Here is a 97,591-nt window from a genome sequence, read left to right as displayed (position 1 = left end):
TGGTCGTGATGATAACGTGAAGAACCGGATACGCAAGCTGAGCTAACTGTTTAACACAGGGCTTGGCAATGAGACGCACACAATTTAGCAAGCAACGATAGAAAGCTAGTCAGCATGATGTACATTACCCGTTACGCCTGACGACCATAGCACGCGTGAACCACCTGATCCCTTGCCGAACTCAGAAGTGAAACCGCTTAGCGCCGATGGTAGTGTGGGGTCTCCCCATGCGAGAGTAGGTCATTGTCAGGCACTTATTAAACGAAGAACCCAGCCAATCGGCTGGGTTTTTTGTTTGTATGGAAGAAAGCCAAGGGGTCTCCCCATGGAGAGTCCCGGATGGCCGGCCCAGTCATCGTCAGGCACTTATTATGAAAAATCCCCCAGGGCTTACGCCTTGGGGGATTTTTTTTGCGTGTAAGTTAGGTTGTGAGGAGAAAATAGTGAGGAGTGAGGGGTAAACTTCAACACCTCACACCTCACACCTCACACCTCACCCTTTACTAAAGAAGCGTCTCTAGCGCTTCAATCAAACTATCCATCTCATTATCGGTTCCGATGGTAATACGTAGGAAGTTGTTGAGGTCTAAGGTATTAAAATGACGCACCAGAATGCCCCGCTCGCGTAGGCCAGCAAAAAGCTGTGCGCCAGGGTAGTCAGGGTGTTGAGCAAGCACAAAGTTCGCCTTTGAAGGCAAAACTTCAAATCCTAGCGCTTCAAGGCGCTGACGGGTGCGCTCACGCGTGGTAATCACATGCTCTCGGCAAGCTTCAAAATGCTCGACATCTTTCAATGCGGCGATACCGACCAGACTTGCCAAGCTATCGACTGGATAAGAGTTAAACGAGTCTTTTACCCGCAGCAGGCCATCAATCAACTCTTGTGAGCCCACCGCATAGCCCAGCCGCAAACCTGCCAAGCTACGTGACTTAGAAAACGTACCGGTGACTAGCAGGTTAGGATAGCGGTCAATTAGCGCTACAGCACTCTCTGCGCCGAAATCGACATAAGCCTCATCCACCAGTACCACGCGATCCGTGACGCGCTTAAGCAGCGCCTCAATAGCCTCCAGTGGGTGTGCATGGCCGGTCGGCGCATTCGGGTTGGCGAAGATAACGCCACTACGCTCAGTCTGGCTAGCAAGCGCCTCAATATCGACCTCCCACTGCTTATTGAGCGGATGCTTACGCAGCTCCACGCCATAAAGATTGGCGTAAACGGGATAGAAGCTATAGGTGATCGTGGGTACGTCGAGTGGCGCGTTATGGCGGAAAAATGCTTGGAAAGCAAACGCCAGCACCTCATCGGAACCATTACCCACAAATACTTGGCTACTTGCTACCTTAAATGACTCCGCTAACGCTTCACGCAGCGCTGCAGAGGTTGGGTCAGGATAGAGGCGCAGATGGTCTGTTGCGTAACCGCGAAGCGCCTCACCGACGCCTGGCGCAGGTGGGTAAGGGTTTTCATTGGTATTGAGCTTAACAAGCTGCTCGCGGGGTTGTTCGCCTGGCACGTAGGGCGTAAGTTCGCGAACGGCCGGACTCCAGTATTGGCTCATGTGGGTAACCTGATTATCCTAGCAAAGTACACCATGGTCGCTTGAAGGCTACCTAAGCGCAAGCATTCGCATCGCAGGGGGTGTGCGTCGCACCTTGTAGCGGTTATGCTGTCATAAGTGCGCGTAAATAAATGTGATGTCCAACACGAGATTAAGGAGACACTCTATGCAACTTAAGAGTTTGCTGGCCGGTTCGGCTATGTTGGCACTGCTGGCTGGTTGTGCAAGCAGCCCCATGGAACAGCAGCAAGAAGAGGCGGCTGCCGCACAGCAAAATTACCAAGGTTCACTGCCTTGCCGTAATTGCGATGGTATCGATCTGGATGTCACGATGGTGGGTGAAGAGATGAGCGCTGCTGAAGAACGCACCTTCACGCTGAACGCTTCTTACCGGAACCATCCTCAAACACCCCCGGATGAAAACTACGCGGGTAATTGGGAAGTGCTGACCGGTACGCCTTCTGATCCAGATGCTACGGTTTACGAGCTAACGCCGAATGGTGATGGTCAGATCTACTACTTTATGCGTATTGATGAGAGCACGCTGGAGTTGATTGACCCAGAGCGTCGCCGCTTTGAAAATGGTGAAATGCTGCAGCTAAAGCGTCAATAACGCGTTAGCCAGCAGTACAAAAGGCGGCCACTGGCCGCCTTTTGTGTTTGCTGGCTCTAACGATTGTAAAGTACGCGTTTGACGCAAGCGATTAGTGACAGCAACCGTAGGAGTGTCATGGCAGTGGCCAAAGCCAAAAGCGCCTTTGTATGCACCGAGTGTGGCGCCGAATATCGAAAATGGCAGGGGCAGTGCAGCAGTTGCCAAGAGTGGAATACGCTCAGTGAAGTGCATTTGGCGAGCGCCCGTCCCGGTGGCGGCGCAGCCTCTGGTCGATCTGGTTATGCGGGGGATCTATCCCGGGAAGTGATCGACCTGGGTAATGTGGATCTCAGCGAAGTGCCGCGTATGAGTTCTACGTTCGCGGAGTTTGACCGTGTGCTGGGCGGCGGGCTTGTGCCTGGCTCGGCAGTGCTACTGGGGGGCAATCCTGGCGCAGGTAAATCGACGCTGTTGCTGCAAACAGCCTGCAAGCTGGCCCAGCAGCGGCGCATTCTCTATGTGACCGGAGAGGAGTCACTCTCCCAGGTTGCCATGCGCGCTCATCGCCTACAATTGCCTACCAACGGTTTGAAGATGCTGGCCGAGACCAGCGTGGAAACTATTCTGGCGGTGGCTGAGCGGGAGAAACCAGAGATTCTGGTGATCGACTCTATTCAAACCATGCACCTGGAAGATATCGCCTCGGCGCCGGGTGGCGTTGCCCAGGTGCGCGAGTCGGCCGCCGCGCTGACGCGCTTCGCCAAGAAGACCAATACTGTCCTATTACTGGTGGGACACGTCACCAAAGACGGTTCACTGGCTGGCCCTAAAGTGCTTGAGCATATGATTGATGCCTCACTGTTACTGGAAGGCGGCGCAGACTCACGCTTTCGCACCCTACGTGGTCAGAAAAACCGCTTTGGCGCCGTTAACGAGCTAGGCGTTTTCGCTATGCTTGAACAGGGGCTTAAAGAGGTTAAAAACCCTAGTGCAATCTTTCTTTCCCGCCAAGAGGTGCAAGCGCCCGGCAGTCTTGTGATGGTGGTCTGGGAAGGCACGCGGCCGATTTTGGTCGAGGTGCAAGCGCTGGTGGATGAGTCTGCGCTGGGCAATCCACGTCGAGTCGCCGTCGGCGTGGATCAAAACCGTTTGGCCATGCTGCTGGCGGTACTTAATCGCCACGGCGGCCTATTTACCGGCGACCAGGATGTGTTTTTAAATGTCGTCGGCGGTGTCAAAGTGTTGGAAACCAGCGCCGATTTGGCAGTACTTTTGGCGGTGGTCTCTAGCCTGCAAAACCGGGCACTACCCAAAGAGCTAGTGGTATTTGGTGAGGTTGGGCTTTCCGGCGAAATACGTCCGGTACCCAGCGGCCAGGAGCGTATTGCCGAAGCCGCCAAACACGGTTTTCTACGTGCCATTGTACCGCGCGCTAATGCCCCGAAGCAGGCGCCCAAAGGCATGGAGGTGATTGCCGTGGATAAACTCAGTGACGCGTTGGACGCCCTTTAGTCTGCGCCATGCTGGGCTAAACTGATGATATTCCCCAAGTGCCAAGGAGAGACACGATGAGTTCGATTCGCTTGACTCAATATAGCCACGGTGCGGGCTGCGGCTGCAAAATCGCCCCAGATGTGCTGGATGGCATTCTTGCCAAGGCGGGGCCCGCGGCGGGCCATAAGCAGCTTATCGTCGGCAATCAAGGGCGCGAAGATGCCGCCGTTTACGATCTGGGCGATGGCCGCGGCATGATTGCCACCACGGACTTCTTTATGCCCATTGTCGATGACCCCTTCGATTTTGGGCGTATCGCGGCAACCAATGCAATCAGTGATGTTTTCGCCATGGGGGGGACGCCGGTGATGGCGTTAGGCATTCTGGGTTGGCCACTGGACAAGCTTAGCGCTGAAGTGGCGGGTGATGTCATGGCCGGTGCCCAGGCGGTATGTCGCGAATTAGGCGTTGCCCTAGCGGGCGGTCACTCTATCGATGCGCCTGAGCCAATTTTCGGGCTCGCTGTAAACGGCTTGATCGACCTGGACAAGCTGAAGCTAAACAGCACCGCCAAGCCCGGTGATCTACTGTTCTTAACCAAACCGTTAGGCGTCGGCATGCTCACCACGGCAGAGAAACGCGGTTTGCTGGAAATGGGTCACCATGGGCTTGCCCGTGAAACCATGCTTAAGCCCAATAGCATTGGTGTGAAGCTTGCCGATGTGAAAGGGGTGAACGCCATGACCGATGTCACCGGTTTTGGTTTGGCAGGCCACCTTGCGGAAATGTGCCAAGCCAGCAATGTGATGGCACAAATTGATTTTCGTAAGCTGCCACGTCTCGCTGAGGCGGAGTCCTATCGTCGCCAGGGCGCTGTGCCTGGCGGTACGCTGCGTAATCGCGATGCGCTGGGTGAAAGCCTACCCATTATGGACGAAGCCCACTGGCAGTGGTTATGCGACCCACAAACCTCCGGCGGCCTGCTGCTCAGCGTCGACCCCGCCTGGGAAGACGACGTTGAGCGCATCGGCCGCGAATTCGGCCTGTCGTTACACGCATTTGGAGTAATGAAAGCGCGTCAAGGCAACGCCTCCATTGAGGTGGTCGGGTGACACTAGCCGCGATGTCAGCAACGACGCCAGTGGTTCTGAGTTTAATCAGAGAAGAGCGTCCGCTAATAGATGTGCGCGCCCCGGTGGAGTTTGCCCAGGGCGCGCTGCCCGGTGCCGTCAATCTGCCTTTAATGGTCGATGATGAGCGCCATCAGGTGGGCATTGCTTATAAAAAGCACGGCCAAGCCGCGGCGATTGAGTTAGGCGAACGCTTAGTCAGCGGCGAGGTCAAGCAGGCGCGGATCGCGGCGTGGCAGGCGTATTTAGCCGATTATCCCGACGCACTGATTTACTGCTTTCGCGGCGGGCTACGTTCAAAAATTGCTCAGCAGTGGCTAGAAGAAGCCGGTATCTCAAGGCCGCGCCTGGAGGGTGGTTGGAAAGCCATGCGTCAAGCGCTGTGTGAGCGCATCGAGACCGCCGCTCTTCAACCCATGCTGGTTGTCGCGGGGCTGACCGGATGTGCAAAAACAACGCTGATTAACCAGCTTGATAACGGCGTCGACCTGGAGGCTTACGCGCATCATAAAGGCTCCGCCTTTGGGCGCAGGCCCGAACAGCCTGCCACGCAAATCAACTTTGAGCATGCGCTGGCCAAGCGGCTAATTGGGCTGACGGAAGGGCTGGTCATTGAAGATGAGTCCCGCCAGATTGGTAATGCCAATATTCCGCTGAGCTTTTGGCGGGCACTGCAGCAAGCGCCACGGGTGCGTATCGAAATGCCATTGGACTGGCGCCTAGCTCAGATCCAGCAGGACTATATTATCGATCTGGAGCAGGCCTATGCCGCTCGCCATGGCGACTATCAAGGCTGGCAATTAATGCAGGCACAGTTAAGCAACGCGCTTATTCGTTTAGGCAAACGCTTAGGCAACGCGCGCCTGCAGCGCTTACAGCGGCTGCAGGCGCTGGCCTTTAAGGAGCATGCCCAAGGCAACCCCCAAGCCCACGAAGCCTGGCTTGCGCCGCTACTTACCGAATACTACGACCCACTCTACCGTTACCACTTAGAGAAGCAGCGCGACGCCGTTCCGCCAGAAATTCATGTGGGTGATTGGGATAGTTGCCTAGCGGCCGCCAGGCAGTGGAACCGCTGACGGCCATATTCTTGCTACGGTTACGCCGCTTTAAGCCACTGAGTCATGACGCGATCCAGTAGTGGCGCTAAATTAATAAAGCGGTTGGGGGCTTCAAGGATCTGCGTGTCATCCTGAACGTAGCGGGTGGCGGTGAGCGGTGCGCTGGGCCACTCGGCGCTGCCTAACAGCTGTTTTACGCTAGCCGCGGTGGCTTCTAGATGGCACAGCAGACCGAGGACACGACCTTTGTCCCAGGCAAACCCCTGCAGCGGTGCGGCTTCGCTACCACCGAGGGGAAACGCATCGTCGGGAAGGCTAAAGACGTAGCGATGCCACATAAAAGCGGTGAAGGTTTCAGGTAAATCGAGCGAGCTTTCCGGCGCAAGGGTGACCGTATGCCAGCCTGTTTCAGTATAAGTACCAGGCGCCACCACTGAGCCCAGCGCCTGGGCAATCCAGTGTGCGCCCAGGCCTATGCCCAACAGCGGTTTTTGGCCGTCCAGGTAGCGGTTGATCAGTTTGTCTTCTGCTTTAAACCACGCCGGGGGTTGGCTGAGTAGTGCCTCTGGGCCATCGAGGACAATCAGCGCATCAGATTCGTTTGGGCGGGGTGTCAGCTCGCCTGCGTAGAGATGAAAAACGGTGTAACTATGGCCCATACTGGTTAGCCAGTCGGTTAAACGGGCGGGGCCATGGTCAGGGCCGTGCTGTAGCAGATGAATATGCATGGTAATCTCCTCGCCGGCCGTACAATCATCGAAGCGCTGGGGGATCGCCCCAAGCGTATAGAGACGATAACGTACCCACTACTTTTCACCAATATCCCACGTCAAGCGTTCCAGGAAATCAGTATGGTGTCGAAACCCCAGGGCTTTTACCAACGGCTGCAAGAACTCCCTCTCCCCGCCCAGCAAGCCTTTATGGCGGCGCTATGTGAGCGTTTGCTGCCTAACTATGTGCTCTATGAGCAAACCACCGGCCACGGCGATAGCCATACGCTGCGTACCGTGCTGAGTTTGGTCTGGGAACGGCTTAATGTGCCTAACGCCAGTATCGACTTTGCTCGCCAGGCGGAAAAGCTCGCTGAGTGTGAGCCGCCGGAAGAGGATGACAGCTTTGGTGCTCGGCGAGCCCTGGATGCCGTGGTGTCGGTCTCGGCGCTTCTGGACACCCTACAAGGCGACTCCCCAGAAGCCGTGCTGGATGTGAGCCGCACATCGCGTGCGGGCGTGCGCGCCTTTATAGAGCTCACCGAAGGTGAAGTTGACGCGCAAGCGTTGGCACTGATGATTCGCGACCATCCGCTGATGGCCGATGAAAACGACTTTCAAGACGCTGTGCTCGACACCGTCAGCGAGCCGTTGGATAAAGCGGGGCTAAAAGACGTGCGCGAATTAGGCCGCAATGGGGGGATTAGTAACCTGGGTTTGTCGCTGGACGAAGTTGAGGAGTAGCGGCTAAAAACGCACCCCCGCGGTTACCATCATGCCAGCAGCGCCAAATACAATCAGGTCAGATTCAAATCGGCCCCACTGCACACCGATACTGGGGAGTGCTGCCGGGGCGATTTCCAAGTGATTGAGCGGAATTTTGTCGCGATACTCACCCTGGTAGCCGCGCAGGAGACCGGCGGTTAGTTTGGCGCGCACGTTTAAACCCTGATCGGTTTGCCACAGAGGAAATTCCCGCCCTGCATAGAAGTACCAAGAAGGTTGATCAAAGGAATTTTTGAACCAAGCGGCGCCCGCTAACCAGCGATTCGGATTATGCAGTTCGATGCTAATCAGGTCTTGCTGGTTGGTATGGTCTGGATCGGGGCTGAAGTGGCGGGTATAAAGGCTGGTTTGCACCAGAGTGTGATCCCACTCCAACGCCGGTGTCCAATCAGGTAGCGAGAATGCAGTAGCAGGCATGCTAATCAGCAGACCTGCTAGCCATCCCATCCATGGATGTAAGCGATACATTCGATGTTCCTGGTTGATAAAGGGCATTTTAAAGCCGCATTTCGATACCGCGTTCGGCCATATAACGTTTAGCTTCAGGAATGGTGTACTCGCCAAAGTGGAAGATACTCGCGGCCAACACCGCATCGGCGCCGCCCTTGAGCACGCCATCCACCAGGTGATCCAGGTTACCCACTCCGCCTGAGGCAATGACTGGCACGCTCACTGCTTCGGAAATTGCATGGGTCACGCCCAGGTCAAAACCAATCTTGGTACCGTCGCGATCCATGCTGGTCAGCAGTAGTTCTCCCGCGCCGAATTCCACCATCTTCTTCGCCCACTCAACGGCATCCAGACCCGTTGGGCGACGGCCGCCATGGGTAAAAATTTCCCAGCGGGGTGTCTCACCCTCTTCAGAGACCCTTTTGGCGTCGATCGCTACCACAATGCACTGGCTGCCAAAGCGTTCGGCGGCTTCGCGCACAAACTCAGGATTGGTGACCGCCGCGGTGTTGATCGAGACTTTGTCTGCCCCGGCGTTCAACATGGTGCGAATGTCGTCACAGCTACGAATGCCGCCACCGACAGTCAACGGGATAAATACTTCCCCGGCGATGCGTTCGACCATTTCCACCGTAGTGTCGCGGTCTTCGTGGCTGGCGGTAATATCGAGAAAGGTGATCTCGTCGGCGCCCTGCTGGTTATAGCGCTGGGCAATCTCCACCGGATCACCGGCATCGCGAATGCCAACAAAATTGACACCTTTGACCACCCGTCCGGCGTCTACATCCAAGCAGGGGATAATGCGTTTGGTAAGGCTCATGAGCCGCCTCCCGTTAGTTGGTCGCTCAATCGCTGGGCCTCGGCGACGTCCAGGCTGCCTTCATAAATCGCCCGGCCAGTAATAGCGCCCAGGATGCCGCTATCAGCCACCTTGCAGAGGGCTTTGATGTCGTCCAGATTGGTCACACCACCCGAGGCAATCACCGGTAAACCGCCTTCTCGGGCCAGTTGCGCGGTGGCTTCCACGTTGACGCCCTGCATCATGCCGTCGCGGGCAATGTCGGTGTAGACGATGCTGGAAACGCCATCGTTGGCGAAACGCTTGGCCAATTCAGTAGCCTTAACCGTAGAGACTTCGGCCCAGCCGTCGGTGGCGACATAGCCATCTTTGGCATCGAGACCAACGATCACATGGCCGGGAAAGGCGCGGCACATCTCGCCCACAAATGCAGGCTCTTTTACCGCTTTGGTGCCGATAATGACGTAAGAGACACCGGCACTTAAATAATGCTCAATGGTTTCCGCACTGCGGATACCACCACCAATTTGAATCGGCAGGTTGGGGTAGGCGCGGGCAATCGCCGTGACAGCATCGCCATTCACCGGTTTGCCTTCAAAGGCGCCGTTCAAATCGACTAAGTGAAGGCGCCGGGCCCCTGCCTCTACCCAGCGGGCTGCCATCGCGACTGGATCATCGCCGTAAGAGGTCGCGTCTTCCATGCGGCCCTGCTTTAACCGGACACACTGGCCGTCTTTGAGATCAATAGCGGGAATTACCAACATACAAAATCCTCTCAGGGCGTCCAGGTAACAAAATTTTCAAGCAGGCGGAGGCCCGCGCGTGAGCTCTTTTCCGGATGAAACTGCACCGCGAAGGTCGAATCACGGGCAATGGCCACGTGGGCGCTTACCTTACCGTATTGGGTAGTGCCAAACACTTGGGCATCTTCCGCGGCATTAACGTAGTAGCTATGCACAAAGTAGAAGTGTTCGCGGTTATCAATACCGGCCCAGAGCGGGTGTTCATGGTGCTGTTCGACCACGTTCCAGCCCATATGCGGTACTTTCAAACGCTGCTCGTGGGCGTCGCGCATATCGCCAGGAAAGCGATCCACGCTGCCTTTAAAGAAGCCTAGGCACTCCACGCCGCCGTTCTCTTCGCTGCGCTCCAGCAGCATCTGCTGTCCCACGCAGATTCCCAATAGCGGCTTGGCTTGACGGGTTAAAATATCGTCCACCAGCCCACGTAACTCGGTGCGTTCAAGTTCGCCAACGCAGTCGCGAATGGCCCCTTGGCCGGGCAGAACCAAGCGCGTTGCGCCCAGAATGCGGCGCGGGTCTCGGGTAATGACGACATTCTCATGGGTCACATGCTCCAGCGCTTTGGCCACGGAATGTAGATTACCCATCCCATAGTCGATTACAGCAATGGTCATGAAGCGCTCCTTGGAGAAGTGGACAAAATAGGGCTAACGGCATAGCCCATGGCATCGCACAGGATACAGCGCAGCATCACAGACTTCCTTTGGTGGAGGGCATTTGGCCTGCCATGCGCGGGTCTTCTGCCACGGCCATGCGTAGCGCCCGACCGAAGGCCTTAAAAATCGTTTCCGCCTGATGGTGGGCGTTAAAACCTTTTATATTGTCGATATGCAGCGTGACGTGGGCATGGTTGACGAAGCCTTGGAAAAACTCCCAGAACAGCTGAGTGTCCATACTGCCGATGGTATCGCGAGTAAACTCAACGTTCATATGTAGCCCTGCCCGACCGGAAAAGTCGATCACCACGCGAGAAAGCGCTTCATCCAGGGGCACATAGGCGTGACCATAGCGGTAGATACCGCGTTTATCGCCAATCGCTGCAAAAAACGCTTGGCCTAGCGTAATACCCAGGTCTTCTACGGTATGGTGGTCGTCAATATGCAGGTCGCCAGTGGCGTTGATGTCGAGATCGATCATCCCGTGGCGGGCAACTTGATCAAGCATATGATCCAGAAACGGAACGCCGGTTTGGCAATTGAGACGGCCTTCACCGTCGAGATTGACGCTGACCTTGATCTGCGTTTCGTTGGTGTCACGGCTAACCGTGGCAATACGCGCTGACATGTTGCATCTCCTGCGCTAAGGCGCACTCTGAGGGATGGCCGATGGCTCTGCATCAACTTACCATTATTTGATCAGCCTAGGGCGAAGCGACCATTATAGTGAATCGGCGCCTTCATCCGCTACAATGCGCGAAATGTAGCCGCAATCAATTGCGGCAGAAATAGCAGCCAGGCTGCTTTGGCGAAGAGGATTTCACCATGCCGGTGACACTGCACCATGTCGACCAGGCCCGTTGGGAGACCGATGAGCAGATCCGCCTTGATCTGATGCGCATCTATCAGGATGCGCCCCAAGAGCGCATGCCCACTCCAACGGTTGAGCCATTTATTGAACAACATTTTGCAGGCCAGCACTTTTTTGCCTGCGCGCTTTTCAATGATCGGCTGCTGGGAGCCGTTGCCGTTCAAGAGGGCGAAGACCGAGCGTGGTGGCTTTCTGAGCTCTGCGTACGCAAAACCACTCGCCGCCGTGGCGTCGGTTCGCGCTTAATGGCCCTGCTCGGCGAGCAAGCCAAGCAGGAAGGCCGCGTGCTGCGCATTGAAACGTCTACCTTACCACTGGCTGACCGTGTGCTGCTCTCTAAGCTAGGCTATCGGCCAATGGCCAATCCAGAAACTCCGGCGGCGGGAGTGCCCGCCACCAGCGATTTTGTTGAGCTAGACCCACAAGGGAAAGGGTAATGAAACAGCTATTACGTATTGTACTGGCAGCCGTCGGTATTCTTGCCATCGTCGCGGTCGCCGCCGTGGTCTATGTGACCACCTTTCTGGATCCAGAAGACTTTAAGCCCCGCTTAACCGCCGTTGTTGAGGAACAAACCGGGCTCAACTTGGCGCTGGAAGGCCCCATTACCTGGTCATTCTACCCGCGAATCGGCGTTAGCGTAGAGAAAGCCCGCGCCTGGTTACCCGAGCAGGCTGAAGATAGCGCGGCTTTTGCGGCGATTGACCGCGCGGAAGTGAGCGTGGCATTCGGCCCGTTGCTGCGCGGGGAAATTGCCGTTGACGGCCTTACGCTAGACGGTATGCGCCTTAATCTGGAGCGCGATGAGCAAGGCGAAGGTAACTGGGAGCCCTTGTTGGAGCGCTTATCCGAACATAATGAGGGCGCGGCTGAAACGGTGCTGGCACCCGCCAGTGCAGGCCCCAATGCAGACGCCGGTAGCCTGGCGGTGGTGTTAAGCATCGCCAGTGTCGAAGTGAAAAACGCTGATATTCGCTTCCGCGATGCGCAAACCCAAGCGCTGTGGCGCATGCAGCAACTGAATATCTCGGGTAGCAACGTTAACCCACTGCGCGCCTTCCCATTGAAGGCCATGTTTACCCTGACCAAGCATAATCGGCTTGATGCCGAAGTGCTGGAACGCACCCCTGACCTTACCAGCGAGATTAATCTCGAAACGCGCGTGCGGCTTGGCTTGGCGGATAAGCTTTTCGCCCTGGAAAATATGGCGCTGACCACCCGCACGACTAAAGGCGCACAGGGTGAACCTCAGCAGCTTAGTTTGAAAGCCGCCGAACTCGTCGCCCGTATGGGCGAGCAGCAACTGACTATTAAAGAGGGGCTGCTTGAAACGGGCCTGCGTAATGCGGAAAACTGGCAGGGCAGCCTGGCGCTGGCTCTCGCCTTTGGCCTGGAGAGCGATTGGCAAGCACAAACGGCCCAGTTGAAAGAGCTGCAGCTCACCGGGCCTGATGGACTAAGGGTCAGTGGGCACCTTAACATTGAGCAGTTGCGCGATGCGCCGCGCTACCGTGGCCAGCTAACCGCTGCCCCGTTTACACTGCGACCCTGGCTTGCCCGTGCAGGCGTGACGCTCACTACCGCGGGCGAGTTGGCGCTCAGCGATGTGGCCATGACCAGCCCTATTGAAGGCGATGGCGAACAGTTCTCCCTGCCTAGCCTTTCATTGGTGGTCGACGACAGTACCTTTACCGGTGAGCTATCAGCCGCGCTGGATGGCTCACGTTTGGCGTTCGATTTAGCCGGTGACCAATTAGATCTTGATCACTACCTTCCCGGTGAGGCGACAGCCAAACAGGCTAGCCGGGGCTTTTTGCGTAATGCCTTCGCCCAGGAAAGCAACACAATCGTGCCACAATCGTTTCTCAGCGGGCTGGCGCTAGAGGGCGATTTGAGTGTTGATACGCTTATGTTTGCGGGGCTTACCTTCAATAACCCAAGCTTGCAGCTGCGTGGCGACGATGGCATTCACCGGCTAACGGCGTTTGAATCACGCTTCTACGAAGGTGAACTCAGCGCTACCGGCCAGCTTGATGCCACGGACTCGATTCTTGAGTGGGCGCTCTCGCCGACCATTAACAATGTTCAGGTTGCGCCACTGATTGAAGCCATTAGTAAAAAGGAAGAGGCGTCACCGCTGCGCGGCCGCTTTAATTTAGCTGGGGATGTCACCAGTCAGGGTAATACCCGCGGAGCACTCATTGGCAACCTCAATGGGGAGCTTAATGCGCGCTTAAACGATGGCGCTATTTTAAATACCAACATTTCCAAGCAAATGTGCGAGCTGGTGGCTCAGCTAGAGGGGCAGGGCACCTTGCGGGATTGGCACACCGATACACGCTTTGAGCGTTTTGATGCGACCTTCCAAATTAGCAACGGGTTAGTGGAAAGTGACGATCTGCTGATCACCCTGCCTGGCATCGATGTGCGCGGGGAAGGCGAGCTCAATCTCGCCAACTTGAATTTCGATACCCGTGCTAATGCCCGCTTGGTAGACACCGCCGACGCGGCCTGTGAGGTTAATCCGCGTTTGGAGCAACTGCCGTTACCCGTGCGCTGTGAAGGTAATTTCGGCGATGAGCGTACCGAGTGGTGCCGCTTTGACCGTGAGATGTTCCAAACCGCCGTGGTTGACCTGCTGCGTAACGAAGCCGGGGATCGGGTGGATGAAGAGCTGGAAGAGCGCTTGGGTGACTCGTTAGACAAACTAGATGAACGCCTTGGTGAAGGTGCTGCTCAAGAACTCCGCGACGGCCTGCGTAGTCTGTTTAACTGAGTATCTCGACATTCTGATCTAAACCAGTCAGTGCAGCGCCGGCCTAAACGCCGGCGCTTTTGTATAGCGACTATTTAACAACCTTACATTAGAAAGCTTGCTGTTTAAGGAACGCACATGACAGATATGCCCACGCCGCGGTTGGCGGCAAGCGAATTCCAGCAGCGTCTACTGGCCTGGTTTGATTGCTATGGTCGCCACGATTTGCCGTGGCAGTCGCCGCGCAGCGCCTACCGGGTGTGGGTGTCGGAAATCATGCTGCAGCAAACCCAAGTGACTACTGTCATTGCCTACTTTGAGCGTTTTATGGTGCGCTTTCCTACCCTGGAAAGCCTCGCCAAGGCGCCGCAGGATGAGGTGCTGCACCTCTGGACAGGCCTTGGTTACTACGCCCGCGCGCGCAACTTACATAAAGCTGCTCAGGTTGCGTTGGCGGAGCACGATGGTGAACTGCCAACGGAGAGTATCGACGCTTTAGTGGCGCTGCCCGGCATTGGCCGCTCCACCGCTGGCGCTATTATTGCGCAAAGCACTGGGCAGCGGGCAGCTATTCTAGACGGCAATGTGAAGCGTACGCTCACTCGCCTGCATGCGCTGTCAGGTTGGCCGGGCAAGCCTGCGGTGGAACGAAAGCTGTGGGCGCTGGCGGAGTACTACACTCCCACAGAGCGGCTGGCTGATTACACCCAGGCGATGATGGATTTTGGTGCCACGCTATGTAAACGCAGCACGCCCGACTGCTTGAGCTGCCCGTTTGACGATGTCTGCTTGGCCTACGCCGAAGGTGCCCCAAAGCGCTACCCAGAATCCAAACCGAAAAAGGCGCTGCCTACGCGGCAAACGATTATGCTGATGCTGCGTGACCCAGAAGGCCGGGTATGGCTGGAACAGCGCCCGCCTAGCGGCCTATGGGGCGGGTTATGGAGCTTGCCGCAGTTTGAGACGCACAGTGAACTCAACGACTGGCTTGAAACCAACGCCGTCAACCCAAAGCGGGAGACTACATCGCCCAGTTTCTACCATACCTTTAGCCATTTTCGCTTACAGATTACCCCGCAGCCGGTCAGCTGCGATAGGCTGGGCGGTGTTCGCGAAAGCGGCGTATGGTACGACGTTAATCATCCGCCCGCGCTGGGCCTTGCAGCCCCGGTTAAAGCGCTGCTCAGCCAGCTAACACCCTTTAGCCTCAATCCAACACCGGGCCACGCGTAAGCGTTTTAAGCTGGTTGGATGAGATCACGGAATTAAATTGCAGAACCAGGAGCACGTTATGAGCAATACCGTTTTTTGCCGCAAGTACCAAAAAGAGCTAGAGGCGCTGCCTTTCCCGCCCTTGCCGGGCAAGCAGGGCCAGGAAATCCAGGCCACCGTTTCAAAGCCCGCCTGGGAGGCCTGGCAGGCACTACAGACCCGCCTGATCAATGAGAAGCACCTTAATATGCTCGACCCTGAAGCCCGTGCCTACCTTATGGAGCAGATGCAGCGTTTCCTGGATAACCAGGAGACCGATCAAGCCGAAGGCTATGTACCGCCCTCGCAGGCATGAATAGCAGGGCATGAAGAGGGCGGTTGCTCGTTCTTCGGATAGGGTGGCTTGTTCGAGTAACTAGCTTGTCATCAGTGGCTCTAGGTATAGGTGTTAGGTATAGGTTTTAGGTACAGGTGTATAGAAGCCCGAGCCATAGCTGGCGCAGGTAAAAAGCCCCTAAGCATCGGTATCGCAAGAAAGTTTCACAAAGGTGTTGACGAAAAGCGGAGATTTTAGTTTAATACGCACCGTTGGCAGCGGCCAGATAGCTCAGTTGGTAGAGCAGGGGATTGAAAATCCCCGTGTCGGCGGTTCGATTCCGTCTCTGGCCACCAAACGTTGGGGTATCGCCAAGTGGTAAGGCACCGCTTTTTGGTAGCGGCATTCCCAGGTTCGAATCCTGGTACCCCAGCCATTGCCAACAAGATTTCTTGTTGATTGTGAAGCCTAGCAGCAAAGCAATCATTTTCTCAAGGAAACGTGAAGCGCCGACATAGCTCAGTTGGTAGAGCAACTGACTTGTAATCAGTAGGTCCCGGGTTCGACTCCTGGTGTCGGCACCACTGAAGAGTGGTTAAAAGCAAAGCGTTAGAGAATTAGATTAAACCGTCCTTAGGGGCGGTTTTTTCGTGTGTGTCTATAAAATGTGGCACAGTTTTCAAAAGAGCAGAAAAGCATAAGCCGATGCCATCTATGCCATGATTTCTGGCTGTGTGAAGTCCCCATAAAGACCCAACGCCAGGGATGAGTGCCACATCGTAACGCACTGAAAAAGGGCGCTAATTATTAGCGCCCCATAACCAGTGATTTACTTCGCGCTACCACGGTAGGTTATTCAGTGTGTCAACCAGATTTAGTTTGGCAATTCCACAAGCTCGACCCGGCGGTTAAGACTGCGTCCTTCTTCGCTATGGTTGCTGGCCAGAGGTGCCATCATCCCTGCACCTGACGCTCTCAGTCGGTCAGCCTGTATGTCATGCTGACGCTCAAGATAAGCGTTCACCGCTTGAGCACGGTCAGCAGATAGGCGCAGGTTGTACTCAAAGCTGCCGTCACTGTCTGTATGACCTACAACAAGCAAACGTAACCCCGTTTCAGCTTGCAGTAACCGTGCGACCTCTGCCAGTGCTTCGCTGGATTCGGGGAGTATCTCTGCGCTGTCAAAGGCAAAGTGGATCTGCTGCAAGGCCACCCGCCCTTGGCTATCCAGTTCGGTGGCCAACCGATCTGCTTTTAACGGCTCATGCGCCATCTCACTGTCCATTTCGGTAGTGGTGACTACATCCAACAGCACGACAGGGGTATCGCTACGAGCTGGCATAAAAATCACCACTGCGGCTAACACGTTTCTATCTGCTGAGCGCACAGCAAGATATGCCACATCGGAAGCGTGGCTCATGGGTAGTCTCATCTGAGGCTTAAACCCCATCCTTTCAACAGCGCTGTATCTGCCCATAAAGCGTGTGCCACGGCGGTTATCCAGCGCATTATCCGCACTGCGCCCACTGAACAGTACCTCGAAACCTGCGCGCTCCAACGACTGCTGATAGCTGCGCATGATTCTGAGAGTAGAGGTTGTTGACTCATCGAAGAAGTAGACAATACGCAGATGTTCGCCTTCGAGTGTTTCAGTACTGTCATAACCTTGGCGATACACAAAAGGGCCGGTGGGCACCGTTACTTGCTCAAAGTCACTTCGTGAAAACCAGCCAATATAAGACCCAGCCACGCGCTCGATCAAAGGGTGATCTCCCGATCCCTCGACATCCTCATTGGCTGAAGAAAGATAAGGCAATGCCAGTAAGAGCAGTAGTACGACTATTTTTTTCATGAGATATATTCATTTAAGTTTGGATTTGAAAGTATAAACACTGCTCGCTGGCTAAGCTAGATAGGAAATTTATATCCTCGGCGGTCTCCAACTCTATGTGTTTGTTTTTATACATTCATGCTAGCTACGCCCATTGTGGCGCAGCCGTTTCTAAAGTCCGATATTGCTTAATTTTCCTATGTCGATGGGAAGAGGTAATTGCATCGATATGCTTGATCTCAATGAGATTGCTCTGTTTGTGCCAGTAGTACGTAACGGTAGCTTCACCGAGACCGCACGCCGGTTAGGCACACCTTCCAATACGTTAAGCCATCGACTTCAAAAGCTTGAAAATCAGCTTGGTACGCGGCTACTTCAGCGGCCTACTCGCAAGCTGACACTCTTAACACTGGCCAAACATTTCACGAGCAGTGCGTAGGATCAGTCGATGGACTTATGATCCCCTGAATACTTGCTTTGATAATTTAAATATTAGTGGCTCGTTGCGTGAGCCGATTACTAATAAAGATACACCGCCTCGAAGGTCGCCAGTGGTTTGCTATTGGCATCTGACAGCACAAGCATCGCGCCATCCACGTGCCATGCTGTTACCTGCTTGAGTGAGGCAAGAAAATCGCTCTCGGTTTTCATTTGGGTCGTTGGGCAGGCCATTTTAGTGCTGGCGATTTGACTAAACTCAATGTGCTCGTTTTCCAACAGGTAGCTGCCCATCAGGGTATTACAGCCCGTAGCGCCGGCTAAGCGTGAAGCATCTTGATGAAGAACCAGGTGAGCTTCACGAACATTCTCATGAGTGACGACCGGCGCACCATTCAGTCTCGTCAGCTTCCAATAGGTATTGACCAACGGTTCATCTAGGGTCGCGGAAGCGCTTTGGGCTTTTGTCGCGTCCACGGTGCAGCCGACGAATATTAATAGAGTGCCGATAAATCCACATATCGCTAGCAGTCGCTTCAAATTGCAATTCCTTATGAGGTTAAAGAATGATAATAGCATTAAATAATATGAATATTAAAATCAAAAAAATGATGATATTTTTAAGCCTGAAATTTTAGTTTTTCTGAGGATTTAATGAGTATGGTGATGTTGTTGTAGTTTTTACGGTAAGTTATCTTGGTGATTTAAAATTAAGCTGGCATGATTTATTTTAATGTAAGTTAAATCTTTTGTTTTGTGCTGCTTGCGGCTTGATAGGCAAGGCATGTCAGCTATGCTCATTAGTGTTCGATCTATATGGTGAATTATCTAAGAGGGATGAGGTTTGTGGTTTTAAATTACTAATAAACCTAAAGATCACCTATGACATTACTGCCAGTGGAAGGATTCTCTGGTAGCTCATTAAGGAGAATTTAAAATGTTTCATCATTCCGCAAAACTTCAGTACCCGGTAAAAGTCGATAAGCCTAATCCCCAGTTCGCCATGCTGCTACAGCAGGCAATTGGTGGTATAGAAGGTGAAATTCGCGTTGCGATGCAGTATTTCTTCCAAGCGATGGGCGCCCGAGGCGATGACCGTATCCGCGATATGCTGATGTCGACGGCAACGGAAGAGCTATCGCATATTGAGATGCTTGGTCATGCCGTCGCGCTTAACCTTGAAGGAGCGCCCCTCTCTTACCAAGAAGAGACCGCCAAAGATCCGGTTATGAATGCCATTCTCGGCGGTGCCAACCCACGGCACCTATTATCCTCAGGTCTTTCGGCGATGCCGGTAAATGCGAATGGTGTTCCATTTGATATGAGCCATGTCTATGCCACCGGTAATATTGGTGCCGATATGCTAGCAAACGTGGCTGCGGAAGCTGGGGGCAGGGTGCTTGCATCACGCCTATATAACTGGACTGATGATAATGGCATGAAGGATTTCTTATCGTTCCTGATCGCACGAGATACCTACCATCAACAGCAATGGCTGGCCGTCATAGAAGAGTTGGGTGGCATGCAAGCGCAGCTTCCCATTCCGAACTCGACCCCAGAAGACCATGAGGCGATGCAGCACTCTTACTATTACTTGAATACCCTACTTGATAAAGAAGCGCCGAAAGGCCGCTGGGCAGAAGGCCCTTCTCTTGACGGAAAGAGCAATTATTCAGTAATGGATCAGCCTGCACCTGAAGGCCAGGAAGCGACGTTGGGTAAAGCTCCGCCAAACTCTGGCGCTCAGAACGAGCAGATGTAGATGATTATTAAGGTTGAATCGGTTATGAAATAACTGGCTGTCTCGTAAACGTTATAACGTTTTTCAAAAGAGAAAACGTGCTAGATTGACCTGATGGTTTTAATTTTAATATTTTAAACTGTCTCACATAGTGAATGTTTAGCCTTGGCTTGTTGCCCGGGCTTTTTTGTCGCAGTTTTTATTCTTTTATTCCTTTATTCCTTTATTCCTTTATTCCTTTATTCCTTTATTAATTAATTATGTTGTCGCTTTTTGGCTGAGTGGGAAGTGGCGGATTTCGATAATCTATATATTTAGTGTTAAGTGAATTCGCAGCCCATTTTTTAATGCATGAATAAATTGACCTTGTAGTATTTCTAATTGTTGTCTATATTATTTAGTCATCAATCGAATGGATAATGTTTCCCATTATACATTATGTGATTGAGTGTATGCCTTTTGTCTAACTACAAGGAATGTAGAAATGACAGATTATATAATTGATATTCAAAACGAAACTTCGAATATAAAAGATCACTGTGCTCAAGTGTCTGAAGTGATAGTCAATTTGTCTCAGCTTACAAGTTTGGGTGATGTTTTGAATCGTTATTGTAAAATTGAAGCTGAAGCTTTGGATCGTTTGTCGAGTATTAGGTTCGATAACGTAGATTTAAAGAAAAATCAAAAAATACACTCTTTGTATCAAGAAAGGGCGGACGTTTTTGTAGTGAAGAAGGGATGGGTAAGCTCAAGTCGTTCCGTTAAAGACCGAAGTGAAGATATATGTAATGTATATATGCCTGGTGATATTGTAGGTATCCGAGAGAGTTTTTTCGACAATCATAATATGACAGTATTGGCATTGCAGAATTGTCAGTTAGATAGGGTGTCAACTGATAGGTTGCATGAATTATTTGAAAGTTATGTGGATGTAAAAAGAGCGGTAATTTCTTATATAATGGTTAATGATAATATTGCCATCGAAAGATTGAGAAGTTGTACCCATCATAAAGCTGAAAAACGGGTGGCGCATTTTCTTCTTGAGGTATATGCAAGGCATAATTTTAAAGAAATAATGGATTCAAATGCAATCTCTCTGCCAATCAAACAAGAGGTGGTGGGTGAGTTGTTGGGTATTACTAGCGTGCATGTCAGCCGTTGTATGACTGCGTTAGAGCAAAAGAAAATGATTCGAAAAACTAGAGGCTCAATTAGTTTGTTACAACCTGATCTGTTGGCTGAATATGCCGACTTTGACGAAGATTCAATCTATGGTCATTTAAAACAGGTATGAGCTATTTTTTAAGAAAACTGATTTTTAGCTGGTAAATTGAACAACTAATACGTTGGTTAGATCATGGGTCAATTAAAGTTATGTAAGTTACCGTTCAATTTTTTTCACGTAACCTACGTTATCAAATGGCTAATCACGCCTTGCGGGGAAATTTTAGTGGTCTAGGATACTCCCTGCACGTTGTTTTAACCGTGCCCTACTTTTTATACGTACGTGATTATTTGTACGTACAATATGTTCGATCTGAAACCTAATCATACAAGGAGTGGATTAGATGACAGTCAAAAGCACACCGCTAAATGCGGTAACTGCCCATAAGCAATATAGCGAAATGGCCGATACGCCTAACGCTCACGTTACTCCGGCTCAGCGTACACAGGTACAGGATGCCTACCCGTCGCGCTTGGCCACTACCCCGGTAAACACTTGGTTGTCGCGCCAAGATGCGGTCATCAAGGGGCGCCAGCTTTCTGGCCCGTTAAGTCAGGCGCAGCTTGATGAGTTTGAGCGTAAAGGGTTTTTGTTTATTCCCAATCTCATTGAAGGCGCAGAGCTTGATGAGTTGCGTCAGGAAATGAAGGCGCTGATGAGCAACGATGAGTATCTCAATAAAGACTTCAGTGTGACTGAACCAAAGAGTCAGGAAATTCGTTCGCTATTTGCAGTGCACTTCCTCTCTGAGCGGCTGGGAAAACTGGCCAGCGATGAGCGTGTCGCGGGCGCTGCTCGTCAAATCATTGGCGGCGATTCTTATGTGCATCAATCGCGGATAAACTACAAGCCTGGGTTTGCCGGTAAGGGCTTTAACTGGCACTCCGATTTTGAAACCTGGCACGCAGAGGACGGCATGCCTGCGATGCATGCCGTCAGCGCATCGCTGATCTTAACCGACAACCACGAGTTCAACGGCCCGTTGATGTTGATTCCTGGCTCGCACAAAAAATTCGTGCCATGCCTAGGTGAAACGCCGGAGGATAACCATAAAAGCTCGTTGAAAGAGCAGGAAGTGGGCGTGCCCAGCCCAGAGGCGCTGGCCGAGCTAGTGGCCGAACACGGTATTGAAGCACCCAAAGGTAAGGCAGGCGGCTTGTTACTGTTCGATTGCAATACCCTGCATGCTTCGAACGCTAACCTTTCACCCGACCCACGAAGCAACGTGTTCTTTGTATTTAACCGTCAGGATAATCGTTGCCAAGCGCCTTATGCGGCGGCTCAACAACGCCCAGACTTCTTGGCTCATAGCCCTGATCAAGCGGTGCAACAATATCGCTAACCCGCAGTGGGGAAACAAATTCATGGCCGAAGGGTGTGGAACCTTCGTCTAGGTGGGGTAAACTGTTGCGCCTGTCGTTGCGAATGCGGCACGCATAATGAGAAGGAGAATACCCGCCATGCGTTTTGTTCCACAGTTTACCGATGGCCAGGAGTTTCCCCACCCGTTGGGCAAGGTTGTCTGCATCGGCCGTAACTATGCCGACCATGCGAAAGAGCTGGATAATCCGGTTCCCACTGAGCCGCTGCTGTTCATTAAGCCGTCGACCAGCGTTGTGGATCTAACCAAACCGTTGGATCCGCCGTTTTCACGCGGCGACGTACATTATGAAGTTGAGCTTGCGCTGTTAGTGGGTGAAACCTTAACCCATGCCACCCTGGATGAAGCCGAGCGCGCGATTGTCGGTATCGGGTTGGCGATGGATTTAACCCTGCGTGATGTACAGACGAAGCTAAAAGAGAAGGGGCACCCTTGGGAAATCGCCAAAGCCTTTGATGGCGCTTGCCCGCTTTCGTCGTTTCTGCCCTTAAGCCGAGTGCCCAACTGGAACGCGCTGGCTTTTACCCTTGAGATTGATGGGGAAGAGCGTCAGCACGGCGAAGGTTCCGATATGATCTTTGCTGTCCCCACGCTGGTGGCTGAAATGAGCCGCCACTTCACCCTGGAGCCGGGCGATGTAATCTTAACCGGCACGCCTTCTGGCGTTGGGGAACTGGTTCGCGGTTCATCGTTGCGCCTAACCTTGACCGGTGGTTTGGAAGTTGAAACCAGCGTCGTCGAGTAACTAAATAGTTGACCCACAAACAGTGAAGCAGATAGCCCGCCACAAGCATTCGCTATCGTTATTAATAGAAACGCCACCCGTTAACCACAGGTGGCGTTTCTTTTTGGGCTGTTTAAGCCAAGCTGTTCAAGATCGCTTATTCAAGATGGCTTATTCAAGATAGGTATAGCCTTCCAGCCCTTCGCTTAAGCTGGCCGCAAAGCGGGCCTGCTCGTCGGCAGAGAAGCCGCTTGCGGCTAGCTGGTCGGTGAGTTTCTGCTTGAGCACGTTGGCATTGAAGTTGACGTAGGCCAGCACCTGGGCCACCGAGTCCCCGGCCAGGGGATTGGAGAGCGTCCACTCGCCGTCTGCATTGAGCGCAGCGTCAACGGAGTCGGTGTCGCCGAACAGGTTATGCAAATCGCCAAGGATCTCCTGATAGGCGCCCACCAGGAAGAAGCCTAACCAGCGCTCGTCGTCTGATGGCCATTCAGGCAGCGGCAGGGTGCTCTCGACCCCCTGGCCGTCGACGTAGCTGTCGATGCGGCCGTCGGAATCGCAGGTGATATCCTGAATCACCGCCCGTCGGGTGGGGGCCTGATCAAGCCCGCTCAACGGCAGCACCGGGAATATCTGCTCGATCCCCCAAACGTCAGGGACAGACTGGAACAATGAGAAGTTAACGAACAGCTTGTCGGCTAGCTTCTCCGCCAGCTCGTCCATGATTTCACGATGGGCCCGGTTGCGGGTATCAAGCTGGGTACGCAGTCGTGCGCAGGCAGCCATGTACACCCGCTCGCCTTCGGCGCGGGCGGTAATATTACTCAAGCCCATTACAAATCGTTCCTGCAACTCACTTACCGCCTGAAGCAGGTCGTGCCAGGCTTCTACCAGCATGCGTGGTTCTTGAGCGGTAGCGAGTTGCTCGAACACCCGCCACAGAAGCTCCACTTGGGTATCTTCTTGAGAGTGCTGCTCAGGTGGGGTGTCGTCGATACGCTCTTCGCCAATCACGTTGGTGATCAATACCGCGTGGTGGGCGGTCAGCGCACGGCCCGATTCGCTGATCAGATGGGGCTGTGGCAGGTTCGCTTCTTGGCACAGCTGGGCAAAGGCGCTCACTACGTTACGGGCGTATTCACGCATCGAGTAGTTGGCCGAGCAGAAGCTACGCGAACGAGTGCCTTCGTAGTCGATTCCCAAACCGCCGCCGACGTCTACAGTGTCAATCGGTGCACCCAGTTCCATCAGATTTTGATAAAAGCGTGCGCATTCGCGTAGGCCGCGCTGAATATCGCGGATATTGGCGATCTGGGAGCCTAAGTGGAAGTGCACCAGCTGCAGGCTTTCCAGCGCATCCTCGCGACGTAGGGTGTCTACGACCTTTAGAATCTGGCTGGCGGTGAGACCAAACTTGGATTTTTCACCGCCGGTATTCTGCCACTTGCCTTTACCCACCGAGGCTAGGCGGGCACGTAGGCCTATGCGGGGCGTGACCTCCAGCTCTCGGGCTTCTTCTAGGATCAACTGCAGTTCGGAGAGCTTTTCGACCACCAAGTAGACCTTGTGGCCCAGCTTCTCCCCTAGCAACGCCAGACGCACGTATTCGCGGTCTTTATAGCCGTTACACACAATGAGCGAGGAGCCGCTGTCGGAAAGCGCCAGCACAGCCAGTAGTTCTGGCTTGCTGCCCGCTTCGAGCCCCACCCGGCCATTGCCGCGCTCAGCGGTCGCCAGAATTTCTTCGACCACCCGACGCTGCTGGTTGACTTTAATCGGGTAAACCGCAGTGTAGCCGCCCTGATAGTCGCAGTCGCTCATGGCAGCATCAAAAGCACCGCACAGCTGCTCTACCCGGTCATGAAGAATATCGCTAAAGCGCACCAGCACCGGTAGGCGCAGCCCGGCTGCTTGCAGTTGGCGAACCAGGCCGCTAAGCGGCAGCGCCGGGCCTTCCGCATCGCTACCCAGCGGGCGTACCAGGGCCTGACCGTGGTCATCCACGTCGAAGTAGCCGCTACCCCATTGGTCGATATTCCAGGTGCGCCGTGCGCGCAGGGCAGGGCTAGTCGTTGCCATCACACTCATGCAGACACCTCAGGCAGCGGCAGTGCACCGTGGGCAATGCGCGCATTTAAAATAGTACGGAAACGCTCCGGATCGTGGGGCGTCAAGTCGTGAGCTGGCGGGTCAACATAGACCACCAGTAAGCGCGACAGCCAGTAGCGCAGCGCTGTCATGCGCAGCATGGTCGGCCACAGCTCCCGTTCAGCCGCGGTTAATGGGCGGCGCGCTTGATAAGCGCTTAATAACGTATCGTGGCGCTCTAAATTAAGCGTGCCATCCTCGTTAGAGGCCCAGTCGTTGATCACAATCGCCAAATCAAACAGCAGATCGCCGGTGCAGCCATTATAAAAGTCGATAATACCGCCGAGCTGATCCCCCTCGAACAGAGTATTGTCGCGGAACAGGTCACCATGCAGAGCACCCTGGGGCAGCTCACCGTGTTGGCTGAAGGCGCTTTCGAAATCGTCGACTTCGTCCTTCATCAGCGTTTGATCAGCGGGACTTATGTAGCTCAATACCTTGTGGTGCATCACGTGCAGCCAGTTGAGATCCCGCGGATTCGGGCGGTGGCCGGGGAAGCGCTTCGATACCACGTGCATACGACCCAAAGTGTCACCTAAGGCTTGGCATTGGGCTAAATTGGGCGCTTCCGGATGACGGCCAGGCAGGCGCGGGAATAGCAGCGCTGGCTTGCCCTCCAGGCTATGCAGCGCGATACCTTCACGGTCGTGCACCGTACCCGGCACCGGTAAGCGGTGCTCGTCCAAATAGTCGAGCAGTTCAACAAAGAACGGCAGCTCCTCGTGTTCGCCTTGCTCAAAAAGGGTCAGTACAAGTTCACGGCGGTCGGTGGTCACAAAAAATGTCGAATTCTCGGTGCCGTTTGCGACGCCCTGTAGGGAAACGAAACTGCCAACATCAAATTTTTCTAAAAACGCAGCGACCTGTGCGTCGCTAAGCGGGGTAAATACAGCCATGAGAGTCTCGCCCAGGTTGCTAAGCCCGTTATTGTAGCGGCTTGGCCGCTTAGTTGGCAGCGTTGTTGTGTTAACAGAGAGGAGTTTGACTCTGCAGGCGGCCAGCGCAGCGGGTATCATGTGAGCAACTCTTTTTAAACAATCCTATTTAACAATGGAACTTGGTTATGGCTCGCGCTCCAATCGTTCTCGTCGATGGCTCTTCTTATCTTTACCGTGCCTTTCATGCGCTACCGCCGCTCACGACCTCCAATGGTCAGCCGACGGGCGCGGTGAAAGGCGTGTTGAATATGCTCAAACGGCTGATCAAGGATTACCCCGAAAGCCCCATGGCGGTGGTATTCGACGCGCCGGGTAAAACCTTCCGTGATGATATGTACAGCGACTATAAAGCGCATCGCCCGCCCATGCCCGATGATCTGCGCAGTCAGATTGCGCCGCTGCACGCCTGCGTGAAAGCGCTGGGCCTGCCATTACTGTGTATTGAAGGTGTCGAAGCGGACGATGTGATTGGTACTCTGGCCCATCACGCTACCCAGGCGGGGCGCGACGCGGTGATCTCCACCGGCGATAAGGATATGGCGCAGTTGGTCAATGCCCATATCACCCTGGTTAACACCATGAAGGATGAAACCTTGGATGAGGCGGGCGTGGAAGAGAAATTTGGTCTTTCTCCAGCGCTGATTATCGACTTTCTCGCCCTAATGGGTGACAAGGTCGATAACATTCCCGGCGTGCCCGGCGTGGGTGAAAAGACTGCGATTGGTCTGCTGCAAGGCATGGGCGGCGGGCTGGAGACCATCTACGGCGATTTAGAGCGAGTCAAAATGCTCACTTTCCGGGGCGCGAAAACGCTGCCCAAGAAGCTTGAGGAACATCGCGAACAGGCGTTTCTCTCCTATCAGTTGGCGACCATCAAGGTCGACTGCGAACTGCCAGTGGGCTTGGATGACTTGGATATCGCCCACCCGGATCGTGAAGCGCTGGTCACCCTGTATAAAGAGATGGAGTTCCGCCAGTGGCTGGGTGAGTTGCTGGAAGGCAAAGACGAAGGTGTGGATGATGTGAAAGGCGGCGAGCCTGCGCCCGTGAGCGCTGATGAGGCAGAGACCAAGTCCGAAGCGTCGAGCGCTGCTGAAAAAACGTCTGTGCGTGAAGACCACGTTATTCTCGAACAGGCAGACTTTGAGGCTTGGCTTGCGCGGCTACAAAACGCCGAGCGCTTCTGTTTTGATCTGGAAACCACCAGCCTCAACTATATGGATGCAGAAATCGTCGGCGTCGGCTTGTCGCTAGAAGCGGGGGAGGCGGCCTATATTCCGCTGGCCCACGACTATTTGGATGCCCCCCAGCAGCTTGACCGTAAAACAGTCCTCGCCGCGCTAAAGCCGCTGTTGGAAGATCCTAAAAAAACCAAGATTGGCCAGAACCTTAAGTACGATATTTCGGTGCTGGCCAACTATGCAATCTCCGTTGCCGGGCCTTTTGCAGACACTATGCTGGCGTCGTACGTGCTCAACTCCACCGCTACGCGCCATGATATGGATTCGCTGGCGCTGAAGTATCTGGGCGAAAAGACCATCTCCTTTGAAGAGATCGCCGGTAAAGGCGCCAAGCAGCTGACCTTTAACCAAATTGCCTTGGAGCAAGCGGCGCCTTACGCCTGCGAAGATGTTGATATCACGTTAAGGCTGCAAGAAACGCTGCGCCCCCAGGTTGAGAACGAAGGGCGTCTGGCGGAAGTGCTCGATCATATCGAGCTGCCGCTAATCAAAGTGCTCTCGCGCATTGAGCGCAACGGAGTGGCGGTAGATGCTGACCTACTGTACAAACAGAGCCAGCAGTTAGAAAAGCGCATTGGTGAGTTAGAGCGCGAGGCGTTTGAACTCGCCGGGCGGGAGTTTAACCTGGGCTCGCCCAAGCAGTTGGGGCAGATTCTGTTTGAAGAGCAGAAAATCCCAGTGCTCAAGAAAACCCCTAAAGGTGCGCCCTCTACCGCGGAAGGCGTGCTGGAAGAGCTGGCACTGGACTACCCGCTGCCGAAAGTGATTATGCAGCACCGGGGGTTGGCCAAGCTGAAGTCCACCTACACCGACAAGTTGCCGCGGCTGCTCAATAAAGCTACCGGCCGAGTGCATACCAGCTACCACCAGGCGGTCACCGCCACCGGGCGGCTGTCGTCATCAGACCCCAACTTGCAAAACATCCCCATTCGCACCGAAGAGGGGCGCAAAATTCGCCAGGCGTTTATTGCCCGCCCTGGCTATCGCATTGTCGCCGCCGACTACTCGCAGATCGAACTGCGCATTATGGCGCACCTTTCCGAAGATAAAGGCCTGCTGGAAGCCTTTGCCGAAGGGCGGGATATCCACACTGCCACCGCAGCGGAAGTCTTTGGCACCTCCCTTGAGAAGGTCTCTGGCGACCAGCGGCGCAGCGCCAAAGCGATTAACTTCGGCTTGATTTACGGTATGAGCGCCTGGGGGCTGTCGCGCCAACTGCATATCGAACGTAACCAGGCGCAGACTTATATTGACCGCTACTTCGACCGCTACCCTGGCGTGGCCCGCTACATGGAGCGCATTCGCTCCCAGGCGGCGGAAGATGGCTTCGTCGAAACTGTATTAGGTCGGCGCCTCTACCTGCCGGAAATCCAGTCGCAAAACCGCAACCGCCGCCAAGGCGCCGAGCGCACTGCAATCAATGCGCCGATGCAGGGCACCGCGGCGGATATCATCAAGCAGGCGATGATCGACGTGGATGCGTGGCTGGCGGAAGGCGAGTTCGATGCGCTAATGGTCATGCAGGTGCATGATGAGCTGGTGTTTGAAGTCGCCGAGAAACAGGTCGAGGCGTTTATCGAGCAGGTGCAAAAACGCATGCAGGGCGCGGCAAAGCTAAAAGTGCCGCTAATCGTCGAGGCGGAGAGTGGTGCCAATTGGGATGAAGCGCACTAACTCCCTAGTCTAATCATTGTTATAAACGAAAAATTGTTATAAACGAAACCCCCGCAGCCATTGGCTGCGGGGGTGGGCTAACCGCGATGGTTAGTCGAGATGCTTCGTTGCGATGATTTGGACTGAGGCTTAACGCCAGCCGACGCGATCAAAAATGCGGATCGCTTCAGGGTTGTTCTCACCCAGTACGCTGATATTCACGTCATCCGTTTTGAAATTGCCCCAGGATTCCAGCACTGGATCTTTCTTGATGCCTTCGACTACCGGGAACTCGTTGTTGCCGGAGGCAAAGATTTCCTGGGCGGTGTCTGAGGCCAAGTACTCTAGGAAGCGGATGGCGTTGTCGCGGTTGGGCGCACCTTCTACCACACCGGCGCCGCCAACGTTGACGTGGGTGCCGCGGTCATTCTGGTTGGGGAAAATAATACCCACTTTACGCGCCGCTTCACGTTCGGCGTCGTCGTCAGATTTCAGCAGGCGCACATAGTAGTAATGGTTGGCTACGCCGATTTCGCACTCGCCGCTGGCAACGCCGAGAATCTGGTCGGTATCGCCACCTTCCGGATCCCGCGCCATGTTGTTAACCACGCCCTGGGCCCACTCTTCGGCACCCTCTTCGCCGTGATGCTCAATCATTGAGGCCAGCAGTGACTGGTTGTAAATGTTGTTGGAAGAGCGAATGCACACTTTGCCTTCAAACTGCGGGTCGGCCAGGCCTTCGTAGCTTTCGATCTGGCTTGGGTCGAAGTTTTCGCGGTTGTAGTAAATCGCCCGGGCGCGCTGACTAAAGCCAAACCACAGGCCGTCAGGGTGGCGCATGGCTTCGGGCAAGCGTTCATTGAGAACGTCTGACTCGATGCTTTGGAAGATACCTTCATCTTCCGCGCGCCAGAGACGGCCTGCGTCGACGGTCATCATGACATCAGCCGGGCTCGCCACGCCTTCGCGCTGAATACGCTCAATCAGTTGGTCGGAGTCGCCTTCAAGCAGGTTGACTTTGATACCGGTCTCTTCAGTGAACGCGTTGTAGAGGGGCTCGTCAGAGTCGTAATGGCGAGCAGAATAAAGGTTAAGCTCGTTTGCTAGAGCGCTGCTAGCAACGGCGGAACCCGCCAAAATGGCGGCGACTGATAGCGTCAGGCGTGCTTTTGTCATCATGAATATCTCCCTTCAGTTTTGATAATAAGTTGCATTATCAGCGGTGAGTATTCAAGCTTTAATCCCCGTTGAGGTCAAGGTGAATGCTAACCAACCGCATTCAACGAAAGGCACTAGACGTGCATCTCATTGCAATAAAAAATACAATGCAAATAACTTTCAAATGTACACAATCCGCGTTTAGTCGTTTGTCGGGCGGTTTGCCCAGCTGCAAAGTGGGGATTTATGACAGCAACCCTGAAGGTCGCCGCGGCGGTGCCTAGTTCATCGGCGTTAACCCTGCATAATGTACGTCATGCCTATGATGGCGATACGGTAGTGAAAGGCGTGGACTTAAGCGTTGCCCCTGGGGAAGTAGTTTGCCTGCTGGGCCCCTCGGGATGTGGGAAGACAACGCTGCTGCGAATCGCGGCGGGTCTTGAAGTGCTGCAAGAGGGCAGCGTTTCCTTGGAAGATATTTATATTGCCGGCCCAGGCCAGCGTCATGTGCCACCGGAGAAGCGCAATGTTGGACTGGCGTTCCAGGACTCGGCACTTTTCCCCCACCTAACCGTATTGGAAAATGTCACCTTTGGGCTTAAACATTTAGCCTCTCGCGAGCGTCGCGAGCGGGCGTCACAGCTGCTTGATCAGTTGGGTATGGCCGCCTATGCCGATGTTTACCCGCATATGCTTTCTGGTGGGCAGCAGCAGCGGGTGGCGCTGGCGCGGGCGCTGGCGCCATCGCCGCGTTTAATGCTGTTGGATGAGCCGTTCTCAAGCCTGGATGCGCGTCTACGCGACCGCATTCGCGACGATACCCTCCACGTGCTGAAAAAGGTCGGCGCGGCGACGCTGCTGGTGACCCACGACCCTGAAGAAGCCATGTTTATGGCCGATCGCATCGCGTTGATGCGGGATGGACGAATCGTGCAGACCGGAACGCCCCGCGAGCTTTACTGCGCGCCTCAAGATCCTTTTGTAGTAACCTTTTTTGGCGACGTCAATGAGCTACAGGGCAAGGTACAGAATGGCGCTGTGAATACGCCAGTGGGGCGGGTGCCTGCCCCCTGGTTAGCCGAGGGCAGCGACGCGCAAATCATGATCCGCCCCGAGGCGCTGCGCATTGTTGAGCGCGACTTGCCTGCTGATGCCCATCGCCATAGCCATGTGGTAATGGCGAAACTTCTTGGGCGCACCAGCCTGCTGCACCTGTGTGCCCATGGCGAAAACGGCCTTGAGGCCCACCTGCACGCTCGCGTACCCGGGGTGTTTCTACCCGCAGAAGGCCAGCCGGTGGATATTCACCTCGACCTTTCCCAAGTATTTGTTTTCCCGCTCACGGCGTAATGCTTCATCAGGACTGAGCGCCGGGGCGTGAACGGCGCATGGCCATGCTAAGCAGAATCACCGGCAGGATACCCACCACCACAATGGCCAGCGACGAGGTGGAGGCTTCGGCCAGACGCTCGTCAGAGGCGAGGTTATGCGCTCTCACGGCCAGGGTGTCGAAGTTGAAGGGGCGTAGAATAATCGTCGCGGGCAGCTCCTTCATGACGTCGACGAAGACTAAAATCCCTGCCGCCAGCAGGCTGCTGCGCATCATCGGTGTATGAATATGGCGCAGCGTGCCCCCCGCGGTTTGCCCCAGGGTGCGCGATGCGGCATCCATGCTGGGGGTGACTTTGCCCAGACTGGCCTCAACGGCATTGAACGAAACGGCTAAAAAGCGCACCACGTAGGCGTATAGCAAGATAAACGCTGACCCACTGAAGATCAGACCGATAATGTAGCCATAGTGGTTATTCAGCCAAGTGTTGAGGGCGTTATCCAACCAGGCAAACGGAATCAGAATACCCACCGCAACCACCGAGCCCGGAATCGCGTAGCCCATGGAGGCTACCCGGGAAGCCACCCGCGCAAAGGTCGTATCGTGCATGCGTACGCCGTAGCTCAGCACAACGGCTAAGCCCACGGCGATTAGCGCGGCCACGGTTGCCAGCCCCAGGCTGTTCCAGGCGTAGCCGATAAAGCGCGTGCCCCACAGCGCATCGCCCCCCTGCAGCGCTAAATTGAGCAGAATGCCGCTGGGCAGTAAAAAGCCCACCAACACCGGCACCAGACAGGCCAGCGTTGCCGCCACAGCGCGCCAGCCGTGCAGCGCGTATTCGGGTAACTGCTGATAGCGATTGGTGGTATGGAAATAGCGGCGCTTGCCCCGCGACCAGCGCTCCAGTAGCACTAATACAATCACGAAGGTGAGCAGGCACGCCGCCAACTGCGCCGCCGCTACCTGTTCGCCCATGCCAAACCAGGTGCGGTAGATACCGGTGGTAAAGGTATCCACGCCAAAGAACTGCACGGCGCCGAACTCGTTGAGTGTCTCCATTAATACCAGCGATACACCACCTACTAGCGCCGGGCGCGCCAGCGGCACGGCGACGCTGGCAAACAGTTTCCAGGGGCCGCGCCCTAGCGTACGGCCTACATCCAGTACGCATACAGATTGCTCAAGAAACGAGGCGCGAGCCAGCAGGTAAACGTAGGGGTAGAGCACCAGGGTAATCACCGTTGCGGCGCCGCCGAGGGAGCGAATATTGGGAAAGTAGTAGTCGCCATAGCCCCAGCCAAATGTCTCGCGCAGCAGGGTCTGGAATGGCCCGGCAAACTGCAAAAAGTCAGTGTAGGCGTAGGCGATCACGTAAGTGGGCACCGCCAATGGCAGCAGTAGCGCCCACTCGAAGAGCCGTTTGCCGGGAAAGCGGCACATCACCACTAGCCAAGCCGCCCCGGTACCGATGATCAGCGTGCCAAGTCCTACGCTCACGACCAGCCAGAAGGTATTGTTTAAATAGCGGCCCAGTACGGTGCTGGCCAGGTGTTGCCAAACGCCATCGGTGGGCATCGCGATATGGGCAAAAACCACCAGTACGGGCAGCGCAACCACGAACGCTACCGCAATCAGGGCAATTGACCAGGGGTTAGCGCGACGGCTAAGCGAAGAAGAGAAGGCGAATAGCCCGCGATAGCCGGATCTGAACAAGCGAACACTCCTTGCATTGACGGAAAGCAGTCGTGGAAAGCCGGAAAGTAGCGCAGCACACTGAATGCGAAATAGTGACGGGCGTGAATAGTAGCATTGGCGCTGCTCTGCTGCAGCTTTGCAGGCCCGACAACATTACAAAAAAAGCCCGCCAAGGCGGGCCATAATGGTTGGTCGTTAAGCCTGTGAGGTGTGGCGACCTAGTAACCTCCTAACAGCATGCTAGGCAGGCCCGTAATCAGCCACGGGAAGAAGGCCATCAGCGTACACGCCAGTAGAATCAGCGCGACGAAGGGCACGACCGCTTTGTAGAGGTGGACGATTTCGACCCCAGGCGGTGCGACACCTTTTAAGTAGAACAGTGCGTAGCCAAAGGGCGGCGTCAGGAACGATGTTTGCAGCACTACCGCCACCATTACCACGAACCAAAGCATATCCACGCCCATGGTTTCGACGATGGGCAGCATGATTGGGAAGCTCAGCAAGACAATGCCCGTCCAATCCAGGAACATCCCCAGGATAAACACCAGGAACAGCATCAGGATCAGTGCCCCAATGGTGCCGCCGGGCATGGCCAGTACCAGCTCGCTGATCACGGTCATACCGCCCCCGCGGGAGAACACGCCGGTAAAGGCCGTGGCGCCCACTAGCACGAGCATTACCATCGTGGTGGTTTTGCCCGCTTCGATCATCGTCCAAAAACAGGTGGAGACTTTACGGTCACCGAAAATCAAAAACAGAATAAAGGCGATAAACACGCCGATGGCCGAGGCCTCGGTGGCCGTAGCGACGCCGGTAAATAGCGCGCCCAGCACGCCCAGAATCAACGCCATGGGCGGAAGCACGTACTTCGCCAGCATAATCAGTAGCTGCTTAGTGCTGACTTCTGCGCGCTCTTCTGCCGGTACCTTGGGGCCGTAGCTGGGTTTGATATAGCAGATAATCAACACATAGAGTGCATACATGACCCCGAGCAGCAAACCGGGAATCAGCGCGCCTGCGAACAGTGCGCCTACGGAAACCGGTGAGTAGCTGGCCATAAGGATCAGCATAATGCTGGGCGGAATCAAGATGCCCAAACAGCCGCTGGCCATGATCACGCCTGCGCTAAGCTCTTTGTTGTAGCCATACTTGAGCATGGGTACCAAGGCAATCATGCCCATCACCGCAATCGAGGCGCCAACAATGCCGGTGGTAGCCGCTAGCAGCACCGAAACGATTACCACGGTAAGCGCCAGGCCGCCGCGCAGGTTCGCCAGTAGTAAACGCATGGCGTCAAACATCTTCTCGGTTACGCCGGAGTCGTTCAAGAATCGCGCCATTAGGATAAACAGCGGTATCGCCACCAACACATAGTTGTCCATGGCGTTACCGAAAATATTGTTGATCAGGGTGCCGAGGATGCGCTCGCCGGGGCCAAGAAAGGCACCGATAACCGCTACACCGCCCAGCACAAACGCCAGCGGGTGGCCCATAAACAGCCCGATCATAAGGCCACCAAACATCACCAGCGTGAGTAATTCAGGACTCAGGTTCATGCTGATGTCTCCTCGCGAAGCTGCATGATGGCACGCAGCACAATGGCAATGGCCTGCAGCAAGATCAGAATAGCAGCGACCACAATCACCCCTTTAATTGGGTAGACCGGGATCGAGACCATGCCATAGGTGGTTTCACCGCGGCTCCAGGCGCGTTCAAAGAAGCTCCAGCCCAGGGTGATCAGCATCCAGATAAAGGGGACAAAGAAAATCAGATAGCCGAGTACGTCGAGCACGGCTTGCTTTCTACGCGATAACAAGCGCTTCAGTACGTCGACTTCCACATGGGTGTGATGTTTTAGCCCATAGGCCGCCATCAGCATAAAGTGGGCGCCAAACAGCATTTTGGTGACGTCAAAGGCCCAATCGCTGGGGCGCCCAAATAGAAACCGTGACGCAATGTCGAACAGAACAATCAGGGTAATGATGGCAATCAATGGAGCGATGATGCGCCCGAAGGCTTCATTGATGGCATCGATCGCCTTAGCAATCGCATTCATGGAAGATCTCCGCGGTCAGCACAAAAAACCGCCCCGGAAGCCGAGGCGGCACAGAAGCGCCTTACAGGCAGGCTTCGATCTCTTCCAGTGAGGGCAGATTGTCCATCACGCGGCTCATATTGTAGGGTGCGGAAACATCGCGCCAAGTCGCATAGTGCTCAAGATAGGCAATCATCGATTGGTAGACTTTGGCATGGTCAGGGTCTTCGCAAGCGCCGCGCAGAATAACCTCGTTGGTGACCTCCTGGATGCGTGCCAGATCCTCTTCAGAGAACTGGTTGATCGTCACCCCCGCGTCAATAAATTTCTGGGTGGCTTCGGTAGACTGGCGCTCTGACCAGGCTAATGACCAAGCCATGGTGGCGTCTGCCGCAATACGCAGGGTCTCTTGGGTCTCTTCGGAGAGCGCATCCCAGGCGTCTTTATTGATCATTACGCCAAATACGCTAGCCGACTGGTGCCAGCCGGGGGTTGCCCAGTAGTCGGCCACTTCGGCAAAGCCGGCATTAAAATCAACCCCCGGGGTGGAGAACTCACCGGCATCAATAACGCCGCGCTCAATGGCTTGGTAGACTTCACCACCTGCCAGGGTGACTTGTGAGCCGCCCAGTTCTTCGAGTACGCGGCCCTGGTCGCGGCCTGACAGACGTAGACGCTTGCCATCTAAATCGGCAATGCTCTCAATTGGAGTGCGGCCCATAAAGCCCGACTCATTGTTGGTAATGCCGTAGGGGAGATAAACCATGTTGAACTGGCCATAAATCTCTTCGTACAGTTCGCGGCCGCCCCACTGCTGAATCCAGTTGAGGTAGTCAACGCCATTAAACAGGCTGGTGGTGGTCGCCAGTGGCGAGAAGGCGGGGTTTAAGCCTGCCCAGTAGCCTGGCCAGTCGCCTGCGGCTTCAATGCTGCCCGTTTCAGTGGCGTCAAATACTTCGGTGCCGGGCATTAGCGTTCCGCCTGCGCGGAAATTGATCTGCAGCTCTTCACCCGCCAGTTTGTTGACTAGTTCCACCCAGTGCTGGTCAATCTTGATTAGATCAAGGTTTTCCGGCCAGGTGGTGGTCATTGTCCACTCTTCTTGTGCTTGGGCGGTGGTCGTTAACGTAGCGAAGGCAATACCAGCAGCGAGGCCGGTGAGGGCGAATTTGGTCATTTTTTTCATGATGTATTTCCTGGTTTGGCGTGTGGCGTTATTAGTGTTGGTTACCTGAATGCAGGAAAGTGCAGCACTGTTGAGTTACGTTTACGTAAACAAGCGTTGTTAGCGCTGCAGAGCTAAATTAGCACAACAACCCCGCTGCGGTGCAATATCAGTAATGTAAGCAGTGTTATCTATCGATTCTTATAAAAAATTTCATATGTTCAATCTAAACAGCGGGTTATAGAGTGTTTTGAGAAAAAAAGAGAGGGGGGGAATCGCTTCATAGCGTTGAAAGTAGTTAAATTATTGAACCAAAGTTGTAAGCAAAAAGCCTGCCTTAAAGCGCTATGCGGCACGCTGAAAGACGGGATAGGCTAACGTAATGGGAAACGGCCGCGCTGAAGTAGGAAATCATTTGCCCGATAATCACGTGTTAGATAACTCACAGCAAGCGCGAGTGGTGGCCTCATTAGTGCATCACGCACGTCGTTTAGCCCGCCGCCGATGGCGTCAGCTAGTGTGGCTAAGCGGCGATGCTTCGCAGTGCCGCTCAATGGCACAGGCGCTATGTCAAGCCCACACCTGGCAAGCGCCGCTGTGGGTGGGAGACGAACACCTCTCGCCACGCAAGGCGCGCATGCGCCTGGGGGCAGAACACCAGTTGATAGTGCTCGACACTCACGGCAGCGGGTTTGATCCCGAGGCGCTGGGGGCGCTGGCGGGAACGATCACCGCCGGCGGTCTGCTGGTATTGCTTACACCGCAGCCGTGGGAGGAGTCGCCTGACCCGGACTACGCGCGTTTTGCCGATCACCCCTGGCATTGGTCCGAGCTGAGTTGCCACTACCTTTCGCGCTTGGCGCGTCAGTTGCAGGCTTCACCTAAGGTAGTGCGCTGGCGCGTTGATCAGTCGTTGCAGCTGCCTTACCTGCCTTTGTGCAAGGTAGACGACACGGGAACAACTGATAGCGACTGCTCGACCGCAGATCAGGCCTTCGCGGTGAAACAACTGGTTGGTTTGAAACGCCGCCGCCCACTGGTGATGACTGCAGACCGTGGGCGTGGCAAAAGCGCCGCGCTGGGTATCGCCTGCGCGCGGCTGCTAATGGGCAAAGCCCAACGAATCGTGATTACTGCGCCGCGGCTGAGTGCAGTGGAAAGCGTGTTTGAGCGGGTGGCGGCACTTTGCCCAGACGGTCGTCGCGTTACCCCTGGCCAGTTTGTGCTTGCCCAGGGCAGCGAGCTGATTTTTTTACCTCCGGATGTGCTTACCGAGCAGATCAACGCCCAACGGCAGGGCGGTGATGGCAGTTATTTAATGGTCGATGAGGCGGCAGCAATCCCCGCAGCGCTGTTGGGGCACTGGCTCAGCGCCTTTCCTCGGATTGCTTTCGCCACCACGGTGCATGGTTATGAGGGTTCCGGAAGGGGGTTTGCGCTACGCTTTCGCGCGACCCTGGAGCGGCTGACACCCCAATGGAAAGCGCTGACGTTGGATGCCCCCATCCGTTGGCATAGCGGCGACCCGCTGGAAGCCCTGGTCAATCAACTGCTGTTGTTAAAAGCGCCACTGCCCATTGCGCAGCCGGATGATAGCGCAGTAGTAACGCAGGTGGTTGAGCGTGGCTGGCTTGCCCAGCAAGACGCCGCGCTGGAAAAACTGTTTGGCCTGCTGGTGCAGTCCCACTACCGCACCTCTCCCAACGACCTGCGCCAACTGCTTGACGGTCCAGCTACCCAGCTACGCACGATAGAGCAGGCAGGCGAGCCTCAGGCGGTACTGGTCACTAGGGAGGAGGGGGGCTTTGAGGCAGCCCTTGCCGATCAGGTTGCCCGTGGTCAGCGTCGCCCCCAGGGGCATTTGTTGGCGCAGTCGCTGGCGACTCACGCTGGTAGCCGCACGGCGCTAACGGCCCGCTGGCGGCGGGTAGCGCGTATTGCGACGCACCCCGAGCGGCGTCGCCAAGGCTTGGGGCAAATGCTGCTGCAAGAGGATATGGTCGCCGCCAGGCAGCAGGGGGTTGCACTTTATGGTGCGACCTTCGGGGCAGAGGCATCGCTGCTACGCTTTTGGCTGGCGCAGGGGTTTACCCCGGTACGCTTAGGGATTAGCCGGGAGACCTCCACCGGTGAGTTCGCTGTTATGGTGGCGAAAGCGCTGAATGCGGAAGGCGAGGCGGTGCTGGCTGACCTCATTGAGCGCTTTCAGGCAGGTTTACCCGGTCTGCTGGCATTTGAGCTAAAGACGCTGCCGGCCGCGGTGCTGGTATTGCTACTCGCTCAAATGCCCAGCGTTTCGCTAAGTGACCGCGAGTGGCAGGATGTTGAGGATGTGGCCACCGCCCATCGCGACCCCGCCCTTGCCCGCCCGGCGCTGCAAGCCTTGGCCCGGGAAGCCAGCCACCGCAGTTTAAGCGAGCCACAGCAGCAGGCACATCAACAGCTAGCCGCCTGGGCGTTTCAAAATAGTGCCCAGGCGGATGCCCATAATGACGGCCTCAAAGCCCTACGCCTCGCTGTGAATAGCCTCATTGAGGTAAAGTAGGCCGGTTATCGATAATGAAGAGTCTTTATGAACGCACATCTTGACGCGCTTGAGCCCTCATTGGTTTGGCGCCACTTCCGAACGCTGTGTAATACGCCGCGGCCTTCTGGGCATGAGGCGGCACTGGTGGCTACCCTCGAAAGCTGGGCCGATGCCCAAGGCCTCGCCCACGACCGCGATAGCTTCGGTAATTTACGTCTACGTAAACCGGCATCCCCAGGCTGCGAACAGGCGCCCGGCGTTGTGCTTCAGGGTCACCTGGATATGGTCGCCCAAGCCAATAGCGGCCACGCTCACGATTTTACCCGCGATCCGATTAGCACCTATGTAGCCGACGGCTGGCTGCACGCCGATTGCACCACCCTGGGGGCTGATAACGGGCTAGGCGTGGCGGCGATTCTCGCCGTACTGGAAGATCCTGACCTTCGCCACGGCCCGCTGGAAGCACTGTTTACCCTGGAGGAAGAGACCTCCATGGGGGGCGCGCTTAACCTGGCTGAGCACTGGCTCGAAGGTTCGCTACTGCTCAACCTGGATAGCGAGGATCGGGGGCAGGTCTATATTGGCTGTGCGGGCGGGGCTGACGTGGAAGTGGATGCACAACTGCCTAGTGCCGCTGTTGGTGACCACGAGCGGACTATTGAGATCGCCTTGACCGGCCTGAAGGGTGGCCACTCCGGCGCGGATATCCATAAACCGCTGGGGAATGCCAACCGGTTGTTGGTCAGGGTGCTGCGCTCCCTTGAGGCATTTGATGCGCGCTTGATTAGCTATCACGGCGGCACCTTACGCAATGCGATTCCACGGGAGGCTTTTGCTCAAGTGGCGCTGCCTGCCGATGAAGTAGACGCCGCGATAGTATTAATCGCCGGGTTGGAAAAGACTCTGTTAACCGAGTTGGGCAGTGGTGATAGTGGCCTTAGTATCAACGCCCAGCGTTTGGCTGAGACGCCCACCGCGGAGCCGTTAACCCTGGATGCCAGCGTAATGCTACTGGCCGCACTTCATGCCGCCCCCTGTGGGGTCGAGAGGATGAGCGCCGATGTGCCGGGGGTGGTAGAAACCTCCAATAACCTGGGCGTACTAAGCCTGGAAAATGGGCGGCTGCACCTCTGCGCCCTGGTACGCTCACTGCACGACAGCGCGGTGGTCGCCATGGCGGATCGCTTTAAAGCGTTGTTTGGGTTGATCGGTGCACGGGTAAAAGTGGAAAACAGCTACCCGGGCTGGGCGCCTAATCCTGACGGCGCACTGTTGGCGACCTTTAACGCGCGCCATGCGGCGCTGCTGGGCCGCGAGCCGGAGGTGAAGGTCATCCACGCGGGGCTTGAGTGCGGTATTCTTGGCAGCAAATATCCGCAGCTGGATATGATCTCCTTTGGACCACTGATTCGCGGCGCCCATTCACCGGATGAGCGGGTCGAGTTAGCCTCGGTGGAAGAGTTCTGGTCGCTGCTGCGGGCGTTGATTGAGGATCTTGCTGAGCAACGTTAGTCCGCGTCTGCAATCGATAAGCGCAACGAAAACGGCACCCACAATGGGTGCCGTTTGACGTCAATATGAATAAAAACCTTTTAAACGCTTATTTACTCAAGTAGGCATTAAGCATCCAAATGGTTTTTTCCTGCTCGCGGATGTAGTCACCTGCTTGCGCCGCGGTGCCTTCATCGTCGGCATCAGAGGCGAGCGACAGCAGTTCACGCTGCAGCTCAATAATCGTTTGGTACCCTTTGAGTACGCCTTTAACGCAGGTGCTGCCGTCGTGAACGTCTTTGTCTTCCTGAATACGTGATAGCGTTACGTAGTCGCTGTAAGCGTGTACCGGTTTGTGGCCTAGGGTCAGGATACGTTCGGCAACCTCGTCCACTTTGGTCAGCAGGTCGGTGTAGAACTCTTCAAACTTGGCGTGCAGCTCAAAAAAATCGTTACCACGTACATTCCAATGGTAGCCGCGCACGTTCATATAGAAAATTTGGTAATTAGCCAGCAGGTGGTTAAGTTTTTCGGCGAGTTGACTAGCGCTACCTTCGTGTAGGCCAATGCTATTAGTATCCGTCATATCCTGCTTCCTCTTTATGCCGCAGTGTTTATGCAACAGTATTGATGTCGCAATGGGCGGCGGTTAATGCGTGTAACCAGAATAGGGTGCCTTAGCGCCAGTGTGAAACAAGTTTTTTGCATCGCTGCCATAGCTCTTTGGTATAGCTTTTTGATATAGCTCTTTGGCATCAGTGTTTCGACATCTGTACTTTGACATTATCAGCACTTCGACGTTATGTCGTTGCCGACACCCTTTGGTTACTGCATTAGATGCTGGCGATAAGGGCTTTTTTCAAGGGCTGCACATGTTGTTTTAAGGTCTTTTTAAGGTCTTTTTTAAGGTCTGTTTTAAGGTCTGTGCACCCACAGCCGCAGCAGGCTTTCGCAGCGCGCTTCCAGCAGTTCAGCGGTGCGCGGTAGCGCATCAGATAAAGTCATGGGGCCATCGGCCAGCGCAAACGCTGCCGTTACGCCTTCGTCAAAGCAGGCCTGCCAGCCGTCGCCTAGGCTGCCTGCCAGCACGATAACCGGTTTGTGAAGGCGCTTGGCGGCGCGGGAGACGCCAATCGGGGTTTTGCCAGACAAGCTTTGGCCATCCAGGCGCCCTTCACCGGTGATGATCAAGTCGGCACGGGCCAAAAGCGTGGCCATATCTGCCTGCTGCATAATCATCTCAATACCGGGCTTTAACGTGGCATTTAAAAACGCCTTGGCTGCAAACCCCATACCGCCCGCGGCGCCTGCGCCCGGCAGCGTTCGGAAATCATCGCCTAATGCATGCGCGCTTATATCGGCGAAGTGGCCAAGCGCACGATCCAACTGCTCAACCTCTTCAGGCGATGCGCCCTTTTGCGGGCCAAATACCGCGCTGGCCCCGCGTTCGCCCAGCAGAGGGTTATCTACATCAACGGCGGCCTCCAGGGAGAGCTTGGCTAACCGCGGGTCTAGCCCGCCAAGTTCCAAGCTCGCCAACTGGCTAAGCGCGGCGCCGCCGGGCGCCAGCGGTTGGTCGTTTTGATCCAAAAAGCGCGCGCCCAGTGCCTGCAGCATGCCTGCTCCTGCGTCATTGGTAGCGCTGCCGCCGAGCAGTAAAAGTGCTTTTTCAGCACCTTGATCCAGCGCCGCCAGCAGCAGTTCACCCACGCCAAAGGTGGAGGTGTGCAGCGCATTGCGCTCCTCGGCCTCAAGGTGCTGTAAACCGCTGGCTTCTGCCAGCTCAATAAACGCGGTACGCTGGTCGCTCAGCCAGCCCCAGGCTGCTTGGCGAGGGCGCCCCAGGGCATCATGAACGTTGAGCTGGCGCCGCTCAGCGCCGGTAGCGGCGATTAGCGCATCCAAGCTGCCTTCGCCGCCGTCAGCCAACGGGCAAACCTGAACATGCGCTTCAGGCATGGCGCGCTGTACGCCTCGCGCCATGGCGGCCGCGGCGTCTTGAGCGCTGAGCGCATCTTTGAAGCTGTCGGGGCAAAGCAAAACATTCATTAGCACGTTCTCCGCAAAACAGTGTCTTCATTACAATGTCATTTCATTTAAGCATGACTAGCTTCGGCGAGCTAAACCAGCGGCCTCGTCCGTTAGAGGATCTAACATGAAGTCGATACCCATAAGCTTAACCTGTCTGCTAGCACTTGCTGGCTGCCAAGCGATTCCTGATCGCCTGCCGCAAGCGGAACCCGCGCCTGCGGCGGCGTGCTATTTTCCCGTCACACAAGAGCGGGCGCTGGAAACCAGCGTTGAGGTGCTCACTGAGTGGGGCTTCACCTTGAATTCTACTGATACCAACTTGGGGTTGGTTAGCGCCAGCCGCGAACGTCCGCTACACGGCTATTATGACCCTTACGATGATGCCTATGGCTATGGGCGCGGAATGCGGGTCTTTGGTGGCTTGGGTATCGGCCGAGGTTCCGGTGTGGGGTTCGGTATAGGTAGCGGTTTTGGCGGTGGCGTAGGCCAGCAGCCGGTGGAGTCTGAGCGAGTGTCGCTACTGGTTGACGATGCGCATATACGCATATCCCGTGATATTCGCCGCTTTGATCACTGGGGTGATCTACGCGAATCCTACAGTGCCAGCAACGACGATTTCTGTCAGCGTTTTCAAACCCGCTTTGCCCAAAGTGCCCCCGCAACCGGGAGGCCGTTATGAAGATTCGCCACTGGTTGTTAATCGGACTATTGGGTGGATTAGTCGGCTGCGCGACAACAACGCCCCTGGAGCCTCGTGAGTTGGCTTATAGCACTTCATCTGAAGAGACCTTTCGCGAAGCCGTCGAGCTGATGGTGGAGCAGGGTTATGTGGTTCGCCATGCGGATCTATCGTTGGGGCGGGCGGAAGCATCGCTGGCCCGCTGGCCGGAGTACCGGCTGCAACTACAGGTGAGCGATGAGGGCAGTGGTAGCCGCGTGCGGGTGTCGGCGTTGAGGGGTAGCCAACCACTGCCGCCCCAGTTGCTCGACCCTTGGCTGGTCGCCTTGCAGCATAAGCTGGGAGTTGCGCCATGAAGTGGGCTGGTAGCGCAGTCGCCGTTTTGTTGACCATGAGTAGTCTGCTGGTCAGCCCCTATGCTCGTGCCCACCCTCACGGCTGGATCGATCTGAGTGTACGGGTCATCACCGATGATCAGGGCGTAGTGAGTGGCCTGCATCAAACCTGGCGGATGGATCCTTTCTACAGTCTGGTGGTTTTTGAAGAGCTGCAACAGGTGGAAAACGCCAGTTTGGAGGAGGGGCTGGATCAGCTTGGCAGAGAGATTCGCGATAATCTCGCCGCGCAGCATTATTTAACCGAAGTGAAAATCAACGGCGAGCCCCAGGCGCTGGGCGAGGTAAGCGAATATACCGCTATGGAACGCGATGGGCGGCTAACCTTTATGTTTATTCTGCCGCTGGCAACACCACAGCCGCTGACAGACGCTTTGCTGACTTACCAAGTGTTTGACCCTACCTACTACATCGAAGTGGTGCACGAGGAGGAGGGTGGCCAGCCCCAGGATGACGCGCTGATACTACACGGCGAGCCGGACTGTGAGTTGGCTATCCTCCCTGCTGATCCAGATCCTGAAATGGTGATGCAGGCGGCGCTACTCGATAAGGATGAGAGTGGTGAGCCAGGCTTGGGACGCTATTTTGCTGAAACTGGCCAAGTTGATTGCCGCTAGCCGTTATTTAAGGCGTGCTTGTCACGCTCAACCTATCGACTATAAATGTTTTTATGTTACTTTGTAACAATTTGGCGGTGGAGCGGTAAAATGTCATTAACACGGCCGTTTAAACGACATTTAGGGTTAATGCTGGGTCTGCTGCTGGTCGCAGTAGTGCTCATCATCGTGTGGCAAGGCGGATTTCAGAGCGTGAGCTATCAGCTACTCGGTTGGCAGCGGGATCTGCACCGTTCGCTGACATTGGCGATTACCGAACTTTCACGTACCCCCACCATGGCGACATGGGTGAGCCTGCTAAGCATTAGCTTCGCCTACGGCGTGTTTCATGCTGCTGGGCCGGGGCATGGTAAAGCCGTCTTGGCGACTTACTTAGCCACCCACGGCGGTGCGGTCAAGCGTGCTTTGGGCCTATCGTTCGCTGCCTCGTTACTGCAAGGGGTGACCGCCATAGTGCTAGTCGTGGTGTTGGTGTATGGCTTGGGTTGGGTGACTCGGCAAGCCATGGGCAGCGTTGCCTGGGTGGAGCAGGCCAGTTTTTTACTGGTGGCGGCCTTGGGTGCGTGGCTATGTTGGCGAGCTGTAAAGCAACTACGGCAAGCCTACCAGCCAGGGCGAACGGCTCATTTGCACGGCCCAGCCCATGAGCATCATCAAGACCACAGCCATGAACATAGCCATGACCACAGCCATGACCACAGCCACTGTTGCGGTGGAGCTCACCATATTGAGCCGCAGCAGGCGTTGGATTTGCGGACAGCGGTGATGACAGTCGGGGCCATTGGTATGCGTCCCTGCAGCGGTGCCGTGCTGATGGTAGGAGCGGCCAGCTTGCTGGGCCAGTTTGAGGTGGGCGTGGCCTCGGTAGTGGCCATGTCGATAGGCACTGGAATAACGGTGTCAGCGCTCGCGCTGGCGAGCATTTTTGCTCGAAGCTGGGCTCAGCGGCGCCTATCCAAGCAGCAGCACAGCCAACGTAGCGTGCAAAAAGCCACCGGCTGGGTAGCCTTGGCTGGCGGTGCCTTGATAGTGGTGCTGGGTATTTCACTTAGCGTGGCGGGCGTCGCCCAGCCTGATAGCGGGCCGCTTCTTAACGATCCGCCTGCGCGGCAAGGCCATCCATTAACGGGGTAACGGTTAAACTACATATCAAGTCCATCGATAAGCGCCAGCAGTTGGTCGCGTAACTGCGCCTGACCATCCAGATCGTAGGGTTTAGCTGAGCCGTTGCCCCACACGGGAGCCGGCCAGGTTGCATCACCGTGCCGTCGGATCACCACGTGCACATGCAGCTGGCTAACCACATTGCCTAGCGTGGCAATATTAACTTTGTCCCCTCCCAGCGTTGCTTTCATGGCATTGCCTAACTGGGTGGCCTCACGCCAAAGCTGCTGCTGGTCGTGAGCCGAAAGCTCAAACACTTCGCTGATAGAGGCGTGGCGTGGCACTAGAATCACCCAGGGGTAGCGCGCGTCATTCATTAGCAGCAGGCGGCTTAGCGGGAGGTCTGCGATGGGTAAGGTGTCGGCAGCAAGGCGTTCATCTAGCTCGAAATTGATCAAATGTAAGGCTCCAGTCAGCGGTTTAGGTGATTGTTAGTATAGTCGCCGCGAGGTGGCGCAGGGAAAACGAGCGCGATTGCCAAAACGCTGTTACCCTGAAAAAACTCCCAACTGGCAAATTAATTTGCCAGTGGAGTTCCCCGATGTTGAATAACTCGTTAAGGAGAACGGAAAATGAAAAAAATATTGGCCATGAGCTTTATGCTGCTGATGACAGCGGGTGTGCTAACAGGTTGCAATACCATCGCTGGCGCTGGCCAGGATGTGCAAGAAGGCGGTAAAGCCGTCCAAGATGCAGCTGAATAAATAAGTAAGACTGCGTTTTAGCGTAAGTGGTACCCCACGAGCTAGGCTAACGCCTAGCTCGTGGGGTTTTATAGCCTATCCTCATAACCTTCTTTTGGAGATTCAAGGATGAAACCCCGTATTACCCTGGTTAAGTTTGCCGCTGTTAGCGCCTGTGCGCTGCTGCTAACGGCCTGTGTCAGTTCCCAAATGCCGATTTCCCCTGCCAGCGACAACGTCGACGCAGCACCACCGCCGCCCACGGTAGCGCCAAACGGTTCCAGTGATGAGCAGGCTGCCAGCTGTGATCTAGACGCTATTCAATACGCTATCGGTGAACCCTTCAATGAGGCTAGCTTTTCGCAGTTAAAAAGCGCTAGCGGTGTTCAACAAGTGCGCGTGTTGCGGCCTGGCGATATGGCCACTATGGATCACCGACCGGATCGCTTGAACATTCATCTTGATGATCAAGATGGCATTGAAGCGCTGCGCTGCGGCTAACCTAAGATCAGTACAACGCAGGCGGCGGTCAGTATCCCCATGGTGATGTTGAACGCCCGCCATGCGTTATCCGTTTTGATCCACTGGCCAATCGCACTACCAAAGGCGGCCCATAGCGCAATACAAGGCAGTGCCACCATTTCAGCAAAGCCTGCCAGTAGCAGCGCATTAAATACCGGTTGGCCACTTTCGGGTAGAAAGCCCGCCATCAATGCTAGCCCCATTACCCACGCTTTTGGATTGGCGAATTGAAATGCCGCTGCCTGCCAAAATGTAAACGGTACGCTATGAGCTTGGGCGTTAAGATTGGGCGGCGGCGCGCTGGCTATCTTCCATGCTAAATAGAGCAAGTAGGCGCTGCCAAGCCAGCGCAGCGCGGTTTGAATCGCTGGGTAGCGTTCAAATAGCACGCCCAGCCCCAGCGCTATGCCTGCAAAGAGTAAAAAGCAGCCCCCTAAGATCCCCCACATATGCGGCAGCGTGCGCTTAAAGCCGAAGTTGGCACCAGAGGCGGTGAGCATAACGTTATTAGGCCCAGGGGTAAGCGTCATCGACATCATATAGAGCGCGGCCGGGCCGAGAATTAACCATTCGCTGTTCATTTTATTGTATCCATACAATTTTGGATTGAAGGTTGCTTTAGAGCGACTATTGTTAGCATAATGGGGATTAAATTGACGTCAAAGGTTTTATTGTCACCATGACAATGTGGGTGCCTTCGCTAGCTGAGTTTTCTAGTCCACGCTACCGCGCTATTGCCAGCGCCATTGAGGCCGCTATAGAGGCTGGGACGCTATTGCCTGGGGAGCGCTTGCCGCCCCAACGCCGTTTGGCGGATGCGCTAGGGGTGACTATCGGTACAGTCACCCGGGGTTACGCTGAGGCTGAGCGCAATGGCTGGGTGTCGGCACGGGTGGGTAGCGGCACTTATGTAAAGAACCAAAGCCAAGACAACGCTGTTAGCCTGACGTTTCCCGCTGACGATACAGACGGTGTGATTGATTTGAGCCTTAGCCTGCCGCCTCCCCATCCGCTGCGGCAGGCGCTGCTGAGTGAAGCACTGCTCACTTTGAGCCAGTCCGGGGCTGCATTAGCGCGCGGTGTCACCTACCAAGATGCCCAGGGGCGTCGTGAGCATCGTGAGGCGCTGGCTCGCTGGTTAAATAGCTTAGGCATGCCATTGATGGCTGATGAACTGCTGATCACCCAAGGTGGTCAACACGGCATTAGTCTGGCGCTCAGCACCTTGCTACGACCGGGCGAGCTGTTGGCCGCCGATGCCTTAACCTACCCCGGTGCCATTAGTGCAGCCCAGCAAGGACATCTCAAGCTGATAGGGATTGGTCAAGACAGCGAAGGGATGCGCATGGATCTGCTGGAGGCGCAGTGTGCCCGGCAGCCGCCAAGAGCGATTTACCTTACGCCGGAGCAAAACAATCCTACCGGCGCGTGTTTAAGCGCGTCGCGTCGCGAACAGTTGGTGACGCTGGCGAGGCGCTATGATATCTGGCTGATTGAAGACGGTGTGCAATATCTGCCCGCTGAACAGCGTGGTACACCTCTTTATAAGCTTGCGCCGGAGCGTACGCTGTTTGTGTTTAGTACCGCTAAAGTGCTGGCGGGTGGGCTGCGAATTGGCGTGCTGCGTGCGCCTAAGAGTTTGCACGAACGGCTAGCGACTGGCCTGCGCGCCCAAAGTTGGATGGTGCCACCGCTAATGGTCGATGTGGTCTGCCACTGGGTTAATCAGGCTGCGGCTGAAGAATTACTTACCTGGCAGACCCAGGAGTTAGCGGAGCGTCAGCAGTTGGCTGCAAAATGGCTGCAAGGGTTTACCCTAAGCGGGCGTTCCCATAGCAGTAATGTATGGCTAACACTGCCAGAGGGAAGCCGGGCCGTAGAGCTGTGTGACCGGCTACTGCAGCGGGGTGTCAAGGTAAGCAGCGCGGAGCCCTTTTGTGTGGGCAGTACGCCAGCGCCCCAAGCGATTCGACTATGCATTGGAGCCGCGGCGGATCGCAGCGAGCTCATTCAGGCATTAAGTATCGTCGCCGCCTGTTTGAGCGAGCGTCCGTTAGCCCCCACCACCTTGTGAGTTATTCATAGCGGTCTTTCCAGGCTTGATGGCTTATCTGCTCTTTGAGCATTTCGAGGATGTCATACAGCACCTGCTCGGTAACGCGATTGCTGCCTTCGTCAACCGTTAGCCAGGTGTCGAAGCCGCTGTCGGCAGCGCGCTCCACCAACTGCCTAAACTCATCGGAATGAATACCTAGCAGCAGTTCATCGACGAGTCGCTGGGCAACGCCACTGAGTGATGCCTCCATCGCCCTGGTGGCCTGCTGCCCCATCGGTAGGCGGTTAAGACGCTGAATCTCGGGACTTTCCCGCAGCGTACGGCTAACCAAATCGCTGATCGCCGCCATGATGGACTGTCGGTTGTGCTGGTAGGCTTTGCCGATAGTGCTCTCTAATCGCTGGGCAATCTCATGAATTAGCTGCGACTTGCGGGGCATGATGACACGCTCAATCACGCGCTCGGTCAGCGAATCGCTGGCACGAATCTGCTGCTGCACATTGCCCAGCAGCCGCAGCGCGATACGGTCGGAAAGCTCCTCAAGTAAAATATCGTAATACTTGGCAACAAATTGGTAGATATACCAGTGGGTAACATCAATAAGGCCGAGGCGGTGTAGTCGGTTGATTAACGATACCACGCGTAGAATACGCAGCAGGCGGAAGCCAGCGAGGGGAATACAGCCCAACACGTCATACCAGTGCACGAAGGGGTAGAAAAACCAGCGGTGGTAGCGCCGCTCGGCAATAGCAATTGTCCAGCCTAGCAGTACATCGGCGATAAAAAAGCTGACAAATACCAAGTCGATGGTGATAAAACGGCTATGAATCGCCTCATCGTAAAAGGTGTGAAAACTGGGCGCGAGATTGGCGATGCCCTGGTTAATAGGGCCAAGTAAAAACAGTGAATCAAACAGCAGCAGCGCGAGGTTAATCACCACCAGCGTCAAAATGAAAAAATCCCAACCAATATGGGCGTATTCAACCGCTTTAGGCAGGTGCGGGTAGCGTTCCCTGGCGGGCATACGAACTCCTTGTCGTTGGATGGGGTTTATGTCGAGGGCTCTGTTTTTGATTTTTGATAAGGTCTATGTTGTTGGTTAGTCCTGTGATGGGGCATTAGGCTCATACTGGTGCTGGGTGAACAGCTCTTCTTTCTCGGCCTGTTTGCGTAACTTCTTGCGTAAAGCCGCCTTATCAAAGCGTAGCTGCTGTAGAGGTGTTGCCAAACTGAGCGGCGGCACATTGGCGGGTTTTCCATCTTCATCCACAGCGACCATGGTCAGGTAGCAGCTGTTGGTATGACGGATCAGTTTATTGCGAATATCTTCAGCCACGACCTTAATGCCCACTTCCATTGACGAGCGGCCAACATGATTGACGCTGGCTAAAAAGGTGACCAGCTCGCCGACATGAATCGGCTGTTTAAACAGCACCTGATCCACCGACAGTGTCACCACGTAGTGGCCCGAATACCGACTGGCGCAAGCAAAAGCGACTTCATCAAGCTTTTTAAGAATCGCGCCGCCATGCACTTTACCGCTGAAATTCGCCATGTCGGGCGTCATCAGTACGGTCATGGAAAGTTCGTGCTGCCCAGGCAGGGCAGCGTTGGCGCTGATTTCGGCGTCTGTCATACGGTGCTCCTGCGATTATTTGCAACGGTTAACGGCTACCCCTCCCGCCGGGCAGCCGCTGGTTATTGGTTTAGAACCATGCGCTTATTAAAACCACAATAGGCCCACTGAGATAATAATACCGGTGATAAACAGCTGAATCAGGCAGAAGCCCATAATATCTTTGGCCTTAAGCCCGGCAATGGCGAGTACCGGTAGCGCCCAGAAAGGCTGCAGCAGGTTTGTCCAGGCATCGCCCCAGGCCACTGCCATGGCGACTCGTGGGATGTCAGCCCCTAGCGCCTGGGCGGCAGGCAGCATCACCGGTGCTTGCACGGCCCACTGGCCGCCGCCGGAGGGTACGAACAGATTGACAATCCCTGCGCTGATAAACGACCAGAATGGCAGTGTCGTGGCGGTGGCAAAAGAGACCAGCCACTCGGACATGCTTTCTGCCAGCCCAGATTGAACCATGATGGCCATAATGCCCGCATAAAAGGGGAATTGGATAACAATCCCCGCACCGCCTTTAATCGCTTCGTTCAAGCTATTGAGTAGGTTGCGTGGCGTGCGGTGCAGCACAATGGCCAGGAATAGGAACAGAAAATTGACCACGTTAAGGTTTAAGCCGCCACCGCGCAGCAAAAAGTGATCCAGCAAGAACAGCAGCCCTGGAACGCCGACCAGCAGGGCGAGGGTCACGCTGTTTTCCAGGCGTTCCGCCGGGCGGGTAAGACGGCCAACGGGTTCCGGCTCATCATTCAGCACGCTGGGGTCGACGTAGACGCTGTCCTTCTCATCCGGCAGCATCATGCGGTTTACCAACGGAATGGCAATGAACAGGCAGACCACGATACCGAGGTTAAATAAGGCGAAAATCGTTGAGCCAGTGCCAATCACGCCAATCTGGTCGGCGGAAAAATGCCCTTCGGTGGCGATGGTCAACGGTATCGAGCCCGCCAAACCGCCATGCCATACCACAAAGCCTGAGTAGGCGCTGGCGACGAGTAACCGGTAGTCAACGCGGATCAGTCGTGCCAGCTCTTTGGCAAAGAGTGCCCCGACTACCAAGCCAAAACCCCAGTTAATCCAACTAGCTGCCAATGACACCAGCGTGACCAGGATAATGGCGCCGCCTGGCGTTTTAGCGGTACCGGCGATTTTTTGCAGAATGCGTTTTACCGGTGGTGAGCTTGCCAGCATAAAACCGGTGACCAGCACTAGCAGCATCTGCATCGAGAAGGTCAGCAACCCCCAGAAGCCATCGCCCCAGAAGCGTAGCACCGCCAGCGGTGTTTGGCGCTCAATGGCAATCGCAGCGACCGAGGCAATTAACGTCAGCAGCAGCACGAAAATATATGGGTCGGGGAGATAGCGCTCCACCAGCTTTACCGCCGGTTTTGAGATCATTTTAAGCATGGGATGCTCTCTTTATTCATTATTAGGAAGTGGCTAAGCAAGATTTTTACAAGGTCTTTGAAGTGCCTACGCAGTGCAAGTACATAGCTAATATACGGGGGAGTGCGGTGTTTTTCACGTTGAAGCTGCTCGGCTAATCTCACGTTATTGCAGTTATGGTCAGACGTGGATCGTTTAACGCCAGTGAGTATGGCGATAACGGCGATGGTAGTGGGCAAAATAGTAGAAGATCAGCACCGCCGAGCGAACCAGCATGAACAGCATAAATGAAAACCACAGCCCATGATTACCCAGTCCGTGGGTTAGCCACCAAACGGGCAGATAGACGGCAAGGCCGATAAAGATACTGTTACGCATTTCACGCACCGCGGTGGTGCCAATAAATACCCCGTCAAGCAGGTAGCTCCATACCGCAATCAGCGGCATGACGACCATCCAGGGCAAATACTGCGCCGCGGTCGCACGTACTTCTTCAAGACCAGTGAGCAGCGCGATCAGCGCATTGCCGCCCAGCGCAAACAGCAGAGCGGCCACACCCGCTGTCCAGAATGAAAAATGCGCGGCGGCGCGCACAGTGGTCGCAAACTCACGCCAATCTTTGCGCCCATAGGCGCGCCCAATCAGCGATTCGGCAGCATGGGCAAAGCCATCCAACGCGTAACTGGTGAGCATAATAAATTGCAGCAGGACAGCGTTGGCAGCGAGCACTATATCGCCCTGACGGGCGCCCTGAGCGGTAAAGAACGCCACGGCAAACAGAAGGCCAAGGGTACGCACAAACAGGTTGGCGTTGACGTTAAACAGCGCTTTATAGGCTGCCAGTGCCAGCAGACGCTCGCGTAAAAAATGGCCATCCAGGCGGCTTAGCTGGCGCAGCACTAAATAGCCGCCAAAGGCTAACGCACTGTAGTCGGCGATCACACTGGCCCAGGCTACGCCGTTGCTGGTCATGCCTAGGCCCACCACGAACCATAAATCTAGGATGATATTGACACTGTTAGTGAGCAGCAGAATCATTAGCGTGACGCGGGAATTCTGTTGGCCCAAAAACCAGCCCAGAATGGCGTAGTTGGCAAGCACTGCTGGCGCAGACCAGAGACGAATATGAGCGTACTCTCGCGCTAAGTGAGAGGCTACCTCGCTACCATCTAACAGCCACAACCCCAGCGTAATCAGCGGCGAGGCAAATACAATCAGCAAGCTGCCGATTACCAGCGCCATGATCAGCGATTGCCCCAGTAGGTTACGCACATCCGAGTCGCTCTCACGGCCCATGGCTTGGGCGACCAGCCCCGTGGTGCCCATGCGCAAAAAGCCAAAGCCCCAGTAAAGGAAGCTAAACAGCGTAGCGCCGAGAGTGACGCCCGCCAGATAGCGGGAGTCGGGCAGGTGCCCGACCACAGCCGTATCCACCAGCCCAAGTAGCGGGACGGTGATATTAGAAAGGATGATTGGCCAGGCGAGGGCCCAAATGCGCATTCAGCTTAGACGGCAGTAATGATGCGGTACTTCTTCATCAACTGTTCTTGGGTCTCGTGGCGTTCTGGATCAAGCGGGATGCAGTCCACCGGACAGACCTGTTGGCACTGAGGTTCGTCGTAGTGACCGACGCACTCGGTGCATAGGTTAGGGTCGATGACGTAGATCTCCTCGCCGGGGGAGATGGCATCGTTGGGGCATTCGGGCTCGCAGACGTCGCAGTTAATGCACTCGTCAGTAATCATCAGGGCCATGGGCATACCTCGCAGATGGCGTTCGCACCCAGGCTGACAAGTACCTGAGTGTTTTACTCAACAATAGCGTTGGCTAGCTAGTGTAGTGGTTACGCAGCGCTTCGGCGACCTGTGGATGCACCAGAGGGGAAATATCGCCACCCAGCTTGGCAATCTCACGCACGATGGTTGATGAAATATACGAATTTTCCACCGCAGGGGTTAAAAACACGCTCTCAAGCTCTGGGTTCTGAGCGCGATTCATATTGGCCAACTGTAGCTCATACTCAAAGTCGGAGACCGCGCGCAGGCCGCGCAGAATGATCGTCGCCCCCTGCTCGTGCATCATGGTCGTCAGTAGGGTCGAGAAGCCAATCACCTCAACGTTGGGCAGCGACGCACAGACCGTTTTTGCCAGCGTCATACGTGTTTCCAGGTCGAGGTGGGGGCTTTTGCCGGGGCTTGCCGCCACCGCGATGACCACTTTGTCGAACATGCGTGCACCACGTTCAATGAGATCAAAATGGCCGTTGGTGATAGGGTCGAAGGTGCCAGGGTAGACGGCGATATTAAGCTTGCGAGTGGTCATTCCTCGCTCTCCTCGTCCAGGTGGCCAAACGGATTATCGCTGGTTAATGAGACAGCATGCGCGTAACCGGGGATATGAATCCGATCAGCATGAATGTCCAACTCTGGGCCTTCCAGTACCGCTTCGCCGAACTGGTAGCGTGGGGCGTAGTGGCCAACGTCTGCCTGGGCAAGGTAGGCCGCTGCCGCTTCGCGGGTTGCGACCCGGCGCGTTTTCCAAGCGCTTACCGCGTCTGCGCCGTGGCGCTGAGTCAGCAGGCGCTCGGTGACTGCAGGTGACAGCACCACGCCAGTGGCATTGTTGCCGCCGAAGCCCTTAGCATTAATAAAAGCAGCGTCCGCACGAAAAGTTTGTGTCGTTTGTGAAAGACGCAGCCGTTCGGCATAAACATCGTCGGCGACGGCATCCAGGGTGGGAATCCCCGGCAGAAGGCCGTGGGCAAAGCTACCTAGGGCGCTCGCCAATTGGTCACCCGCTGCGGTGCCCTGGGAGTGGCCGATAAAGGCTTTGATGGCCACCACCGGCCAGTCGTTAATGCCGTTGGCGCGGGCAATTGCGTCGAACACATGGGATTCGGTGATGCGGTTTTTGGGGGTGCTGGTGCCGTGGGCGTGCAAAAAACTGCGCTCTTTAAGGGCTTTTTCACCCAGCATATCGCGCACCAGGGCAGTCGCTTTGCCCAGCGTGATGTAATTGCCAATTCCCGGTGCCGAAATTGAGCGCTTGTAACCGTCAGCATTGACGAATACGTCCGGCACCGCGCCAAGAATATCCGCGCCGACTTCCATTGCCAGCGAATCGTCCATCAGCAGCACAAACTGGCTGGCTTCCGCCATGGTAAAGCCGCAGTTGCGCGCAAAGGGGCGGCAGGCGCGCTGATAGTCGCTATCGGTGAGTAGTTCAAGCGCGTCCAAGGCTTTCAAGCCCGCGTCGTCGGCCAGCGCGCCCATGGCCCTGAAGCCCTCGATAATCTCCGGGGTGATGGGTGCATCAGCGGTACCCACCATCACCACACGGCGGCGTCCGGCGCGAATATCGTCAATACCCAGGCGCAGGTTATAAAGAAAGCTGGCGCAGGCGCCTAATGCTGCGCCGGTGCCACCTACGCTGCCCAGCACATAGGCATTCAAAAAGTCGGCAGGCATCTGGCCATAGCCCAGCGGCATCTGCTTGGAGGTGGCGCGTTGGCCGCTCACCAGACTTTTCAGTAAGCCGCCCCAGCCTTGATCGTCCAATTGGCCGATAGAGTTGCCTGCATACACGGCAATATGATCTGGGTTTAACTGCTGGCGTAGCGTCTCCCATGACAAGCCGCTGGCACCCAGACAGTCGCTGGCGCCAAATACCGCCAGCGATAGGCCACGGGGGTGGTGCACACTGCGGTAGAGACTCGCCGGATCAAAGCCGCTGGGTAGCTGAGCCGCCGCGCGCACCTTGGGTGGCTGGGCGTCGGGCAGCAGTACTTCCAGCACCCCTGCGGGTACACTCACTTCTACCTCACGGGCATCAATATCGCGCACCTGCCAATCAGCGGGCAGGTTTTCAGGCAGTTGGCGGCGGCGCAGAGTAAAACGTAGCGGCTCGGCTAACTGCATGCTGGCTTGCCGGTTAGACGGCATGCCGGGGTCGAGAAAGCGCGGGTCTTCGTTGCGGCGTATCAGGGTATGGTTAAGCACCTGATCACGCAGCGACTGTGCCGGGGCCTTTATGGGTTGGCCTCGACTATCGTGCCACCCCTCTTCGGAGTGCTCTACTAGGCGCATAAGCGCCGCTAAGCCTTCCAGTGTCTGGCGTTGCTGGTCAGCAGGAAGGGCATCAAGCACAGTGCGGCGGAAGGCCTGATGGCCAGAGGTTCTGCCAGCGGGATTGATGCCGCCCATGCCGACAATCACCGGTAAGTGTGACAAGCCGGGTTCCTCTTAATACGGTGGTGGTAACAATTATTGGCAACGGTCATGGCAGATCTGGCCCAGTACCATGCGCTTAATAAGGTCACTAATACATTCGTTAGGCGTGATCATAGCACCGGGTGCGCAACGCCGTCATGCCGCAAGCGTTCGAGACTGATAGAATTACGCTTTTCAGCCGAGTAATGGCATGCAGCATAATTCCCGAACAGTGACGTCTAATCAGCCAGGCCCGCACCAGGATTTGGCCCGTCGAGTAAATCGCGCGCTGACCCATCCACTGCGTAAACCGATCGCCGCACACACGCAGGGTAATTTTGCCCTGGCGGCTGAGTGGTTAGCTAGCCGTCAAGCACCGTTGATACTTGATTCAGGCTGTGGCGTAGGGGTATCGACACGCCAACTGGCGGCGCAGTTCCCCGCCCATGCGGTGATTGGCGTTGATCGTAGCGAGGATCGCCTGGGGCGGGATCACGGCAAGTTGCCTGACAATGCGCTGCTGGTAAGGGCCGATCTTGTCGACTTTTGGCGTTTGGCCTATCAAGCTGGCTGGGCGCCAGAGTACCACTTTCTGCTTTATCCCAACCCTTACCCCAAGTCGGGGCACCTGAAAATGCGCTGGCATGGGCATGCGGTTTTACCCACACTGTTGGCGCTTGGAGGGCGCCTTGAATTGCGCTCCAACTGGTCACTTTATGTTGAAGAGTTTGCTTTGGCGGTGGCGCAGGTAACCGGTCAACAGGCAGTGGTGAATGAAATTGCGCCTAAAGATGACTATTTAACGCCGTTCGAGGCTAAGTATGCTCGAAGTGGCCAGGCACTGTGGCGTTTATGTGTTGATTTGGAGCGAACATGACGTTTGTCTATCTGGTGCTGGCGATTGTGGCTGAAGTGATCGCTACGAGTGCCTTAAAGGCGTCCATGGGGTTTACCCGTCCATTGCCCAGCGTGGTGGTCGTGGTGGGCTATGGCGTAGCCTTTTATTTGCTCAGCCTGGTACTGCGTACGCTGCCGGTGGGGGTTGCCTATGCGATTTGGGCGGGCCTAGGCATTGTGCTGGTCAGCTTAGTCGGCATAGTGGTGTTCGGTGAAAAGCCCGATTTACCGGCGGTGGTGGGGATTGGCTTAATAGTAGCGGGTGTGGTCATGCTGCAAGTGTTTTCTAAAATGAATGTGCATTGAGGTATCGTATGGGTCGTTTTGCTAGTAACCGTATGCGGCGCTGGTCGCTGGTAACCGGTTTTGCCACGCTGGCGCTGTGCGCCAGTTCCAGTTTGTTCGCTGATTTTAGTCGTCTGGGACAGCTGCAAAATAAAGGCTTTTCGATTAGCGCCGAAGCCCGCCTGTTGGATGCTAACGCAGGCGCCAATGCGTTATTAGGCAGCATCACCCCGGATCGCCAGCTGTCGCCAGCCTCGGTCACTAAAGCCTATCTATCCGCGGCGGCGTTGAACCGTTTTGGCCCCCAGCACCGCTTTACCAGCCAACTGGTCAGCTCAGCTAGCGTCGATAATGGCGTGCTGCGCGGCGATTTGGTGTTTGAGGGCGGAGGGGATCCAGGCCTCACCACTGAAAACCTGTGGCGCTTGGTGCAGCGTTTGCACTTAGCCGGGGTGCGTGAGGTAGATGGCGCTTTGGTGGTTAGCCAGTGGCGCTTTGGGGCGGTGGACTGCATTACCACTGACCGCTGCAATGCGCTCAATCGGGTCGCCAATGCGTATAGCGCGCCGCTCTCTTCGGCTGGCGTTAACTTCGGCAGTTGGTGTGTCAATGTCGCCCCTGCCGCTAGCGCAGGGGCGCCTGCCCAGGTGGGACTGTGCGATAGTCAGACATCGCTGCTCACCATCGATAACCAAGTGGTCACTCGCCCGGCGAATAGTGGTACTGAAATTAGCGCTGAGCGTATCACCGATGAGCGTGGCGATGTGATGCGCTTGACCGGCCAAATTTCCACCAACGCCACTGCCCGTGATGTCTACCGTGGCGCTGGCGATGCCGCCGAAACCACCGCGCAAGTGTTGATGGGCATGTTGAATCAGGCAGGTATTCAGGTGCGCGAACCGTGGCGCGTCAGCTCGTCTCAGCCGCCCAGCAACGCCCAGCGTCTGGCCGCGGTGGACAGCCAGCCATTGCAAGAGCTATTGCTGCGCATCATGAACTACTCCAATAACTACATGGCCGATGTGCTGGCGCTAGATCTCGTCGAGATACCCCAGGCGCAACTACGTCAAGCAGGTCAGGCCATAGAGAATTATGCCCAGAGCCTGCCAGGGCATGGGCCGTTAACCCTGTATAGTGGTAGCGGACTAACCACTGAGAACCGTACTTCGGCTCAGGGTGTTAACGTGATGCTGGAAGACATGTTTCGTCAAAGCAGTCTGTTTCCAAGCTTTGTAGCGGCCTTTCAGTCACCCGCTAACGGCGTAATGCGCTTTATTCGGCGAGGCTCCCCCACGTTTCAAAACAATGTCATGATCAAAACGGGCACGCTTAACCAACCCTTTGCCGTGCGCGCCGCGGCGGGTTATTTTCGCACCGCGCAAGGGCGCTGGGGGGTGTTTAGCGTCATGGTCAATGGTAACAGCAGTACACCTTATTTAAGCTGGTCTGAGGTGCTGGATCCGTTGTCACTGGATCTTGAAGCAATGATATTAGCCAACTAATCCAACTCTACGCTCACAAGGTGAGGCGATCTGCATGAAACCTGGGCATACCGGTTTAACACATTTGGTTCACTCCACGCGTTATTCGTGGAAAGGCTTAAAAGCAGCGTTCAGAAACGAAGCGGCTTTCCGCCAAGAGGTGGGCATTACGGTGGTGTTGCTGCCACTTGCTTGGTGGATTGGCGAAGGCCCCATCAGTTGGTTACTGCTGGTGGGTAGCCTGTTTTTTGTGCTGATAGTGGAGCTGCTTAATAGTGCAATTGAAAACGTGGTGGATCGGATCGGCACTGAGCATCATGAGCTTTCTGGGCGGGCCAAGGATATTGGTTCTGCGGCGGTAATGCTGTCGCTGATTATGGCCGGTCTTACCTGGGGACTATTAGGCTGGGAAAAGTTCTTTAGCTAAGCTTATTTTCAAACCATTTATTTTTAACGCGCATGGCAGCGAGGTAGATATGCAAGTGAACGACGATTTTTTACCGTTGTCGACGCTGCCAGCGTCGTTACAAAAAATCACCCAATCTGCTTGGCAGCGGCTAAGCGATGCGCTTGTCCAAGCCGATAATGTCGCCGAGATGACCAAGCAGGAGTTGCCTTCCAGTAGCTGGCAGGGGTTATCTGAGCCGCGCCGCGAAGCCCTGGCGAGAGTGCTGGCTATTTCGACCTTTGCGCTGGATACCTTAGTGCGCCACCCCCATTGGCTAGCTGAACTGGACATCGTCGGTGAATTGGACGCAAACCCAGGGCGCGATGAGCTGGCCAGTTGGCTGAATGAGTCGCTGGAAAGCGCCGAAGATGACGCTGCCATGCAGCGGGCGATTCGCCGTTTTCGCCGTAAGCGCATGCTGGGTATTGTTTGGCGTGATCTTAACCGTGCTTCCGGCCATAGCATGTGGGATACCGCTAAGGCAGTTTCAGAACTTGCCGAAATATGTTTAGAAGCTGCTTTAACCTGGCTTGAGCAGTTTTACGCGCCGCGTTGGGGCTTACCTGCCCCGCGCAAAGATGGCTCGCCTCAGCGTCTGGTAATTTTGGGCATGGGCAAGCTGGGGGCGGGAGAGCTAAATCTCTCCTCCGATATCGATCTGATCTTTGCCTTTCCCGAAAAAGGTGAAACCCAAGGTGGGCGTAAGCCATTAGAGCACCAGGAGTACTTCACTAAGTTGGGGCAAAAGCTGATCGCCGCTCTAGACGCCATGACCGCCGACGGCTTTGCCTTCCGTGTTGATATGCGCTTGCGGCCTTTGGGTGACGGAGGGCCGCTGGTGGGCAGTTTTGCCATGCTCTCCAGCTACTACCAGGATCAGGGCCGAGAGTGGGAGCGCTACGCGATGCTGAAAGCGCGCCCGGTGGCGGGGGATCTCGATGCGGGCGACGAACTATTGGCCGGGCTGCGCCCCTTTGTATATCGCAAGTATCTCGATTTTGGCGCCATTGAGTCGCTGCGTGAACTGAAAGCGATGATCAACCGCGAAGTAAAGCGCAAAGGTATGCAGAGCAATATTAAGCTTGGCCCCGGCGGCATTCGTGAGGTTGAGTTCGTGGTACAGGCGTTCCAACTGATCCGCGGCGGCCGCGATACGGAGCTGCAGGTGACATCGCTGAAAACGGCGCTTAATCGCTTGCCCGAGCTAGGCCTGTTACCGCAAGAAGTGGTTGATGAGCTGCTGCCGGATTATGCCTTTTTACGCGATGTGGAGCACGCGCTCCAAGCGCTGGAGGATCGCCAGACACAAACCCTACCCAGTGATGATAGCGATCGTGAACGGGTCGCCTTCGCCATGAACCATGAAGACTGGCCGGGGCTGGTTGCCCAGCTTGACGAAGTACGCGATCGGGTGCGCCAGCACTTTGACGCAGTGATTGCCGACCCTGAAGAGGACGTCGACGAGGCCAATGATGATAGCCAGCTTGGCTTGGCCCAGTGGCGGCTTATTTGGCGCGGTGAGTTAGAGGCGGAGGAGGCTACAGCGCACCTTGCCGAGGCGGGTTTTAATGCGCCTGAAAAAGCCTTGAAGCGGCTGCAGAGTCTTTACCACTCTCGGCAAGTGCAAAGCATGCAGCGAATTGGCTTTGAGCGCCTGGACGCGTTGATGCCGCTGTTGCTAGACGCCTTGGCGGACAATGAGGCGCCGGATACAGCGCTTGTAAGGGTGCAACCGCTGATTGAGGCTGTGCTCCGACGTACAGCTTATCTCGCCCTGCTGCGCGAAAATCCCCAGGCACTAGAACACCTGATGCGCCTGTGTGCGGCCAGCCCATGGATAGCCGAGCAGCTGTCGCGTTATCCCATTCTGCTCGACGAGCTGCTGACCCCGGAAACGCTGTATACCCCCGCCGATAAAGCGCGCCTTGCCGATGAACTGCGCCAAACGCTCAATCGTCTGCCAGAGGATGATGAAGAGGCCCAGCTAGAGGCGCTGCGCGTTTTTAAACACGCGCAGACGCTACACGTAGCGGCGTCGGATATCGTGGGTACTCGGCACTTGATGAAAGTAAGTGATTACTTAACCTTTATCGCCGAAGTCATTCTCGATGCAGTATTGGCCATGGCGTGGAAGCATATTACTCGCAAGCATGGCGTTCCTGAGGGGCTGAACGCTCGCGAGGCTGAGTTTCTGATTGTCGGCTACGGCAAGCTGGGGGGCATTGAGCTGGGCTACAGCTCAGATCTAGACCTAGTGTTCCTTCACGATAGCGATGGGCAGGGCACGACTGACGGCCCAAGGCCTATTGATACAGCGGTGTTCTTTACCCGCCTGGGTCAGCGCATTATTCACCTGCTTACTGCGGTAACACCCACCGGCACACTTTATGAAGTGGATATGCGCCTGCGGCCATCGGGAAATTCAGGGCTATTGGTCACCTCACTTAAAGCTTTCGCTGAGTATCAGCGTCAAAATGCCTGGACCTGGGAGCATCAGGCACTGGTGCGCGCCCGAGTGGTGGCGGGTAGCGATGTGCTAGCGGAAAAGTTCAGCCAGTTGCGGGGCGATATCCTGGGCGCTGAGCGTGATAAAGCCATGTTGCGCGATGAGGTGGTCAATATGCGTCATAAAATGCGCGACCACCTGGGCAGTAAAATCACCAGCCAGACCTTCAACGTCAAACAGGATGCGGGCGGGATGGTCGATATTGAGTTTCTCTGCCAATACGCGGTGTTAGCACTTGCTCACCAAACGCCTGAGTTGCTTACCTACAGCGATAATATCCGTATTTTAGAGAGTCTTACCGAGAGTGGTCACTTACCTGCTGAAGAGGCGGAGCGCCTTCGCGAGGCGTATTTGGCGTATCGTAGTGCTACCCATCGAGCGGCGCTCACCGGTGAAAAAGCGCTCAGCGATGGTGAAGAGTTCCGTGCCCATCGCGATATCGTCACGGCGTTATGGCAGCGCTTTCTTGAGCCATCAGCGGCTAATAACACCTAGTCAAACGTATTTCGCCAGACTAATCAGGAAGTGACAGTGATGCCAAGGAGCAAGGCGGGGCGGCTCGCATGATTGGACATATTCTGGCCACCTTACTGCCGGTGTTTTTAATCGCGGGGTGTGGTGCTGCCTATGGGCGCTACCGTACGCCGGATATTCGCAGTCTCAATACGCTCAATATGGAGCTGTTTGTTCCGCTATTGGTATTTGCCGTGTTGGCCGACCGTCAAGCGCCGTTGGCAGAATATGCTTGGCTTGCTACGGCGGCCATTGCGGTAGTGCTTGGCTCGGGGGTTGTGCTGTGGCCGCTCGTCAAGTGGCTAAAGCTGGATAGCAAAATCTTCCTTCCGCCGATGATGTTTAACAACGCCGGTAATATGGGCGTGCCGCTGCTGGTGCTGGCATTTGGTGCCGAAGCGCTGCCCGCAGCGGTGGTAGTCTTTATCGTTGAAATGCTGCTGCACTTTTCGGTAGGGCTTTACATGCTTAACCCGCGCACCTCGCTGTGGCGAATGCTGCGCATGCCAATTGTACTCGCGAGTTTGGCGGGCTTAGCGGTGAATATCAGTGGACTACCGCTGCCTGGCTGGCTGCTGGAGGCGATGCATATGCTGGGCGGAGTCTGTATTCCGCTAATGCTGTTTGCACTGGGGGTTCGGCTGCTGGAAATCGACTTTAGCGATTGGCGTACCGGCATGTTGGGGGCGGTGCTTTGCCCGCTTTCCGGATTAGTGATTGCCTTGCCGTTGATGTGGCTACTGCCGCTTAATGCGCTGCAGATGGCGGTACTGCTGGTGTTTGCAGCGTTGCCCCCTGCGGTGTTGACTTATTTGGTCGCAGAGCAGTACCAGCTGGCGCCACAAAAGGTCGCTTCGCTGGTACTGATTGGAAACCTGGGGAGTTTGGTGGTGATGCCGCTCACCTTGGCGGCAGCATTTACTTGGGTGTATGCGCCCCTCTAACTTTCATCGGTAGCGCAAAAAAGTAACTAACTGCGCAATTAGCGTTCATCTTTAACTTCGTAACTACCTTCTAGCACGTCCTGATGACCTGGACGGTTGTTCGCCGACGTGGGCTCGTGGGAGTAGCCGCCACCGATATCTTGCGCCTGCTGAGCACGCATTTGATCCATACGTTTTTTCATTTTATGGCGCAGAAACGGCATCATTGCCCAGCCAATTAGTAAGAAAAACAGGCCGAGTACTACACCAACTATCATTAACGCGCCAAACGCTAGCCATGTGAATAGCAGCTTTAAGCTACCCGCCAAGCCAGTAGGTTGGGTTTGCGCAGCACGGGCACGCCATTGGTTAGCCGCTTGCCATGCAGCGTTGCGTTGATCGCGATTCATCTGTGGCATAAGAGCCTCCATCGGTTATTCGCACCCATTGGAACACAGTTGCTCTAGCAAGTTCACTGTGTGGCTGTAAGGGGAGAGAGGAGCAAAACTATTATCTAGGCGCCACTTTTTACGTACAGGTTCTGTGTGCAGTTTTTAGGTACAGTTTTTTAAGTGCAGTTTCTATGACAGTGCGATGAGGTTTTTCAACTGTTACCATTAAGCTGTACAAGGCAAGTTTTGTTGTACAAGCATGCGCTTAATACGCTGCGCTTACCTAAATAGAGCTCATCTAACAGGAAGGTTATATGGCTAATCATGGAGGCAAGTCGGTATTCATCGCATCGGTGGTGATTATCTTTGGCTTGGTAATTGTTGGAGCGTCATTTCCAGAAGGGTTTGCCAACGCGGCAGAGGGAGCGCTGACCACGATTACTGGGCTGTTCGGGTGGTTTTATCTATTTTCAGTTTTTGGTTTTGTGATTTTTCTGTTTGGACTAGCGCTGAGCAAGTACGGAAAAGTGCGCTTAGGCCCCCAGGATAGCCGGCCCAACTACACGTTTTTCTCGTGGATCAGCATGCTGCTGGCCGCAGGCTTTGGTGTTGGGCTGGTGTTCTACGGCATGGCGGAGCCCATGTTCCACTTTATCGAGCCGCCTTATGGTGACAGAACCGCTGAAACCGAGGCGGCGGCTCGCTACGCGATTCAATACAGCTACTTTAACTGGGGGATACACCAGTGGGCGGCCTTCTCGATCGTTGGTTTGATCATCGCCTACTTTCAGTTTCGCAAGGGGCAGGCGGGGTTGGTCTCATCAGTGCTGTCATCAATAACGGCTAAGAATCCTAAAATTCGCCCCTATGCTTCCTGGTTGGACGTGTTTGCGGTAGTCGCCACGGTGATGGGCGTTGCTACCTCGTTGGGCTTGGGTGTGCTGCAGATGAACGGTGGTTTGAACGCCGTTTTTGGTCTGCCGGAGAACGGTTTTTGGCAGTTTGTGATTCTTTTCGTGATGTTCTGCGCCTATATGGCATCGACTTGGTCGGGCTTGGATAAAGGCATTAAACGCCTCTCTAATCTCAATATGATTTTATGTATCGGGTTGATGCTGTATGTGCTGTTTACTGGCCCAACCGTGGCAATACTCGAAACCATCACGGTGGGCATTGGTGACTACCTGCAAAACTTTATTGGTATGAGCCTGCGCATTTCGCCCTATAGTGATAATGAGTGGGCGAGCACTTGGACAATTTTCTACTGGGCCTGGGTCATTGCTTGGTCACCTTTTGTCGGCACCTTTATTGCCCGGGTATCCCGTGGCCGTACCATCAAAGAGTATGTGTTTGGGGTGCTGTTTGTACCGCCGCTGTTAGCCTGTTTATGGATCGGCGTGTTCGGTGGCGCGGCGCTGCATATGGAGTTGAATGGCACCGACGTGGGGCTGGCTGCCGCGACTCAGAATAATATCACCGTCGCGCTATTTGAAATGTTTGAGCTGATGCCTTTTACGGGCGTGCTGTCGGTTGTAGCGATGCTGCTGATCTTTATTTTCCTGGTGACTTCGGCTGACTCGGCTTCGTATATCGTGGCGCAAATGACCGATAATGGTTCTATCAATCCGCCGCTGTATAAGCGCGTCATTTGGGGGGTGCTGATTGCTGCCATTTGCCTGACGTTGATTGCTTCGGGAGGTTTAACGGGGCTGCAGTCGGCATCGGTACTGTCGGCACTGCCGTTCACCTTTATCCTGTATATGATGGTGTTTGTGTTAGTCCAGGAGCTACGCGCAGACCGCAAAGCCATGCTGACCCAGCTTTATCGTCGCCATGGCGAAACGCCGGTGGGCGCCGACGCTTTTGAAGCCGAGCTGTTAGGTGAGGAAGAACGCCTGCGCCGTGCACCGAGTGTGGTCAACCGGCGCATTAATAGTTAGCATCACTCATCAGCACTAATAAAAAGTAACCAAGCCTGCGGTTGCGGGGCGGGGTAATTCGGGAGCAGTGACACATGAAGCGAATATGCTAATGGCGCGGCAAGGGCGCCATGGCGCGACGCGTAGGCAGTCCAAGGGGATTGCCGTTGATCGCTGGCTTGATCGGGTAGTCACCGTGGCTGTACTTACGGCAATGGTCATTGGTCTGGCTGCCGTGGCTGCGCACTGGCTACTCTAAAACGCCTGCTCTTCGTAATATTGGTGCTTAACGCCCGGCTTTATGCCGGGCGTTTGCGTGTCTCGACACGGTTTCGGCCCAGGCGTTTGGCGCGGTATAGGTGCTGGTCGGCGCGTTCAATCAGCGCTTCAGCGCTAATCAAAAAATCGGGCGACATGCTAGCCACCCCCATGCTGACAGTGAGGTCTGAGTGGGTGCTGGAGAAAGCATGGGGAATGGCCAGCGACAACACGGCTTCGCGCAAGCAGTTGGCAATGCTGACGGCGTCCTCATGATCTTGGCCCGGCAGTACACAGACAAACTCTTCGCCGCCGTAGCGGGCGAGTAAATCCCTGGCGGGGTCGATACACAGATTGAGCGCATTAGCCACCGCGCGTAGCGTATCGTCCCCCATGGCATGGCCATAGTGATCGTTAAACTCTTTAAAGTTATCGATATCGATAAAAATCACTGAGAGCGACTGCTGCGCTTGCTGTGCCAAGTGCCAGTGGCGCTGATAAAAGTCATCAAATTGGCGGCGGTTCGCCACGCCGGTTAAGCCATCCATATTTGAGAGATGATGAAGCTGGTCACGCTGCTCCAAGCCCTGCTGAAACGCTTTAAGTAAATGATCCAAACTATCCACCAGATGACCCAATTCATCATGCTGATGGCCTTTCAACACTGGCTTGAGCCATTTTCCAGGTTGGGTGGGGTCGGTTTGGGCAATCGCTGCGTGTACTTTGAGCAGCGGCCGGGTAATGAAAAAGTGGAAAAAGGTGATGATTACAAGGCTTAAAATAAACGCCTCCAAAATACTCACCCCGACCAACGTATAAATACGCGCTAAAAACTGTTGGGTTAAGTAGCCTTCCGCCAGCACCAGTTCAATTTCGCCAACGACCGCTTCCGGCATATCGCTGCCCATGTAATAAGCGAGGGAGGTTCGATAATGCAGTATATCGCCAAATAAATACTGGCTGAGCCAGGTTGAATCAGCCTGTTTGGGCCGATCAAATTCAGCCAACGCGCGGCCAAAATCATCACGAATCGACACCCATGCGACCTCATTATCATTAAATAGCCCATAGGCGATTTGGTGGGCAAGGTCGGGGTTAAGCTGGAAGGCGGCTTCTGCGGCGGCACCGTTGACGATCGTCAACTGCTGGGTGATGCGTTGTTCGGTTTCTTGACGCATTTGCGTGGCGTGACTGATAAGTTCGACACTGCCCGCTACGCTACTAATGAGCATAGCGATCAGCAGTGTGAGTAGTGCTTGCTTGGTGGTCAGGCTGCCTTTTTTAGGGTCGGGGGCTGAGAGAGAAAATCGTGGGCGAGGGCTGATCACTGGCTCTCCTCCTGCGCATTGCGGTGCAGGGTATCCAGCTGCGTTTGCAGTCTCGCCAGCAGCGCTTCAGGCACGCTAGGGTGGCAGGCGAGATAGAGGGGCGCACGGTAAAAGGTAAACAAATGCGCTAACGCGATATCCTGTTCTTGTGCCATAAATTCACCGGTTGCTTTACCTGTCACGATCACATCTAGCAGGCCCGCCTTTAAACGCGCGATATTTTCTCGCTCCGAGGGAGCCAGGAGCACATTAATGCCGCGAGAAGCAACGTAATCACCTACGGCATCTTCGCGAAAACTGCCCACCCGCCAAGCGTGTAGCTCTGAAAGCGATGCAATGCTGAGCCCGCGTTCCGCTAAACTAAATGCTGCCCACTCATTAACCACCAGCGGCCCTACCCAGTGAAACAGCGCTTCACGCTCCTGGGTGCGGGTCGTAGAGTAGACGCAGTGATTATCGCGTAAGCGTGCTTCGGTGTAAGCGCGCGCCCAAGGCCGTAGCCGAAAATAAGCCTCAATGTCAGCTTGGCGTAGCGCGTTACGTAGCAGCAACGTTGCACTGCCGATAATTTGCCCTTGGTCGTCCGTATAGTTGAACGGCGGGTACTCTTCCGTGTTAATAGTGAGCGGTAGTGCTTCTGTTGTAGCCGCTAGCGGCATCGAGTGGAGTGACATACTGTAGCTGCCGAGCGTGGTGAGCAGAGCAACGCCCATGCGGTATCGCCATCGGCGAGTAACGTCATTAGCCATCGTCAACTACCTCTGGGGCTGTTCCGCTATCACCCTGTCTAATGCCTGCTGCATCAGCGTTACCAAGCGATGGTCGGTGGCTTGGTTTATGGCAAAGTATAGCGAAGATTCACTGAGAGTGTGTATCGGGATTAACTCATCTTTAGGATAACCTTCCGACTCAGCTATCCAGACAGCCACATCTTCACTGTAAGCCCATAAATCAACGCGCCCGCGGGTTAGCATGTTGAGTGCGCTACGGTTATCAATGGCCGGTACGAGTAAGCGTTCAGGGTAACCCGCTTCTAATAGCGCCTGGGCGCCAATATCTTCCCGAATGACCGCGACGCTCAGACCGCGTTCAATCGCCTGTGATAAAGACTCAATCGTCACCGGTGCATCGCGATGGGCAAGCAGTACGACCCGATCTTGAGCAATCGGCCCTACCCAGTGAAAGTTGGCCTCTCGGGCTGGGGTGCGAGTGGTTGAGAACAGCACCGTATTCGGCTGAGTGAGTGCCAGCTCATAGCCGCGAATCCAGGGGTAGTAGCGGATGTCATGGCGGTTGAGGGGCGTTTGGGTAGCCGCAAAAATAGCGTCCAATAAATCAATTGATATACCGGTTAATTGCTGATTATCGATATAGTTATAGGGCGGGTACTCTTCCGTAATAAAGGTTAATGTTGTCAAGGTGCCGGACGCATCAGCCTGTACGTTTGCGGCGTTTGCCAGCCAGAGACATAGCACTACCATCAACCTATTTAATAGTGGTCGATATAATCGCTGTGGAGATGGCTGGGCTAACTCCATCGCAGTTTATCCCTATTATTTATCAATCAACCAAACTTAGAGCAACGCTGGTCGGCTGTCACCTCTAATCTACCAACGCAAGCCGTGGCGTCTTCCTGGTTCCTCCTGTTAGGCTTACAGCTTCCCCTGTGAGAGAAAACTAATGCTGTCTGCTAACTCTGCTAAGGCGACGGATGGCTACGCGTCGCGTCGAGAAATATTTGGCTGGGCGATGTTTGATTTTGCCAACCAGGCCTACACGCTGCTGATTATTACCGTGGTATTTGGTGAGCTATTTACCACCGTTATTGTGGGGGATCGCGGCGATAACTTCCGGCTTGCCAACTTTCTATGGAGCTTGGCCCTGGCGATTAGCTATCTGATGGTGGTTATCACGGCGCCGCTATGCGGCGCCGTGATGGATTACCGGGCAGAGAAAAAGCGCTTTTTACTGATTAGCTATTTAGCCACCGTCGTCACCACGGCGATGCTTTACTTCGTTGAACCGGGTTACGTTATCGTCGGACTGCTATTGATTGTGCTGTCCAACTACGCTTACTCCATGGGGGAGTCGTTTATCGCCTCTTTTTTACCCGAGCTTGGACCACCGCAATCGTTGGGCAAAATTTCCGGTTTTGGTTGGGCGTTAGGCTACATCGGCGGGTTGTTTGCGGCGGGGTTCACGCTAGTGGTGCTAGGCGAGGCCAGTGCGGACAACTTTGAACGCATCCGTTGGGTGGGGCCTTTTGCCGCCGGCTTTTTTCTAATTACCGCTATTCCTACGTTTTTATGGCTAAAAGAGCGCGGTACGCCCCAGCCTCGCGGCGTTTCTTATCGGCATATTGCTCTGAATCGCGTCACCGCCACTTTTCACGAGTTGCGCCATTTTAAAGACTTGACCGTGTTTTTGATATCGCTGCTGTTCTCGATGGCCGGTGTCTACATCATTATCGCGTTCGCCTTTATTTATGGTGCTCAAGTGATTGGTTGGGATGAAAGCGTGCGCAATATCATGTTTATTATTGTTCAAGTTACCGCCGCGGCAGGCGCTCTGGGGTTTGGCTGGATACAGGATCAGCTCGGCGCCAAACGCACGTACCAAATGACCTTGGCGCTATGGGTACTGGCGATTATTGCTATTTGGGCAACGCCTGAGGTGACTCAGTGGGTTAATGGGGATTTTGACCTGCAGTGGCAATCTCAGTACGTATTTCTGGTGGTCGGCTGCCTTGCTGGGCTTAGCCTAGGTTCTAGCCAATCGGCAAGCAGGGCGCTGGTGGGGCTATTTTCACCCTTGGCTAAATCAGCCGAGTTTTTTGGATTCTGGGGGTTGGCTAATAAGTTAGCGGGGGTGTTGGGCATCGTCATGTTGGGTGTCCTGCAAACGCTGATTGGCTTGCAAGCGTCTATTCTATTATGTGTTGCCCTGTTCGTTATCGCGATGCTGATTTGCGCCAGGGTCAACGAGCGCCGTGGCCGGGAGGCTGCGCTCGCCTGGGAAGCCAGCCCTATCAACAACCATAAGGCTTGAAAGGGCGCCCTGACTTCAGTGAGGTGAAGTATGGCAACGCACATGGCAAGTCGAACAACTCAGCGTGGCGGCATCGTTATGATGCTGCTGTTTTGGGTACTATTAATGGCAGTGGGCACTTGGTGGATTCACGGTGGTTTGGAAGAGATGATGCGCCCTAATGCGAATATTGTGCATACGCTGCCTGCGGGGGAACCGGTTACCTTAAAGCGTAACCGAGCCGGCCATTTTGAGTCGCCGGGGCGTATCAATGGCACGCCGGTAACCTTTTTGCTCGACACTGGCGCCACCTATGTAGCCATACCGGCCGAATTGGCAAGCGAGCTAGGTCTCGAACCTGGGCGTAGCGCTTGGTTCAATACCGCCAACGGCCGAGTAGAAGGTACCTTAACTGAACTTGATGAGGTTTCGCTGGGCGGCCTAAAAGTGCAAAATGTGCAAGGGTCAATCAGTCCCGGCATGGAACGCGACACCGTACTACTCGGCATGAGCTTTCTGAATTTATTGTCGATTGAAATACATGCGGGTGAGATGGTGTTGAGCCTTCCTGAGCAGTGAGTTCAGCTTATGGATGTACCATTGATATGAAGAGCTAAGCGGCCATGTAAAAAAGGCAGACCACTGATGGTCTGCCTTTTTGATATGCTTGAGCAAAAGTTGCTTAATATGCCTTACTCATTGGTGTCGTTTCCTTCCCCGGGTGGCGCCTTATAATGCCCTGGGATTTTTAACTTCTCCCCGTTGGGCAGGTCGCGCACTTGGGCTGGAATGTAAACACGTTTTATAACACTTTTCGTTTTGCTACTTCCCATGGCAGGCTCCCCCTGTCAGATTGTCGACAGTTAGCGTTTACACATTAGTCCTCGCTTGAGGAAGAATCAAGTTTCCGGCCTCGCGCCCAAGCCAATACGTGCAATTGTAAACGACAGAAGCGGGTGTTTTGGTGGTTTTGAGTTATCCTGAGTGCCAATCATGGGCGCCTGCGTTGATATTGGGTGAGCGGGTGAGAAAATAAACAGCCTAAGCGGAGTGCATAAAGAGGATGGTAGATCATTTGGAACAGCAATTTCAGGCACTTGAGTCGCAAGAGTCTGTAACGCCTGACTATCCCGATCAGGATCATGTTTTGATCATTGAGGATGACCAGCGTCTGGCCGAGCTTACCCGTGATTACTTGGAAGCGAACGGCTTTCAAGTAACGCTGGAAGCAGACGGTGCTAAAGGGGTCGACCGCATTTTAACCCTGCAGCCCGATCTGGTGATTTTAGACTTAATGCTGCCAGGGGAGGACGGTTTAGCGATTTGTCGCCGCGTTAGACCTAATTTTGCAGGCCCGATTATGATGCTGACCGCGCGCACCGATGACCTTGATCAGGTTTTGGGGCTTGAAATGGGCGCTGACGACTATGTGCCGAAGCCGGTTCAACCGCGGGTGTTACTGGCGCGCATGCGCGCGCTGCTACGCCGGGCGGACGGGCCAGCCCCGGACGGTGAAATGCGGCTGCGTTTTGAAAATCTGGAGATCGATAACGCGACTCGCGAAGCCTGGCTCTCGGGTGAACGTATTGACTTAACCAGCGCCGAGTTCGACCTACTTTGGCTGCTGGGTCGTAACGCAGGTCGAGTACTCACCCGTGAAGAGATATTCAGCGACCTAAGGGGCATTAAGTACGACGGCCAAGACCGTTCTATTGATGTACGCGTATCGCGTATTCGACCCAAGATTGGCGATGATCCTAATCAGCCTCACCGGATCAAAACCGTGCGCAGTAAAGGTTATCTTTTCGTCAAGGACAGTTGATCATTCAGAGGGACAGCATCATGCGGCGAGTGCTCAGTCACGGCTCGTTTTTACGCTTCTATCTGTTGCTGGGTATCGCGCTATTAGTGGTGTTTATCATCGCCCTAGCGGGGCGTTCCTTTATCGAACAGGTGCGCCGCGAAGACTACCGTGAGCAGCTTGCCGCGCTACCCATGTCGCTGATGACGCAACAGCTCGCCGCCACGCCTTTAGAACAGCGAAATACCCTGCTTGAGCGTTTTTCAGAGCAGCTCGATGTGCAACTGACTCTAGAGCCCATCAACGAAGCGGATTTGGGCTATTTTGAGCGGTCTCGGCTGGAGCGGGGCCGGATACTGGTCGCCGAAAGCCCCTGGCTCTTGCAACAGCGTCTGCCCAGCGACACCTGGCTGCTGCAAGCACGCCTTGATGACTGGAGCGAGCACCAGTGGCATGGCAGCATTGAACTGCTCGGCGAGTGGCTTGCGGCAACGCCCGCGGAAGAGCGGGATGGCCGCATTGCCCAATTACGCCAAGGGAGTTGGCCGTTGCAGCTTTTGTCGTCGATGCCTGTGGGGCTAACAGCGCAGCAGCAGGCCCAGCTGGCCAGCGGTAACGTTATCACTAAGCTAGTCTCCGATAAGCTGTCAATTACGCTGCTCTATCAGTTGCCAAGCCAGCAGTTACCAGGCGAGTCACAATGGCTGCAAGCAGGGCCTATTTCCCGCGGCGACACCCTTCCACTAAATTTACATCTGCCTCTCCTTGTCGGGCTGATGATTGTTCTCAGCCTGATTATCTATTTGATTATGCGCAGCATTGAAGCCCGCATGGCACGGCTGGAATTGGCCGCCACGCGGATTGCCAGCGGCCGCCTGGAAACCCGTGTGAAAGTTGAGAGCGGTGACTTTTTAGGCCGCTTGGGCATGGCGTTTAACGGCATGGCCAATCAGGTGCAGAGCCTGCTGCGTGGTCAGCAAGAAATGATTCGGGCGGTTTCCCACGAATTACGCACCCCCGTAGCGCGTATTCGCTTTGCCGTACAAATGGTCGAGGATATGACTGACCAGCCCGCCATTCGGCGCCAGCTTCAGGGCATTGATGCGGATATTGCCGAACTTGATGAATTAGTCGATGAAATTCTCACCTATGCGCGCCTAGGCGGGGAAACGGTGAACGGCGCCGAGCTTGAAACGGCGCTAGTAGAGTGTCGGGCTATGGCCGAGCGGGTGATTGATACGCTGTCACCGCTGCATAAAGGTTTAGCGCTGGCGCTTGCGCCGAGTCCTGAAATCGAGCTCCTGGCGGAGCCGCGCTATCTCCAGCGCGCGGTGCAGAATTTAGTCGGAAATGCCTGCCGTCATGCCAAGTCCCAGGTGGTGATTCAACTCTGGGATGAACCCAATCTGGTGCGTATAGACGTTGAAGACGACGGCCCCGGTATTCCCCCTGAAGCGCGGGCGGATATCTTCAAGCCTTTTGCCCGATTGGACGACAGCCGCGCCCGCAGCTCCGGCGGCTACGGGTTAGGGCTTTCGATTGTACAGAAAATCATGGCCGGGCACGGCGGCAGCGTGACCATCGATACCAGTCCCACCTTGGGCGGTGCGCGCTTTACGTTGCTGGTTCCACGTCGCGATCCGCCGGCTTAACCCCCGTTAGCACTGCAAAGGAGGTCTCCCGCGCAGTGCGTAAGAAATCCTGCATCCACGGCGCTTCTCGGGTCTCTTCGCGAATCGCCGCATACAGCGTGCTCCATACCCCATGTTCGCCAAGTTTCACCGCACAGACGTAATCGCGCTCTAAGTACTCGGTTAACGCCCAGTTAGGCAGCGCGCAGACGCCGCGCCCGCTGGCCACTAGCTGCATCATCATAATCGTCAATTCAGCGGTGCGGATCTCCTTAGGGCGCACATTCGCGGGCTGCAAAAATTGGGTAAAAATATCCAGACGCGACTGCTCAACAGGGTAGGTAATCAAGGTTTCCTCGGCCAGTGCCTGGGGCGCTATAAAGCCCCGACCTGCAAAAGGGTGTTGCCGGGCAACGGCCAATAGCCCTTCATAGCGAAATAGCGGCGCGTAGTGAATACCTTCAATGGGCTGGGGGTCGGCGGTGATGACCAGATCCAGCTGCTCTCGGGCAAGCGCTGGCAGCGGGTCAAAATGGTGGCCGCTGGGAATATCGATTTCTACCTCTGGCCAGTGATCACGAAAATAATCCACCGTGGGCATTAGCCACTGAAAGCAACTGTGGCACTCGATGGCCATATGCAAACGCCCTTGCTCGGTGCCTGCAAGACGCGCTAAATCGCGCTCCGCCTTGCGTACTTCAGGCAGTACTTGGTCAGCCAGGGCGAGCAGGCGCAGCCCCGCGCGGGTGAACTCCACCGGGCGGGTTTTACGCACAAACAGCGCGCTGTCCACGCGGCTCTCAAGATCTTTAAGCTGGTGCGATAGCGCCGATTGGGTCAAATGCACGCGATCGGCAGCATCGACCAGAGAGCCGGTTTCGCGCAGCGCCAGCAGCGTGCGTAGATGTCGTAACTCAATCATGTAGTGATTCAATCATATAGTGGCTCAATCATCGTGAGTATTTTTCATTTTACTATTAGAAACTTTAGTTTGATTCACTAAGGTGTGGTGCCCAGACTGTGTGAAATTATTCACGTTAGTAGGGTTCATCATGACAGTTTCTCATATTCTCGGCTATCCCCGCATCGGCGCCCAGCGCGAGCTAAAAAAAGCCACAGAAGCGTACTGGAAGGGCGAGTGCACGCGTAGCGAGCTGGAAAGCACCGGCCGTGAGCTGCGTTTACGTCACTGGCAGGCGCAGCAGGATGCAGGCTTGGATTTTGTTAGCGTGGGCGATTTCGCCTTTTATGATCAAGTGCTTAACGTAACAGTGGCGCTGGGCGCGGTGCCTGCACGCTTTAATGCCCAAGCAGAAGTGGCGGGTGGCAATATCGACCTGGATACCGTCTTCCGCATGGCCCGCGGTAGAGCGCCCACAGGTGAGCCCGCCGCGGCCTGTGAAATGACTAAATACTTCGATACCAACTACCACTACCTCGTCCCCGAACTGCACGAAGGGCAAACCTTTACCCTGGCCTCTAACCGCCTGTTTGACGAAGTGGATGAAGCGTTACGCGCGGGTTTTACCCCAAAAGTAACGCTGACAGGGCCGCTAACCTGGCTATGGCTGGGCAAGACCAAAGGCGGTGATTTTGACCGCCTGACGCTGCTCGATAGCGTACTTAATGTGTATGGCGAAATATTAGCGCGGCTCGCCACCCAAGGTATTGAGTGGGTTCAGTTGGATGAGCCAGCGCTGGTGCAGGATCTGCCGCTGGCGTGGCAGCAGGCCTATGAGCGCGCCTATCACCGTCTTCAGTCTGCGCCGCTAAAACTATTGCTAGCCACTTACTTCGGCGGCTTGGGCGATAATCTTTCCCTGGCGACCCGCCTACCCGTAGCGGGTTTGCACATTGACGCCGTACGGGCGCCGCAGCAAGTCGAGAGTGTGATTGACCGTCTCGGCCCCCACCAGGTGCTATCGGTGGGTTTTGTTGATGGCCGCAATATCTGGCGGGCCGATTTGGCTGCCTTGCGCGAACGTCTGCTGCCGTTAAAGGTGCGCCTGGGCCAGCGGCTTTGGCTGGCACCGAGCTGTTCGCTGCTACATGTGCCGGTGGATCTGGCCCAGGAGACGGCGCTTGACGATGAACTGATCAGCTGGCTGGCCTTTGCGCGGCAGAAGCTAGACGAGGTGGTCACCCTGGCGCGCTTGATCGATAACCGCGCCACGCGCGCCGACGAGCAGCGCCTGGATCAGGCCACTCGGGCGCTGGATGTCCGGCGTGAATCATCACGTATTCACCAAACTGTGGTCAGTCAGCGTTTGGCGGCGATTAGCGCCGCCGATAGCCAACGCCAGGCGCCTTATCCTGTTCGCGCTGTGGCTCAGCGGCGAGCGCTTAAGCTGCCGCTTTTCCCCACCACGACGATTGGTTCTTTCCCACAAACCGATGATATTCGTGCCGCCCGGCGCACCTTTAAGGCCGGTGAGCTGTCGCTAGCCGACTACGAAGCCCGTATGCAGGCCGAAATTGCCTACGCTGTCGCGCGCCAGCAAGCCTTGGCTATCGATGTGCCGGTACACGGCGAAGCCGAGCGCAATGATATGGTGGAGTACTTCGGCGAGCAGCTAGACGGGTTTGCCTTTACCCGCTTTGGCTGGGTGCAGAGCTACGGTTCACGCTGTGTTAAGCCGCCGGTGATTTTTGGTGATGTTTCGCGCCCTAGGCCGATGACGGTACGCTGGAGCGAGTATGCCCAGAGCCTGACCGACAAACCCATGAAGGGCATGCTGACCGGGCCGGTGACGATTCTACAGTGGTCGTTTGTACGCGATGACCAGCCGCGGGAAACCACCTGCCGCCAGATTGCCTTGGCGCTGCGCGATGAGGTGCTGGATCTTGAAAAAGCGGGGATCAAGATTATTCAAATCGACGAACCGGCGCTGCGTGAAGGGCTGCCGCTTCGCCAGCATGAGTGGCAGGCGTACCTTGATTGGGCGGTGGAAAGTTTCCAGCTAAGCGCCGCAGGCGTGGCCAATGCCACCCAGATTCATACCCATATGTGTTATTCAGAGTTCAACGACATCATTGGCGCGATTGCAGCCCTTGATGCCGATGTGATCACCATCGAAACGTCGCGCTCCGATATGCACCTGTTGGATGCCTTTCAGGATTTCGCCTATCCCAACGAAATCGGCCCTGGGGTTTACGATATCCACACCCCCAATATTCCCGAGGTGAGCTGGATGGTCGATTTGATGGAAAAAGCCCTGGAAAAAATCCCCGCCGAACGGCTGTGGGTAAACCCGGACTGCGGTCTAAAAACCCGCAACTGGGCGGAAGTAGAGCCAGCGCTGGCCAATATGGTGGAAGCGGCCAAGTTACTTCGCCAACGCTATGCATAATGGTTAGAGGTCAAAATCAACCCCGCTAAGCAGCGGGGTTTCTGGTGCTTAGATACCTAGCTTTTCGATGCATAAGCGTAGAGCAGGGTCTCCTGGGCGCTGATCGCGTCGGCATCACCGGGGTCTTGTAGCTGATAACTGCCGTCGGTCTGCAGCAGCCAGCTTTGGCAGTTATCCACCAGGTAGGTTTCGAGATCCTTGCGCACCCGGGTGGCGAGCTTTTTGTCTAGTAACGGAAAGCAGGTCTCTACGCGGTGGAACATATTGCGTGACATAAAGTCGGCGCTAGAGCACCAGGTCTCCGACTTGCCATCATTGTGGAAGTGAAAGACCCGAGTATGTTCCAGCAAACGGCCAATAATCGAGCGCACGCGAATGTTGTCTGAGACGCCCGGTATGCCGGGTTTCAAACAGCACATGCCGCGAATAATTAAGTCGCACTCAACCCCTGCCTGGGAGGCACGGTAGAGCGCCTTAATAAGCTTGGGCTCAGTTAACGAGTTGCACTTAATGATGATATGCCCGCGCTTTCCCTTACGCGCTATCTGCGCTTCCCGGTCAATCATTGCCACCAAGCGCTCATGCAGGGTGAAAGGCGCATGCAATAGCGTGTCGATTTTGCGCGCGCGGCCCATCCCCGACAACTGTTGAAACACCTTATGCACATCCGCACATAGCGCTTTGTTGGCGGTCAGCAGGCTGTAGTCGGTATACAGTTTGGCGGTTTTAGCGTGATAGTTGCCGGTGCCCAGGTGGGCGTAGTAGCACAGCTCACCTTTCTCGCGGCGCACAATGTGGAGCATTTTGGCATGAGTCTTGTAGGCCATAATGCCGTAGACAACAATTGCGCCCGCTTCCTGCAGGCGTGAAGCCAGCTGTAAGTTGTCAGCTTCATCAAAGCGCGCACGCAGCTCAATGACCACGGTGACTTCTTTACCCTGGCTGGCCGCTTCCACCAGGGCGTTAACAATGGCTGAGTCTGCGCCCGTGCGGTAAAGGGTCTGCTTCACCGCCAGGACATGTGGGTCACGGGCGGCTTCGCGCAGCAGGTCTTCAATCGGCGTAAACGACTGGAAGGGATGATGGAGCAGAATGTCGTTCTTGGCGATAGCGTCAAACAGGCTGCCTGCTTTGAGTGCTTTGGGAATGCTGGGGGTGAACGGCCGATAAAGCAGTTCGGGGCGATCTACGTCCCCTAGTACCGACATCATGCGGGTTAAGTTGACCGGCCCTTTAACGCGATATAGGTCGCCGTTATCGAGCTCAAACTGGCGCAGTAAAAAGTTGATTAAGTCATCAGGGCAGCTGTCGGCGACTTCCAGGCGCACGCCGCTGCCGTAGCGGCGTGCCAACAGCTCGCCACGCAGCGCCGAGGCGAGATCCGAGACCTCCTCAGGGTCAACGCTCATATCCGCGTTGCGGGTTAGCCGGAACTGATAGCAGCCGCGCACGCTCATGCCGGGAAATAGCTCCTCGGCGTGGGCATGGATCATCGACGAGAGGAAAACATACTCAGAAAAACCCTCCTCGCAAATCTCCTTGGGCAGTGCCATCAGGCGCGGCAGCGAACGCGGCGCGGGTAGAATCGCCATCCCTCCGGCGCGCCCAAAGGCATCTTTGCCCTCCAGCTCAACGATAAAGTTAAGGCTTTTATTGACCAGGCGCGGGAAGGGGTGCGAGGGGTCAAGCCCTATCGGGCTGATGACCGGCATAATTTCATTATCGAAAAAGGCCTTCACCCAGGCTTTTTGCTTGGAAGTCCACTGATCGCGGCGCCGAAAGCGCAGCCCATGGGTTTCCAACGCTGGCAATAAAGTGTCGTTGAGTATCTGATACTGGCGGTCAATTTGGGCGTGAGCAAGCTGCGAGATCTCCGCCAACACTGCTTTGGGCAGCCGGCCGTCGGCGGCAGTGGTATCGTCGCCCAGGGCAATTTGGTGCTTCAAGCCTGCCACGCGGATCTCGAAAAACTCATCCATGTTGGAGGAAAAAATCAGCAGGAACATTAATCGGTTGAGCAGCGGGTGGGCGTCGTCTAAGGCCTGCTCCAGCACGCGGATATTGAACTGTAGATGTGACAGCTCACGGTTAAAGTAGAGCTGAGTGTCGTCAAGATCCGTTTCAGGCAGCTCTTCACGCGCTTGAACACCGGTCGGGGTGCGATTGATCCGCAGCGGCATATCGCCGTCGCTGCTGGTGTAATCAGTAGACGATAGTGGTAATGAATCTGATGCTTGATCGTCCATGGTGGATCTCCCCGCGTTGATAGCTCGAAGGTATCATAGCCTGATACTTGTTTATCAGTAGAGTATGCGGGGAGAAGATGACAAATAAGTGTCACCTGGTTGTCATCTTAGCGTTATTGGTTAGCGTTGCTGGAGTAAACGCGCGGCGTCGAGGGCAAAGTAGGTCAGAATGCCATCCGCGCCTGCCCGTTTGAAACACATCAACGACTCTAGTATCACTGGCTCCGCTGCCAACCAGCCGTTATCGAAAGCGGCGCGGTGCATGGCGTACTCGCCGCTGACCTGGTAGGCGAAGGTGGGTACCTGCAGTTCGCTTTTTACCCGGCGCACGATATCCAAGTAGGGCATGCCGGGTTTGACCATTACCATATCGGCGCCCTCGGCGATATCCATGGCCACTTCGTGCAGCGCTTCATCGCTATTGGCGGGATCCATTTGATAGGTACGTTTGTCTGCTTTGCCCAAGTTGGCAGCTGAACCGACCGCATCCCGGAAAGGGCCATAGTAGTGTGACGCGTACTTGGCGCTGTAGGCCATAATACGTACGTTGTGCAGGTGTTCTTGCTCGAGTACTTGGCGAATTGCGCCAATCCGACCATCCATCATATCGGAAGGGGCGACCACGTCGGCACCGGCTTCGGCATGGGAAAGCGCTTGTTTAAGCAGCGTGTCTACCGTGCGGTCATTCTGCACGTAGCCGTGCTCATCAAGAATACCGTCCTGGCCGTGGCTGGTATAAGGGTCAAGGGCCACATCTGTGATAATACCTAAGTCTGGCAGGGCTTCTTTAAGAGCGCGTACGCTGCGCTGGACTAAACCGCTGGCGCTATAGGCCTCTTCGGCAAGCTCACTCTTGTGCTCAGGCCCGACCACAGGAAACAGCGCCAGCGCCGGGATGCCCAGTGCATATGCCTCGCGGGCTTGCTCGATCAACAGGTCGATCGAGAGCCGCTCAACGCCGGGCATGGAGGCGATGGCTTCGCGCTGATTTTCTCCCTCTAACACAAACACCGGCAGAATTAGGTCGGATGGGGTTAGGCTGTTCTCCTGCATCAACCGGCGTGAAAAATCATCGCGGCGCATACGGCGCATACGCGTGGCGGGAAAATGACGGGCAGTGGGTGTACTCAAGGGAGCTCTCCATTAGAAGTCATAAAAACAGGTAACGCGAACATTAAGGATCGTAAATAAACATGCTCGAAGGCCTGAAGGAAGTATATCAGCCATGCCTTGCGGCGAAAGCCGCCTTGTGACAATACGACAGACTGACTAAAGTGGACGATTGCTTTGCTGTATTGCGTTCGGCAGACCCTGGGATAAGGAGATAGGCATGACCAAACAGGTGGCAGTGATTTTAGCCGGCTGCGGCGTTTACGATGGCTCGGAAATTTATGAGACCACGCTGACGCTGCTGCGCCTGGATCAGTTGGGGATAGATTACCGTTGTTTTGCCCCGGACATTGAGCAGCACCATGTGGTTAATCACCTCACCCAAGACGTCGTTGAGGGCGAGCAGCGTAACGTTCTGCTAGAGTCTGCCCGCCTGGCGCGGGGCGACATTAGTCCATTGGACGAGTTAGTGGCGGATGATTTTGATGCGGTCATTGTCCCCGGTGGTTTTGGCGTCGCCAAGAACCTGTCGGACTTTGCCAGCGCCGGTGACAGTATGCAGGTGTTAGAGGTCTTAAAAGAGGCGCTGACCGGCTTCCGGCAAGAAAATAAGCCGATTGGTTTGATGTGTATTGCGCCCGTCATCGTGCCCCGGCTGTTCGATGATGGCATCGCGGTGACGGTGGGCAATGACCCAGCGGTTTCTGGGGCGATTAGTGCCATGGGCGGGCTTCACCGGAGTTGTGGGGTAGAAGATATCGTGGTGGATATTGAACACCGCGTGGTAACTACCCCAGCCTATATGTTAGCAACGCGAATTAGCGAGGCCGCAACCGGTATCTTTAAACTGGTAGACCGCATCAATGAAATGATGGATTTAACCACTGCTTAAATAACTGTGAGCCATTTAAAAGCCGCCGCCATCATTGATGGCGGCGGCTTTTTTAATTATTCATCAGCCAATTGCCAGCGCTATACGTCGGCTTCTTGATCTTCAGCAGTCTCTTGCTCTTGTTTGCGTTTGCGCACCAGGCGGCCAAACAGCAGCCCAACTTCATACAGCAGATACATCGGAATCGCCAGCAGGCTCTGAGAAATCACGTCCGGCGGGGTGAGTAGCATGCCGACCACGAAGCAACCTAGCAGAATATAAGGGCGCTTTTTAGACAGGCTCTCTACTGTGGTAGCGCCAGAGAGGATAAGCAAGAAAGTCGCAATGGGAATTTCAAACGCTACGCCAAAGGCAAAAAACAGCTTAAGCACGAAGTTCAGATACTGGTTAATGTCGGTCATGACAGCGACATTTTCCGGCCCGGTTTGGGTGAAAAACTCAAAGAGCAGCGGAAACACCACGTAGTAAGCAAACGCCGCGCCGCCGTAGAACAGCGCAATACTTGAAACCAGAATCGGCACCGCCAGCGCTTTCTCATTATCGTAAAGCCCCGGGGCGATAAACGCCCAGGCTTGGTGCAGTACGAAGGGAATAGCGATAAACACCGCCACCACCAGGGTAAGCTTGAATGGCGCCAAGAATGGCGAAGCGACTTCCGTGGCGATCATTTGCGAGCCTTCAGGCAGTAGCGCCATTAACGGCTCGGCAACAAACGTATAGATATCATTGGCAAAGGAGTAGAGGCCCAAGAAGACCACCAAAATCACAATCACGGCCCGCATTAGCCGTGAGCGTAGCTCAATCAGGTGCTCAATCAGGGGGGCTTGGCTGTGTTCTTCCTGCGGCTCCTTTGAATCGCCAGACATACTCATTGGTGATTACGATCCTTTTCAGATTCAGCCTTATTAGGTGCAGCTGATTCAGGTTTAGCCGTTTCTGATCCGGCCTGGCGGGAGGGCGCTGCCGGGGCGGAAGACGGCGAAGGCGTTTCTTCACGCACCGTTTGTAGGGCGTCATCCAATCGAGCGCTAGCCTTGGCAACCCGCTGTTCAGTATCGCTCTGCGCTGCTTTGGCCGGTGGCGTTTCTGCCTTTTTAGCATTAGCACCGGCGGGGGCATCGGCAATGCTCTCTACATCCAGCTTCGCTTTCTGCAAACTGTCATCGAGCTTCTTCTGCTGTTCGTTGAGTTTTTGACGCAGCTCTTCTGCTTCCAACTGGGCGCTGATTTCACGCTGCATGCCGGATACCGTGCGCTTAATTTTGCCAATCCACATACCCGTCGTTCGGGCAGCACGGGGCAGCCGCTCCGGGCCAAGCACCAGCAGCCCGACGATACCAATCAGCATCAGTTCAAGAAAGCCGATATCCAGCATGGTTTATTTGCGCTCTTCGTTGCGGTCGCTTGCGGCCTGTTTCTCTTCGGCTTTAACGTCATAAGTGTTGCCGGGCTCTTCATGGCTCACTTTGGCATGGGATTGGTCAGCGTCTTCTTTATCAGCTTCTTTGTTTTTCTCCTCGTCGTGCATGGCTTTTTTGAAGCCCTTGACCGCCCCGCCCAGGTCGGTGCCCACGTTGCGCAGTTTTTTGGTGCCGAAAACCAGGATGATAATGCCCAGCACAATCAGCAACTGCCAAATACTAATACCACCTAACATATGCGTTTCCTCACGGATGGTTAACTGTCTCTTTTACCACTCTCTTTTACCACTATCCCTTTTACCACTAATTCTATTACAGCGATGCAAAAGCTATGGCTGGCGGGAGGCTTTTTCCGCGTGTCCGGAAATGCCAAAGCGCCTGGCCAGTTCGTCTAATACAGCCTGATGATCCATCCCCAGGTGCGACAGCATCACCAGGCTATGAAACCATAGGTCGGCGGTTTCAGAAATCAACGCTTGGCGTTCAGCCTCGCTGCCGTGCTCGGCATCTTTTGCTGCTAGCACTGTTTCCGTTGCTTCTTCGCCAACCTTTTCGAGTATCTTGTTCAAGCCCTTATGATGCAAGGAGGCAACATAAGAATCTTCCGCCGCGGCGTGGCGCCGCTGCTTTAATACCTCATTGAGCGTATCCAGCACATCGGTATGGCGAGTCGAATTGTTAGGCGATAATGCGTTGCTGTCCATGGGAATCCTTGTAAACGTTTAATGCGCCGCTCTGTTGATCTGCAGATAGATGTACCGCGCAGGCTTACTGCCATACCAACAGCAGGAGCCCGATGGCGGCGGCCGCTAGTATCGGCCACTCCTGAAGCGCAATCCAACCGCTTAACGGCTGCCATGCTAGTGCCAACGCCAGTAGAATCAAGCCAAGCCGTAGGCGGTAAAGGCGTTTGCCTTGCCGCGCCATTTGCACGCGCATGGCGTTGATCGAGTCGACCTGCTGGTAGCGCTGGCGATGCTCGTGCTCCATTCGGCTGAGCGCCTGGTGAGCCAGTCCGGGCAGTTCGGGCAACTGGTGGGAAAGCTCCGGCGCTTGACGCTTTATCGACTCCCATAACCCGCTGACCCCGGCACGCTCTTTCATCCACTGTTCTAAATAGGGTTTGGCGGTGCTCCACAGGTCTAGATCAGGGTAGAGCTGGCGCCCCAAGCCTTCAATATTGAGCAGCGTTTTTTGCAACAGTACCAGCTGCGGCTGTACTTCCATATTAAAGCGCCGCGCGGTTTGAAACAGTCCCAGCAAGACCTGACCGAAGGAGATATCTTTCAACGGCTTCTCTAAAATGGGCTCACAAACGGTGCGAATAGCCGCCGCGAACTCATTGGCGCGGGTGTTTTCGCCCACCCAGCCAGATTCAATATGCAGCGCGGCCACTTCGTAATAGTCCTGATGGAAAAACGCCAGTAGGTTGCGCGCCAGGTAGTCCTGGTCTTCCCGCGTCAGGCTGCCCACAATGCCGCAGTCGATGGCAATGTACTGAGGATCTTCGGGGTTGTCACAGTTGACGAAGATATTGCCAGGGTGCATATCGGCGTGAAAGAAGTTGTCACGGAATACCTGGGTAAAGAACAGCTCAACGCCGCGCTCGGCGAGCTTTTTCAGGTTGGTGCCCCTGGCAACCAGGGTGTCCAAGTCGGCGACTGGAATACCGCGGATGCGCTCTTGCACCATCACGTGGCGGCGGATGAAGGGCCAATAGATGGTGGGGACAAACAGCAGCGGTGAGTCTTTGAAGTTACGTTTGAGCTGCGAGGTGTTGGCGGCTTCTTTATAAAGATCCAGCTCGTCAAACAGCGTAGCTTCGTAGTCGCGAATAACTTCTACCGGGCGCAGGCGACGCGCCTCGGGGATTTTGGAGCATAATTTGGCGACTTGATACATCAGCGCCATATCTTGGCGCATCACGCGATCAATGCCGGGGCGAATAATTTTCACCACTACGTCTTCACCGCCGTGCAGCGTTGCTGCGTGTACCTGGGCAATTGAGGCCGAGGCCAATGGCACTCGGTCAAACTCAGCAAAGGCCTCTTCCAGCGACATTTCCAGCGCTTTCTCGACCCGGGCGGCGGCTTGCTCGCCAGGGAAAGGCGGGACTTGATCTTGCAGGCGTTTCAGCTCATCGGCGATGTCTGCTGGTAGCAAATCGCGACGGGTCGAGAGCATTTGGCCGAATTTAATAAAAATCGGGCCTAGTGCCTCTAGCGACAATCGCAGACGTTCTCCCCGTGAGCGTTTGCCAACAGGCACCAAGCGGAGTGGAGAGAACCATAGCAGCGCTCGAAGCCACCAGGGCAGCCGCTCTAACGGCAGCAGTGTGTCCAGTCGGTGGCGGCTGATCACCCAGCTTATCCGCAGCAGGCGCAGACTCATGGGCGCGACTCCTGTGAGGCGGGCTGGCGCTGCTCCAGTCGTCGCTCTAAGCGGTTTAGGCGCGCTTCTAAACGGTCGGTCGCCACCTCCAGCTCAGTAAGATGCTCGCGGAGTAGGTTACGCTGCTGTCGTCCGGGTAGCAGGCGGGCCTCTTCAAAGACATATTCAGATACATCCTGCATTAGCTCGTCTTTGGTACGTAGACCCCAGCGGGCAGCACGGCGCAGGCCTTCGGCCAAGGAGTGGGCGGGCATATCGCCTAACCAGCGGGCCAGCTCGTTTTCCCAGTCGATGTCCAGATCGAGGAGCAGGTCGCGGGTGGCTTCAAGCAGATGAATACGCCCGCGCACGGCTAGCTTGCCGTCAAACATAAGACGTTCAACCGACGCCCCGCTGAGCCACTCTGAAAACGTTTCTGGGGTGAGTTCGACCACGGCGTCTACGTCGGTTTCATCAACGTCATCGCCGCGCATCAGGTCGAGCCCGGCGTGATGATAGTGAATGACCAGCGCTAAATGAGGCTGCTCCAGGCGCACCAGTAATCGACTGCCTGCCAGCTGGGCCAGCCGTGCAGGCGCCGCCGGATCACGGGCGAGTAGGGCATTGAGCGTGCGTTCACAACCGGCCAGCAGCAGGGTCGGGGTTACCAGCATGCTGACCTCTTGGCAGTGAATGTCAGGGCACAAAACGTCAGAGCACACAAAATCAGGGCACCAAAAATCAGAGCAACAAAAATCATAGCTTAATGCCGCGGTGCAGGGCCACGATACCACCGGTCAGGTTGGTGTACTCGACCCGCTCGAGCCCTGCATCTTCCATCATGGCTTTGAGCGTTTCCTGATCCGGGTGCATGCGAATCGACTCCGCCAGGTAACGATAGCTATCGCCATCGCCCGCCACCAGTTCGCCCATTTTGGGCAGCAGGCGGAAGGAGTATTCGTCGTAAGCTTTGGATAGCAGCGGGTTGTTGGGCTTGGAGAACTCCAGTACCAACAAGCGTCCGCCGGGTTTGAGCACGCGAGTCATGGAACGCAGTGCGGCGTCCTTGTCGGTGACGTTGCGCAGGCCAAAGGCAATGGTGATGCAGTCGAAGCTGTTGTCAGGAAACGGCAGGCTTTCGGCATTGGCTTGCACATACTCAACGTTGCCGCCTACACCGTTATCCATCAGCTTGTCGCGGCCTACTTTGAGCATCGAGGCATTGATGTCGGCGAGTACGACTTTGCCCCGGGGGCCAACCAAACGAGAAAACTTAAGGGTTAAATCCCCGGTGCCGCCGGCGATGTCCAGCACGTGGTGACCGGGGCGCACGCCTGCACGCTCGATGGTCATGCGCTTCCATATCCGGTGGATGCCCATGGACATCAGGTCGTTCATTACATCGTAGCGGGCAGCTACCGAGTGGAAGACATCAGCCACTCGCGAGGCTTTTTCATCAACAGGGACTTCCTGAAAACCAAAGTCAGTAGTGCGTTTTTCTGTGGGGCTCATTGGGCAGTAGCTCCCGAATTCGAGGCGGTGGCAAATCGACCGTCAGTCTTTTGACCCATGGGCCGACGCGATTAAAAAGTTAGCGTCATTGTAGCCTTCTCCACCCTGACTTGTCTTCGTCTTGTCTGAGGCGTGCGGTCACAGCTGCTTGAATTGAATACTGGCAGGCTCTCGCGAGGCACCGGCTTCTTCTAAGCGCTGCAAGTAATTGTTCCAGTAGGCCTCTTGGTGGCAAGCGAGATCAAACAGGTAGTTCCAACTGAACAGCCCGCTGTCGTGACCATCGTCAAAGTGCAGTTTCAGCGCGTAGTTGCCTGCCTGGGTAATATTTTGCAGGCCGACATCTTTTTTACCCACTTGCAGTACCGCCGTGTCGCCGCCGTGACCGCGCACCTCGGCAGAAGGTGAATAGACACGCAGTAACTCTACCGGCAGCCGGTAGTTTTCGCCGCTGGCGTAGCCAAGTTCCAACTCGCGGGCCTGCTTATGGTAGTGAACCCGAGTGGGGGTAGGGGCATTCATAATGAGACCTCATCGCTCAGTGTCATAGAAGCGACTGACATAGCAGCAAGCCCGCAGAGAGCGGGCTTGCTGTTGCTGGCTATACCAATGCTGACTATACCAGTGCTGATAATAACGCGAGGCGCAGCTTATAAAATATACCGCGATAGATCTTCGTCGACCGCCAGTTCGCCAAGCTGGGCATTGACGTAGTCGCCATCAATGACCAGCGGGCTATCCATATCGCCGCCCCTGAAAGAGGCTTCTTCCAACAGCCGCTCCATTACCGTGTGCAGGCGGCGGGCGCCGATATTCTCGGTGCCTTCGTTAACCTGCCAGGAGATCTGGGCGATACGCTCGATACCATCGGCAGTGAACTCAATGTCGAGCCCTTCGGTGGCCAGCAGCGCCTGATACTGCTTGGTCAGCGACGCGGAAGGCTCGGTAAGGATGCGTTTGAAATCGTTGGGCGTTAGCGCGTCAAGCTCAACGCGAATCGGTAACCGCCCCTGCAGTTCAGGAATCAGATCCGACGGGCGCGACAGATGGAACGCGCCAGAAGCGATAAACAGGATATGGTCGGTCTTGACCATGCCGTACTTGGTTGACACGGTAGAGCCTTCAATCAGCGGCAGCAGGTCGCGCTGAACACCTTCGCGGGAGACTTCGCCACCACTGGATTGACCGCTGCCCTTGGCGACTTTATCGATCTCGTCCAGGAACACGATGCCGTGTTGTTCCACCGAGTAGACCGCACGGGCCTTGATCTCTTCTTCGTTGACCAGTTTGCCGGCTTCTTCATCGCGCAGCAGTACCAGCGCCTCTTTCACCGTAACACGGCGGTGTTCACGCTTCTGCTGGCCCATGTTGGAGAACATGCTCTGCAGTTGGCTGGTCATCTCCTCCATGCCCGGCGGGGTCATGATATCGATGCCTGGGCCCTGGGAGGAGATCTCGATATCGATCTCTTTATCGTCCAAATGGCCCTCGCGCAGCTTCTTGCGGAAGGTTTGGCGGGTGCCGCTGTCTTCGCGTGGCTTATCTTCCTGGCCCCGTGGCGGCGGTAGCAGGGCATCGAGTACGCGGTCTTCAGCCGCATCTTCGGCGCGGTGGCTGACTTCTTCCTTGGCCTGTTCGCGTACCATCTTGATGGCGGCTTCCATTAAGTCGCGAATAATTGACTCAACGTCGCGGCCTACGTAGCCAACTTCGGTAAACTTGGTCGCTTCAACCTTGATAAACGGCGCTTTGGCCAGCTTGGCCAAACGGCGGGCAATTTCGGTCTTACCGACACCGGTGGGGCCAATCATCAAAATGTTTTTGGGCGTAACTTCCGGGCGCAGATCGTCATCGAGCTGCATGCGGCGCCAGCGGTTACGCAGGGCGATAGCGACGGCACGTTTAGCATCCTGTTGACCAATAATGTACTGATCCAGGGCGTGAACAATTTCGCGGGGTGTCATCTGAGTCATATAAGTAACCTTAGTGTGCAGTGAGCGGCGTTTGGGGATCGCAGGTTAGCGATCGTCAATCGACAGCTCTTCGAGGGTCACGTGGTGGTTGGTGAATACACAGATATCACCAGCGATCGAAAGCGACTTCTCGGTAATTTCACGCGCCGAAAGTTCGGTGTTTTCCAGTAGCGCTCGGGCGCTGGCCTGGGCGAAGTTGCCCCCAGAGCCAATGGCAATAATGCCGCGCTCGGGTTCGACTACGTCACCGTTACCGGTAATGATCAGCGAGGCGCTATGATCGGCGACGGCGAGCAGCGCTTCCAGGCGGCGCAGCGCCCGGTCGGTGCGCCAATCTTTGGCCAGCTCAACGGCGGCCTTGGTCAAATGGCCCTGGTATTTTTCCAGCTGGGCTTCAAAACGCTCAAATAAGGTGAAGGCGTCCGCGGTGCCCCCGGCAAACCCGGCCAGTACCTTGCCGCGATAGAGGCGGCGCACTTTGCTGGCGTTACCCTTCATTACGGTATTGCCCAGCGACACTTGGCCGTCGCCAGCGAGGGCGACCTGGTTACCACGGCGGACAGAGACAATGGTGGTCATGGAGATAATTCCTTGGGGGGAGGCGTGCTCCCGATGACTGATCGGCCGCTGCTGGCGGCCGTAAAAAAAGCGATTCACAACAAAATGCGGGCGGCTGATAAAAAATCAACCGCCCGCAGGGTATTCAGCAGGGGATTATCAGTTTTGCAGTTGAATAAGCAGCGGTTCGATACCTTGGGTATTCATTAAATCCTGAGCTCGGTTCAGCTCACGGGTGTCCTCGTAAGGCCCTACTTGTACGCGGTGCCAGGTATTGCCGTCGGCCTGTACTTCGCTGATTTCTGCCAGCAGGCTTAAATTACGCAGTCGACCGCGCAGCTGTTCGGCGTCGCTTGCTTTGCGAAATGAGGCCGCCTGAAGCATATAGCGCCCTGGGGTGTTGGTGGCCGCTTCATTTTTTTGGGCTGCTGACACCTGATCCTCAGGCCGGGTATTGGCGGCAATGACCTGGGCGATAGGGTCGTCGCCTGCTGCGCCAGCGGCCGCTTCGCTACCCGCTGTGGGTTCTGGCGCCTCTGGGCGCACAACGCTTGACGGCAGCGAAACGCCTGGGGCAATGACCTCGGTTTCCGGCAGCAGGGTGTAAAACTCAAACGTCGGCATTGACGTCTCGGCGGCCTCCTCGGTTTCCCGGGCGGCAGCGCGCTCTTCGCTGCCCGAGGGTTTGGGCATCACTGTGGCTTGGGGCGTGTCACTCGGTTGTTCTTGCCAGGGAGCGGTACCGTGCTGGTGTTGCGCCAAAAAGAAACCAGCGGCCATGCCAGCAAGGCCCCACAGCCAGCCGGGTAGGCGAAAGCCGCCGCCTGAACTGCGATTGGACTTGCGCTGCGATGTGGCGCCGCGGCGAGGGGCGGGCTTTTTGCGCGGGCTAGCCATTGCTTACATCTCCTCTGGGGCGCTAACCCCCATTAAATCAAGCCCGTTGCGTAGCACTTGACGGGTGGCGAGGCCCAGCGCCAAACGCGTATTGCGTAGGGTGTCGTCCTCGACCATGACTTTGACGGCGTTGTAGCAGGTGTGGAAATCGCCTGAAAGATCAAGCAGATACTGAGCAACCTGCTGGGGCTCGCGATTTTTGGCCGCGGTTTCAACAACTTCAGGGAAGCGCGCCAAACGGTTCAGCACAGCTTTCTCCTGGTCGCTGTCGAGTAGCGCAAGATTAGCCAGCGCCAGCGCGTGATCAAACGGTTGGTCGGCATCCTGGGCCTTGCGCAGCATGCTGCATACCCGGGCGTGGGCGTACTGGATGTAGTAAACCGGGTTGTCGTTTGACTGGGAGCGGGCCAGGTCAATATCAAAGGTGAGCTGGGAGTCGGCGCGGCGTGCGGCGAGGAAGAAGCGCGTGGCATCGCGGCCCACTTCGTCGATCAAGTCGCGCACGGTGACGTAGCTACCGGCGCGCTTGGAGAGTTTCACCTCGACGCCAGAGCGGGTGACCATGACCATCTGGTGGAGCACATAGTCGGGCCAGCCTTTGGGGATGCCCACCTCCAGCGCCTGTAAACCGGCGCGCACGCGGGTGACGGTGGAGTGGTGGTCGGCGCCCTGTTCGTTGATCACGGTTTTGAAGCCGCGCTGCCACTTGTCCAGGTGGTAGGCCACATCGGGTAGGAAGTAGGTGTAGCCGCCGTCGCGTTTGCGCATCACGCGGTCTTTGTCATCACCGAAGTCGGTGGTGCGTAGCCACATGGCGCCGTCATCTTCATAGGTGTGGCCCGCGCTCACCAGCTTCTCAACGGTGGCGTCTACCTTGCCATCTTCGTAGAGTGATGACTCTAGGAAATAGACGTCAAACTCGACGCCGAAGGCCTTGAGATCCAGATCCTGCTCGCGACGCAGCCACGCCACGGCAAACGCTTGAATGGCGTCTAAATCGTCAGGATCTTTTTTGGCGGTGACTTCGCGGTCATCGGCGCTGACCGTTTTGCCTGCTAGGTAGTCGTTGGCCACATCGACGATATATTCGCCGCGATAGCCATCTTCGGGCCAGCTTTCATCGTCAGGGCCCAGGCCTTTTACCCGCGCCTGCACCGAGCGGGCCAGATTGGCGATCTGGGCGCCCGCGTCGTTGTAGTAGAACTCGCGGGTGACATCAAAACCGGTGGCTTCGAGCAGGCGGCAGAGACAGTCGCCAATTGCCGCGCCGCGACCATGACCAACATGGAGCGGTCCAGTGGGGTTGGCGGAAACGAACTCGACCTGAACTTTTGCCCCTTTACCCGCCATGCTGCGGCCAAAGGTGTCGCCGCAGTCGAGCACTTGGGCAACGATTTGCGCCGCGGCGTCGGCAGCGGCGAAAAAGTTGATAAAGCCGGGGCCCGCAATTTCGGTTTTTTGGATGGCGTCGCTGTCGGGCAGCGCTTCAACCAGCGCATTGGCTAATTCACGCGGGTTTTTGCCAGCCGGTTTGGCCAGCATTAGCGCCAGATTAGTGGCGTAATCGCCGTGGGCCTTGTCTTTCGTCGGGTCGACTTTGATGCTGGGCTGAAGGTCGTTGGGCAGCACGCCTTGGTGCTTGAGCGCGGCAACTGCGCCTTCGAGCAGTGAAACTATCGTATCTTTCATTGAGGTATCCGGTGTCGTCGGTGGCGGCGTGTGCTAACGCGCAACTATAAGGGTGCGTCGATTAAAGCGGCTATTATCGGCAATTGGGCCGCAGTTTCAAAGCCGCGTGATGGTAAGTCAGTGCTAGGAGAGTGTTTGTGGGTCGATATCTATCGACCAACGTACCTTGCGCGCCTCGCGATTGGCTTCAAGCCACTGCACCAGCCAGCTAACGGCGGGGTGTAATTGGCTGCGTTTATCGGCGGCTAGCATAACGTGTAAATGGTAGCGGTTCTGGCGTCTTTCCATCGGCGCGGGTACTGGCCCTAGGCAGCGGGTGGCTACGCGGGACTCTTTGAGCCACTGGCGCAGGGCCTGGGCGGCCTGTTGCGCCATCGCTAAAGCGGCCTCCTCTTTGGGGCTTTCGATGCGCAGCAACGCCATAAAGCAGAACGGCGGCAGTTGGGCGATGCGTCGTTCTTCGAGCATGTTGCGCGCCAGCGCCCCGTAGCCATGTTCGGCCAACTGACCCAAGTGAGGGTCGTCGGGGTGCAGGGTTTGCACCAGCACACGGCCAGGGTGGGCGGCGCGCCCCGCACGGCCTGCCACCTGTTCGAGCAACTGGGCGCTATGTTCGAGGGCGCGAAAATCTGCCGCATACAATCCGCCGTCGGCATTTACGACAACCACCAAAGTAACGTGGGGCAAGTGGTGGCCTTTGGCAAGCATTTGAGTGCCGACCAACACGCAGGGCTCACCGCGCTGTATCTCTTTTAACACTTGCTCAAAGCTATCCTTCCGTCGGGTGCTGTCACGGTCGATGCGGTGGATAGTCGTTTTTGGAAACAGCGTTTGCAGCGTCTCTTCGGTGCGTTCTGTGCCGCTACCCAAGGCGCGTAGGTCGCCGCTGCCGCACTCGGGGCAAGCGTCCGGCAGGGCACGGCGGCTATCGCAGTGGTGACAGGCCAGCAGCGGTGGCTGGCGGTGCAGCGTCATGCGCGCGTCACACTGATTGCAATCGGCCATCCAGCCGCAGGCGTGGCAGGCAAGCGTCGGCGCAAAACCGCGCCGATTGATAAAAATCAGCACCTGCTTGCCAGCGCTCAAGGTGCTTTTAATCGCCTTAATGGCACCGGGTAGCAGGCCGCCCTGACGACGCTGATGGCGTAGATCGATCAGCTCTAGCTTGGCTGGCGGGTGCTGGCTGGGGCGCTGGGTCAGGCGAAGATGGCGGTAGGCGCCGCTAAGCGCCTGGTGCAGGCTCTCCAGGGAGGGGGTGGCGCTGCCCATTAGCAGCGGAATCTTATGGTAGTGGGCGCGTGCTACGGCTAAATCACGGGCGTGGTAGCGCAAGCCATCGTGCTGCTTGTAGGAGCCGTCGTGCTCCTCGTCGACAATAATCGCGCCGGGATTGGCCAGCGGGGTAAAAATCGCCGAGCGGGTGCCAATAATAATCAGCGCCCGGCCGCTGGCGGCGGCTTCCCACACGTCGAGCCGCTCGGGGTCGGTGAGGCCGGAATGCAGCGCCACCACGGGAACGCGAAAGCGGCTTCTAAAGCGCGCAAGCGTCTGTGGGGTGAGGCCAATTTCCGGCACCAGTACCAGCGACTGCTTGCCCCTAGCGGCGATGGCTTCAATCAGTTGGAGATAGACTTCGGTTTTACCGCTACCGGTGACGCCTTCGAGTAAGCAGGGGTGGTAGCTGTCGAGCTTTTCGTGCAGTACTGCCAGCGCCGTTGCCTGCTCACGGTTAAGGGGTAGCGCTGGGGTTGCCAATAAGTTGCCGCTGGGCGGCGTTGGGGCCATCAGGATGTGTTCCTGGCTGGTCGCTAAGCCTTTCTTCTCTAGCGCTAATAGCTGGTCGCGGGCAAAACCATGGGCGCTAACCGCGCGCCCGGGCAGCCCGTGGGGGTGCTGGCGCAGCAGTGCATGCAGCGCCGCTTGTTTAGGTGCTCGGCTGAGTGTTTCTTCGGCGTCTTCGCCCTGGGCAAGCCAAAGGGTTTGGGTTCGACCGGCCATCGGGTGGCCCTGGCGCAGTCGCGCGGGCATGGCGTGGTGCAGGGTGTCGCCCAGGCTGTGCTGGTAGTACCGGGCGGCGAAGCGGCATAGCCATAGCCAATCTTCCGGCAACGGGGCATCATCCAGTGCTTCACTGATGCTACGCAGCTGGCTGTGTGGCAGGTCACTATGGTCGGCCATTTCAACGACCACGCCGACGACTTCGCGACGCCCAAAGGGCACTCGCACTCGCAGCCCCGTCTGCCAGCCGCAGGAGGGTGCGTGCTTGGATGGCAGGTAGTCGAACAGGCGGCGCAGCGGCGAGGGCAGAGCTACCTTAAGCACATGATCGAGTGCTTGAGAAGGTCTTAGATAAGGCCTTTGAGACGGTCTTTGCGAAGATGCCTGCGAAGAAAAAGAGTCAGCCAATTGGCCTCCGGCGTTAGTTTTGCTAGAATATGCGACCGCTCTAAATCTTAACGATCTTTCTTTCTTTGGGAAGTGTCCCTAAAGACTATCGTAACGACAGGGCGGCTAACCGGTTAGTCGTTTTTTCCAAACCCGTATGCGGTACCTGGCACGAGATCAGGTGGCGGCATATAGCTTCGTGAGGCTCGAGATGAGACAAGGTATTCACCCGAATTACAACACGGTCACCGCCAACTGTTCTTGCGGCGCCACTTTCCAAGTAGGTACGACCTCTGGTCAGGACTTCTCCTTGGATGTGTGCTCCAACTGCCACCCGTTCTACACTGGTAAGCAGAAGCAAGCGACCACTGGTGGCCGCGTAGAGCGCTTCAACAAGCGTTTCGGCGCTGCTGTTAAGCGCGGCTAATCCCAGTCGGATAGCCATATCGCAAGCATGCCTGTACTTATTTAGGTTAAGTTCAGGTTAAGCTCGCGCAAAACCCACGCCTCGGCGTGGGTTTTTGTTTTATGGAATAAATTTTCATAAATGCTGCGCTACAGCAATAAGCAAACAGTTATAGATAGGGCTTGTTTGCATAAGTTTCAGCAAATAATGGCTAAATGTGACGAATGTGAAGGGATAATTCAGTTAAACGGGCGTTTTGTTGTAAGTTGACGGCGCGCTTGAGGCGCTATGGTTTTTTCTATATTCTGAAATGACTTATCTACTTTATGTTAACTGGACTCTGACCATGACGGATGCAAATAAGCAGGCTGCTTTGGATTATCACGCGAAACCGATTCCCGGTAAGCTTTCGGTGGAGTTGACCAAACCCACCGCGACTGCACGGGATTTGGCGTTGGCGTATAGCCCAGGCGTGGCTGAGCCAGTGCTTGAAATTGCTCGGGATGCGGAAAATGCGTACCGCTATACCGGCAAGGGTAATCTGGTCGCGGTTATTACCGACGGCAGCGCTATTCTTGGTCTGGGTAACCTAGGCCCGTTGGCCAGCAAACCGGTAATGGAAGGTAAAGGCGTGCTGTTCAAGTGCTTTGCGGGCATCAACTCCGTGGATATCGAAGTGGATGCAGAAAGCCCGCAGGCGTTTATTGATACCGTCGCGCGCATTGCTGATACCTGGGGTGGCATCAATCTTGAAGATATCAAGGCGCCGGAGTGCTTTGAGATCGAGAAGGCGCTAATTGAGCGTTGCAGCATTCCGGTTTTCCATGATGATCAGCACGGCACCGCGATTGTCACGGCGGCTGGTATGCTGAACGCTTTGGATATTGCTGGCAAAAAAATCGAAGACGTTAAAATTGTTTGCATGGGCGCTGGTGCGGCGGCGATTGCCTGCATGCGGCTGCTGATCTCATGTGGCGCTAGTAAAGATAACCTGGTGATGCTGGATCGGCGTGGCGTTATTCACACTGATCGTGAGGGCATTAACGAATATAAAGCCGAGTTTGCCCGCGATACCGAGATGCGCACCTTAGACGATGCCATCGACAACGCGGACGTCTTTATCGGCCTGTCAGGCCCTGGGCTGCTGTCCGCTGAGCAGGTGAAGAAAATGGCGCCCGATCCGGTGATTTTTGCTTGCACCAATCCAGATCCAGAAATTCACCCTGATGTTGCTCGTGCAGTACGTCCGGATGTGATCATGGCGACCGGCCGTTCGGACTTCCCGAACCAGGTCAATAACGTGCTGGGCTTTCCTTTTATCTTCCGCGGCGCTTTGGATGTTCGCGCCACGCGCATCAATGAAGAGATGAAGCTAGCGGCGGTGCATGCGCTGAAAGACTTGGCCCGTGAACCGGTACCCCAGGAAGTGCTCAACGCCTACGAGCGTACAGAAATGAGCTTTGGCCGCGAGTACATCATTCCCACGCCGGTCGATATTCGTCTACTGGCGCGGGTTACCTCGGCGGTAGCCCAGGCCGCGGTTGATTCTGGCGTGGCGCGTAAGCCATTCCCAGCGCACTACCCGCTGCAGTCAATTAACGACGTTTACGGCGGCTAACCCCCTAACTTGTTCGCTGACTTACGCCCGCTTCTTGCGGGCGTAAGTGTTTTGAGAGACTGCCTGTTTAGTCTTTTGAATAGCGCGTCAGCCCTTCCTGAGCGGTAGAGGCCACTAAGCGGCCATCGCGGCTGTAAATATGCCCCCGCGCCAGCCCGCGAGCACCGCCTGCCCAAGGGGAGTCGATAACGTATAGCAGCCAGTCATCCAGACGGGTGTCTTGGTGGAGCCACAGAGCATGGTCAAGGCTGGCGATGCGCAGTTTGGGGTCGCGGTACTCAATACCATGGGGAATCAGGCTGGTGGTCAGTAAATTGAAGTCAGAAGCGTAAGAGAGCAGATGGCGGTGCAATGCCGGGTCGTCTGGCAGCGTGCCGGAAAGACGAAACCATAAGCATTGGCCTGCAGGCGTGCCATTGCCGGGGTTGCCGGGTAGATGCACAAACTCAATCGGGTGGCCGGGAAAGCGGTCGTGCTTGGCCTCGCCGCTTTCGATTAACGCTTCGGGGGTTGGCACATTCGGCATGGCGCGTTGATGGCTAAAGCTCGCTTCTTCACTTTGAAAGGAGGCGCTGCAGAAGAAGATCGGCCGGCCTTTCTGAATGGCAGTGACGCGGCGAGTCGTGAAGCTACCGCCATCGCGAATGGTATCCACCTGATAGACAACGGGACGGTGGGGGTCACCGGGGCGTAGAAAGTAGCCGTGCTGAGAGTGCGGCCGGCGCTCCACAGGCACTGTACGCGCCGCGGCTGCGAGCGCTTGGCCGAGTACCTGGCCACCATAGAGCTGAGGAAAGCCTAAATCCTGACTCTGGCCACGATATAGCGTCTCTTCCAGTGTTTCTAGCTCCAGTAACGCTACCAGTTTATTTAGCGCGTCTGTCATTCTCGGTATCCTTGCGGCTGTCTCAATCGAATGCTGTCGATGAAAGTGATTTGCTACGGCAGTGGACAAGCCTTTCATACGATCGTTTAGCTACCTTAGCGGAGTTTACGTTTATGCGCAGCGATGAATTTTACATGTACCGGGCGCTCGACCAAGCCCACTTGGCCGCTGCCGCAGGCGAAGTGCCCGTGGGGGCGGTGGTTGTCGATGCGCAGGGGGAAATTATTGGCGTAGGTTGTAACGCGCCGGTGGCTAGCTGCGACCCCAGCGGCCACGCGGAAGTTCGTGCCTTGCGGGAAGCGGGCAAGCGCCAGGGTAACTATCGGCTTGAGGGCTGTACGCTGTTTGTCACCCTAGAGCCGTGCATGATGTGCGCAGGTGCGATGATACACGCGCGCTTGGCGCGGTTAGTGTATGGCGCCGCCGAGCCCCGAGCTGGCATGGTTGAATCAAAAGCTAACCTATTGGCGCAGCCGTGGTTTAACCATCAGATAGAGGTGTCTGGTGGTGTTCTGGCCTCGGCCTCGCAAAAACTGCTAAAGCGTTTTTTTGCCGCGCGGCGAGCGTCGGCGGGTCAGTAAGCGCTAGGCATCTTCCGTTGTATTGAGTTCACCGCCCTCGACCCGGTTACGCCCGTTGTGTTTGGCGTGGTAGAGCGCTTCGTCAGCGGTTTGCATCATGCGTGCTAGGTCGACGTCTTCAGGGCAATCAAAAGTGACAACCCCGGCGCTTAACGTGAGTGGTGTGCCGTCGGCATGGGAGAGGCTTGATGAGGCCAGCTTTTGACGCAGTTCGTCCGCCACCTTAAACGCTGAGGGTAGGGGGTGGTCAGGCAGCCAGGCGACGAACTCCTCACCGCCGTAACGGGCGAAAATACCGCCATGATATTCGATATGCGATTTACCCAATTGTGCAAAAAAGTGTAAATGCTCATCGCCGACTAAGTGTCCTAAATGGTCGTTAACCCGTTTAAAATAGTCGATATCGAACAGCACCAGGCTGATTGGGCGTACCTCCTGCAAGGCGTCGACCTGTTCTAAAAAGTGACGACGGTTAGCAATCCCAGTTAATTCATCGTGGCGTGCCAGCCACTCAACTTCCTGCTGTAACTTGCTGCGCTTGCGTATTTCCTGTTGCAGGACGGCATTGCTGTTTTGCATAGCGCTGTGCTGATGCCCCAGACGCTGAAAGGTATACAGCACGAGATAGAGTAAATACGTCAAGATTAACCCGGTGACCAGGCTAATGGTTGGTAGCCGCGAGAGCTGGCTGGCCAGGTACTCCCAGCGTGGTTGATAGGACAGCGTGAGCGTTTTATCCAACAAATTTACCTGAGAGTCGAACACCCAGGGGCCTGGTTGGGTAGCGTTGCCGTGTTGCGCTAGCAGCTGAGTGCCGTTATGCCAGCGAATAACGCCTTCCTCGGCAGGAAGTCGGGCAAACAGTGCTTCAGCAAACAGAGGGAAGCTTACCGCCATCGCTGCTGCGCCTAAAGGAACGCCATCAGCATTAAGTACTGGGAAGTAGTGGATGACGCCTGGATCACCCTGGAGTAGCTCAATAACATCGGTACTGCCCTC

General features: G+C 55.6%; 91 protein-coding genes, 3 tRNA genes and 1 rRNA gene (1 of these 95 running past the window's edge). 46 read left to right on the top strand and 49 right to left on the bottom strand.

The genetic code is table 11. From position 1 onward, the window contains the following. Window positions 1–136: 136 nt before the first annotated feature. A 5S ribosomal RNA gene (rrf, locus tag J7J49_RS10745) occupies window positions 137–252 on the top strand. A gap of 251 nt (window positions 253–503) precedes the next feature. Here rrf and hisC read toward each other — a convergent pair. After that, complete coding sequence (hisC, locus tag J7J49_RS10740) at window positions 504–1,562, bottom strand: histidinol-phosphate transaminase (protein ID WP_215092390.1); 1,059 nt, start codon at window positions 1,560–1,562, stop codon at window positions 504–506. Between the two features lie 166 nt (window positions 1,563–1,728). On the opposite strand from hisC, the gene J7J49_RS10735 reads away from it, so the two are divergent. The 4 genes from J7J49_RS10735 (at window position 1,729) to mnmH (ending at window position 5,860) form a co-directional block, all read left to right on the top strand. Next, window positions 1,729–2,175, top strand: a complete 447-nt coding sequence (locus J7J49_RS10735; RefSeq protein ID WP_064234023.1) for a copper resistance protein NlpE N-terminal domain-containing protein — start codon at window positions 1,729–1,731, stop codon at window positions 2,173–2,175. A 123-nt stretch (window positions 2,176–2,298) separates the two neighbouring features. Beyond that, entirely contained in the window at window positions 2,299–3,669 is a 1,371-nt protein-coding gene (gene radA / locus J7J49_RS10730) for a DNA repair protein RadA (protein ID WP_215092438.1), read from the top strand. A gap of 56 nt (window positions 3,670–3,725) precedes the next feature. Next, window positions 3,726–4,763, top strand: a complete 1,038-nt coding sequence (selD, locus tag J7J49_RS10725) for a selenide, water dikinase SelD (protein WP_215092389.1) — start codon at window positions 3,726–3,728, stop codon at window positions 4,761–4,763. A gap of 11 nt (window positions 4,764–4,774) precedes the next feature. Beyond that, window positions 4,775–5,860 (top strand): tRNA 2-selenouridine(34) synthase MnmH, encoded by a 1,086-nt coding sequence (gene mnmH / locus J7J49_RS10720; protein WP_215092435.1) that lies wholly within the window; start codon window positions 4,775–4,777, stop codon window positions 5,858–5,860. Window positions 5,861–5,880: 20 nt separating this feature from the next. Here mnmH and J7J49_RS10715 read toward each other — a convergent pair whose 3' ends face one another. Continuing rightward, on the bottom strand, window positions 5,881–6,570 hold the full coding sequence (locus J7J49_RS10715) for a type 1 glutamine amidotransferase (RefSeq protein ID WP_215092387.1): 690 nt from the start codon (window positions 6,568–6,570) through the stop codon (window positions 5,881–5,883). Between the two features lie 123 nt (window positions 6,571–6,693). Here J7J49_RS10715 and J7J49_RS10710 point away from each other — a divergent pair, with 123 nt between their 5' ends. Beyond that, window positions 6,694–7,296 carry a YjaG family protein gene (locus tag J7J49_RS10710; protein WP_064234426.1) on the top strand — a complete coding sequence of 201 codons (603 nt, stop codon included), beginning with the start codon at window positions 6,694–6,696 and terminating at the stop codon, window positions 7,294–7,296. Between the two features lie 3 nt (window positions 7,297–7,299). On the opposite strand, the gene J7J49_RS10705 is transcribed toward J7J49_RS10710, so the two are convergent. The 5 genes from J7J49_RS10705 to hisB all read right to left on the bottom strand — a co-directional run bounded on the left by J7J49_RS10705 (window position 7,300) and on the right by hisB (window position 10,674). After that, window positions 7,300–7,806 (bottom strand): hypothetical protein, encoded by a 507-nt coding sequence (locus tag J7J49_RS10705; RefSeq protein WP_082906629.1) that lies wholly within the window; start codon window positions 7,804–7,806, stop codon window positions 7,300–7,302. 28 nt (window positions 7,807–7,834) lie between these two features. Beyond that, window positions 7,835–8,608 (bottom strand): imidazole glycerol phosphate synthase subunit HisF, encoded by a 774-nt coding sequence (hisF, locus tag J7J49_RS10700; RefSeq protein ID WP_064234027.1) that lies wholly within the window; start codon window positions 8,606–8,608, stop codon window positions 7,835–7,837. Then, a complete protein-coding gene (gene hisA / locus J7J49_RS10695; protein ID WP_064234028.1) occupies window positions 8,605–9,351 on the bottom strand; it encodes a 1-(5-phosphoribosyl)-5-[(5-phosphoribosylamino)methylideneamino]imidazole-4-carboxamide isomerase in 747 nt (248 codons plus the stop codon). The genes hisF and hisA overlap by 4 nt, the downstream gene beginning before the upstream one ends. Before the next feature lie 11 nt (window positions 9,352–9,362). Beyond that, window positions 9,363–10,004, bottom strand: coding sequence for an imidazole glycerol phosphate synthase subunit HisH (gene hisH / locus J7J49_RS10690; protein ID WP_064234029.1), 642 nt, complete (start codon window positions 10,002–10,004; stop codon window positions 9,363–9,365). A 76-nt stretch (window positions 10,005–10,080) separates the two neighbouring features. Beyond that, window positions 10,081–10,674, bottom strand: a complete 594-nt coding sequence (gene hisB / locus J7J49_RS10685; protein ID WP_064234030.1) for an imidazoleglycerol-phosphate dehydratase HisB — start codon at window positions 10,672–10,674, stop codon at window positions 10,081–10,083. Window positions 10,675–10,871: 197 nt separating this feature from the next. Here hisB and J7J49_RS10680 point away from each other — a divergent pair, with 197 nt between their 5' ends. The 7 genes from J7J49_RS10680 (at window position 10,872) to J7J49_RS10650 (ending at window position 15,784) form a co-directional block, all read left to right on the top strand. Then, window positions 10,872–11,354 (top strand): GNAT family N-acetyltransferase, encoded by a 483-nt coding sequence (locus J7J49_RS10680; protein ID WP_064234031.1) that lies wholly within the window; start codon window positions 10,872–10,874, stop codon window positions 11,352–11,354. Then, complete coding sequence (locus J7J49_RS10675) at window positions 11,354–13,693, top strand: AsmA family protein (protein WP_215092385.1); 2,340 nt, start codon at window positions 11,354–11,356, stop codon at window positions 13,691–13,693. Before J7J49_RS10680 ends, J7J49_RS10675 begins: the two co-directional genes overlap by 1 nt. Window positions 13,694–13,810: 117 nt before the next feature. Continuing rightward, on the top strand, window positions 13,811–14,905 hold the full coding sequence (gene mutY, locus J7J49_RS10670; RefSeq protein ID WP_215092383.1) for an A/G-specific adenine glycosylase: 1,095 nt from the start codon (window positions 13,811–13,813) through the stop codon (window positions 14,903–14,905). A gap of 58 nt (window positions 14,906–14,963) precedes the next feature. After that, window positions 14,964–15,239, top strand: coding sequence for an oxidative damage protection protein (locus J7J49_RS10665; protein WP_215092381.1), 276 nt, complete (start codon window positions 14,964–14,966; stop codon window positions 15,237–15,239). Between the two features lie 241 nt (window positions 15,240–15,480). Continuing rightward, a tRNA-Phe gene (locus tag J7J49_RS10660) sits at window positions 15,481–15,556 on the top strand. 5 nt (window positions 15,557–15,561) lie between these two features. Beyond that, a tRNA-Gln gene (locus tag J7J49_RS10655) sits at window positions 15,562–15,636 on the top strand. A 72-nt stretch (window positions 15,637–15,708) separates the two neighbouring features. Beyond that, window positions 15,709–15,784: transfer RNA gene (locus J7J49_RS10650), tRNA-Thr, on the top strand. Window positions 15,785–16,074: 290 nt separating this feature from the next. Here J7J49_RS10650 and J7J49_RS10645 read toward each other — a convergent pair. Next, a complete protein-coding gene (locus J7J49_RS10645; protein WP_215092379.1) occupies window positions 16,075–17,052 on the bottom strand; it encodes an OmpA family protein in 978 nt (325 codons plus the stop codon). A 208-nt stretch (window positions 17,053–17,260) separates the two neighbouring features. Between J7J49_RS10645 and J7J49_RS10640 the strand changes: the two genes are divergently transcribed. Next, complete coding sequence (locus J7J49_RS10640) at window positions 17,261–17,470, top strand: helix-turn-helix domain-containing protein (protein WP_215092377.1); 210 nt, start codon at window positions 17,261–17,263, stop codon at window positions 17,468–17,470. A gap of 80 nt (window positions 17,471–17,550) precedes the next feature. Here J7J49_RS10640 and J7J49_RS10635 read toward each other — a convergent pair whose 3' ends face one another. Next, window positions 17,551–18,009, bottom strand: a complete 459-nt coding sequence (locus tag J7J49_RS10635; RefSeq protein WP_215092375.1) for an META domain-containing protein — start codon at window positions 18,007–18,009, stop codon at window positions 17,551–17,553. A gap of 397 nt (window positions 18,010–18,406) precedes the next feature. Here J7J49_RS10635 and J7J49_RS10630 point away from each other — a divergent pair, with 397 nt between their 5' ends. The 4 genes from J7J49_RS10630 to J7J49_RS10615 all read left to right on the top strand — a co-directional run bounded on the left by J7J49_RS10630 (window position 18,407) and on the right by J7J49_RS10615 (window position 22,561). Next, the gene (locus J7J49_RS10630) at window positions 18,407–19,231 is read left to right on the top strand and encodes a manganese catalase family protein (RefSeq protein ID WP_215092373.1); all 825 of its coding nucleotides are present in this window, start codon (window positions 18,407–18,409) and stop codon (window positions 19,229–19,231) included. Window positions 19,232–19,694: 463 nt separating this feature from the next. After that, window positions 19,695–20,504, top strand: coding sequence for a Crp/Fnr family transcriptional regulator (locus J7J49_RS10625; RefSeq protein ID WP_215092371.1), 810 nt, complete (start codon window positions 19,695–19,697; stop codon window positions 20,502–20,504). 274 nt (window positions 20,505–20,778) lie between these two features. Further along, on the top strand, window positions 20,779–21,777 hold the full coding sequence (gene thpD, locus J7J49_RS10620; RefSeq protein WP_215092369.1) for an ectoine hydroxylase: 999 nt from the start codon (window positions 20,779–20,781) through the stop codon (window positions 21,775–21,777). A gap of 118 nt (window positions 21,778–21,895) precedes the next feature. Then, a complete protein-coding gene (locus tag J7J49_RS10615) occupies window positions 21,896–22,561 on the top strand; it encodes a fumarylacetoacetate hydrolase family protein (protein WP_064234094.1) in 666 nt (221 codons plus the stop codon). Between the two features lie 150 nt (window positions 22,562–22,711). Here the strand turns inward: J7J49_RS10615 and speA are convergent, their stop codons facing one another. Together speA and J7J49_RS10605 are read right to left on the bottom strand one after the other, a co-directional pair. Continuing rightward, window positions 22,712–24,628, bottom strand: coding sequence for a biosynthetic arginine decarboxylase (gene speA / locus J7J49_RS10610; RefSeq protein ID WP_215092367.1), 1,917 nt, complete (start codon window positions 24,626–24,628; stop codon window positions 22,712–22,714). Then, window positions 24,625–25,584 carry a homoserine kinase gene (locus tag J7J49_RS10605; protein WP_064234433.1) on the bottom strand — a complete coding sequence of 320 codons (960 nt, stop codon included), beginning with the start codon at window positions 25,582–25,584 and terminating at the stop codon, window positions 24,625–24,627. The genes speA and J7J49_RS10605 overlap by 4 nt, the downstream gene beginning before the upstream one ends. A gap of 167 nt (window positions 25,585–25,751) precedes the next feature. Between J7J49_RS10605 and polA the strand changes: the two genes are divergently transcribed. Beyond that, window positions 25,752–28,541 (top strand): DNA polymerase I, encoded by a 2,790-nt coding sequence (gene polA / locus J7J49_RS10600; protein ID WP_215092365.1) that lies wholly within the window; start codon window positions 25,752–25,754, stop codon window positions 28,539–28,541. 129 nt (window positions 28,542–28,670) lie between these two features. On the opposite strand, the gene J7J49_RS10595 is transcribed toward polA, so the two are convergent. After that, window positions 28,671–29,699 carry a Fe(3+) ABC transporter substrate-binding protein gene (locus J7J49_RS10595; protein ID WP_502793510.1) on the bottom strand — a complete coding sequence of 343 codons (1,029 nt, stop codon included), beginning with the start codon at window positions 29,697–29,699 and terminating at the stop codon, window positions 28,671–28,673. 225 nt (window positions 29,700–29,924) lie between these two features. Between J7J49_RS10595 and J7J49_RS10590 the strand changes: the two genes are divergently transcribed. Further along, entirely contained in the window at window positions 29,925–31,028 is a 1,104-nt protein-coding gene (locus J7J49_RS10590) for an ABC transporter ATP-binding protein (RefSeq protein ID WP_215092363.1), read from the top strand. Window positions 31,029–31,035: 7 nt separating this feature from the next. On the opposite strand, the gene J7J49_RS10585 is transcribed toward J7J49_RS10590, so the two are convergent. From J7J49_RS10585 to dctP, 4 genes are all read right to left on the bottom strand, one after another. Further along, window positions 31,036–32,721: an ABC transporter permease gene (locus tag J7J49_RS10585; protein ID WP_215092361.1), complete on the bottom strand. Its 1,686-nt coding sequence runs from the start codon at window positions 32,719–32,721 to the stop codon at window positions 31,036–31,038. A 200-nt stretch (window positions 32,722–32,921) separates the two neighbouring features. Next, window positions 32,922–34,259, bottom strand: a complete 1,338-nt coding sequence (locus J7J49_RS10580; RefSeq protein ID WP_215092360.1) for a TRAP transporter large permease — start codon at window positions 34,257–34,259, stop codon at window positions 32,922–32,924. Beyond that, the gene (locus J7J49_RS10575; RefSeq protein ID WP_064234100.1) at window positions 34,256–34,759 is read right to left on the bottom strand and encodes a TRAP transporter small permease subunit; all 504 of its coding nucleotides are present in this window, start codon (window positions 34,757–34,759) and stop codon (window positions 34,256–34,258) included. The genes J7J49_RS10580 and J7J49_RS10575 overlap by 4 nt, the downstream gene beginning before the upstream one ends. Before the next feature lie 61 nt (window positions 34,760–34,820). Next, window positions 34,821–35,924, bottom strand: coding sequence for a TRAP transporter substrate-binding protein DctP (dctP, locus tag J7J49_RS10570; protein ID WP_035585590.1), 1,104 nt, complete (start codon window positions 35,922–35,924; stop codon window positions 34,821–34,823). Between the two features lie 361 nt (window positions 35,925–36,285). On the opposite strand from dctP, the gene J7J49_RS10565 reads away from it, so the two are divergent. Together J7J49_RS10565 and J7J49_RS10560 are read left to right on the top strand one after the other, a co-directional pair. Then, window positions 36,286–38,448 (top strand): tRNA(Met) cytidine acetyltransferase TmcA, encoded by a 2,163-nt coding sequence (locus tag J7J49_RS10565; RefSeq protein WP_215092357.1) that lies wholly within the window; start codon window positions 36,286–36,288, stop codon window positions 38,446–38,448. 27 nt (window positions 38,449–38,475) lie between these two features. After that, entirely contained in the window at window positions 38,476–39,942 is a 1,467-nt protein-coding gene (locus J7J49_RS10560; protein ID WP_215092355.1) for an aminoacyl-histidine dipeptidase, read from the top strand. 88 nt (window positions 39,943–40,030) lie between these two features. Here the strand turns inward: J7J49_RS10560 and J7J49_RS10555 are convergent, their stop codons facing one another. Together J7J49_RS10555 and J7J49_RS10550 are read right to left on the bottom strand one after the other, a co-directional pair. After that, window positions 40,031–40,507, bottom strand: coding sequence for a Dps family protein (locus J7J49_RS10555; RefSeq protein ID WP_215092353.1), 477 nt, complete (start codon window positions 40,505–40,507; stop codon window positions 40,031–40,033). Between the two features lie 329 nt (window positions 40,508–40,836). Further along, window positions 40,837–41,970: a glycerate kinase gene (locus J7J49_RS10550; protein WP_215092351.1), complete on the bottom strand. Its 1,134-nt coding sequence runs from the start codon at window positions 41,968–41,970 to the stop codon at window positions 40,837–40,839. A 106-nt stretch (window positions 41,971–42,076) separates the two neighbouring features. On the opposite strand from J7J49_RS10550, the gene J7J49_RS10545 reads away from it, so the two are divergent. The 4 genes from J7J49_RS10545 (at window position 42,077) to J7J49_RS10530 (ending at window position 44,777) form a co-directional block, all read left to right on the top strand. Beyond that, the gene (locus J7J49_RS10545; RefSeq protein WP_215092349.1) at window positions 42,077–42,631 is read left to right on the top strand and encodes a hypothetical protein; all 555 of its coding nucleotides are present in this window, start codon (window positions 42,077–42,079) and stop codon (window positions 42,629–42,631) included. Further along, window positions 42,628–42,987 (top strand): hypothetical protein, encoded by a 360-nt coding sequence (locus J7J49_RS10540; protein ID WP_215092341.1) that lies wholly within the window; start codon window positions 42,628–42,630, stop codon window positions 42,985–42,987. The genes J7J49_RS10545 and J7J49_RS10540 overlap by 4 nt, the downstream gene beginning before the upstream one ends. After that, window positions 42,984–43,643: a DUF1007 family protein gene (locus J7J49_RS10535; protein WP_215092339.1), complete on the top strand. Its 660-nt coding sequence runs from the start codon at window positions 42,984–42,986 to the stop codon at window positions 43,641–43,643. Before J7J49_RS10540 ends, J7J49_RS10535 begins: the two co-directional genes overlap by 4 nt. 90 nt (window positions 43,644–43,733) lie before the next feature. After that, window positions 43,734–44,777 (top strand): nickel/cobalt transporter, encoded by a 1,044-nt coding sequence (locus J7J49_RS10530; protein ID WP_215092337.1) that lies wholly within the window; start codon window positions 43,734–43,736, stop codon window positions 44,775–44,777. A gap of 8 nt (window positions 44,778–44,785) precedes the next feature. On the opposite strand, the gene J7J49_RS10525 is transcribed toward J7J49_RS10530, so the two are convergent. Further along, a complete protein-coding gene (locus J7J49_RS10525; protein ID WP_215092335.1) occupies window positions 44,786–45,205 on the bottom strand; it encodes an HIT domain-containing protein in 420 nt (139 codons plus the stop codon). Between the two features lie 174 nt (window positions 45,206–45,379). Here J7J49_RS10525 and J7J49_RS10520 point away from each other — a divergent pair, with 174 nt between their 5' ends. Together J7J49_RS10520 and J7J49_RS10515 are read left to right on the top strand one after the other, a co-directional pair. Beyond that, window positions 45,380–45,511 carry an entericidin A/B family lipoprotein gene (locus J7J49_RS10520; protein ID WP_064234110.1) on the top strand — a complete coding sequence of 44 codons (132 nt, stop codon included), beginning with the start codon at window positions 45,380–45,382 and terminating at the stop codon, window positions 45,509–45,511. A 108-nt stretch (window positions 45,512–45,619) separates the two neighbouring features. After that, window positions 45,620–45,991 carry an I78 family peptidase inhibitor gene (locus tag J7J49_RS10515; protein WP_064234111.1) on the top strand — a complete coding sequence of 124 codons (372 nt, stop codon included), beginning with the start codon at window positions 45,620–45,622 and terminating at the stop codon, window positions 45,989–45,991. On the opposite strand, the gene J7J49_RS10510 is transcribed toward J7J49_RS10515, so the two are convergent. Beyond that, on the bottom strand, window positions 45,988–46,593 hold the full coding sequence (locus J7J49_RS10510) for a LysE family translocator (RefSeq protein WP_064234112.1): 606 nt from the start codon (window positions 46,591–46,593) through the stop codon (window positions 45,988–45,990). The two genes, J7J49_RS10515 and J7J49_RS10510, sit on opposite strands and share 4 nt — an antisense overlap. Before the next feature lie 98 nt (window positions 46,594–46,691). Here J7J49_RS10510 and J7J49_RS10505 point away from each other — a divergent pair, with 98 nt between their 5' ends. Beyond that, window positions 46,692–48,086: an aminotransferase-like domain-containing protein gene (locus J7J49_RS10505; RefSeq protein ID WP_215092334.1), complete on the top strand. Its 1,395-nt coding sequence runs from the start codon at window positions 46,692–46,694 to the stop codon at window positions 48,084–48,086. A 1-nt stretch (window position 48,087) separates the two neighbouring features. Here the strand turns inward: J7J49_RS10505 and J7J49_RS10500 are convergent, their stop codons facing one another. The 7 genes from J7J49_RS10500 to J7J49_RS10470 all read right to left on the bottom strand — a co-directional run bounded on the left by J7J49_RS10500 (window position 48,088) and on the right by J7J49_RS10470 (window position 55,283). Next, on the bottom strand, window positions 48,088–49,092 hold the full coding sequence (locus J7J49_RS10500) for an ion transporter (RefSeq protein ID WP_215092332.1): 1,005 nt from the start codon (window positions 49,090–49,092) through the stop codon (window positions 48,088–48,090). A 75-nt stretch (window positions 49,093–49,167) separates the two neighbouring features. After that, complete coding sequence (locus J7J49_RS10495) at window positions 49,168–49,704, bottom strand: acyl-CoA thioesterase (RefSeq protein WP_064234115.1); 537 nt, start codon at window positions 49,702–49,704, stop codon at window positions 49,168–49,170. Between the two features lie 87 nt (window positions 49,705–49,791). Next, window positions 49,792–51,102, bottom strand: coding sequence for a short-chain fatty acid transporter (locus J7J49_RS10490; RefSeq protein ID WP_215092330.1), 1,311 nt, complete (start codon window positions 51,100–51,102; stop codon window positions 49,792–49,794). A gap of 174 nt (window positions 51,103–51,276) precedes the next feature. After that, entirely contained in the window at window positions 51,277–52,581 is a 1,305-nt protein-coding gene (locus tag J7J49_RS10485) for an MATE family efflux transporter (protein WP_215092327.1), read from the bottom strand. Window positions 52,582–52,586: 5 nt separating this feature from the next. Next, window positions 52,587–52,835 (bottom strand): YfhL family 4Fe-4S dicluster ferredoxin, encoded by a 249-nt coding sequence (locus J7J49_RS10480; protein ID WP_215092431.1) that lies wholly within the window; start codon window positions 52,833–52,835, stop codon window positions 52,587–52,589. A gap of 73 nt (window positions 52,836–52,908) precedes the next feature. Beyond that, window positions 52,909–53,403 (bottom strand): pantetheine-phosphate adenylyltransferase, encoded by a 495-nt coding sequence (gene coaD / locus J7J49_RS10475; protein WP_064234118.1) that lies wholly within the window; start codon window positions 53,401–53,403, stop codon window positions 52,909–52,911. Continuing rightward, window positions 53,400–55,283 carry a beta-ketoacyl synthase gene (locus J7J49_RS10470; RefSeq protein ID WP_215092429.1) on the bottom strand — a complete coding sequence of 628 codons (1,884 nt, stop codon included), beginning with the start codon at window positions 55,281–55,283 and terminating at the stop codon, window positions 53,400–53,402. Before J7J49_RS10470 ends, coaD begins: the two co-directional genes overlap by 4 nt. 217 nt (window positions 55,284–55,500) lie before the next feature. Between J7J49_RS10470 and trmB the strand changes: the two genes are divergently transcribed. The 6 genes from trmB to J7J49_RS10440 all read left to right on the top strand — a co-directional run bounded on the left by trmB (window position 55,501) and on the right by J7J49_RS10440 (window position 62,363). After that, complete coding sequence (gene trmB, locus J7J49_RS10465; protein ID WP_215092325.1) at window positions 55,501–56,166, top strand: tRNA (guanine(46)-N(7))-methyltransferase TrmB; 666 nt, start codon at window positions 55,501–55,503, stop codon at window positions 56,164–56,166. Beyond that, window positions 56,163–56,492: a DMT family transporter gene (locus tag J7J49_RS10460; RefSeq protein WP_064234120.1), complete on the top strand. Its 330-nt coding sequence runs from the start codon at window positions 56,163–56,165 to the stop codon at window positions 56,490–56,492. Before trmB ends, J7J49_RS10460 begins: the two co-directional genes overlap by 4 nt. 8 nt (window positions 56,493–56,500) lie before the next feature. Continuing rightward, entirely contained in the window at window positions 56,501–57,973 is a 1,473-nt protein-coding gene (dacB, locus tag J7J49_RS10455; protein WP_064234121.1) for a D-alanyl-D-alanine carboxypeptidase/D-alanyl-D-alanine endopeptidase, read from the top strand. Window positions 57,974–58,007: 34 nt separating this feature from the next. After that, the gene (locus J7J49_RS10450) at window positions 58,008–58,379 is read left to right on the top strand and encodes a diacylglycerol kinase (RefSeq protein WP_022522083.1); all 372 of its coding nucleotides are present in this window, start codon (window positions 58,008–58,010) and stop codon (window positions 58,377–58,379) included. 49 nt (window positions 58,380–58,428) lie between these two features. Next, entirely contained in the window at window positions 58,429–61,401 is a 2,973-nt protein-coding gene (gene glnE, locus J7J49_RS10445) for a bifunctional [glutamate--ammonia ligase]-adenylyl-L-tyrosine phosphorylase/[glutamate--ammonia-ligase] adenylyltransferase (protein ID WP_064234122.1), read from the top strand. 68 nt (window positions 61,402–61,469) lie between these two features. Then, window positions 61,470–62,363 (top strand): AEC family transporter, encoded by an 894-nt coding sequence (locus tag J7J49_RS10440; RefSeq protein ID WP_064234123.1) that lies wholly within the window; start codon window positions 61,470–61,472, stop codon window positions 62,361–62,363. A gap of 38 nt (window positions 62,364–62,401) precedes the next feature. Here J7J49_RS10440 and J7J49_RS10435 read toward each other — a convergent pair whose 3' ends face one another. Continuing rightward, window positions 62,402–62,761: a hypothetical protein gene (locus J7J49_RS10435; protein ID WP_064234124.1), complete on the bottom strand. Its 360-nt coding sequence runs from the start codon at window positions 62,759–62,761 to the stop codon at window positions 62,402–62,404. A 287-nt stretch (window positions 62,762–63,048) separates the two neighbouring features. Here J7J49_RS10435 and J7J49_RS10430 point away from each other — a divergent pair, with 287 nt between their 5' ends. Both J7J49_RS10430 and J7J49_RS10425 read left to right on the top strand, forming a co-directional pair. Beyond that, window positions 63,049–64,674, top strand: a complete 1,626-nt coding sequence (locus J7J49_RS10430) for a BCCT family transporter (RefSeq protein WP_064234125.1) — start codon at window positions 63,049–63,051, stop codon at window positions 64,672–64,674. Between the two features lie 91 nt (window positions 64,675–64,765). Further along, window positions 64,766–64,912: a hypothetical protein gene (locus tag J7J49_RS10425; RefSeq protein ID WP_165603369.1), complete on the top strand. Its 147-nt coding sequence runs from the start codon at window positions 64,766–64,768 to the stop codon at window positions 64,910–64,912. A gap of 40 nt (window positions 64,913–64,952) precedes the next feature. On the opposite strand, the gene J7J49_RS10420 is transcribed toward J7J49_RS10425, so the two are convergent. Genes J7J49_RS10420 through J7J49_RS10410 form a run of 3 tightly spaced genes read right to left on the bottom strand, consistent with a single transcriptional unit; the run spans window position 64,953 to window position 67,657 of the window. Next, on the bottom strand, window positions 64,953–66,239 hold the full coding sequence (locus J7J49_RS10420; RefSeq protein WP_064234126.1) for a GGDEF domain-containing protein: 1,287 nt from the start codon (window positions 66,237–66,239) through the stop codon (window positions 64,953–64,955). Continuing rightward, on the bottom strand, window positions 66,236–66,988 hold the full coding sequence (locus J7J49_RS10415; protein WP_240488191.1) for a substrate-binding periplasmic protein: 753 nt from the start codon (window positions 66,986–66,988) through the stop codon (window positions 66,236–66,238). The genes J7J49_RS10420 and J7J49_RS10415 overlap by 4 nt, the downstream gene beginning before the upstream one ends. Window positions 66,989–66,994: 6 nt before the next feature. Next, complete coding sequence (locus tag J7J49_RS10410) at window positions 66,995–67,657, bottom strand: substrate-binding periplasmic protein (protein ID WP_240488192.1); 663 nt, start codon at window positions 67,655–67,657, stop codon at window positions 66,995–66,997. Window positions 67,658–67,919: 262 nt separating this feature from the next. On the opposite strand from J7J49_RS10410, the gene J7J49_RS10405 reads away from it, so the two are divergent. The 4 genes from J7J49_RS10405 to J7J49_RS10390 all read left to right on the top strand — a co-directional run bounded on the left by J7J49_RS10405 (window position 67,920) and on the right by J7J49_RS10390 (window position 72,719). Further along, window positions 67,920–69,287, top strand: a complete 1,368-nt coding sequence (locus J7J49_RS10405; RefSeq protein ID WP_215092324.1) for an MFS transporter — start codon at window positions 67,920–67,922, stop codon at window positions 69,285–69,287. A 42-nt stretch (window positions 69,288–69,329) separates the two neighbouring features. Further along, the gene (locus tag J7J49_RS10400; RefSeq protein WP_064234438.1) at window positions 69,330–69,845 is read left to right on the top strand and encodes a retropepsin-like aspartic protease family protein; all 516 of its coding nucleotides are present in this window, start codon (window positions 69,330–69,332) and stop codon (window positions 69,843–69,845) included. A 484-nt stretch (window positions 69,846–70,329) separates the two neighbouring features. Beyond that, window positions 70,330–71,088 (top strand): winged helix-turn-helix domain-containing protein, encoded by a 759-nt coding sequence (locus tag J7J49_RS10395; RefSeq protein WP_064234128.1) that lies wholly within the window; start codon window positions 70,330–70,332, stop codon window positions 71,086–71,088. Window positions 71,089–71,108: 20 nt separating this feature from the next. After that, a complete protein-coding gene (locus tag J7J49_RS10390; protein ID WP_215092314.1) occupies window positions 71,109–72,719 on the top strand; it encodes an ATP-binding protein in 1,611 nt (536 codons plus the stop codon). On the opposite strand, the gene J7J49_RS10385 is transcribed toward J7J49_RS10390, so the two are convergent. Next, entirely contained in the window at window positions 72,682–73,620 is a 939-nt protein-coding gene (locus J7J49_RS10385) for a LysR family transcriptional regulator (protein WP_215092312.1), read from the bottom strand. The two genes, J7J49_RS10390 and J7J49_RS10385, sit on opposite strands and share 38 nt — an antisense overlap. Before the next feature lie 130 nt (window positions 73,621–73,750). Here J7J49_RS10385 and metE point away from each other — a divergent pair, with 130 nt between their 5' ends. Next, window positions 73,751–76,048 carry a 5-methyltetrahydropteroyltriglutamate--homocysteine S-methyltransferase gene (gene metE / locus J7J49_RS10380; protein WP_215092310.1) on the top strand — a complete coding sequence of 766 codons (2,298 nt, stop codon included), beginning with the start codon at window positions 73,751–73,753 and terminating at the stop codon, window positions 76,046–76,048. 56 nt (window positions 76,049–76,104) lie between these two features. Here the strand turns inward: metE and ppk1 are convergent, their stop codons facing one another. After that, a complete protein-coding gene (ppk1, locus tag J7J49_RS10375; protein ID WP_064234132.1) occupies window positions 76,105–78,294 on the bottom strand; it encodes a polyphosphate kinase 1 in 2,190 nt (729 codons plus the stop codon). Between the two features lie 120 nt (window positions 78,295–78,414). Further along, window positions 78,415–79,425 (bottom strand): porphobilinogen synthase, encoded by a 1,011-nt coding sequence (hemB, locus tag J7J49_RS10370; protein ID WP_215092309.1) that lies wholly within the window; start codon window positions 79,423–79,425, stop codon window positions 78,415–78,417. 199 nt (window positions 79,426–79,624) lie between these two features. Here hemB and elbB point away from each other — a divergent pair, with 199 nt between their 5' ends. Continuing rightward, window positions 79,625–80,296, top strand: coding sequence for an isoprenoid biosynthesis glyoxalase ElbB (gene elbB / locus J7J49_RS10365; RefSeq protein ID WP_215092307.1), 672 nt, complete (start codon window positions 79,625–79,627; stop codon window positions 80,294–80,296). Window positions 80,297–80,376: 80 nt separating this feature from the next. Here elbB and tatC read toward each other — a convergent pair whose 3' ends face one another. The 13 genes from tatC to J7J49_RS10300 form a co-directional block, all read right to left on the bottom strand. Beyond that, window positions 80,377–81,168 carry a twin-arginine translocase subunit TatC gene (tatC, locus tag J7J49_RS10360; protein WP_064234135.1) on the bottom strand — a complete coding sequence of 264 codons (792 nt, stop codon included), beginning with the start codon at window positions 81,166–81,168 and terminating at the stop codon, window positions 80,377–80,379. Further along, the gene (tatB, locus tag J7J49_RS10355) at window positions 81,165–81,671 is read right to left on the bottom strand and encodes a Sec-independent protein translocase protein TatB (RefSeq protein WP_215092305.1); all 507 of its coding nucleotides are present in this window, start codon (window positions 81,669–81,671) and stop codon (window positions 81,165–81,167) included. The genes tatC and tatB overlap by 4 nt, the downstream gene beginning before the upstream one ends. 3 nt (window positions 81,672–81,674) lie before the next feature. Further along, on the bottom strand, window positions 81,675–81,953 hold the full coding sequence (gene tatA / locus J7J49_RS10350) for a Sec-independent protein translocase subunit TatA (protein ID WP_215092303.1): 279 nt from the start codon (window positions 81,951–81,953) through the stop codon (window positions 81,675–81,677). Window positions 81,954–82,046: 93 nt separating this feature from the next. Next, entirely contained in the window at window positions 82,047–82,421 is a 375-nt protein-coding gene (locus J7J49_RS10345; protein ID WP_064234138.1) for a phosphoribosyl-ATP diphosphatase, read from the bottom strand. A gap of 64 nt (window positions 82,422–82,485) precedes the next feature. Continuing rightward, window positions 82,486–84,108: a ubiquinone biosynthesis regulatory protein kinase UbiB gene (gene ubiB, locus J7J49_RS10340; protein ID WP_215092300.1), complete on the bottom strand. Its 1,623-nt coding sequence runs from the start codon at window positions 84,106–84,108 to the stop codon at window positions 82,486–82,488. Continuing rightward, the gene (locus J7J49_RS10335; protein ID WP_215092298.1) at window positions 84,105–84,761 is read right to left on the bottom strand and encodes a ubiquinone biosynthesis accessory factor UbiJ; all 657 of its coding nucleotides are present in this window, start codon (window positions 84,759–84,761) and stop codon (window positions 84,105–84,107) included. The genes ubiB and J7J49_RS10335 overlap by 4 nt, the downstream gene beginning before the upstream one ends. A gap of 82 nt (window positions 84,762–84,843) precedes the next feature. Beyond that, window positions 84,844–85,599, bottom strand: coding sequence for a bifunctional demethylmenaquinone methyltransferase/2-methoxy-6-polyprenyl-1,4-benzoquinol methylase UbiE (gene ubiE / locus J7J49_RS10330; protein WP_064234141.1), 756 nt, complete (start codon window positions 85,597–85,599; stop codon window positions 84,844–84,846). 138 nt (window positions 85,600–85,737) lie between these two features. After that, complete coding sequence (locus J7J49_RS10325; protein WP_215092296.1) at window positions 85,738–86,121, bottom strand: gamma-butyrobetaine hydroxylase family protein; 384 nt, start codon at window positions 86,119–86,121, stop codon at window positions 85,738–85,740. Between the two features lie 128 nt (window positions 86,122–86,249). Then, the gene (hslU, locus tag J7J49_RS10320) at window positions 86,250–87,572 is read right to left on the bottom strand and encodes an ATP-dependent protease ATPase subunit HslU (protein ID WP_064234143.1); all 1,323 of its coding nucleotides are present in this window, start codon (window positions 87,570–87,572) and stop codon (window positions 86,250–86,252) included. Between the two features lie 45 nt (window positions 87,573–87,617). Next, the gene (gene hslV / locus J7J49_RS10315; RefSeq protein WP_007113850.1) at window positions 87,618–88,151 is read right to left on the bottom strand and encodes an ATP-dependent protease subunit HslV; all 534 of its coding nucleotides are present in this window, start codon (window positions 88,149–88,151) and stop codon (window positions 87,618–87,620) included. A gap of 138 nt (window positions 88,152–88,289) precedes the next feature. Continuing rightward, window positions 88,290–89,027 carry an SPOR domain-containing protein gene (locus J7J49_RS10310; protein WP_215092294.1) on the bottom strand — a complete coding sequence of 246 codons (738 nt, stop codon included), beginning with the start codon at window positions 89,025–89,027 and terminating at the stop codon, window positions 88,290–88,292. 3 nt (window positions 89,028–89,030) lie between these two features. Further along, window positions 89,031–90,716, bottom strand: a complete 1,686-nt coding sequence (gene argS, locus J7J49_RS10305; RefSeq protein ID WP_215092292.1) for an arginine--tRNA ligase — start codon at window positions 90,714–90,716, stop codon at window positions 89,031–89,033. Window positions 90,717–90,839: 123 nt separating this feature from the next. Next, complete coding sequence (locus tag J7J49_RS10300) at window positions 90,840–93,038, bottom strand: primosomal protein N' (RefSeq protein ID WP_215092290.1); 2,199 nt, start codon at window positions 93,036–93,038, stop codon at window positions 90,840–90,842. 274 nt (window positions 93,039–93,312) lie between these two features. Here J7J49_RS10300 and rpmE point away from each other — a divergent pair, with 274 nt between their 5' ends. Beyond that, on the top strand, window positions 93,313–93,528 hold the full coding sequence (gene rpmE, locus J7J49_RS10295) for a 50S ribosomal protein L31 (protein ID WP_064234439.1): 216 nt from the start codon (window positions 93,313–93,315) through the stop codon (window positions 93,526–93,528). A 325-nt stretch (window positions 93,529–93,853) separates the two neighbouring features. Next, complete coding sequence (locus J7J49_RS10290; RefSeq protein ID WP_215092288.1) at window positions 93,854–95,125, top strand: malic enzyme-like NAD(P)-binding protein; 1,272 nt, start codon at window positions 93,854–93,856, stop codon at window positions 95,123–95,125. 67 nt (window positions 95,126–95,192) lie between these two features. On the opposite strand, the gene J7J49_RS10285 is transcribed toward J7J49_RS10290, so the two are convergent. Next, complete coding sequence (locus J7J49_RS10285; protein WP_064234148.1) at window positions 95,193–96,011, bottom strand: acyl-CoA thioesterase; 819 nt, start codon at window positions 96,009–96,011, stop codon at window positions 95,193–95,195. 113 nt (window positions 96,012–96,124) lie between these two features. On the opposite strand from J7J49_RS10285, the gene tadA reads away from it, so the two are divergent. Next, window positions 96,125–96,592 (top strand): tRNA adenosine(34) deaminase TadA, encoded by a 468-nt coding sequence (tadA, locus tag J7J49_RS10280; protein WP_064234149.1) that lies wholly within the window; start codon window positions 96,125–96,127, stop codon window positions 96,590–96,592. 3 nt (window positions 96,593–96,595) lie between these two features. Here the strand turns inward: tadA and J7J49_RS10275 are convergent, their stop codons facing one another. Continuing rightward, on the bottom strand, window positions 96,596–97,591 hold the 3' portion of the coding sequence (locus J7J49_RS10275) for a sensor domain-containing diguanylate cyclase (protein ID WP_215092286.1). The gene runs 963 nt beyond the window's last position; the window shows 996 of its 1,959 coding nt (coding positions 964–1,959); its start codon lies off the right edge, out of view — the gene reads right to left on this strand; it ends in the stop codon at window positions 96,596–96,598.

It is taken from the genome of Halomonas sp. ISL-56 (genome assembly GCF_018612805.1).
In the GTDB taxonomy this organism is placed as follows: domain Bacteria; phylum Pseudomonadota; class Gammaproteobacteria; order Pseudomonadales; family Halomonadaceae; genus Vreelandella.
Note: the sequence above shows the minus strand (reverse complement) of the source record. Positions and strands in the feature narration are given on the sequence as shown.

What these genes read in the sequence shown, in the direction of transcription:
- hisC (WP_215092390.1), bottom strand. Translation starts at nt 1,562, where the DNA reads ATGAGCCAATACTGGAGTCCGGCCGTTCGCGAACTTACGCCCTACGTG.
- J7J49_RS10735 (WP_064234023.1), top strand. Translation starts at nt 1,729, where the DNA reads ATGCAACTTAAGAGTTTGCTGGCCGGTTCGGCTATGTTGGCACTGCTG.
- selD (WP_215092389.1), top strand. Translation starts at nt 3,726, where the DNA reads ATGAGTTCGATTCGCTTGACTCAATATAGCCACGGTGCGGGCTGCGGC.
- mnmH (WP_215092435.1), top strand. Translation starts at nt 4,775, where the DNA reads ATGTCAGCAACGACGCCAGTGGTTCTGAGTTTAATCAGAGAAGAGCGT.
- J7J49_RS10715 (WP_215092387.1), bottom strand. Translation starts at nt 6,570, where the DNA reads ATGCATATTCATCTGCTACAGCACGGCCCTGACCATGGCCCCGCCCGT.
- J7J49_RS10710 (WP_064234426.1), top strand. Translation starts at nt 6,694, where the DNA reads ATGGTGTCGAAACCCCAGGGCTTTTACCAACGGCTGCAAGAACTCCCT.
- J7J49_RS10705 (WP_082906629.1), bottom strand. Translation starts at nt 7,806, where the DNA reads ATGTATCGCTTACATCCATGGATGGGATGGCTAGCAGGTCTGCTGATT.
- hisF (WP_064234027.1), bottom strand. Translation starts at nt 8,608, where the DNA reads ATGAGCCTTACCAAACGCATTATCCCCTGCTTGGATGTAGACGCCGGA.
- hisA (WP_064234028.1), bottom strand. Translation starts at nt 9,351, where the DNA reads ATGTTGGTAATTCCCGCTATTGATCTCAAAGACGGCCAGTGTGTCCGG.
- hisH (WP_064234029.1), bottom strand. Translation starts at nt 10,004, where the DNA reads ATGACCATTGCTGTAATCGACTATGGGATGGGTAATCTACATTCCGTG.
- hisB (WP_064234030.1), bottom strand. Translation starts at nt 10,674, where the DNA reads ATGTCAGCGCGTATTGCCACGGTTAGCCGTGACACCAACGAAACGCAG.
- J7J49_RS10680 (WP_064234031.1), top strand. Translation starts at nt 10,872, where the DNA reads ATGCCGGTGACACTGCACCATGTCGACCAGGCCCGTTGGGAGACCGAT.
- J7J49_RS10675 (WP_215092385.1), top strand. Translation starts at nt 11,354, where the DNA reads ATGAAACAGCTATTACGTATTGTACTGGCAGCCGTCGGTATTCTTGCC.
- mutY (WP_215092383.1), top strand. Translation starts at nt 13,811, where the DNA reads ATGACAGATATGCCCACGCCGCGGTTGGCGGCAAGCGAATTCCAGCAG.
- J7J49_RS10665 (WP_215092381.1), top strand. Translation starts at nt 14,964, where the DNA reads ATGAGCAATACCGTTTTTTGCCGCAAGTACCAAAAAGAGCTAGAGGCG.
- J7J49_RS10645 (WP_215092379.1), bottom strand. Translation starts at nt 17,052, where the DNA reads ATGAAAAAAATAGTCGTACTACTGCTCTTACTGGCATTGCCTTATCTT.
- J7J49_RS10640 (WP_215092377.1), top strand. Translation starts at nt 17,261, where the DNA reads ATGCTTGATCTCAATGAGATTGCTCTGTTTGTGCCAGTAGTACGTAAC.
- J7J49_RS10630 (WP_215092373.1), top strand. Translation starts at nt 18,407, where the DNA reads ATGTTTCATCATTCCGCAAAACTTCAGTACCCGGTAAAAGTCGATAAG.
- J7J49_RS10625 (WP_215092371.1), top strand. Translation starts at nt 19,695, where the DNA reads ATGACAGATTATATAATTGATATTCAAAACGAAACTTCGAATATAAAA.
- thpD (WP_215092369.1), top strand. Translation starts at nt 20,779, where the DNA reads ATGACAGTCAAAAGCACACCGCTAAATGCGGTAACTGCCCATAAGCAA.
- J7J49_RS10615 (WP_064234094.1), top strand. Translation starts at nt 21,896, where the DNA reads ATGCGTTTTGTTCCACAGTTTACCGATGGCCAGGAGTTTCCCCACCCG.
- speA (WP_215092367.1), bottom strand. Translation starts at nt 24,628, where the DNA reads ATGAGTGTGATGGCAACGACTAGCCCTGCCCTGCGCGCACGGCGCACC.
- J7J49_RS10605 (WP_064234433.1), bottom strand. Translation starts at nt 25,584, where the DNA reads ATGGCTGTATTTACCCCGCTTAGCGACGCACAGGTCGCTGCGTTTTTA.
- polA (WP_215092365.1), top strand. Translation starts at nt 25,752, where the DNA reads ATGGCTCGCGCTCCAATCGTTCTCGTCGATGGCTCTTCTTATCTTTAC.
- J7J49_RS10595 (WP_502793510.1), bottom strand. Translation starts at nt 29,699, where the DNA reads ATGATGACAAAAGCACGCCTGACGCTATCAGTCGCCGCCATTTTGGCG.
- J7J49_RS10590 (WP_215092363.1), top strand. Translation starts at nt 29,925, where the DNA reads ATGACAGCAACCCTGAAGGTCGCCGCGGCGGTGCCTAGTTCATCGGCG.
- J7J49_RS10580 (WP_215092360.1), bottom strand. Translation starts at nt 34,259, where the DNA reads ATGAACCTGAGTCCTGAATTACTCACGCTGGTGATGTTTGGTGGCCTT.
- J7J49_RS10575 (WP_064234100.1), bottom strand. Translation starts at nt 34,759, where the DNA reads ATGAATGCGATTGCTAAGGCGATCGATGCCATCAATGAAGCCTTCGGG.
- dctP (WP_035585590.1), bottom strand. Translation starts at nt 35,924, where the DNA reads ATGAAAAAAATGACCAAATTCGCCCTCACCGGCCTCGCTGCTGGTATT.
- J7J49_RS10565 (WP_215092357.1), top strand. Translation starts at nt 36,286, where the DNA reads ATGGGAAACGGCCGCGCTGAAGTAGGAAATCATTTGCCCGATAATCAC.
- J7J49_RS10560 (WP_215092355.1), top strand. Translation starts at nt 38,476, where the DNA reads ATGAACGCACATCTTGACGCGCTTGAGCCCTCATTGGTTTGGCGCCAC.
- J7J49_RS10555 (WP_215092353.1), bottom strand. Translation starts at nt 40,507, where the DNA reads ATGACGGATACTAATAGCATTGGCCTACACGAAGGTAGCGCTAGTCAA.
- J7J49_RS10550 (WP_215092351.1), bottom strand. Translation starts at nt 41,970, where the DNA reads ATGAATGTTTTGCTTTGCCCCGACAGCTTCAAAGATGCGCTCAGCGCT.
- J7J49_RS10545 (WP_215092349.1), top strand. Translation starts at nt 42,077, where the DNA reads ATGAAGTCGATACCCATAAGCTTAACCTGTCTGCTAGCACTTGCTGGC.
- J7J49_RS10540 (WP_215092341.1), top strand. Translation starts at nt 42,628, where the DNA reads ATGAAGATTCGCCACTGGTTGTTAATCGGACTATTGGGTGGATTAGTC.
- J7J49_RS10535 (WP_215092339.1), top strand. Translation starts at nt 42,984, where the DNA reads ATGAAGTGGGCTGGTAGCGCAGTCGCCGTTTTGTTGACCATGAGTAGT.
- J7J49_RS10530 (WP_215092337.1), top strand. Translation starts at nt 43,734, where the DNA reads ATGTCATTAACACGGCCGTTTAAACGACATTTAGGGTTAATGCTGGGT.
- J7J49_RS10520 (WP_064234110.1), top strand. Translation starts at nt 45,380, where the DNA reads ATGAAAAAAATATTGGCCATGAGCTTTATGCTGCTGATGACAGCGGGT.
- J7J49_RS10515 (WP_064234111.1), top strand. Translation starts at nt 45,620, where the DNA reads ATGAAACCCCGTATTACCCTGGTTAAGTTTGCCGCTGTTAGCGCCTGT.
- J7J49_RS10510 (WP_064234112.1), bottom strand. Translation starts at nt 46,593, where the DNA reads ATGAACAGCGAATGGTTAATTCTCGGCCCGGCCGCGCTCTATATGATG.
- J7J49_RS10505 (WP_215092334.1), top strand. Translation starts at nt 46,692, where the DNA reads ATGACAATGTGGGTGCCTTCGCTAGCTGAGTTTTCTAGTCCACGCTAC.
- J7J49_RS10500 (WP_215092332.1), bottom strand. Translation starts at nt 49,092, where the DNA reads ATGCCCGCCAGGGAACGCTACCCGCACCTGCCTAAAGCGGTTGAATAC.
- J7J49_RS10495 (WP_064234115.1), bottom strand. Translation starts at nt 49,704, where the DNA reads ATGACAGACGCCGAAATCAGCGCCAACGCTGCCCTGCCTGGGCAGCAC.
- J7J49_RS10490 (WP_215092330.1), bottom strand. Translation starts at nt 51,102, where the DNA reads ATGCTTAAAATGATCTCAAAACCGGCGGTAAAGCTGGTGGAGCGCTAT.
- J7J49_RS10485 (WP_215092327.1), bottom strand. Translation starts at nt 52,581, where the DNA reads ATGCGCATTTGGGCCCTCGCCTGGCCAATCATCCTTTCTAATATCACC.
- J7J49_RS10480 (WP_215092431.1), bottom strand. Translation starts at nt 52,835, where the DNA reads ATGGCCCTGATGATTACTGACGAGTGCATTAACTGCGACGTCTGCGAG.
- coaD (WP_064234118.1), bottom strand. Translation starts at nt 53,403, where the DNA reads ATGACCACTCGCAAGCTTAATATCGCCGTCTACCCTGGCACCTTCGAC.
- J7J49_RS10470 (WP_215092429.1), bottom strand. Translation starts at nt 55,283, where the DNA reads ATGGGCGGCATCAATCCCGCTGGCAGAACCTCTGGCCATCAGGCCTTC.
- trmB (WP_215092325.1), top strand. Translation starts at nt 55,501, where the DNA reads ATGCAGCATAATTCCCGAACAGTGACGTCTAATCAGCCAGGCCCGCAC.
- J7J49_RS10460 (WP_064234120.1), top strand. Translation starts at nt 56,163, where the DNA reads ATGACGTTTGTCTATCTGGTGCTGGCGATTGTGGCTGAAGTGATCGCT.
- dacB (WP_064234121.1), top strand. Translation starts at nt 56,501, where the DNA reads ATGGGTCGTTTTGCTAGTAACCGTATGCGGCGCTGGTCGCTGGTAACC.
- J7J49_RS10450 (WP_022522083.1), top strand. Translation starts at nt 58,008, where the DNA reads ATGAAACCTGGGCATACCGGTTTAACACATTTGGTTCACTCCACGCGT.
- glnE (WP_064234122.1), top strand. Translation starts at nt 58,429, where the DNA reads ATGCAAGTGAACGACGATTTTTTACCGTTGTCGACGCTGCCAGCGTCG.
- J7J49_RS10440 (WP_064234123.1), top strand. Translation starts at nt 61,470, where the DNA reads ATGATTGGACATATTCTGGCCACCTTACTGCCGGTGTTTTTAATCGCG.
- J7J49_RS10435 (WP_064234124.1), bottom strand. Translation starts at nt 62,761, where the DNA reads ATGCCACAGATGAATCGCGATCAACGCAACGCTGCATGGCAAGCGGCT.
- J7J49_RS10430 (WP_064234125.1), top strand. Translation starts at nt 63,049, where the DNA reads ATGGCTAATCATGGAGGCAAGTCGGTATTCATCGCATCGGTGGTGATT.
- J7J49_RS10425 (WP_165603369.1), top strand. Translation starts at nt 64,766, where the DNA reads ATGGCGCGGCAAGGGCGCCATGGCGCGACGCGTAGGCAGTCCAAGGGG.
- J7J49_RS10415 (WP_240488191.1), bottom strand. Translation starts at nt 66,988, where the DNA reads ATGGCTAATGACGTTACTCGCCGATGGCGATACCGCATGGGCGTTGCT.
- J7J49_RS10405 (WP_215092324.1), top strand. Translation starts at nt 67,920, where the DNA reads ATGCTGTCTGCTAACTCTGCTAAGGCGACGGATGGCTACGCGTCGCGT.
- J7J49_RS10400 (WP_064234438.1), top strand. Translation starts at nt 69,330, where the DNA reads ATGGCAAGTCGAACAACTCAGCGTGGCGGCATCGTTATGATGCTGCTG.
- J7J49_RS10395 (WP_064234128.1), top strand. Translation starts at nt 70,330, where the DNA reads ATGGTAGATCATTTGGAACAGCAATTTCAGGCACTTGAGTCGCAAGAG.
- J7J49_RS10390 (WP_215092314.1), top strand. Translation starts at nt 71,109, where the DNA reads ATGCGGCGAGTGCTCAGTCACGGCTCGTTTTTACGCTTCTATCTGTTG.
- J7J49_RS10385 (WP_215092312.1), bottom strand. Translation starts at nt 73,620, where the DNA reads ATGATTGAGTTACGACATCTACGCACGCTGCTGGCGCTGCGCGAAACC.
- metE (WP_215092310.1), top strand. Translation starts at nt 73,751, where the DNA reads ATGACAGTTTCTCATATTCTCGGCTATCCCCGCATCGGCGCCCAGCGC.
- ppk1 (WP_064234132.1), bottom strand. Translation starts at nt 78,294, where the DNA reads ATGGACGATCAAGCATCAGATTCATTACCACTATCGTCTACTGATTAC.
- elbB (WP_215092307.1), top strand. Translation starts at nt 79,625, where the DNA reads ATGACCAAACAGGTGGCAGTGATTTTAGCCGGCTGCGGCGTTTACGAT.
- tatC (WP_064234135.1), bottom strand. Translation starts at nt 81,168, where the DNA reads ATGAGTATGTCTGGCGATTCAAAGGAGCCGCAGGAAGAACACAGCCAA.
- tatB (WP_215092305.1), bottom strand. Translation starts at nt 81,671, where the DNA reads ATGCTGGATATCGGCTTTCTTGAACTGATGCTGATTGGTATCGTCGGG.
- tatA (WP_215092303.1), bottom strand. Translation starts at nt 81,953, where the DNA reads ATGTTAGGTGGTATTAGTATTTGGCAGTTGCTGATTGTGCTGGGCATT.
- J7J49_RS10345 (WP_064234138.1), bottom strand. Translation starts at nt 82,421, where the DNA reads ATGGACAGCAACGCATTATCGCCTAACAATTCGACTCGCCATACCGAT.
- ubiB (WP_215092300.1), bottom strand. Translation starts at nt 84,108, where the DNA reads ATGAGTCTGCGCCTGCTGCGGATAAGCTGGGTGATCAGCCGCCACCGA.
- J7J49_RS10335 (WP_215092298.1), bottom strand. Translation starts at nt 84,761, where the DNA reads ATGCTGGTAACCCCGACCCTGCTGCTGGCCGGTTGTGAACGCACGCTC.
- ubiE (WP_064234141.1), bottom strand. Translation starts at nt 85,599, where the DNA reads ATGAGCCCCACAGAAAAACGCACTACTGACTTTGGTTTTCAGGAAGTC.
- J7J49_RS10325 (WP_215092296.1), bottom strand. Translation starts at nt 86,121, where the DNA reads ATGAATGCCCCTACCCCCACTCGGGTTCACTACCATAAGCAGGCCCGC.
- hslU (WP_064234143.1), bottom strand. Translation starts at nt 87,572, where the DNA reads ATGACTCAGATGACACCCCGCGAAATTGTTCACGCCCTGGATCAGTAC.
- hslV (WP_007113850.1), bottom strand. Translation starts at nt 88,151, where the DNA reads ATGACCACCATTGTCTCTGTCCGCCGTGGTAACCAGGTCGCCCTCGCT.
- J7J49_RS10310 (WP_215092294.1), bottom strand. Translation starts at nt 89,027, where the DNA reads ATGGCTAGCCCGCGCAAAAAGCCCGCCCCTCGCCGCGGCGCCACATCG.
- argS (WP_215092292.1), bottom strand. Translation starts at nt 90,716, where the DNA reads ATGAAAGATACGATAGTTTCACTGCTCGAAGGCGCAGTTGCCGCGCTC.
- rpmE (WP_064234439.1), top strand. Translation starts at nt 93,313, where the DNA reads ATGAGACAAGGTATTCACCCGAATTACAACACGGTCACCGCCAACTGT.
- J7J49_RS10290 (WP_215092288.1), top strand. Translation starts at nt 93,854, where the DNA reads ATGACGGATGCAAATAAGCAGGCTGCTTTGGATTATCACGCGAAACCG.
- J7J49_RS10285 (WP_064234148.1), bottom strand. Translation starts at nt 96,011, where the DNA reads ATGACAGACGCGCTAAATAAACTGGTAGCGTTACTGGAGCTAGAAACA.
- tadA (WP_064234149.1), top strand. Translation starts at nt 96,125, where the DNA reads ATGCGCAGCGATGAATTTTACATGTACCGGGCGCTCGACCAAGCCCAC.